Origin of the sequence: Mesorhizobium sp. M0317, assembly GCF_040321555.1 — a bacterium.
Classification (GTDB): Bacteria; Pseudomonadota; Alphaproteobacteria; order Rhizobiales; family Rhizobiaceae; genus Mesorhizobium.
This window is the reverse complement of record NZ_JAMYRV010000008.1, coordinates 1-111,919: the sequence shown is the minus strand read 5'-3', so window position 1 is coordinate 111,919 and position 111,919 is coordinate 1. Positions and strand designations below refer to the sequence as shown.

Annotated in this window: 113 protein-coding genes and 2 tRNA genes; 56 read left to right on the top strand and 59 right to left on the bottom strand. The window is 61.9% G+C overall.

Annotated features, from left to right (window positions below; all coding sequences use genetic code 11):
• Window positions 1–43 precede the first annotated feature (43 nt).
• Window positions 44–301: a PepSY domain-containing protein gene (locus tag NKI88_RS09350; protein WP_023668990.1), complete on the bottom strand. Its 258-nt coding sequence runs from the start codon at window positions 299–301 to the stop codon at window positions 44–46.
• A gap of 357 nt (window positions 302–658) precedes the next feature.
• Between NKI88_RS09350 and NKI88_RS09345 the strand changes: the two genes are divergently transcribed.
• Window positions 659–2,431, top strand: a complete 1,773-nt coding sequence (locus NKI88_RS09345; protein WP_352654786.1) for an adenylate/guanylate cyclase domain-containing protein — start codon at window positions 659–661, stop codon at window positions 2,429–2,431.
• Between the two features lie 129 nt (window positions 2,432–2,560).
• A complete protein-coding gene (locus NKI88_RS09340; protein ID WP_352654784.1) occupies window positions 2,561–6,883 on the top strand; it encodes a cytochrome P450 in 4,323 nt (1,440 codons plus the stop codon).
• Between the two features lie 7 nt (window positions 6,884–6,890).
• Here NKI88_RS09340 and NKI88_RS09335 read toward each other — a convergent pair whose 3' ends face one another.
• Complete coding sequence (locus tag NKI88_RS09335) at window positions 6,891–7,577, bottom strand: Crp/Fnr family transcriptional regulator (RefSeq protein ID WP_352654782.1); 687 nt, start codon at window positions 7,575–7,577, stop codon at window positions 6,891–6,893.
• A gap of 508 nt (window positions 7,578–8,085) precedes the next feature.
• Here NKI88_RS09335 and NKI88_RS09330 point away from each other — a divergent pair.
• Both NKI88_RS09330 and NKI88_RS09325 read left to right on the top strand, forming a co-directional pair.
• Window positions 8,086–10,350 carry a DNA/RNA non-specific endonuclease gene (locus tag NKI88_RS09330; RefSeq protein ID WP_352654780.1) on the top strand — a complete coding sequence of 755 codons (2,265 nt, stop codon included), beginning with the start codon at window positions 8,086–8,088 and terminating at the stop codon, window positions 10,348–10,350.
• Window positions 10,351–10,597: 247 nt separating this feature from the next.
• On the top strand, window positions 10,598–10,870 hold the full coding sequence (locus tag NKI88_RS09325; protein WP_023706833.1) for a hypothetical protein: 273 nt from the start codon (window positions 10,598–10,600) through the stop codon (window positions 10,868–10,870).
• 38 nt (window positions 10,871–10,908) lie between these two features.
• Here NKI88_RS09325 and NKI88_RS09320 read toward each other — a convergent pair.
• Window positions 10,909–10,983: transfer RNA gene (locus NKI88_RS09320), tRNA-Val, on the bottom strand.
• 128 nt (window positions 10,984–11,111) lie between these two features.
• Window positions 11,112–11,795 (bottom strand): phosphoglycolate phosphatase, encoded by a 684-nt coding sequence (locus tag NKI88_RS09315; protein WP_352654778.1) that lies wholly within the window; start codon window positions 11,793–11,795, stop codon window positions 11,112–11,114.
• A gap of 155 nt (window positions 11,796–11,950) precedes the next feature.
• Here NKI88_RS09315 and rpiA point away from each other — a divergent pair, with 155 nt between their 5' ends.
• The 3 genes from rpiA to gor all read left to right on the top strand — a co-directional run bounded on the left by rpiA (window position 11,951) and on the right by gor (window position 14,802).
• Window positions 11,951–12,682: a ribose-5-phosphate isomerase RpiA gene (gene rpiA, locus NKI88_RS09310; protein ID WP_352654776.1), complete on the top strand. Its 732-nt coding sequence runs from the start codon at window positions 11,951–11,953 to the stop codon at window positions 12,680–12,682.
• Window positions 12,669–13,286 (top strand): DUF2059 domain-containing protein, encoded by a 618-nt coding sequence (locus NKI88_RS09305; RefSeq protein WP_023745065.1) that lies wholly within the window; start codon window positions 12,669–12,671, stop codon window positions 13,284–13,286. Before rpiA ends, NKI88_RS09305 begins: the two co-directional genes overlap by 14 nt.
• 124 nt (window positions 13,287–13,410) lie before the next feature.
• Entirely contained in the window at window positions 13,411–14,802 is a 1,392-nt protein-coding gene (gene gor, locus NKI88_RS09300) for a glutathione-disulfide reductase (protein ID WP_352654774.1), read from the top strand.
• 74 nt (window positions 14,803–14,876) lie between these two features.
• On the opposite strand, the gene mgtE is transcribed toward gor, so the two are convergent.
• Both mgtE and NKI88_RS09290 read right to left on the bottom strand, forming a co-directional pair.
• The gene (mgtE, locus tag NKI88_RS09295; protein WP_352654772.1) at window positions 14,877–16,244 is read right to left on the bottom strand and encodes a magnesium transporter; all 1,368 of its coding nucleotides are present in this window, start codon (window positions 16,242–16,244) and stop codon (window positions 14,877–14,879) included.
• Window positions 16,245–16,533: 289 nt separating this feature from the next.
• Window positions 16,534–18,420, bottom strand: a complete 1,887-nt coding sequence (locus NKI88_RS09290; RefSeq protein WP_023835079.1) for an ABC transporter ATP-binding protein/permease — start codon at window positions 18,418–18,420, stop codon at window positions 16,534–16,536.
• 605 nt (window positions 18,421–19,025) lie between these two features.
• Here NKI88_RS09290 and NKI88_RS09285 point away from each other — a divergent pair.
• Window positions 19,026–19,460 (top strand): hypothetical protein, encoded by a 435-nt coding sequence (locus NKI88_RS09285; RefSeq protein ID WP_352654770.1) that lies wholly within the window; start codon window positions 19,026–19,028, stop codon window positions 19,458–19,460.
• Between the two features lie 6 nt (window positions 19,461–19,466).
• On the opposite strand, the gene NKI88_RS09280 is transcribed toward NKI88_RS09285, so the two are convergent.
• Window positions 19,467–20,147, bottom strand: a complete 681-nt coding sequence (locus NKI88_RS09280; RefSeq protein ID WP_352654768.1) for a DsbA family oxidoreductase — start codon at window positions 20,145–20,147, stop codon at window positions 19,467–19,469.
• A 49-nt stretch (window positions 20,148–20,196) separates the two neighbouring features.
• Window positions 20,197–22,017, bottom strand: coding sequence for an extracellular solute-binding protein (locus tag NKI88_RS09275; RefSeq protein ID WP_352654766.1), 1,821 nt, complete (start codon window positions 22,015–22,017; stop codon window positions 20,197–20,199).
• Between the two features lie 260 nt (window positions 22,018–22,277).
• Here NKI88_RS09275 and NKI88_RS09270 point away from each other — a divergent pair, with 260 nt between their 5' ends.
• The gene (locus NKI88_RS09270) at window positions 22,278–22,901 is read left to right on the top strand and encodes an invasion associated locus B family protein (RefSeq protein ID WP_023668972.1); all 624 of its coding nucleotides are present in this window, start codon (window positions 22,278–22,280) and stop codon (window positions 22,899–22,901) included.
• Between the two features lie 82 nt (window positions 22,902–22,983).
• Here NKI88_RS09270 and hspQ read toward each other — a convergent pair whose 3' ends face one another.
• Window positions 22,984–23,307, bottom strand: coding sequence for a heat shock protein HspQ (gene hspQ, locus NKI88_RS09265; RefSeq protein WP_023668971.1), 324 nt, complete (start codon window positions 23,305–23,307; stop codon window positions 22,984–22,986).
• Window positions 23,308–23,531: 224 nt separating this feature from the next.
• On the opposite strand from hspQ, the gene NKI88_RS09260 reads away from it, so the two are divergent.
• Window positions 23,532–24,494 (top strand): AEC family transporter, encoded by a 963-nt coding sequence (locus NKI88_RS09260; protein ID WP_352654764.1) that lies wholly within the window; start codon window positions 23,532–23,534, stop codon window positions 24,492–24,494.
• On the opposite strand, the gene NKI88_RS09255 is transcribed toward NKI88_RS09260, so the two are convergent.
• The gene (locus tag NKI88_RS09255) at window positions 24,471–25,682 is read right to left on the bottom strand and encodes a UbiH/UbiF family hydroxylase (RefSeq protein WP_023682519.1); all 1,212 of its coding nucleotides are present in this window, start codon (window positions 25,680–25,682) and stop codon (window positions 24,471–24,473) included. The two genes, NKI88_RS09260 and NKI88_RS09255, sit on opposite strands and share 24 nt — an antisense overlap.
• A 95-nt stretch (window positions 25,683–25,777) precedes the next feature.
• Between NKI88_RS09255 and NKI88_RS09250 the strand changes: the two genes are divergently transcribed.
• The 8 genes from NKI88_RS09250 (at window position 25,778) to NKI88_RS09215 (ending at window position 34,063) form a co-directional block, all read left to right on the top strand.
• A complete protein-coding gene (locus NKI88_RS09250; RefSeq protein WP_352654762.1) occupies window positions 25,778–26,665 on the top strand; it encodes a DUF2182 domain-containing protein in 888 nt (295 codons plus the stop codon).
• A gap of 14 nt (window positions 26,666–26,679) precedes the next feature.
• A complete protein-coding gene (locus tag NKI88_RS09245) occupies window positions 26,680–27,294 on the top strand; it encodes a DUF1326 domain-containing protein (protein WP_352519924.1) in 615 nt (204 codons plus the stop codon).
• Window positions 27,291–28,121, top strand: coding sequence for a phosphatidylcholine synthase (gene pcsA, locus NKI88_RS09240; protein WP_023668966.1), 831 nt, complete (start codon window positions 27,291–27,293; stop codon window positions 28,119–28,121). The genes NKI88_RS09245 and pcsA overlap by 4 nt, the downstream gene beginning before the upstream one ends.
• A gap of 17 nt (window positions 28,122–28,138) precedes the next feature.
• Complete coding sequence (locus NKI88_RS09235; protein ID WP_023734010.1) at window positions 28,139–29,116, top strand: quinone oxidoreductase family protein; 978 nt, start codon at window positions 28,139–28,141, stop codon at window positions 29,114–29,116.
• A 210-nt stretch (window positions 29,117–29,326) separates the two neighbouring features.
• On the top strand, window positions 29,327–30,904 hold the full coding sequence (locus tag NKI88_RS09230) for an ABC transporter ATP-binding protein (RefSeq protein ID WP_352654813.1): 1,578 nt from the start codon (window positions 29,327–29,329) through the stop codon (window positions 30,902–30,904).
• On the top strand, window positions 30,901–32,025 hold the full coding sequence (locus tag NKI88_RS09225) for an ABC transporter permease (RefSeq protein ID WP_352654759.1): 1,125 nt from the start codon (window positions 30,901–30,903) through the stop codon (window positions 32,023–32,025). Before NKI88_RS09230 ends, NKI88_RS09225 begins: the two co-directional genes overlap by 4 nt.
• Window positions 32,025–32,945 (top strand): ABC transporter permease, encoded by a 921-nt coding sequence (locus NKI88_RS09220; RefSeq protein ID WP_352519925.1) that lies wholly within the window; start codon window positions 32,025–32,027, stop codon window positions 32,943–32,945. The genes NKI88_RS09225 and NKI88_RS09220 overlap by 1 nt, the downstream gene beginning before the upstream one ends.
• A 50-nt stretch (window positions 32,946–32,995) precedes the next feature.
• On the top strand, window positions 32,996–34,063 hold the full coding sequence (locus NKI88_RS09215) for a BMP family ABC transporter substrate-binding protein (protein WP_023668961.1): 1,068 nt from the start codon (window positions 32,996–32,998) through the stop codon (window positions 34,061–34,063).
• A gap of 139 nt (window positions 34,064–34,202) precedes the next feature.
• On the opposite strand, the gene rimO is transcribed toward NKI88_RS09215, so the two are convergent.
• The 6 genes from rimO to NKI88_RS09185 all read right to left on the bottom strand — a co-directional run bounded on the left by rimO (window position 34,203) and on the right by NKI88_RS09185 (window position 39,686).
• Entirely contained in the window at window positions 34,203–35,516 is a 1,314-nt protein-coding gene (rimO, locus tag NKI88_RS09210; RefSeq protein WP_352538324.1) for a 30S ribosomal protein S12 methylthiotransferase RimO, read from the bottom strand.
• 140 nt (window positions 35,517–35,656) lie between these two features.
• A complete protein-coding gene (locus NKI88_RS09205; protein WP_023668959.1) occupies window positions 35,657–36,316 on the bottom strand; it encodes a TerC family protein in 660 nt (219 codons plus the stop codon).
• Window positions 36,317–36,578: 262 nt separating this feature from the next.
• Window positions 36,579–36,986 (bottom strand): DUF930 domain-containing protein, encoded by a 408-nt coding sequence (locus tag NKI88_RS09200; protein ID WP_352654756.1) that lies wholly within the window; start codon window positions 36,984–36,986, stop codon window positions 36,579–36,581.
• 119 nt (window positions 36,987–37,105) lie between these two features.
• Window positions 37,106–38,032 carry a glycosyltransferase family 2 protein gene (locus tag NKI88_RS09195; protein WP_352654754.1) on the bottom strand — a complete coding sequence of 309 codons (927 nt, stop codon included), beginning with the start codon at window positions 38,030–38,032 and terminating at the stop codon, window positions 37,106–37,108.
• On the bottom strand, window positions 38,033–39,253 hold the full coding sequence (locus NKI88_RS09190) for an FAD-dependent oxidoreductase (RefSeq protein ID WP_352654752.1): 1,221 nt from the start codon (window positions 39,251–39,253) through the stop codon (window positions 38,033–38,035). It abuts the gene before it with no gap.
• A gap of 43 nt (window positions 39,254–39,296) precedes the next feature.
• Window positions 39,297–39,686 (bottom strand): sugar 3,4-ketoisomerase, encoded by a 390-nt coding sequence (locus tag NKI88_RS09185; RefSeq protein WP_023696117.1) that lies wholly within the window; start codon window positions 39,684–39,686, stop codon window positions 39,297–39,299.
• A gap of 431 nt (window positions 39,687–40,117) precedes the next feature.
• Here NKI88_RS09185 and NKI88_RS09180 point away from each other — a divergent pair, with 431 nt between their 5' ends.
• Window positions 40,118–40,846 (top strand): hypothetical protein, encoded by a 729-nt coding sequence (locus NKI88_RS09180; protein ID WP_023688477.1) that lies wholly within the window; start codon window positions 40,118–40,120, stop codon window positions 40,844–40,846.
• Window positions 40,847–41,193: 347 nt separating this feature from the next.
• On the opposite strand, the gene NKI88_RS09175 is transcribed toward NKI88_RS09180, so the two are convergent.
• Window positions 41,194–41,385 carry a DUF3606 domain-containing protein gene (locus tag NKI88_RS09175; RefSeq protein WP_352654750.1) on the bottom strand — a complete coding sequence of 64 codons (192 nt, stop codon included), beginning with the start codon at window positions 41,383–41,385 and terminating at the stop codon, window positions 41,194–41,196.
• A gap of 186 nt (window positions 41,386–41,571) precedes the next feature.
• Here NKI88_RS09175 and NKI88_RS09170 point away from each other — a divergent pair, with 186 nt between their 5' ends.
• From NKI88_RS09170 to NKI88_RS09080, 19 genes are all read left to right on the top strand, one after another.
• Window positions 41,572–41,733, top strand: coding sequence for a hypothetical protein (locus NKI88_RS09170; protein ID WP_352654748.1), 162 nt, complete (start codon window positions 41,572–41,574; stop codon window positions 41,731–41,733).
• A 472-nt stretch (window positions 41,734–42,205) separates the two neighbouring features.
• The gene (locus NKI88_RS09165) at window positions 42,206–42,427 is read left to right on the top strand and encodes a helix-turn-helix transcriptional regulator (RefSeq protein ID WP_352654746.1); all 222 of its coding nucleotides are present in this window, start codon (window positions 42,206–42,208) and stop codon (window positions 42,425–42,427) included.
• Window positions 42,424–42,621, top strand: coding sequence for a hypothetical protein (locus tag NKI88_RS09160; RefSeq protein ID WP_352654744.1), 198 nt, complete (start codon window positions 42,424–42,426; stop codon window positions 42,619–42,621). Before NKI88_RS09165 ends, NKI88_RS09160 begins: the two co-directional genes overlap by 4 nt.
• 136 nt (window positions 42,622–42,757) lie before the next feature.
• The gene (locus NKI88_RS09155) at window positions 42,758–43,153 is read left to right on the top strand and encodes a hypothetical protein (protein ID WP_352654742.1); all 396 of its coding nucleotides are present in this window, start codon (window positions 42,758–42,760) and stop codon (window positions 43,151–43,153) included.
• Window positions 43,134–44,144 carry a hypothetical protein gene (locus NKI88_RS09150; protein WP_352654740.1) on the top strand — a complete coding sequence of 337 codons (1,011 nt, stop codon included), beginning with the start codon at window positions 43,134–43,136 and terminating at the stop codon, window positions 44,142–44,144. Before NKI88_RS09155 ends, NKI88_RS09150 begins: the two co-directional genes overlap by 20 nt.
• 1,197 nt (window positions 44,145–45,341) lie before the next feature.
• Window positions 45,342–45,620, top strand: a complete 279-nt coding sequence (locus NKI88_RS09145) for a hypothetical protein (protein WP_352654738.1) — start codon at window positions 45,342–45,344, stop codon at window positions 45,618–45,620.
• Window positions 45,607–46,803, top strand: coding sequence for a phage portal protein (locus NKI88_RS09140; RefSeq protein ID WP_352654736.1), 1,197 nt, complete (start codon window positions 45,607–45,609; stop codon window positions 46,801–46,803). Before NKI88_RS09145 ends, NKI88_RS09140 begins: the two co-directional genes overlap by 14 nt.
• A complete protein-coding gene (locus NKI88_RS09135) occupies window positions 46,800–47,183 on the top strand; it encodes a gene transfer agent family protein (RefSeq protein WP_352654734.1) in 384 nt (127 codons plus the stop codon). Before NKI88_RS09140 ends, NKI88_RS09135 begins: the two co-directional genes overlap by 4 nt.
• Window positions 47,183–48,760, top strand: a complete 1,578-nt coding sequence (locus NKI88_RS09130) for a phage major capsid protein (protein WP_352654732.1) — start codon at window positions 47,183–47,185, stop codon at window positions 48,758–48,760. Before NKI88_RS09135 ends, NKI88_RS09130 begins: the two co-directional genes overlap by 1 nt.
• 64 nt (window positions 48,761–48,824) lie before the next feature.
• The gene (locus NKI88_RS09125) at window positions 48,825–49,205 is read left to right on the top strand and encodes a hypothetical protein (RefSeq protein ID WP_352559209.1); all 381 of its coding nucleotides are present in this window, start codon (window positions 48,825–48,827) and stop codon (window positions 49,203–49,205) included.
• Between the two features lie 222 nt (window positions 49,206–49,427).
• Window positions 49,428–49,772: an HNH endonuclease gene (locus tag NKI88_RS09120; RefSeq protein WP_352559243.1), complete on the top strand. Its 345-nt coding sequence runs from the start codon at window positions 49,428–49,430 to the stop codon at window positions 49,770–49,772.
• 289 nt (window positions 49,773–50,061) lie between these two features.
• On the top strand, window positions 50,062–50,364 hold the full coding sequence (locus tag NKI88_RS09115) for a head-tail connector protein (protein ID WP_023834230.1): 303 nt from the start codon (window positions 50,062–50,064) through the stop codon (window positions 50,362–50,364).
• Between the two features lies 1 nt (window position 50,365).
• Complete coding sequence (locus NKI88_RS09110; RefSeq protein WP_352654730.1) at window positions 50,366–50,740, top strand: HK97-gp10 family putative phage morphogenesis protein; 375 nt, start codon at window positions 50,366–50,368, stop codon at window positions 50,738–50,740.
• A complete protein-coding gene (locus NKI88_RS09105) occupies window positions 50,737–51,156 on the top strand; it encodes a DUF3168 domain-containing protein (RefSeq protein WP_352654728.1) in 420 nt (139 codons plus the stop codon). Before NKI88_RS09110 ends, NKI88_RS09105 begins: the two co-directional genes overlap by 4 nt.
• Complete coding sequence (locus tag NKI88_RS09100) at window positions 51,156–51,473, top strand: phage head closure protein (protein WP_352654726.1); 318 nt, start codon at window positions 51,156–51,158, stop codon at window positions 51,471–51,473. The genes NKI88_RS09105 and NKI88_RS09100 overlap by 1 nt, the downstream gene beginning before the upstream one ends.
• Complete coding sequence (locus NKI88_RS09095; protein WP_352654724.1) at window positions 51,470–51,868, top strand: phage terminase small subunit P27 family; 399 nt, start codon at window positions 51,470–51,472, stop codon at window positions 51,866–51,868. The genes NKI88_RS09100 and NKI88_RS09095 overlap by 4 nt, the downstream gene beginning before the upstream one ends.
• A complete protein-coding gene (locus NKI88_RS09090) occupies window positions 51,837–53,450 on the top strand; it encodes a terminase large subunit (RefSeq protein WP_352654722.1) in 1,614 nt (537 codons plus the stop codon). The genes NKI88_RS09095 and NKI88_RS09090 overlap by 32 nt, the downstream gene beginning before the upstream one ends.
• Before the next feature lie 11 nt (window positions 53,451–53,461).
• On the top strand, window positions 53,462–55,438 hold the full coding sequence (locus NKI88_RS09085; protein WP_352654720.1) for a hypothetical protein: 1,977 nt from the start codon (window positions 53,462–53,464) through the stop codon (window positions 55,436–55,438).
• A 168-nt stretch (window positions 55,439–55,606) separates the two neighbouring features.
• On the top strand, window positions 55,607–55,735 hold the full coding sequence (locus NKI88_RS09080) for a hypothetical protein (protein ID WP_352654718.1): 129 nt from the start codon (window positions 55,607–55,609) through the stop codon (window positions 55,733–55,735).
• 520 nt (window positions 55,736–56,255) lie between these two features.
• Here NKI88_RS09080 and NKI88_RS09070 read toward each other — a convergent pair.
• Window positions 56,256–56,549: a Y4lK-related protein gene (locus NKI88_RS09070; RefSeq protein ID WP_352654716.1), complete on the bottom strand. Its 294-nt coding sequence runs from the start codon at window positions 56,547–56,549 to the stop codon at window positions 56,256–56,258.
• A gap of 404 nt (window positions 56,550–56,953) precedes the next feature.
• Here NKI88_RS09070 and NKI88_RS09060 point away from each other — a divergent pair, with 404 nt between their 5' ends.
• Window positions 56,954–57,181: a hypothetical protein gene (locus NKI88_RS09060; RefSeq protein ID WP_352654712.1), complete on the top strand. Its 228-nt coding sequence runs from the start codon at window positions 56,954–56,956 to the stop codon at window positions 57,179–57,181.
• 92 nt (window positions 57,182–57,273) lie between these two features.
• Here the strand turns inward: NKI88_RS09060 and NKI88_RS09055 are convergent, their stop codons facing one another.
• The 3 genes from NKI88_RS09055 to NKI88_RS09045 form a co-directional block, all read right to left on the bottom strand.
• The gene (locus NKI88_RS09055) at window positions 57,274–58,509 is read right to left on the bottom strand and encodes a tyrosine-type recombinase/integrase (RefSeq protein ID WP_352654710.1); all 1,236 of its coding nucleotides are present in this window, start codon (window positions 58,507–58,509) and stop codon (window positions 57,274–57,276) included.
• Window positions 58,510–58,690: 181 nt separating this feature from the next.
• Window positions 58,691–58,780, bottom strand: a tRNA-Ser gene (locus NKI88_RS09050).
• A 210-nt stretch (window positions 58,781–58,990) separates the two neighbouring features.
• Window positions 58,991–59,470, bottom strand: coding sequence for an MgtC/SapB family protein (locus NKI88_RS09045; RefSeq protein ID WP_027050850.1), 480 nt, complete (start codon window positions 59,468–59,470; stop codon window positions 58,991–58,993).
• Between the two features lie 296 nt (window positions 59,471–59,766).
• Between NKI88_RS09045 and NKI88_RS09040 the strand changes: the two genes are divergently transcribed.
• From NKI88_RS09040 to NKI88_RS09010, 7 genes are all read left to right on the top strand, one after another.
• Complete coding sequence (locus NKI88_RS09040; protein ID WP_023701721.1) at window positions 59,767–60,972, top strand: septal ring lytic transglycosylase RlpA family protein; 1,206 nt, start codon at window positions 59,767–59,769, stop codon at window positions 60,970–60,972.
• Between the two features lie 102 nt (window positions 60,973–61,074).
• A complete protein-coding gene (locus NKI88_RS09035; RefSeq protein WP_352654707.1) occupies window positions 61,075–62,241 on the top strand; it encodes a D-alanyl-D-alanine carboxypeptidase family protein in 1,167 nt (388 codons plus the stop codon).
• Window positions 62,242–62,313: 72 nt separating this feature from the next.
• The gene (gene tmk, locus NKI88_RS09030; RefSeq protein ID WP_023682537.1) at window positions 62,314–62,988 is read left to right on the top strand and encodes a dTMP kinase; all 675 of its coding nucleotides are present in this window, start codon (window positions 62,314–62,316) and stop codon (window positions 62,986–62,988) included.
• The gene (locus NKI88_RS09025; protein ID WP_023682538.1) at window positions 62,985–64,040 is read left to right on the top strand and encodes a DNA polymerase III subunit delta'; all 1,056 of its coding nucleotides are present in this window, start codon (window positions 62,985–62,987) and stop codon (window positions 64,038–64,040) included. The genes tmk and NKI88_RS09025 overlap by 4 nt, the downstream gene beginning before the upstream one ends.
• A gap of 91 nt (window positions 64,041–64,131) precedes the next feature.
• Window positions 64,132–65,682, top strand: coding sequence for a methionine--tRNA ligase (metG, locus tag NKI88_RS09020; protein ID WP_023714186.1), 1,551 nt, complete (start codon window positions 64,132–64,134; stop codon window positions 65,680–65,682).
• Complete coding sequence (locus NKI88_RS09015) at window positions 65,682–66,470, top strand: TatD family hydrolase (protein WP_023714185.1); 789 nt, start codon at window positions 65,682–65,684, stop codon at window positions 66,468–66,470. The genes metG and NKI88_RS09015 overlap by 1 nt, the downstream gene beginning before the upstream one ends.
• A 3-nt stretch (window positions 66,471–66,473) precedes the next feature.
• Window positions 66,474–67,283 (top strand): MBL fold metallo-hydrolase, encoded by an 810-nt coding sequence (locus NKI88_RS09010; RefSeq protein WP_031193348.1) that lies wholly within the window; start codon window positions 66,474–66,476, stop codon window positions 67,281–67,283.
• Window positions 67,284–67,306: 23 nt separating this feature from the next.
• Here the strand turns inward: NKI88_RS09010 and NKI88_RS09005 are convergent, their stop codons facing one another.
• From NKI88_RS09005 to NKI88_RS08960, 10 genes are all read right to left on the bottom strand, one after another.
• Window positions 67,307–68,068: a GNAT family N-acetyltransferase gene (locus tag NKI88_RS09005; protein ID WP_352654704.1), complete on the bottom strand. Its 762-nt coding sequence runs from the start codon at window positions 68,066–68,068 to the stop codon at window positions 67,307–67,309.
• A 337-nt stretch (window positions 68,069–68,405) separates the two neighbouring features.
• Window positions 68,406–68,735 (bottom strand): hypothetical protein, encoded by a 330-nt coding sequence (locus tag NKI88_RS09000; protein ID WP_023818886.1) that lies wholly within the window; start codon window positions 68,733–68,735, stop codon window positions 68,406–68,408.
• Complete coding sequence (locus tag NKI88_RS08995) at window positions 68,732–68,881, bottom strand: hypothetical protein (RefSeq protein ID WP_352651866.1); 150 nt, start codon at window positions 68,879–68,881, stop codon at window positions 68,732–68,734. Before NKI88_RS08995 ends, NKI88_RS09000 begins: the two co-directional genes overlap by 4 nt.
• A 44-nt stretch (window positions 68,882–68,925) precedes the next feature.
• Complete coding sequence (locus tag NKI88_RS08990; RefSeq protein ID WP_352654811.1) at window positions 68,926–69,837, bottom strand: alpha/beta fold hydrolase; 912 nt, start codon at window positions 69,835–69,837, stop codon at window positions 68,926–68,928.
• A 52-nt stretch (window positions 69,838–69,889) separates the two neighbouring features.
• Complete coding sequence (locus NKI88_RS08985) at window positions 69,890–70,681, bottom strand: DUF8605 domain-containing protein (RefSeq protein WP_352654702.1); 792 nt, start codon at window positions 70,679–70,681, stop codon at window positions 69,890–69,892.
• A gap of 91 nt (window positions 70,682–70,772) precedes the next feature.
• Window positions 70,773–71,576 carry a pyrroline-5-carboxylate reductase gene (locus NKI88_RS08980; protein WP_352654700.1) on the bottom strand — a complete coding sequence of 268 codons (804 nt, stop codon included), beginning with the start codon at window positions 71,574–71,576 and terminating at the stop codon, window positions 70,773–70,775.
• Window positions 71,573–72,451 (bottom strand): aldose 1-epimerase family protein, encoded by an 879-nt coding sequence (locus NKI88_RS08975; protein ID WP_023738870.1) that lies wholly within the window; start codon window positions 72,449–72,451, stop codon window positions 71,573–71,575. The genes NKI88_RS08980 and NKI88_RS08975 overlap by 4 nt, the downstream gene beginning before the upstream one ends.
• 175 nt (window positions 72,452–72,626) lie before the next feature.
• Window positions 72,627–73,343 (bottom strand): Bax inhibitor-1/YccA family protein, encoded by a 717-nt coding sequence (locus NKI88_RS08970; protein ID WP_023738871.1) that lies wholly within the window; start codon window positions 73,341–73,343, stop codon window positions 72,627–72,629.
• Window positions 73,344–73,381: 38 nt separating this feature from the next.
• A complete protein-coding gene (locus NKI88_RS08965) occupies window positions 73,382–74,158 on the bottom strand; it encodes an anti-sigma factor family protein (protein WP_023710522.1) in 777 nt (258 codons plus the stop codon).
• Window positions 74,155–74,688: a sigma-70 family RNA polymerase sigma factor gene (locus NKI88_RS08960; RefSeq protein WP_023688465.1), complete on the bottom strand. Its 534-nt coding sequence runs from the start codon at window positions 74,686–74,688 to the stop codon at window positions 74,155–74,157. The genes NKI88_RS08965 and NKI88_RS08960 overlap by 4 nt, the downstream gene beginning before the upstream one ends.
• A 175-nt stretch (window positions 74,689–74,863) precedes the next feature.
• On the opposite strand from NKI88_RS08960, the gene NKI88_RS08955 reads away from it, so the two are divergent.
• The 3 genes from NKI88_RS08955 (at window position 74,864) to mazG (ending at window position 77,520) form a co-directional block, all read left to right on the top strand.
• Window positions 74,864–75,301, top strand: a complete 438-nt coding sequence (locus tag NKI88_RS08955; RefSeq protein WP_023706554.1) for a DUF3592 domain-containing protein — start codon at window positions 74,864–74,866, stop codon at window positions 75,299–75,301.
• A 129-nt stretch (window positions 75,302–75,430) separates the two neighbouring features.
• A complete protein-coding gene (locus NKI88_RS08950) occupies window positions 75,431–76,615 on the top strand; it encodes an amino acid aminotransferase (protein ID WP_023691284.1) in 1,185 nt (394 codons plus the stop codon).
• Between the two features lie 80 nt (window positions 76,616–76,695).
• Window positions 76,696–77,520, top strand: a complete 825-nt coding sequence (gene mazG / locus NKI88_RS08945) for a nucleoside triphosphate pyrophosphohydrolase (RefSeq protein WP_023696100.1) — start codon at window positions 76,696–76,698, stop codon at window positions 77,518–77,520.
• A gap of 6 nt (window positions 77,521–77,526) precedes the next feature.
• Here mazG and hflX read toward each other — a convergent pair whose 3' ends face one another.
• The 8 genes from hflX to dusB form a co-directional block, all read right to left on the bottom strand.
• Complete coding sequence (gene hflX, locus NKI88_RS08940) at window positions 77,527–78,918, bottom strand: GTPase HflX (protein ID WP_023696099.1); 1,392 nt, start codon at window positions 78,916–78,918, stop codon at window positions 77,527–77,529.
• Complete coding sequence (gene hfq / locus NKI88_RS08935; RefSeq protein ID WP_006202172.1) at window positions 78,919–79,164, bottom strand: RNA chaperone Hfq; 246 nt, start codon at window positions 79,162–79,164, stop codon at window positions 78,919–78,921. It lies immediately after the preceding gene.
• A 145-nt stretch (window positions 79,165–79,309) separates the two neighbouring features.
• Window positions 79,310–80,170: a D-amino-acid transaminase gene (locus NKI88_RS08930; RefSeq protein WP_023696098.1), complete on the bottom strand. Its 861-nt coding sequence runs from the start codon at window positions 80,168–80,170 to the stop codon at window positions 79,310–79,312.
• A gap of 101 nt (window positions 80,171–80,271) precedes the next feature.
• Window positions 80,272–81,633, bottom strand: a complete 1,362-nt coding sequence (ntrX, locus tag NKI88_RS08925; RefSeq protein WP_023668929.1) for a nitrogen assimilation response regulator NtrX — start codon at window positions 81,631–81,633, stop codon at window positions 80,272–80,274.
• Window positions 81,623–83,911, bottom strand: a complete 2,289-nt coding sequence (locus NKI88_RS08920) for a sensor histidine kinase NtrY-like (protein WP_352654698.1) — start codon at window positions 83,909–83,911, stop codon at window positions 81,623–81,625. Before NKI88_RS08920 ends, ntrX begins: the two co-directional genes overlap by 11 nt.
• Window positions 83,912–84,055: 144 nt before the next feature.
• A complete protein-coding gene (gene ntrC, locus NKI88_RS08915; RefSeq protein WP_023710528.1) occupies window positions 84,056–85,513 on the bottom strand; it encodes a nitrogen regulation protein NR(I) in 1,458 nt (485 codons plus the stop codon).
• Window positions 85,510–86,655: a two-component system sensor histidine kinase NtrB gene (locus NKI88_RS08910; protein WP_023668926.1), complete on the bottom strand. Its 1,146-nt coding sequence runs from the start codon at window positions 86,653–86,655 to the stop codon at window positions 85,510–85,512. Before NKI88_RS08910 ends, ntrC begins: the two co-directional genes overlap by 4 nt.
• Window positions 86,652–87,674, bottom strand: coding sequence for a tRNA dihydrouridine synthase DusB (gene dusB, locus NKI88_RS08905; RefSeq protein ID WP_352497444.1), 1,023 nt, complete (start codon window positions 87,672–87,674; stop codon window positions 86,652–86,654). Before dusB ends, NKI88_RS08910 begins: the two co-directional genes overlap by 4 nt.
• A gap of 139 nt (window positions 87,675–87,813) precedes the next feature.
• On the opposite strand from dusB, the gene NKI88_RS08900 reads away from it, so the two are divergent.
• Both NKI88_RS08900 and NKI88_RS08895 read left to right on the top strand, forming a co-directional pair.
• Entirely contained in the window at window positions 87,814–89,037 is a 1,224-nt protein-coding gene (locus NKI88_RS08900; RefSeq protein WP_352497445.1) for a bifunctional 2-C-methyl-D-erythritol 4-phosphate cytidylyltransferase/2-C-methyl-D-erythritol 2,4-cyclodiphosphate synthase, read from the top strand.
• The gene (locus tag NKI88_RS08895) at window positions 89,034–89,543 is read left to right on the top strand and encodes a CinA family protein (RefSeq protein ID WP_023696095.1); all 510 of its coding nucleotides are present in this window, start codon (window positions 89,034–89,036) and stop codon (window positions 89,541–89,543) included. Before NKI88_RS08900 ends, NKI88_RS08895 begins: the two co-directional genes overlap by 4 nt.
• Here the strand turns inward: NKI88_RS08895 and NKI88_RS08890 are convergent.
• The 11 genes from NKI88_RS08890 to eno form a co-directional block, all read right to left on the bottom strand.
• Complete coding sequence (locus NKI88_RS08890; RefSeq protein ID WP_023736661.1) at window positions 89,519–89,980, bottom strand: type II toxin-antitoxin system RatA family toxin; 462 nt, start codon at window positions 89,978–89,980, stop codon at window positions 89,519–89,521. The two genes, NKI88_RS08895 and NKI88_RS08890, sit on opposite strands and share 25 nt — an antisense overlap.
• 11 nt (window positions 89,981–89,991) lie before the next feature.
• Complete coding sequence (lipA, locus tag NKI88_RS08885; protein WP_352654695.1) at window positions 89,992–90,957, bottom strand: lipoyl synthase; 966 nt, start codon at window positions 90,955–90,957, stop codon at window positions 89,992–89,994.
• Window positions 90,958–91,164: 207 nt separating this feature from the next.
• Entirely contained in the window at window positions 91,165–91,422 is a 258-nt protein-coding gene (locus NKI88_RS08880; RefSeq protein WP_023668920.1) for a GlsB/YeaQ/YmgE family stress response membrane protein, read from the bottom strand.
• Between the two features lie 101 nt (window positions 91,423–91,523).
• Window positions 91,524–92,972 (bottom strand): dihydrolipoyl dehydrogenase, encoded by a 1,449-nt coding sequence (lpdA, locus tag NKI88_RS08875; protein ID WP_352654693.1) that lies wholly within the window; start codon window positions 92,970–92,972, stop codon window positions 91,524–91,526.
• Between the two features lie 21 nt (window positions 92,973–92,993).
• Window positions 92,994–93,635 carry an SGNH/GDSL hydrolase family protein gene (locus tag NKI88_RS08870; protein ID WP_023682555.1) on the bottom strand — a complete coding sequence of 214 codons (642 nt, stop codon included), beginning with the start codon at window positions 93,633–93,635 and terminating at the stop codon, window positions 92,994–92,996.
• Window positions 93,632–94,051, bottom strand: a complete 420-nt coding sequence (locus tag NKI88_RS08865) for a hypothetical protein (protein ID WP_023748669.1) — start codon at window positions 94,049–94,051, stop codon at window positions 93,632–93,634. The genes NKI88_RS08870 and NKI88_RS08865 overlap by 4 nt, the downstream gene beginning before the upstream one ends.
• Window positions 94,052–94,063: 12 nt before the next feature.
• Window positions 94,064–95,485: a pyruvate dehydrogenase complex dihydrolipoamide acetyltransferase gene (locus NKI88_RS08860; RefSeq protein ID WP_352654690.1), complete on the bottom strand. Its 1,422-nt coding sequence runs from the start codon at window positions 95,483–95,485 to the stop codon at window positions 94,064–94,066.
• 18 nt (window positions 95,486–95,503) lie between these two features.
• Window positions 95,504–96,925 carry a pyruvate dehydrogenase complex E1 component subunit beta gene (locus NKI88_RS08855; protein ID WP_023682558.1) on the bottom strand — a complete coding sequence of 474 codons (1,422 nt, stop codon included), beginning with the start codon at window positions 96,923–96,925 and terminating at the stop codon, window positions 95,504–95,506.
• Window positions 96,926–96,940: 15 nt separating this feature from the next.
• On the bottom strand, window positions 96,941–97,987 hold the full coding sequence (gene pdhA / locus NKI88_RS08850) for a pyruvate dehydrogenase (acetyl-transferring) E1 component subunit alpha (RefSeq protein ID WP_023682559.1): 1,047 nt from the start codon (window positions 97,985–97,987) through the stop codon (window positions 96,941–96,943).
• 195 nt (window positions 97,988–98,182) lie between these two features.
• Complete coding sequence (locus NKI88_RS08845) at window positions 98,183–98,506, bottom strand: FtsB family cell division protein (RefSeq protein WP_023748672.1); 324 nt, start codon at window positions 98,504–98,506, stop codon at window positions 98,183–98,185.
• Window positions 98,507–98,643: 137 nt separating this feature from the next.
• Entirely contained in the window at window positions 98,644–99,918 is a 1,275-nt protein-coding gene (gene eno, locus NKI88_RS08840) for a phosphopyruvate hydratase (protein ID WP_023688446.1), read from the bottom strand.
• A gap of 224 nt (window positions 99,919–100,142) precedes the next feature.
• Here eno and NKI88_RS08835 point away from each other — a divergent pair, with 224 nt between their 5' ends.
• Together NKI88_RS08835 and NKI88_RS08830 are read left to right on the top strand one after the other, a co-directional pair.
• Window positions 100,143–101,606 carry a glycoside hydrolase family 19 protein gene (locus NKI88_RS08835; RefSeq protein ID WP_352654687.1) on the top strand — a complete coding sequence of 488 codons (1,464 nt, stop codon included), beginning with the start codon at window positions 100,143–100,145 and terminating at the stop codon, window positions 101,604–101,606.
• A gap of 109 nt (window positions 101,607–101,715) precedes the next feature.
• Entirely contained in the window at window positions 101,716–101,838 is a 123-nt protein-coding gene (locus NKI88_RS08830) for a hypothetical protein (protein WP_023668910.1), read from the top strand.
• 82 nt (window positions 101,839–101,920) lie between these two features.
• On the opposite strand, the gene NKI88_RS08825 is transcribed toward NKI88_RS08830, so the two are convergent.
• The 6 genes from NKI88_RS08825 to NKI88_RS08800 form a co-directional block, all read right to left on the bottom strand.
• Window positions 101,921–102,286 carry a PRC-barrel domain-containing protein gene (locus tag NKI88_RS08825; protein ID WP_023668909.1) on the bottom strand — a complete coding sequence of 122 codons (366 nt, stop codon included), beginning with the start codon at window positions 102,284–102,286 and terminating at the stop codon, window positions 101,921–101,923.
• Window positions 102,287–102,370: 84 nt separating this feature from the next.
• Complete coding sequence (locus NKI88_RS08820) at window positions 102,371–102,574, bottom strand: dodecin family protein (protein WP_023668908.1); 204 nt, start codon at window positions 102,572–102,574, stop codon at window positions 102,371–102,373.
• Between the two features lie 101 nt (window positions 102,575–102,675).
• Window positions 102,676–103,554: a 3-deoxy-8-phosphooctulonate synthase gene (kdsA, locus tag NKI88_RS08815; protein ID WP_352654685.1), complete on the bottom strand. Its 879-nt coding sequence runs from the start codon at window positions 103,552–103,554 to the stop codon at window positions 102,676–102,678.
• The gene (locus NKI88_RS08810) at window positions 103,551–104,423 is read right to left on the bottom strand and encodes a VOC family protein (RefSeq protein ID WP_352654683.1); all 873 of its coding nucleotides are present in this window, start codon (window positions 104,421–104,423) and stop codon (window positions 103,551–103,553) included. The genes kdsA and NKI88_RS08810 overlap by 4 nt, the downstream gene beginning before the upstream one ends.
• Before the next feature lie 55 nt (window positions 104,424–104,478).
• Window positions 104,479–104,769 (bottom strand): Dabb family protein, encoded by a 291-nt coding sequence (locus tag NKI88_RS08805; protein ID WP_352654681.1) that lies wholly within the window; start codon window positions 104,767–104,769, stop codon window positions 104,479–104,481.
• A gap of 114 nt (window positions 104,770–104,883) precedes the next feature.
• Window positions 104,884–105,018: a hypothetical protein gene (locus NKI88_RS08800; protein ID WP_023688440.1), complete on the bottom strand. Its 135-nt coding sequence runs from the start codon at window positions 105,016–105,018 to the stop codon at window positions 104,884–104,886.
• A 259-nt stretch (window positions 105,019–105,277) separates the two neighbouring features.
• Here NKI88_RS08800 and NKI88_RS08795 point away from each other — a divergent pair, with 259 nt between their 5' ends.
• A complete protein-coding gene (locus tag NKI88_RS08795) occupies window positions 105,278–106,528 on the top strand; it encodes a class I SAM-dependent methyltransferase (protein ID WP_352654679.1) in 1,251 nt (416 codons plus the stop codon).
• A 61-nt stretch (window positions 106,529–106,589) separates the two neighbouring features.
• Here the strand turns inward: NKI88_RS08795 and NKI88_RS08790 are convergent, their stop codons facing one another.
• Together NKI88_RS08790 and NKI88_RS08785 are read right to left on the bottom strand one after the other, a co-directional pair.
• Complete coding sequence (locus NKI88_RS08790) at window positions 106,590–108,569, bottom strand: bifunctional 2',3'-cyclic-nucleotide 2'-phosphodiesterase/3'-nucleotidase (RefSeq protein WP_352654677.1); 1,980 nt, start codon at window positions 108,567–108,569, stop codon at window positions 106,590–106,592.
• Window positions 108,570–108,710: 141 nt separating this feature from the next.
• Window positions 108,711–109,976, bottom strand: a complete 1,266-nt coding sequence (locus tag NKI88_RS08785; protein ID WP_352654675.1) for an NAD(P)/FAD-dependent oxidoreductase — start codon at window positions 109,974–109,976, stop codon at window positions 108,711–108,713.
• A 179-nt stretch (window positions 109,977–110,155) separates the two neighbouring features.
• On the opposite strand from NKI88_RS08785, the gene NKI88_RS08780 reads away from it, so the two are divergent.
• Entirely contained in the window at window positions 110,156–110,821 is a 666-nt protein-coding gene (locus NKI88_RS08780; protein WP_352654673.1) for a 5-formyltetrahydrofolate cyclo-ligase, read from the top strand.
• On the opposite strand, the gene NKI88_RS08775 is transcribed toward NKI88_RS08780, so the two are convergent.
• Window positions 110,818–111,291: an Lrp/AsnC family transcriptional regulator gene (locus NKI88_RS08775; RefSeq protein WP_023668897.1), complete on the bottom strand. Its 474-nt coding sequence runs from the start codon at window positions 111,289–111,291 to the stop codon at window positions 110,818–110,820. The two genes, NKI88_RS08780 and NKI88_RS08775, sit on opposite strands and share 4 nt — an antisense overlap.
• A 155-nt stretch (window positions 111,292–111,446) precedes the next feature.
• Here NKI88_RS08775 and NKI88_RS08770 point away from each other — a divergent pair.
• On the top strand, window positions 111,447–111,919 hold a 473-nt coding region (locus tag NKI88_RS08770; protein ID WP_502909442.1), incomplete at its 3' end, for an alanine dehydrogenase.

Sequence of the window (111,919 nt, the reverse complement as noted above, 5' to 3'; positions counted from 1 at the left end):
AAAGTGCGGCGGACGGAATTGCCGAAGCGGTGCGGTATCGGCGCTATTTTGGTTCGGCTGTTACGGGATCGAAGGTGATTTCGACTTTCGCCTTGTCGGCGGTGTAATAGGTGACGGTGTACCCGTCCTTGTCCCAGTCGACCTCCTTCACATAGCGAAAGCCGTCGCGCTGCTCGACCTTGGCGATGATTGCCGACAGTTTCTGGGCATTCGTCGGCGGCAGTGGGCTGTCATCCGCGGCAAAGGCCGTCGAGCCGGCCAGAAGAACGACGACACCGGTCGCCAGAACAAGATTTCGCATGATTACCCTCATTTCACGTTGGTATGAACCGCACCGGAAACTCGCAGGCAGCACAGTTTGTTCCGAGAGCTGACGTCGCGCAGGTTCCGTGAAGCCCTGGATCGCCGCGCTCAGAGCGACGGCACGCCAATATTTGCATCAACCGCCGGCCAACCATGAGTGCTGCCACGGCCCGCGCTGGACAACCCGATGGTGGTAGAGCTTTGCCCAAGACCCTGCTAGACTTCTGGTCCCGGCGGGGTGGCATGGCGCGCCAACCCCGCCGGAATCTTCATCTCTCAGCGCGCGGCGAAGTGTTTCAGGAACGGGTCGTCGCCTGTGCTGGACCAGAACCAGAAAGGGAGCGGGGGCTCGAACATGGCTGTACGGAACTACACCCGTCAGCTGGCGACAATCATTTCTATCGATGCCGTCGGGTTCTCGCGGCTGATGGGCATCGACGACGAGTCTGCTGTCGCGGCATTCGAGGAACGGCGCGACATCATCGCCGACAGCTGTGGCACATTTGGCGGCCGCACGTTCGGCGACGCCGGCGACAGCATCATGGCCGAGTTCGGCAATCCGATCGAGGCGTTGCGCGCGGCCTTTGATTTCCAGGGCCGCATCGTCGCCCTCAACGCCGAGGTTGCCGACGACATGCGCATGCCGTTTCGCGCCGGCATCAACACCGGCGACGTCATCGTGCGTGGTGGCCGCCTCTACGGCGACGACGTCAACATCGCGGCGAGAATCCAGGAATTCGCGCCGGGCGACGGTCTCGCCGTTTCGGAGACGACCTGGCACCATGTGAAGGACAAGACGGCGGCCGAATTCACCGATCTCGGCGAATTCATGCTGAAGAACATCGCCTTGCCGGTGCGCGTTCTGATCGCCGGCCGCAGCGGCAACGGATCCTCGCCGGCGCAGTCGTTCGCGGCCATCCCCCAGGCCAATGCGCAGCAGAAGCTGTCGTCCAAGGGGCCGCCGGCGATCGCCGTCCTGCCCTTCCACGCCGATGGCGGCGAGCATGACATCGGCTACATGGCCGACGGCATCGCCGAGGACATCATCTATGGTCTTTCCAACACCAGATGGCTGTCGGTCATCGCCAAGGGCTCCAGCTTCCAGTTCCGCGACGACACGCTGGGCACGCGGGTGATCGGCAACGCGCTCGGCGCGCGCTACATCGTCAGCGGCACGCTGACGCGCAATGGTGGCCAGATCCGCCTCAACACCTCGCTGGCCGACGCGTCCAACGGGCGGCTGGTGTGGTCCCAGCGGTTCGATCGAGATCTGGTCGACATCTTCAACCTGCGCGACCAGATCGGCGCTGAGATCGTTTCGATCCTCGACAAGGAGGTCGACCGGGCGGAACAGGCACGCACCTTCCAGGTTCCCTGGGAAAGCCTGGAGACCTGGCAACTGGTGCGACGCGGACGCTGGCACATGAACCGGCGCACCCGCGGCGACACCGAAACCGCACTCGAGTTCTTCCAGAAGGCCTACCGCGAAGACGCCAATTCGAGCGCCGTGCTCAACGAAATGGCGTGGTGGTATTTCTGGCGGGCATGGCTGCGTTTCGGCGACAGCGACGATTTGGACAAGGTCGAGCAGTTTGCCCGCAAGGCGTTGCTGGTGGACAGCCTGGATGCGCGCCCGCACGCCCATCTCGGCGCCGTCGACATCATGCGCGGCGAACCGCGGTCGGCCGTCGACCATCTCGAGGAAGCGATCCACATCAATCCGAGCTTTGCCTTCGCGCGCTCGGCCATGGGCAGCGCCCAGCTGCTGCTCGGCAATGCCGCGACCGCAATACCGTTCTTTCTCGATACCGAGCGATTGAGCCCGTTCGACCTCTACCGCTTCCACAATCTGGGGGAACTGACGGCGGCCTATTGTTTGGTCGAGAACTGGCCGGCGGCGATCGCTGCCGCTGACCGCTCGCTCAACCTGTCTCCCGGCTATTTCTATTCCAGGTTCCTGAAGATCGGCGCGCTGATGCGAAGCGGCCGGCCGGAACAGGCGCGGCGCGAGATGACCATTTTCACCACCCGGCATCCCGATTTTTCAGAACAGCGTGTGCGCTGGATACCGTTCACCGACAAGGCCGCGAACGAGATCCTCGTCGCCAATTTCCGACTGGCCAAATGAACATGGCGTCAATGCTGGCTGGAACATGGACCAACTGTGAAAAGATTCACATACGTGCAACCGATGCAAACCTAGGCGTTGAACGGCCGGCATCGCAATAACGTGGATAGCCGGGGGGCTTGAACGCGCATGACCGAACTGAAGTATTTCGACGCTATTCGCGTGGCCCAGAAAAACCAGCGCCCGCTGTCGGAAATGCCGCCGTTCGATCTCGGCCGGATCCGCAAGACAGGGCTGATTGCGCGCATCGTCGGGTCTCTGGCCGAAGACCCCCGCTGGGCGCTTTCCCTGTTGCGGCGTATCCGCCCGACCGGCAAGCTCTTCGGTGTTCTGGTGGTCACCAAGAACGCCGATGTCCGCGACATATTGGAGCGCGGCGACGAATTCCAGACCCCATACGGCCCGGAAATGACCGAGCTTGCCCGCGGATCGAACTTCATCCTCGGCATGCAGGACGGCGCCGACTACCGGCGCATGAAATCGTCGGTGCTGAGTGCATTCCCGCCGGCCGAGGTCGAAGCCGCCGTCAGGCCGATCGCGGCGCGTCATTCGCAAGAGATCATGACGCGCGCCAGCCCCGGCTTCGATGCGATCTCCAGGTTGATGAAGATCGTCCCGGTGCACATCTGCCGCGATTATTTGGGCGTCGAGATGGACGATGAATCCGAATTCGCCGACTGGGCGATCGCGCTGAGTGCGCTGTTCTTTTCGGACCCGACGGCGAGCCCCGTCATGCGCGAACTCGCAGTGGTGGCGGGCGACCGTCTTCTCAAAGTCATCGATCGCTCCATTCAGTCGGCCAGGGACCGGGGCTTGAAGGCCGAGCAACCGCTGGCGAGGCTGGTTGTCCAGATGGATCAGGGCCGCCTGTCGCGGGATGACCTCAATTCGATCATGCTGGGCATGATCGCCGGCTTCGTCCCGACCAATGTGCTGGCCGCCGGCAATTGCCTCGACGTGATCCTGTCGCGGCCCGACGCACGGCAGGCTATCGATGCCGCATTGGCCGAAAACGATACCGCCAAGCTCGACAGGGCCGTCCTTGAAGCCATGCGCTTCAAGCCGATCTGGGTCGGCCCCTGGCGCTACACGGCCCGCGACGCGATCATCGGCAAGGGCACGCGCCGCGAGCGCCTGGTGAAAGCCGGCACGGTGGTGATGCCGGCGACGCTGTCGGCGATGTTCGATGCGGACGCCGTGCAGAACCCGGATCAGTTCGACACATCGCGCCCGCATCGCGACTACATGGTGTTCGGCCACGGCATTCATCAGTGCATCGGCGCCGAGATCGCCAGGATCCAGATCGGCGAAAGCCTGCGCGCCCTGTTCCAGAAGCAGGGCGTGCGCCGCATGCCCGGCAAGGCCGGGCGGATGACCCGCATCGGCGCCTATCCCGAAACCCTCAAGGTCGATTTCGAACGGGCAGAACTCTGCCGCACCGTAACGCAGTCCATGGTGACGGTGGTCTGCCCGGTCACCCGATCCGCGTCGCTGGATGCTGTCCGCGACAAGGTTGCCAGCCTCGGCAACCCGGCCGTCGAAGATATCCGCACCGCGCTCGACATTGCCGGCACCGTCCACTTCACCAGCCTGACCGTGGTCGGCACCGGCGAGATCGGCGCTGATTCCGGTCAGGAAAAAGGAGCTCTGGTTCTCGAGATTTCCGGTGACGGCAGCATCGACGATGTCATCGATGCGGTCACGCACGCCATCGGGCACCGGCTGCGGCCGATCTTCAAGGATGTCTGCGATCTGCGCGATGGCGGCGCATTGAACGATTTCCTGCGCAAGCACAATGTCGACATATCGCCGTCCTTCGGCAGCAATGCCGGACTGGTGTTTTCGGGCACGCCGGGGCACTCGGTCCAGCGTATCAAGGCCGAGCAGCAGCTTTTCGAAGCCGTCCGCGACATCGTCGAGCGGCCACGCAAAGGCGCCGGCAACGCTCCCGCCGTGCTCGCTGAAGTTCGCCAGCATGTCCAGTCATTAGGGACGTTTGCCTGGGCGTTCGAGCCGGCCGAGAGCCTGCTGGAAAAGCCGCCGGGTCATTGGGGCCGTGCCCTGATGACGACGTTGCTGGTACCACCGGTCTTCGTCACGGTGGCGATCATCTGGGCTGCTTGCTGGTACATGACCTACGGTGTGGTGTTCGGCAGATCTATCGACATCAGTTCCCAGGAAATCTCCTTCACCGCCATAGCCGTAGCAATCACCTCACTTCTGTTGTCGGGACTTGGAGTGTTGGTGGCAGCGGCGCTGCTGGCGTTTTCGTGCTTGCTGGCGCTGCGACGCCGCGAGGACAGGGATCGGCCGGAAAGCACATCGATCGGCATATCTGAATTGAACGCGATACTCGTCAAGGAGGGCCACGCGGCACAAAACCATCTGACTGCGATTTCGACGATGAAGGCCGGCATTCTGCGGCGGCTGGCGCTCAGGTTTTCTTTCTACCTGATCTCGATAGCTGCCCAGAAGGTATTCAAGCCAGGCTTCCTCAACACCATCAACACCATCCATTTCGCCCGCTGGATACTGCTGCCCGGCTCCAACCGATTGATGTTCTTCTCCAACTACGGCGGCAGCTGGGAAAGCTATCTTGAGGACTTCATCGCCAAGGCGTCCGCTGGCCTGACCGGCGTGTGGAGCAACACCGTGGGCTATCCACGCACACGATGGCTGTTCCTGGACGGCGCGCGCGACGGCGATCGTTTCAAGCGCTGGGCGCGGCGCCAGCAGGTGCCGACCCTGTTCTGGTACTCCGCCTATCCCCAAATCAACACAGAGCGCATCCGGATCAATTCCCGGGTCAGGCGCGGCATTGCTTCCGCCGTCGGCAACGAGGCGCGCGACTGGCTGAGCTTGTTCGGTTCGCTACGGCGCCCGGCGAGCGAAACAACCACCGTTCAAAAGACCACTTCGCTGCTGGCCAATATCAGCTCTGCCTTTCCGGCGCCTCTCGAGCAGCAGCTGGAAACCGGCGAGATCCAGTCCATCTTCTTCGGCCCGCTCGGCCCGCTCGCTTATTCGCATATGCTTGCGATCCGGGTGCCGGACAAGTTGCCGGCGCCCAAGCGCAGAGCCTGGCTCGATTTCGTTGTCGAGCAGACGAGTTTCGGCGAAGGCAGGCCCGCCGGGCGAGCTATGATAGTCGCCTTTGGTCCCGGTGGCCTGCGGCAGTTTGGGCTCGACGAGGGTGTGGAGGGCGATCCACTGGAAACATTTCCGATCGCCTTTCGCCATGGCATGGGCAATCCCGAGCGTGGGCGCATACTGGACGACCGAGGCCGCGACGGCCCGGACGAATGGGAGTGGGGGTCGTTGGAGAACCCTGTGGACCTGGTCATCGTCTGCTATGCTGAAGACCCGGGACGGTTGAAGACCGAGATTGCCACCGTGAGACGAAAGACGACCGGTGCAGGCATGAAGGTCGTCGCCGAACTGCCGCTCGCCGTAAACCGGGGTCCGACCGACACGAAGACGAAATCGTCCGACGGGGCAAAGCGTGACGATCGGTCGGAACGTGGGCCAGCCTACGAGCATTTCGGTTTCGCGGACGGGATTTCGCAGCCGATTGTCCGGGGCACGACCCGCGCCAGCAGGGGCGCCGCGCCCATGCATCTGGTCGCGCCCGGCGAGTTCCTGTTCGGCTATCGTGATGAGCATGGGTTCTATCCAGCCTCGCCCTCGGTAAGCGCATCACGCGATCGGACCGGAATCCTTTCGCAGGTGCGCCGTAGCCGGCTGATTCCGGGCCTGCCGCCACCGCCGCGCGATTTCGGGCGCAACGGTTCATTCCTGGTTATTCGCCAGTTCGAGCAGCACGTCGACGTCTTCAACAACTACTGCAAAAAGGCTGCAGCCTTGGTCGCGAGCCAACTCGGCAACCAAGCCATCACGCAAGACTGGATTGCCGCCAAGATGCTCGGCCGCTGGCAGAACGGTAGCTCGCTGGTGCGAAACCCCGATCATCCGGGACGCGTCATCGACAACGACTTCGCCGCTGGCGCCGAGGATCCGCAAGGCCATCGCTGCCCGCTTGGTGCCCACATTCGCCGTTCCAACCCACGCGACTCGCTGGGTGAGGACCGCGATACGCAGATCAATATCGGCAAGCGCCATCGTATCCTGCGGGTCGGCCGTACCTATGAGAAGCACGACGGCAAGAATGGCAAGGTCGAGAAAGGGCTGCTGTTCATGTGCCTCAACGCCGACATAGAGCGCCAGTACGAATTCATTCAGCAGACCTGGGTTTCGTCGGCCACGTTCCAGGGCCTCGTCGATGAAAAGGACCCGACGATTGGTTCGCGCGGCGGTGATGGCAGGTTCACCATTCCGTCATGGGAAAAGGTCACGACGCTCCGTGACATGCCGCAATTCGTCACCACCAAGGGGGGTGGATACTTCTTCATGCCCAGCCGCTCGGCGCTGCGCTACCTAATTTCGCGGCTCTGATTCGGCGTCAGTCGTCGTCCTGCGATTCGGCGATATGGCGCAGCGCCCCGGTGTCGGTGATGCGCAGGCCGCCGCGTTTGATGGCAATGAACGAGCGGTTGCGCCAGTCGTTGAGCGTCTTGTTGACGGACTCGCGCGTGGCGCCGAGGAACTCTCCGAGTTCCGATTGCGAGATCGGAATCCAGCCGGCGCTGTCGGCCATCACCTTGGCCAGGAAGACCAGGCGTTTGGCGAGCCTCGCCTCGATGCCGAAGAAGGCCTGGTCGCCGAGTTCGCCGCTGACCCAGCGCAGCCGGGCGCACAGAAGTTCGATCATCGCGCATGCCAGCAGTGGATTTTTCTCAATGCGATCAAATAGTTGTGTCCTGCTGAGCGAAACCAGCTCGCAAGCGGTCAGGCAGATGGCGGTGGCGGTGCGTGGCCGCCCGTCAAGCGCGCCGATCTCGCCGACGAGGCTGCGCGACAGCTCGATATTGGCCACCAGCTTCTGCCCGCCAGGCGAATAGATCGAGATTTCCACCGTGCCGCTCATCACCCCGTAGATCCGGTCGGCGGCATCTTCCTGGACGAACAGATGCTGGCCGGCGGCGTAGCGCTCGACCTTGCAGCCGCTGAACAGGATATCGAACAGCTTTGGATCGATGCGTGCCAGGCGCGGCAGATCGTTTCTGTCGTTTGGGCCGCCAAAAGCCATGTTCCAAATTCCCAATTGCCGCAATCGGCGAAGTTTAAGGGCCGAAGTCTAAGGCAAGAGTGCACCGCGTCAAAGGCCGGCGTTCATCCCTTGCGATTACGCCTTGTAAAGGCTTGGCGCAGTGGTCGCGCCCAGTGCCTGGCTCGTGCCGGGCGGAAAGCCGCCTGCACGCGCGGCGGTGAGGAGCCGCGCGTGCAGGCGCCAACTGATAAAAATGGATAGGTGATAAAATTTCTGTAAAACCGAGCGGCCGCAATGGCCCTTCCACCCGTTGCGATAGGTGGGCGCAAACAGCGTGAGCGTCTGTGACGGAGATCACATACAGCATCGCTGAAATAATGCGAGCGTCATACATCGCGCGAGCGACTGCGGCAAGAGACATGCCGACGTTGCACTCCGGTCATCTTCGACGCGAGTTGATTTGTTTCCTTGCCTGCCAGTCAGAATTGCACCAGTCTAAAATGGGGCAATACATTTCTTTTCTTCGACAGAACCTTTGAGGGCGACTATGCCGGTCAGCAGAGAGCAGCGAATCCGTCAATATCTCGATCTCGTCACCGGGGGCGAGGGGACTGAATCAGTCCTCGGCAACGTGGAGACGATGGCAGGCGGCGCTCTGGAATCCCTTGCGCCTGCGGAAGCCGGCAAGACGGAGGCGGCGTTTGAATCGGCGCGCGCTGGCATGGAGAGCCTCGCGCGGGGCGCCGAAGTCGCGCCCGAGCAGCTTTCCGATCTGGAAGCCATAATCATCCCGGAGTTGCGGCCGGTCTATGACATCAAGGATGGCACCTTTACGACGCTGACTTTCGACGGCGCTCCGACACCTGGCCATTCGCTGTGGACGAAGCTTACCAGCGAGGCCGCATTAAAGCAGCGCATCGAAGCCGCCCTGCCGGCGATCGGGCGTATCGAACTGTTGTGGAACACCAATATCCCTTACGGCGGCACGGGCTTCGTCGTCGGCCGCAACCTGCTGATGACCAACCGTCATGTGGCGCAGATATTTGCGGACGGCCTTGGCGACCGCAATCTGCAATTCATCAGCGGCCGCGCTGCCGGCATCGACTTCAAGCGCGATTCGGCGGCGGGAAACGTCTTCAAGATCCGCAATGTTCGGATGATCCATCCCTATTGGGACATGGCGATCCTCGAAGTCGAAGGCCTGCCCGACAACATCACGCCGCTGTCGCTCGCCGTCGCCGACGCGCGCGATATGCTGCGCCAGGAGGTCGTCGCCATCGGCTATCCCGCGTTCGACAATCGCAACGCGATCGACGTCCAGACGGAGATCATGCGTAACCGCTTCCAGGTCAAGCGCCTGCAGCCGGGCATGCTTCAGGGCGGCTTCAACACTGAAAGTTTCGGCAAGATCGTCAGCGCGGCGACACATGACTGCTCGACGACCGGTGGCAACTCCGGTACCGGCATGATCAATCTCGCCACGGGCGAGGTCGTGGCGCTGCATTTTGCCGGCCGCTATCTCGAACGCAACTACGCCGTGCCCACCGGCGCGCTGGCCAGGGACCAGCGCGTCGTCGACCTCGGCCTCAATTTTTCCGGCGCCGCCAGCGGCGGCCCCAACGATTGGGGCGCATGGTGGAACAAGGCGGACAGCGGGTCGCCGGCCGAGGGCGTAAACCTGGTCGAGGTCGGCGGCGTTAAGCAGATCGCGGGCGTCGTCACCCAGACGCCTTCATCCGGAGGCGTCGTCGTTTCGCCCGGCGGCAGCGTCACTTTCGAAGTGCCGTTGCGCATCACCGTCTCGCTCGGCGCAACTCCTGCCCATGAAGCGGTCACGGAGTCGGTCGAACTCGAAGCGGCCAAGCCGACCCCTCCAGGCGGCGCATTCGTTCCCAAAACGCTCGCCGACTATGACGCTTATGAGGGCTACGACGAGAAATTTCTCTCTGGCGGCACCAAGCTCGCGCCCGTCGTGGTGCCGATGCCGGAGGCCACCGACCTGTCCGTGCTGGCGCCGCTCAAGGCCGGTGGCACGCGGCTCGACTACCAGAATTTTTCGCTCAAGATGCACGCCAAGCGGCGGCTGGCCCTGTTCACCGCCTCCAACGTCACCGAGGAGAGCAATCTGCGCGAGCCGGAAAAGGGCCGCAACTATTCGCGTGGCGGCCTGTTCAGCGAGCGCTGGTTCCCGGATCTGCGGCTCGACGACAAGTATCAGATCCCCGATGTCTTCTACACTCAGGATCAGGGCGCCTTCGACAAGGGCCATATCGTCCGGCGCGATGACGTGGCCTGGGGCAGCACCTTCGAGCTTCTGCTCAGGGGCAATGTCTGCTCCTTCCATGTCACCAACTGCTCGCCCCAGGTCGAGGGCTACAACCGCTCCGACAGCGGTGAGAAGAACTGGGGCGATCTTGAGAACCACGTCCTGTCGGAGGCGGCGAGCGAACGGCTGTGTGTCTTCGCTGGCCCGGTGCTCGCCGATGACGACCGAACCTTTGCCGGCAAAGGCCCCAAGGGAACAAGTCTTCGCGCGCCGGTGCCGCGCCGTTTCTGGAAGGTGATCGTGGCGCGCGTCACAGACGGGCTCGCCAGCTATGGCTTCGTCCTCGAACAGGATCTGTCGGACACGGAGCTGGAGTTTGCCGTCTCCGACGAGCTCATCGGCGCCATGTACCCGCTGACCGAAATCTCCGAAATGACCGGCGTCAGCTTCGACCAATCGTTGATCGATGCCGACCAGTACGAAACGGTTCGCGGCACCGAAATTGCGATGCGGGCGGGATCACGGAGACGAAAGAAGAAGGCTTAGGCTCGCGCGGCGCTGCGATGCCTTGCAGGAACACCATGACCGAATGGACGCAATCCAAGCCGACCTCCCTGCTGCCGGCCACGCGCCCCCGAGCGGTACCAATTAGCGCCAACACAGCGGAGATCTGGATCAGCACATAGCTGACGGCGAGCCGGGCACCGGAAAGAAGTCGTTCGTCAAAAAGCCGTGATGCAGCGCTTCAAGATAGCGGCAATAATACGGGCTGGTTTTCATTCGGGGTTTTTACATGCGCACACGTCACGCCATCATGCTTGCACTTTCCGTGCTTTCCATTCCTGCCGTCTCCATCCCGGCGCAGAAGGCACGAGCGCTGGAGCCTGAAAAATACACGGTCTATTGTGCCAACGATCACATCGAGGTCTCGTTCTGGGATCTCGAGCAGATGAAGGTGCGGAACGGATCCGATGTATGCCAGTTCCAGAGCTACACGAGCTACTCAAGCGCGTTGAACTTTGCGCAGAAGAATTTTGGTGGGGAAGGGGCGAGTTGCAGCTGCTAGGAGTGCTGGCTTGGAGTGTGCTGTTCCGGGAAAGAAAATGGTGGGCGATGCAGGGATTGAACCTGCGACCCCACCCGTGTGAAGGGTGTGCTCTCCCGCTGAGCTAATCGCCCGCTCGTTGCCCGAAGGCCAAGCGAGCCGCGATATAAGGGAGGCAGGGTTGTGAAGTCAAGGCGATGCGCCCGCCTTCTATGCCTGAAATAGGCGAGGGCAGGCGCTGCCGCGCACTCGCCCGTTTCGTTCAGCCGGTCGCCGCAGCAATCAGCCGTTCCGCCAGGTCGAGCGTCAGCGCGTCGAAATGCGAAATCACCGCCGACGGCTCGAATTCCCTGACATGGCGGTCGGTGTAGCCGAAATCGACGGCAACCACGGGAATGCCGGCGGCCTTGGCCGTGTCGATGTCGGTCTGCGAATCGCCGACCATCAGCGCATGGTGCGGGTCACCGCCGGCGAGCCTGATGGTTTCGGTGAGATGGCGCGGGTCGGGCTTGCGGAAGGCGAACGTGTCCTGGCCGGCGATCGCGGCGAAATGCTTTGTCAGGCCGAGCGCCTCGATCAGCGCTTTCGAATTCGCCTCGTATTTGTTGGTGCAGATGGCAAGCAGATAGCCGGCCGCCTCGAAACGGGCGATCGCCTCGACCACGCCGGGGTAGGGGCGCGACTTGCCGGGAATGTTGACCGTGTAGTGATCGAGGAACAGTTTCAGCAGCCGGTCGTGCTCGTCCACTGCCAACGACTTCTGCTGCGCGGTATGCGCGCGCTCGATCATCACCCGTCCGCCCTGGCCGACAAAACGCCGGAAGCCGGCCTCGTCGACAGCGGCAAGCTCGCTGGCGGCAAGGCTGTGGTTCAGGCTATCGAGCAGGTCCGGCGCAGTGTCGATCAGCGTCCCGTCGAGGTCGAACACGATGATCGGTTGGGTCATGGCCTATCCTGTGGCTGATGCATTGCAGGCAGGCGATAGCGGCTGCGCTTCTTTCAGGCAAGCCGGTGCGAGCCAAAGTCTTTGACCCTGCGGGCAAAAGTGCTAGGAGCGCGCATCCAGAAAAATCAGAACCAAGCCAAATCCCCGGGGCGAGCATGGATGCGAGGCAGTTGAAGGTCGAGGCCGCGCGGGCAGCCCTTGCCCATGTCAGCGACGGCATGCGGCTCGGCATCGGCACCGGGACCACGGCCGACGAATTCGTGCGGCTGCTGGCCGAAAAGATCGCCACGGGCTTGACCGTCATCGGCGTGCCGACGTCGGAGCGCACTGCAGCCCTTTGCCGCGAACTTGGCGTGCCGCTGTCGACGCTTGAGGAAACGCCCGAGCTCGACCTTACCGTCGACGGCGCCGACGAGATCGACGCGGCGCTGACGCTGATCAAGGGCGGCGGCGGCGCGCTGCTGCGCGAGAAGATCGTCGCGGCGGCATCTCAGCGCATGATCGTCATTGCCGATCGCTCGAAGATGGTCGACACCCTTGGCCGGTTTCCGTTGCCGATCGAAGTCAACCAATTCGGCCTGCGCCCCACCGAAATCGCGGTCGCGGCAGCGGCCAAAAGTCTCGGCCTTTCCGGCCCGGTTACATTGAGGATGACGGGGGGCCAGCCTTTTGTTACAGACGGCGGCCATTTTATCCTCGATGCATCTTTTGGCCGCATTCCGGATACAAGAGCGCTTTCGAATGCTCTCCATGCCATTCCTGGTGTGGTCGAGCATGGTCTTTTCATCGGGCTGGCGTCAGCGGCCATCATCGCCGGCGGCGACGGCATCCAAACCGTCCATGCCGCCCGAAAACCAGGGAGTTCTACCGATCATGATGTTGCATAACCGGGTTCGCAATCTTTGCGCCGTTCTGGCGGCTTCGGCCGTTTTCGCCTTCTCCTCCCCGGCATTCTCGCAGGAGATCACGGAATCGCATCTGAAGGCGGCACGGGCGGCGGTCACGGCAATCCACGCGACCGACTCGTTCGACAACATCCTGCCGCAAGCGGCGGCCTCGCTCGAGCAGCAGCTTATCCAGAAGAACCCTGATATGCAGGAGCTGATCGGCAAGACCGTCAGCGAGAAGGCACTGGCGCTGGCCTCGCGCCGTGCCGATCTGGAGAAGGAAGCAGCGCTCGCCTATGCCAAGGTGTTCTCCGAGAAGGATCTCACCGACATCGCCGCCTTCTACAATTCCGATGCCGGCAAGAAGCTGCTCGACAACGGCCCCAACGTGACGCGCGAACTGGTGAAGGCCGCCGACATCTGGCAGAACGGCCTGGCGCGCGATCTCGCCCAGCAGGTCGGCGAAACGCTGGCAGCCGCCGCGAAGGCCGCTGCTCCGGCCGCGCCTGCGCCGGAGAACGCAACTGCCCCCGCCGATGGCGCTGCACCTGCCGACGGCGATGCGCCCGCAGACGGTGACCAGCCGGAAGCGCCGAAGAACTAAGACGTCTGATTTCGCCACCGGCATCCTTGCCGCTGGACCAGAAAGCCCGGTGGAAACCGGGCTTTTCTTTTGGCTTCATGCAGCCTACCTGTCTCAAACATTTCTTGGGGCAAGGAACAGCAGCATGGCCGGCTACGACTACGATCTCTTCGTCATCGGCGGCGGCTCCGGCGGGGTTCGGGCGGCGCGCGTGGCGGCAGCGCTCGGCAAGCGCGTCGGCATCGCCGAGGAATACCGCTATGGTGGCACCTGCGTCATCCGTGGCTGCGTGCCGAAAAAACTCTATGTCTATGCCTCGCAATTTCCCGAGCATTTTGCCGACGCCGCCGGCTATGGCTGGACGGTGCCGGAGGCCAGCTTCGACTGGCCGACGCTGGTCGCCAACAAGGACCGCGAGATTGCCCGTCTGGAAGCGATCTACGAAAAGAACGTGAAAGGCGCCGGCGGCGAGACGTTCCACTCGCGCGCCATGCTGGTCGACCCGCATGTCGTGCATCTCCTGGGCGATGACCGCACCGTCACCGCCGACCAGATCCTGATCGCCACCGGCGGCCGGCCGGCGCCGCACCCGGCGCTGCCCGGTCACGAGCATTGCATCTTTTCCAATGAGGTTTTCGACCTCAAGCAACTGCCGAAGGCGATCATGATTGAGGGCGGCGGCTACATCGCCGTCGAATTCGCCAATATCGTCCATGGCTTGGGCGTCGACACCACGCTGGTCTATCGCGGCAAGGAGATACTGTCGCGCTTCGACATGGACCTGCGGCACATGCTGCACGAAACCATGGAAAAGAAGGGGATCAAGATCCTCTGCCACGCCGTGTCGGAATGGGTCCGCAAGCGGCCGGACGGCAGGCTGGATGCGTTGGTCACCGGCGGCAAGGTGCTGACAGTCGACCAGGTCATGCTCGCCATCGGCCGCCTCCCCAACACTGAGAATATGGGCCTGGAAGGCGTCGGCATCGAACTCGGCAAAACCGGCGCCATCGTTGTCGACGAATATTCCCGCACCAACATCGACAACATCTGGGCGATCGGCGACGTCACCAACCGCGTGCAGTTGACGCCGGTGGCGATCCACGAGGCCATGTGTTTCATTGAGACCGCATTCAAAGGCAATCCGACCGCGCCCGACCACGACACCATCCCGACCGCCGTCTTCTCACAGCCGGAGATCGGCACCGTCGGGCTGTCCGAGGACGATGCCGTCAAGCGCTACTCCGATATCGAAATCTACCGCGCCACATTCCGGACGATGCGGCACACGCTGTCGGGCCGCGACGAAAAGATGCTGACGAAGCTGGTGGTCGATGGCGCCACGCGAAAAGTGCTCGGCGCGCACATCCTCGGGCCGGACGCCGGCGAGATGGCGCAGTTGCTCGGCATTCCGCTGAAGGCCGGCGTCACCAAGGATGATTTCGACCGCACCATGGCCGTCCACCCGACGGCAGCGGAGGAACTGGTCACCATGTACAAGCCTACCTACCGCGTGAAGAACGGCGTGCGGGTCGATTGACGCCCGCGCGCTCGATCTTGAAGAACCCCCCATGGCAGCCGCTGTTGCCACCGCGATGGGAGGCCTGAAGCTTATTACAACAAAGTGCCGCGCAGGATGACCAGCGCCACCGAAAAATAGATCACCAGGCCGGTGACATCGACCAGCGTGGCGACGAACGGCGCCGAGGCGCTCGCCGGATCGAAGCCGATCCGTTTCAGCGCGAACGGCAGCATCGACCCCGACAGCGAGCCGAAGGTGACGATGCCGACGAGTGCTGCCCCCACGGTCGCCGCGATCAGCGGCCAATGCGGCCCATAATCGTAGAAGCCCATATATTGCCAGAGCGCGATGCGGCAGATGCCGACCACGCCAAGCATGGCGCCGAGCACGAAGCCGGTGGGCAATTCGCGCAACGCCACCCGCCACCAGTCGCGAAGGCCGATCTCGCGCAGCGCCAGCGCGCGAATGACGAGCGAGGTCGCCTGCGAACCGGAATTGCCGCCCGAGCTCATGATCAGCGGGATGAACAAAGTGAGCACGATCGCTTTTTGCAGTTCGCCTTCATAGCTTTGCATGGCATTGGCGGTCAGCATCTCCGAGATGAACAGCGCGCACAGCCAGCCGCCGCGCTTCTTGATCATCGCGAGAAAGCTCATCTTCATGTAGGGCTCGTCGAGCGCCTCCATGCCGCCGAAGCGATGCGCGTCCTCGGTCGTCTCCTCGATCATGGTGTCGATGATGTCGTCGATGGTGACGATGCCGAGGATCTTGCCGTGGTCGACGACCGGAACCGCGAGCAGATCGTATTTGGAGATCGTCTGCGCCAGTGTTTCGAGATCGGTAAGCGGCGTCACCGTCACCGGGGCGCGATCCGGCGCCACCGACAGGATCGGATCGTCCGGCTCGCCGGTGATCAGCCGGCGCAGGCCGGTCGAGCGCACCAGCACATGCGTGTCTGGATCGACGATGTAGATGGCGTAGACGGTCTCCCGCGTCCGCTCCACCTTGCGGATGTAGTCGAGCGTGCGCCCGACGGTCCAGTCCGACGGCACGCTGACGAATTCGGTCGTCATGATCGAGGCGGCGCTGCCTTCGGGATAGCCGAGAATGGAAAGCAGCGTTGCCCGCAGCGGCGGGACCAACCCGCCGAGCAGCTCGGAGCGCGCCGGTTCGTCCAGTTCGCGCAGGATATCGGCGGCGCGGTCGACCGACATGGCGGTCAGGAGCTTGCACGCTTTGGCGCGCGGCAGCGCCTCGGCCAGATCGGAGGCGCCGTCGAGTTCCGGCTGGTCGAAGATCTCGACCAGCCGCTCGAACGGCATTTCGCAAAGCAGTTCTATCGCGGTATCGCGAGATTCCCGGTTCAGGGCCTCGACGACATCGGCGACGTGATCATTGGCAAGGATACGCGCGATAGCGACGGCATCGTCGCCCGCTACGACGGGGGTAAATTCGTTCATGGCTCACTCCTTGCCGTCCGGCGGGACGTGAGCCGTTAGAGGTCACATCGAGGCGGACGGCGGTTGCGTTCGACTACTGTCGCCAGGCATGGCGCGGTGACCTTTCTGCTCGCGGTTCGAGTTGGAATTCAGCGAGCGGGCGCAACATAGGAGCGCATCTTGGCGAGTCAATCGCGGGAGTGGCGGAAAACAGCCGGGAGCCGGCCCAATCGCGAGACTGTGATGATTATTGAAGGGGGAGGGAGCGAGTGCCCCGCCGCCAGTGGCGGAACGCGCTTCGGCGTGGCTGCTATTTCTGCTTCAGCCGGCGTGAAAAACGCATCCATTTGTCCTCGACCGGCCGCGGCTGCGTAAGGATGGTGGTGAGCTCGCGCGGCAGGTTCGGAACAAGCGGCCTCTTGGTGGCGACGCCGTCGGCGATCGCGACCACGCTGTGATAGAATTCTACGCCCGAGGCCGAGCGTGGCGCCACCGCCTCGTGCATGATGCTGATCACCGTGACATCGGGACAATTGTCCTTGATCGCCTGATGGAAGGCAATCTTGCCATCGGGATCGAGCGCGCCGGTCGCTTCGTCGAGGAACAGCAGTCCCGGTTGCTGCAGCACGATGCGGGCCACCACCAGCTTCTGCTTCTGGCCGCCCGACAGCAGCTGGTCCCAGATCTTTCCCTCGCGGCTTTCATCGGCCATGTGTTCGATGAAGTCGCCAAGGCCCGCCTTGTGCAGGGCAGACGCCACTTGCGCATCGCCATAGTCCTGCTCGGAGCCGGGCAGGGATACCAGCTGCTTCAGCGACACCTGCTGCAGCTTGACCTCCTGGGCGGCATAGAAACTCTTCACACCGTCAGGGAAGACGATGGTGCCGCGGCCATAGGGCCACAGGCCGTTGATCGCCTTGATCAGTGAAGTCTTGCCGCAGCCGGATTCGCCCTTGAGGAATGCCCACTCGCCGCGCCGGAAGCGCAGATTGGCAGCACTCAGGAATGGCGTGGCGTCCTCGCCCTGATGCGCCAGTTCGAGCTTCTGGATGGTCAGGCCGAAGACGGGGTTCTGGCTGGCATAGTGGAAGTCGGACTGGCCGGTCTGGCTGTAGAAGTCTTGCGGCTGCTGGACGTTTTCGATGGCGTTCGCCAACTCAATGACGCGCTGGCTGTTGGCCCGCAACGTGGCGAGACTCGGCATGACATGGATGAACCAGGAACATTTGCTGATCAGCGCGTTGACCTGCTCGGAACCGGTTATGTAGCCCTTGAGGTCGACGCCGTTGTGGATGAACGGCACCAGACCAGGTCCGTAGGCGACAACTTTGGCCCCGACAAAATTATAGACCGATTCGAATCCCGCATAGAGGGTGTTGACGATGTTGAGCTTCGACCAGGTGGTATCGATATCGAGATAGAGCCGTCCATGTATCGTCTTTTGCACGTCTTCGCCTTGCGACGCCGACACATGGAAACTGCGGCGCAACAAGGTGATCAGTTCGCTGCGATAGGTGCCTTCGGCCTTCTGCATCCTGACGTTGAGCCACTCCAGCATTCCGCCGAGTTTGATCGCGATCCAGGTATTGACCGGCACGTAGATGGCAACCGCCAGGAGAGCGAGGACGGCGCTGCCATAGCTGCCGAGGGCATCCAGGCCTTTTACCTCCACGGAATTCGCCAGCAAAGCGCCGCCGACAAAATAAAGTGAGGTGAAGACGCCGAAGACACCTTGGGCAAGCCCGATGGCGCCGCCCGCCATGTCTTTGATGGATTCCTGCACGCGCTGATCGATGTTGTCGGGCGCTGGCGCATCTGGCGAGCCATTCTGAGCGTGGTAGTGCGTATGGTTGGTATCGAGCAGCGCCGCATTGAAACGCGCGTTCAACCAGGCGCGCCATTTGCGATGCAATGTCGCCGATACAAATTTGCAGGCGCCTATGATTCCCATGTCCTTGAACACGACCAGCAGCACAAGCAGGCCGGCATTGGTAAGCACCGATTCAAGGGGCGTGGTATTCGCGGCGTCGTGAAAAAAAGCGATTGAGGCTGCCAGTTCGCCCGCCAACACGGTAAACCAAACGTCGGCCTTGCTCGACAGGGCTATGATGAGTGCGAGGACGACGGTGAGAGCCCAGGCCTCCCTCCACCGGTCCGAGAACCAGTAGGCCCGCATCAGTCCCCAGAAGGTCCGCATCGACGATACTGGCGTCAGGGGCGACGGCCCGACGGGGGCGTCGCGGTTCCAAAGTGCCGATATTGAACGTCGCGGTCTGTCGACCCGAATCACAATCCCGCCCAAACCTTTTTTAGTTTTGTTACGGATAGTAACACCAATTGATCATTTTCTATGAATTTTATCCCGGCGGATGTGAAGCAGCCCACCCGCCGTTGCCATGAGGCAACAGTTGGCGCTGCGAGATCGCCGTCTTTGGGCCAAATTTGTCCTTTGTTTCAATGTGTTGCGAGAACGTTCAGATGTGCGAATATATTCCCTGAGGGAAGGCTCATACACGGCTTTGTGACCAAAAGGCCTGCCCGTCGGCCGGTTTTCCCACCGCGCGCTAACCGGATCGCCCGAAAAATTGCCGTCCATGATCGCCCCAGGCCGCCCGAATCATCTCACCGGCCATCATGGTTGGGCACGCAAGATCGTCGCTGCTGTAAAGCGACTGTTCATGAGGTGGCACGCGCTTTTTAGCTGCAGTTCAACACCGTTTGACAATCAAGCGCACTGGAATGAACCTTGCCGGGCACTGTCGGCACCAATGCATGTCCGGTCCCCAACAAGGAAGCTCCCCAATGCTTGCAAGCGCAGCCGTTCCCGCAATCGTGACGCTCTTTGCCTGGCTGCCTCTTGCGCATGCCGGCAGCCAGACCATTCCGGCAAGCGCCGAAGGGCAAATCGAGTTCAATGCGCCGTCCGGCAACATCGGCTGCATCTACACGCCGAAGGGCGGCACCAGCACCTACGAGCCACAGGATGGCGGTCCGGAACTGAGCTGTTCGCGCGTCGAGCCCAGCTACGTCACCGTGATCCTTGGGCCGAACGGCCCGGCGACATTGATCAAGAATCCGGGAGAGCAGGGCTGCTGCAGCGATGTCGCGAAGCTGGCCTATGGCAACAGCTGGAGCAAAGGGCCGTTTACCTGCCAGTCGTCAACCAAGGGACTGACCTGCACGGGCAGCAACGGGCATGGCTTCTTCCTCAGCAAAGCCAAGGTGACGGTGAAATAACTTCGGTCAGCCGGCCTTTTCCAGTTCGCCCTTGGCCTTTGCGGCCGCGACCTGGCGGATGGCATCAGTCAGCGTGTCGGCGTCCTGCGCGCCCATGACGGCGTATTTGCCTTCGAGCAGGAAGCACGGCACGCCGGTGATCCCCATCCGCGATGCCGTGGCGATTTCTGTGCGCACCTCCTCGACGTCGGCATCGGTCGGCAACAGCGTCTCGACCACGGCGGCGTCCATGCCGGCCTCGCGGGCGGCGTCGATCAGCACGGCGTGGTCGCCAATATTGCCGCCTTCCTCGAAATGCAGCTGGAACAGCCGGCGCACGAGCCGGTTCTGCACGGCTTCACCGGCGGCGCCCGCCCAGCGGATGACGCGATGCGCGTCCAGCGTGTTGGCGGCGACCTTGATGGCGTCGAAAGCGAAATCGATGCCTTCGGCCTCGCCGAGCGGCTCTATGCGGGCATGCATCTGGCGGATGCGCTCGTCGCTGCCGAATTTGGCCAGCATGTATTCGCGCCGGTCCTTGCCCCCGGGCGGGATGGTCGGGTCGAGCTGGAACGGCCGCCAGCGCACATGAACCTCGACGTCGCCGGCAGCGGCAATCGCCTTGTCCAGCCGCTTCTGGCCGACGAAGCACCAGGGGCAGACGACGTCGGAGACCACGTCGATGGTAATGGAATTGTCATCGCTCATCTTGATCTCCTGCAGCCGAGCGTTTTACCGAGCATGATCTCGGCTACGCTCAGTTCGGCTTGCGCCACCATGTCGGCCATTGATAACCGAATATGGGAGTCTTTTTGGGATGATCCAGGTAATTCCAGTAAGCGAGCCATTGCTGCGCGTTGTACTGCATCGGCACCATGTAATTGCCGGAGATCAGCAATCGGTCGAGCACGCGCACGGCGGCGACATAGTCTTCCTTGGTCCGTGCTCTCAGCATCGCGTCGATCGCCGCGTCGACCGCCGGATCGGCGACGCCGGCCAGATTGAATGAACCTTCTCTTTTGGCCTCTGAAGAACCCCAGCGAAGGTTCTGCTCCATACCGGGAGACAGCGAGTTGCTGAACCCGCTCGACCCGACAAGAACCTCAAAGTCGAAACGCTGCTTGCGCGACTGGATCTGGTCGGCTTCGAGGCTGCGGATGGTCACCGCGATGCCGATCTTTTCCAGCGAGCGCTGATAAATGGCGGCAAAGCGTTCCTCGTCCTGCGAGGCCGTCAGGATCTCGAAACCGAAGGGAGTTCCCTTTGGGTCCAGCAGGACACCATCCCTAACGGCGTAGCCCTGGCTCTTCAGCAGGTCGAACGCCACCTTCATCACCTTGCGGTCCTGGCCGGTGCCGTCATTCACCGGCGGGCGCCAGCTGCCGTCCATGACATCGGCCGGCACGCGGCCGGGGTAGGGCGCCAGCAGCGCCTTTTCCCTGTCGCTGGCGGGATGGCCGAGCGCGGAAAGTTCGGAATTCTGCCAGTAGCTCATCGTGCGCGTGTACTTACCGCCGAACAGGTTCTTGTTGGCCCATTCGAAGTCGTAGAGCATGCCGAGCGCGCGCCGCACCTCCGGATTGGAAAACTTCTCCAGCCGCGTGTTGAACAGGAAGCCGGTCACCACGGGCGGTATGCCGGTGTCGAAGGTCTCGGCGATCACCTCGCCGCGATGAAAGGCGGGAAAATCGATATCGCGCTCGCGCTTGACCGGATCGCCCTCATCGTAAATGGCGCAGATGCCTTTCTTGAACGCTTCCGTCTTGGCATTGGCGTTGAGGAAGTACTCGATGGTGATCTGGTCGTAATTGTCGAAGCCGCGCTTGGAAGGGATGTCCTTGCCCCAGTAATTCGGGTTGCGCTTGAACACGATGCGCTGTCCCGGCTGCACCTTGTCGATGATGTAGGGACCGCTGCCGATCACCGGCTTCAACGTCGTCTTGTCGAAGGTATCCTTGTTGAAGGCGTGCTTTGGGATGATCGGCGTCAGCGCGATGATCAAGGGGGTCTCGCGATTGGCCTTGTCGTTGAAGGTGAAGCGCACGCTGTGATCGCCGGTCTTTTCGAGCTTGGCGATCAGGCTCATGCGATCCCTGTAGGGCGGGCGGCCCTTGTCGGTGAAGACATCGTAGGTGAACAGCACGTCATCCGGCGTCACCGGGTCGCCATCGGACCACTTTGCATTTGGGTTGAGATGGAACTCGATCCACTTGCGCTCGGGATCCATATCGGCTGTGTCTGCGAGCAGGCCATAAAGGCTGAAGGCCTCGTCGTAGTTGCGCATCATCAACGGCTCGAAGACGAGATTGCCGAAAATGAGGTCCTGCATGCCGCGCACCGTGGTGCGCAGGCTCTTCAGGATGAACGGGTTCAGATTGTCGAAGCTGCCGACGACGCAGTAAGTGATGTTGCCGCCCTTCGGCGCATCGGGATTGACGTAGTCGAAATGCTGGTAGTCGGCTGGCAGCGCCGGCTCGCCCTGCATTGCGATGGCATGTCTCGGTTCCGACATCGCCACGCCGGGTGCAAAGGCGAAGAACGAAATTGCGGCGATCAGCCAAACAAGAATGCGGCCCATGACCGTCTCCTTACTGGGCGGCTTGATGATTCGGAGTGCACCCTAACATGGCGCCGCGGCGCTCCGGCCAGATACATCAACCCAAATCGCACGACCCAAATTGCGAGGCCAAGAATTGCAGGCGGCGGGCTGGATTCGGCTGCTCATGCAGTGTAACACGCGCTCCGAAGTCATTCTGTTGCCTCAATTCGGCAACAGGTAGCAGGACCACACGGCGCGAAGAAGCCGGTCCCGGGATCATTTGAGAGGAAATGCACGACATGACGAGCCTGAACAGCAACGCATACCGCCTTTCGGTCCTGGCCGCGGGCGTGGTCGGCTTTCTGGGCGCCGGACTTCCCACCGCTTCGGCACAGCAACAGATTCCGCAGGGTTGGTTCAAGGCCTGCACCAAGCAGGAAGATGTCGACATCTGCAATGTCCAGAACATCATCACTGCCGGCAACGGCCAGTTCGTCACCGGCGTCAGCCTGATCGAGTTGAAGGGCAAGGTAAACCGCAAGGTCTTCCAGGTCACGGTTCCCCCAGGTCGCCTGGTGCCCCCCGGCATCGCCCTGCAAATAGACGCCGGCAAGGCGACGAAGCTGGATTATGTCATTTGCTTCGCCGACCGTTGCGTTGCCGAAGTGCCGCTGACCGACGCGCTCGTCGCGTCCTTCAAGAAGGGACAGGCGATCACGCTGACCTCGATCAACTTCCAAAGTCAACCAAATCCCATCAAGGTTGCCTTGACCGGCTTCAGCGGCGCCTTTGACGGCGCGCCGCTGCAGCAGTCGGACATCGAGGATCGGCAGAAAAAACTTCAGGATTTCGTCGTCAAGAACAACCAGGACTTCGCCAAGAAGCTCAAGGACGAGCAGGCCAAGGCCAAAGCTGCCAACTAATCGCCGGGACAGATACCGGAGCGCACAAAAAGCGGGGTCATGCCCCGCTTTTTTGTTGTCGTCACGTCGATGCAAGGTGATGTCAGTGTCTCGACTGGCGTTTTGGCTCATAGCGTCCGTCCGGCCGCTTGTCGAACATCTCGCCGATCTGTGGATGCCGGACCGGCTCACCTGACTGGTCCTCGAGCAGGTTCTGCTCGGAGACATAGGCAATGTATTCGGTTTCCGAGTTTTCAGCGAGCAGATGGTAGAACGGCTGGTCCTTGCGCGGCCGCACGTCGGCCGGGATCGCCTCGTACCATTCATCGGTGTTGGCGAATTGCGGATCGACATCGAAAATGATGCCGCGGAATGGAAACAGCCGGTGTCGAACCACTTGTCCGATCGAGAATTTGGCTGTTTTCATCGTACTCACCACTAAGCCTCTAGAGCGCCCGGCGTCCCCTCGAATGTGCGAAGAGCGCTCTAACACTTTGAATTTACACACACCGTGGCCAAAAATCGAGCCCGACTTAGGTCTGGGATCAGGCTTTATTTGGCGCAGATAGCGGGTCAGTTCAATGCCGAAGCGCTTGACGCCCGATGAAGCTACGGGCTAGCCCGGTCCCGGGGTTTCGGGCCAGGGCAAAAATGTCTGACATTGTCGGTCTTGTTCTTCCGTTCTTCGGGCTGATTTTCATCGGCTTTCTGGTCGCGCGCATGACCAGGCAGCCGCTGGAAGCGCTTGGCTGGATGAACACCTTCATCGTCTATGTCGCGCTTCCTGCCCTGTTCTTCCAATTGCTGGCCCGCACGCCGTTCGAACAGTTGACCGAATGGCGCTTCATCTTCGGCTCGGTATTTTCCACCTACACGATCTTCTCGATCATGTTCGTATGGTCGGTGACGGCGTCGCGCGGCGAGATCGCCCAGTCGACGATCAAGGCGCTGGCCGCGGCCTACGGCAATATCGGCTATATGGGGCCGGGGCTGGCGCTGCTCGCCTTCGGCGAACAAGCGGCGGTTCCCGTCGCGCTGATCTTCTGCTTCGAAAATATCATGCATTTCGCCGTCGCGCCGTTGATGATGGCGCTGTCGGGCGACGACAAGACATCGCCGTGGCGGCTCATCCTCGGCGTAGTCAGGAAAATCGTCCTGCACCCGTTCATCATCGCGACCGCGCTTGGCGTTGGCGCCGCCTATCTCGGCTTTCACCCACCGCAGCCGGTCGATCGCCTGCTTGAATATCTTTCGCGGGCAGCCGCCCCTTGCGCCCTGTTTGCCATGGGCGTGACGCTTGCGCTCCGGCCGCTCAACCGCGTGCCGCATGAGTTGGCGTCGATCGCGGCGCTGAAGCTGATCCTGCATCCATCGCTCTGCTACGTCGTGCTGAGCTGGATCGGGAACTTTTCCGAAATCTGGGTTTTTTCAGCCGTGCTTTTGGCGGCATTACCGACCGCAACCAACGTCTTCGTCATCGCCCAGCAATATGGCGTCTGGGTGCAACGCGCCTCGGCCAGCGTGCTGATCACCACCTGCCTCTCGGTGCTGACGGTGACCGGGCTGCTCTACATGATCCGCCACGGCATCTTACCGCCGGACCTGTTTCCCTGAACCGCCGGTAAGCGCCGCAAAGCCGCTGCCCGGCCTCAAGCCCTCGCGCATGAAAAAGGCGCGCAGCGGCGCGAAACTGCCGAGCACATTGAGGCCGGCGCTGCGTGCCATCTGCGCCGGCAGCATGTCCGAAAGCAGCGACATGTTGAGCAGATTGACCGCGCCGGAACGCGCCAGAATGTCGGGACGGCGCCTGGAATCATAGGCGGCCAGGGCCTTCGCGGCGCCGGGGTCGCCGCGATTTTCACCAGCGATTCCAATCAGATCCTCGATGTCCCTGATGCCGAGGTTGAGACCTTGGGCTCCGATCGGCGGGAATACATGTGCAGCCTCGCCGACCAGCGCCACCCGGTTTTGCGCGAAGCGCCCCGGTGATGCCGCTGAAAGCGGGTAAATTTGTCGGCCGGGCTCGACCGACACCCGGCCCAGCATCGACTGCATCTGCTGCTCGACACGCTCGGAAAGCGTCGCGTCATCGAGTGCGGCGAGGTCCTTCGCCGTCTCCGGTTTCACCACCCAGACGAGGCTGGAGCGGTTGCCGGGCAGCGGCACCTGGGTGAACGGCCCGGTCTCTGTGTGGAACTCGGTCGAGGTGAAGCCGTGTTCGCTGCGATGGCCAAAATTCAGCACCAGCGCCGCTTGGCCGTAGGATCGCACCGAGGCCACTATGCCTGCCGCCTCGCGCGCCGGCGACAGGCGCCCATCGGCAGCGACCGCAAGCGCGGCCGAGACTTCGCGACCATCAGTCAACACGGCATGCGCCTGATCGGCGTCCAGACGCCAGCTCTCGACCATCGACGTCAGCCATTCGATGCCGGGATGCGCCGCGACGGACTTGGCCAGCGTCGGGTTCAGCGCACTGTTGGGCAGGTTGAGCCCGAACTGCTCCTCGCCGATCTCTATGGCGCGAAAAGTCACCACCGGGCTGCGGATCAGCCGGCTGGTCGCATCAACGATGCGCATGACCTTCAGCGGCGCGGCCTTCGGCGCAAGTTCGGCCAGCACGCCCAGCCGATCGAGAACCTTGAGAGCAGGGTTCATCAGCGCCGTGGTCCGGCCATCGGGCCCGCCTGCTTCGGGTCCGACCAGGGTTACCGGAAAGCCCGCCTCGGCGAAACCGAGCGCCGCGATCAGTCCGGCAGGGCCGCTGCCGGCTACCAGTATCCGTGCTGTCTCGCGATGATCCAAATTGGACTTCCAGTTTGCGATGCAGGTGTCTACCCATGGATATAGGTCAGACCATGCCGCTTGATCAACGCGGCGATTAGGCTCATTCGGTTGTCATGACCGGCCAGCAGGACGATTTCAGCCATCTCGACCGCGCCGGCCGCGCCACGGCAAGCCTGGCCCGCAGCCCCCGCCTGACGGTCAACATCGCCATCGCCGGCGGCATTCTGCTCGCCTGGTTCATTCTCGGCGCCATGGCGATCCGCGGCGCCGAAGGCCGGCTCCCCGGCGTACCAGGCGATGTGGTCCTGCGATATCTGCCGCAACTGCCGCTGCCGGATGTCCTCGACCGCTTCTTCGGCATGTGCCTGACGCCCGCACCACTTGATGCCGGCGGCGCACAGCTTCTGGCGTTGATCGTGATGTGGTTTTCGATGGCTGTGGCGACGATGCTGCCGTCGGCGGCGCCGATGATCCGTACCTATTGTGAAATCGCCGACACCGCCCGCATCAAGGGCGAGCCGGTGGCCCACCCGCTGGTCCTGGTCGCCGGCTACCTCTCGACATGGCTTGTCGCCTCTACGGGATTCGCGGTGCTGACATTGACCGTCCACGCATTTGCGTCTTCCGGGCGATTGCTCGATCCGGTGAGCGGCCTTGCCGCGGCGGCCGCGCTGCTGGTTGCCGGCCTCTACCAGTTCAGCAGCCTCAAGCAGGCCTGCCTGACAAAATGCCGGAACCCGTTCTCGACACTGTTTTCCAACTGGAGCGCGGAGCCGGGTGGCATCTTCCGGCTAGGGCTGAAGCAGGGCCTGTGGTGCCTCGGCTGCTGCTGGGCGCTGATGCTGGTGATGTTTGCCGTCGGCGCGATGAACGTGTTCTGGATGGCGCTGATCGGCCTGTTCACCTTGATCGAAAAACAGACCACCGGCAGCCTTCCAACCCGAGTGGCCGGTGCGATACTGCTTGTCTGGGTAGTCGCCCTGCTAGTAGTCTCGGCATGACGGGGGAGAATTCCATGGCAGAGCAAGGCTGGGCAATGAAAGGAGAGCTCGTACTCTCCTGCAATTGCACGGTTTTTTGTCCTTGCGTGCTGTCGCTTGGCAGCCATCCGCCGACGGAGGGTTATTGTCAGACCTGGGCGGGCTTCCGCATCGACGCAGGCCATTTCGGCGAGGTGGACCTGTCCGGCCTCAATCTCGGTCTGGTCATGGAAATCCCCGGCTATATGAGCCGCGGCAACTGGACCGCAGGCCTGTTCATCGACAAGCGCGCCTCCGTCTATGCGGTGAAAGCGCTGACCAGGATCTTCACCGGGAAGGCCGGCGGAACAACCTCGCTGTTGTCGATCCTTGTCGGCAAGTTCCTCGGTGTCGAGCAGGTGCCGATCACCTACGAGACGCGTGACAAGACCCGTATTTTCCAGATACCGAAGATCATCGACGGGGCGGTCACACCGATTCCCGGCAAGGATCGCGAGAAGGATACCGTGATCGGCAACTCGGAATACTGGATCGCGCCGGAGATCATCGTGGCCAGGTCCGACAAAAGCAAGATGCGGGCGTTCGGCCACAACTGGAACTTTGCCGGCCGCTCGGCCGAAATCTGCAAACTGGATTGGCGGGGCCCGTGAGCAAGAACACAACGGCCAGAAACGCCGCCAAAAAGATCACCGACCGGATTCCGAGGCCGAAGAAAAAGGTCACCTGGCCGCAGGCGCGGGCATTCTCGGTGCATCTGTTGACCGCGTCTGGCTCGTTCCTGGCCTTCCTGTCTCTGGTGGCGGCAAGCGAGCAACGCTGGACGGCGATGTTCTGGTGGCTGGGGCTGGCGCTGTTCGTCGACGGCATAGACGGGCCGATCGCGCGCAAGCTTGAGGTCAAGGAGATCCTGCCGACCTGGTCGGGCGAACTCCTCGACAACATCATCGACTATGTCACCTATGTGCTGATCCCCGCCTTCGCGCTCTACCAGCGCGGCTTCATGGGCGAAGGGCTGTCTTTCCTGTCGGCGGCCATCATCGTGGTGTCCAGCGCCATCTATTATGCCGACACCGGAATGAAGACTAAGGAGAACTTCTTCAAAGGCTTTCCGGTCGTTTGGAACATGGTCGTGTTCACGCTGTTCGTCATCGAGCCCGGACAGTGGGTGTCCTTCGGCGTCGTCGTGGCGGCCGGCATCCTCACCTTCGTGCCGATCAACTTCATTCACCCCGTGCGGGTGGTGCGGCTGCGGCCAATTAATCTTGGCATGACGCTGCTCTGGTGTGCTTTCGGTGCGCTGGCGCTGGCGCAGGCGGCCCTTGCCGCCTTCTACGACCAGATCGGCGTTTTGGGCGAACAGGTCAGCGTCTTTACCAAGGTCGGCATCACCATCACCGGACTTTACCTCGCCTGCATCGGCGGTATCATGCAGTTCTTCCCCAAACTCGGCGCCAAGCCGGACACTAAGAAAGCCTGACCGCAGGAAAGCCCACAATGTCCAAAGCAGTCCGTATCCACGCCCATGGCGGTCCGGAAGTCCTGACCTATGAAGACGCCGATCCGGGACAACCCGGCGCCGGGCAGATCCTGGTCAGGCATACCGCGATCGGCCTCAATTTCATCGATGTCTATCACCGCATCGGCCTCTATCCGCCGGCCGGCGGCTTCCCGCTGATCCCCGGCGGCGAGGCGGCAGGTGTGGTTCTCGAGGTCGGCGCAGGCATCGACTGGCTGAAGCCGGGCGACCGCATCGCCTATGCCGTCAACGTCGGCGCCTATGCCGAACAACGCGTCGTCGCCGCCGACCGCGTCGTCAAGGTGCCGGACCGCATCAGCGACGAACAGGCCGCCGGCATGATGCTTAAAGGCATGACGGCGGAGTATCTGTTGCGCCGGACCTTCAAGGTGAAGGCAGGCGACACCATCCTGTTCCATGCCGCCGCCGGCGGCGTCGGGCTGATCCTGGGACAATGGGCAAAACATCTCGGCGCCACCGTGATCGGCACGGCAAGCTCAACCGACAAGATCGAGCTCGCCAAGGCGCATGGCTTCGGCCATGTCATCAACTACAAGGAGCAGGATTTCGTCGCCGGGGTCGCCGCCATCACCGGCGGCAAGAAATGTGACGTCGTCTACGATTCGGTCGGCAACGACACATTCCCGGCCTCGCTCGACTGTCTGAAGCCGCTCGGCATGTTCGTCTCTTTCGGTCAGTCCTCTGGACCGATCCCGCCATTTTCGATGTCGCTGCTGGCGCAGAAGGGCTCGCTGTTCGCTACCAGGCCGACTTTGTTCGTCTACAACGCCAAGCGTGAAGACCTCGAAGTCTCCGCCGCGGCATTGTTCGACGTGGTGTTGAGCGGTGCGGTCGAGATCAAGATCAACCAGCGTTATGCGCTGAAGGACGCGGGCAAGGCGCAAGCCGATCTCGAAGGGCGCAAGACCACGGGCACGACCATACTGATCCCCTGATCTGCCTTGCTGTTCAGTGTTTTGCCGCGACGCTAGGCACTGTTTACCCGAAAAACCGGGCGATCGGTCTGTTGTACGAAGCAGGTCGGTCTTTACCCCTTGAGTTTCCGCTGAAATTCTTGAAGCTCTTTCAAGGTGGGTGCTGCTTTCGCACGAGAGCGGCCAGCGCATACCATGCTGGCGGGAACACAGAACATGTCCGGGAACCGGATGGGAGGCACTGTGAGTGCAGATCATGATGGAGCGAACCTGCTTGAGGTTCGTGGCCTGACCAAGATATTCGGCACGTTGACGGCGTGCGATCATATCGACCTCAACATCGCCAAGGGCGAGATCCACGCGCTGCTTGGCGAAAACGGCGCCGGCAAGTCGACGCTGGTCAAGATGCTGTTCGGCTCGCTGGAGCCCAATTCCGGCGAGATATTCTGGAACGGGGAAGCGGTGCGGATCACCAGTCCGGGCATGGCGAAGAAGCTCGGCATCGGCATGGTGTTTCAGCACTTTTCGCTGTTCGAGGCGCTGACCGCGGCCGAGAATATCGCTCTGTCTCTGGATGACGGCTCACCGATCAGCTCGATCGCGGCCAAGGCGAGGGCGCTTTCCTTCAGCTATGGCCTGCCGCTCGATCCGGACTCGCTGGTCGGCGATCTCTCGGTCGGCGAACGCCAGCGCATCGAGATCATCCGCTGCCTGTTGCAGACGCCGCAGCTCATCATCCTCGACGAGCCGACCTCGGTGCTGACGCCGCAGGAAGCCGACAAGCTGTTCGAGACGCTAGAGCGCCTGCGCTCCGAGGGCAAATCCATCCTCTACATTTCGCACCGGCTGGAAGAGGTCAAACGCATTTGCGACCGCGCCACCGTGCTGCGTCACGGCAAGGTCGTCGGCCATTGCAATCCGCGCGAGGAAACGGCTTCGTCGCTGGCCCGCATGATGGTCGGCAACGAGGTGAAGGCCGTGGTGCGTGCGCCGGCCGAAGGCATCGAGACCGCGCAGCCGCTGCTCGAAATCCGCGCCCTCAGCCGCAAGCCGGCAACGCCGTTTTCGATTCCGCTGAAGAATATCAACCTCACTGTGCGCGCCGGCGAGGTGATCGGCATTGCCGGTGTCGCCGGCAACGGCCAGGGCGAGTTCTTCGAATCCGTCTCCGGCGAGGTGCTGCAGCAGGACGCCGCATCCGTGCGCATCCGCGGCAAGGATGCCGGCTCGCTCTCGATCACAGGCCGGCGGCTGATGGGCGCTGCCTTCGTGCCGGAAGAACGCCTCGGCCATGGCGCGGCGCCACGCATGAAGCTTTCGGAAAATCTGCTTCTGTCGCGGCACGCCACCGACGGCAAGGTTTTTGTCGGCACCGGCGGCACGGTCAAAAGCGGTGCGGTCTATGCCGCCGCCCAGCGCATCATCGTGTCGATGGATGTGCGCAAGAGCGCGCCCGATCCGGAAGCCGCGGCCCTGTCGGGCGGCAATCTGCAGAAATTCATCGTCGGCCGCGAACTCGACCGCAGCCCTGCCGTCATGGTCGTCAACCAGCCGACCTGGGGCGTCGACGCCGGCGCCGCCGCCCACATCCGCCAGGCGCTGATCGAACTGGCGCGCAGTGGCTCGGCGGTTCTGGTCATCAGCCAGGACCTCGATGAGCTGTTCGAGATTTCGGACGCGATCGCGGTCATGCACAATGGCGAATTGTCGAAACCGCTGCCGATCGCCGAAGCAACTTTCGAAAAGATCGGCCTGTTGATGGGCGGCGCCGAGCCCGGCCACGCCGAACATGGTCTGGAGACGGCATGATGCGCCTCGAACTCGTCAAACGCCCGCAGCGCTCGATGCTGTTTTCGGCGCTGTCGCCCTTCATCGCTTTCGCCCTGACGATCACCGCAGGCGCGGTTCTGTTCGCGTTGCTCGGCGTCAACCCGCTGAGCGCATTCGAGATCTATTTCATCGAGCCGATCAGCCAAGTCTGGCAGCTGCATGAGCTGGCGATCAAGGCCGCACCGCTGATCCTGATCGCGGTCGGCCTGTCGGTCTGCTACAAGGCCAACATCTGGAACATTGGCGCCGAAGGCCAATTCATTCTCGGCGGCATTTTCGGCTCGGCCATTCCGGTGCTGTTTCCCGGGTTCGAAGGCCCACTGGTGCTGCCGCTGATGCTGTTGTTCGGTATGGTCGGCGGTGCCGCCTATGCAGCAATCCCGGCTCTCTTGAAGACGCGCTTCGGCACCAACGAAATCCTGACCAGCCTGATGCTGGTCTATGTCGCCCAGCTTTTCCTCGACTGGTTGGTGCGCGGCCCCTGGCGCGATCCACAGGGCCACGGTTTCCCGCAGACGATCCAGTTCAACGACTCGGCGGTCCTGCCGGAACTGATGCCGGATGCCGGCCGCGCCAATTGGGGTTTTGTCTTCGCGCTTGTTGCAGCCGTGCTGATCTGGGTGCTGATGAGCCGCCTGCTCAAGGGTTTTGAGGTCCGCGTGCTCGGCTCCAGCCCGAGGGCAGGGCGCTTCGCCGGTTTCGGCCTCAACCGCATGGTGTTCTTCGCCTTCCTGCTGTCAGGCGCGCTGGCTGGGCTTGCCGGCATTTCGGAAGTCTCCGGCGCCATCGGCCAGCTGCAACCGGTGATCTCGCCCGGCTACGGCTTCACAGCGATCATTGTCGCGTTCCTCGGCCGGCTCAATCCGCTCGGCATCGTCGCCGCCGGCCTGGTGCTGGCGCTGACCTATCTCGGCGGCGAGGCGGTGCAAAGCGCGCTCGGCATCTCCGACAAGGTGGCGCGTGTGTTCCAGGGCATGCTTTTGTTCTTCGTGCTCGGTTGCGACACGCTCATCCATTACCGCATTCGCCTGGTCGGCATGGCGCTGACGAAAAGCGCGGCGAAGCTTGAAGCCGCGCCGAAGTTGAAGGAAGCCCGCTGATGGACATCGCCATCAACATCCTTTTGACCATCGCGACCGCGGCGACGCCGCTGCTGATCGCGGCAATCGGCGAACTGGTGGTCGAGCGCTCCGGCGTGCTTAACCTCGGCGTCGAAGGCATGATGATCATGGGCGCCGTCGGCGGCTTCGGAGCCGGCTATCTCACGGGATCGCCCTGGATCGGCCTGTTGGCGGCAATTGCCATGGGCGCGGTGTTCTCGCTGCTGTTTGCGGTGATGACGCTGTCGCTCGCCACCAACCAGGTGGCGACCGGCCTCTCGTTGACGCTGCTCGGCCTCGGCCTGTCCGGCATGATGGGAACCAGCTTCGTCGGCCAGCCCGGCGAGAGGCTGCCAAATCTCTACGTTCCGGTGCTCACCGACATTCCCGTGGTCGGCAGGTTGCTGTTCGGCCAGGACCCAATCTTCTACATCTCGATCGCGCTGACGGCGGCCGTCATGTGGTTCCTGTTCAAGACCCGCACCGGCCTCACCCTGCGCTCGATCGGCGACAGCCACACATCGGCGCATGCACTCGGCATCAAGGTCATCCGCTACCGCTATCTCGCGGTCATCTTCGGCGGCGCCTGCGCCGGCCTTGCCGGCGGCCACCTGTCGCTGGTCTACACGCCGCAATGGGTGGAGAACATGAGCGCGGGCCGCGGCTGGATCGCGCTGGCGCTGGTCGTCTTCGCCTCGTGGCGGCCGTGGCGCGTGCTCGCCGGCGCCTACATCTTCGGCGCGGTGTGGATCGGCCAGCTTCATGCACAGGCATTTGGCATTCCGGTGCCTTCGCAGCTGCTTTCTTCTCTGCCCTATCTGGCAACCGTCGTGGTTCTCGTTCTAATCTCGCGCAACAAGCGTCTGACGATGATGAACACGCCGGCTTCCTTGGGCCAGCCATTCGTTCCGGATCGTTGACAACAAAAACAAACGGGAAGCTCCAAGGCTAAACTCAGAGAGGTAACACAATGAAAAAACTGTTTATCGCGTTGATGACCACGACCGCCGCCATGTCACTGGCGGCGTCGGCGCAGGCCGCCGACAAGTTGAAGGCATGCTGGGTCTACACCGGCCCGATCGGCGATTTCGGCTATTCCTACCAGCACGACCAAGGCCGCCTCGAGGTGGAGAAGGCGCTCGGCGACAAGGTCGAAACCGCCTATCTAGAGAACGTCTCGGAAGGTCCCGATGCCGACCGCGCTTTCGAGCGTCTGGCGCGCGAAGGCTGCAAGATCATCTTCGGCACCTCTTTCGGCTTCATGGACCCGGAAGTGAAGGTCGCCAAGAAGTTCCCCAAAGTGATGTTCGAGCACGCCACCGGCTACAAGACCGCTGACAATCTCGGCATCTACAATGCGCGCTTCTATGAAGGCCGCTACGTGCTCGGCCAGATCGCCGCCAAGGAATCGAAGGCAGGGGTCGCCGGCTATATCGTTTCCTTCCCAATCCCCGAAGTGGTGATGGGCATCAACTCCTTCATGCTCGGCGCGCAGTCGGTCAACCCGAACTTCAAGGCCAAGATCGTCTGGGTGAACTCCTGGTTCGATCCGGGCAAGGAAGCCGACGCGGCCAAGGCGCTGTTCGACCAGGGCGCCGACATCATCGTCCAGCACACCGATTCCACTGCGGCACTGCAGGTGGCGGAAGAGCGCAAGCTGCACGGCTTCGGCCAGTCCTCCGACATGATCAAGTTCGCGCCGAACGCGCAGCTGACCTCGCTGACAGACGAATGGGGGCCGTATTACATCAGCCGCGTTCAGGCGGCGCTCGACGGCACCTGGAAGCCTGACAATGTCTGGCTCGGCATCAAGGACGGCGCCGTCAAGCTGGCGCCCTTCACCAACATGCCGGACGATGTGAAGGCGATGGCCGAGGCAACCGCCAAGAAAATCGCAGATGGCTGGAACCCATTCACAGGACCGGTCGCCAAGCAGGACGGCACGCCGTGGCTCAAGGACGGCGAAGTAGCCGACGACGGCACGCTGCTCGGCATGAACTTCTATGTGAAGGGCGTCGACGACAAGTTGCCGCAGTAAGTATCGGAAACGCAAAAGAGAAGGGGCGCCGCCCGGCGCCCTTTTTCACTTCGCGGGCTGCACGCTTCGACTGCGAAACCGCGCCGAGGGCTGTGCCAAAAATCCGAGGGCGCCGGGAGGCGCCCTTTTTGGTAATTTTCTAAACCGCCGAGCCGTAAAGGTCGTAGGCGTCGGCGCGGTCGATCTTGACCGTGACGATGTCGCCTTGGCGCAGCGGGCGGCGCGACTGGATATGCACCGAACCGTCGATCTCGGGCGCGTCGTATTTTGTCCGGCCCTTGGCAGACGTGCCATGCGCCTCGTCGATCAGCACCGGCAGGCGCTTGCCGACCTTCTTGGCCAGCTGCGTCGCCGAGATCTTCTGCTGGCGCTGCATGAAGCGATGCCAGCGCGCTTCCTTGATCTCCTGCGGCACCTGTTCGAGGCCGAGATCGTTGGAGCGGGCGCCGCGGACCGGCTCGTATTTAAAGCAGCCGGCGCGATCGATCCTGGCCTCGTCCAGCCAGTCGAGCAGCATCTCGAAATCCTCGTCGGTCTCGCCGGGGAAACCGACGATGAATGTCGAGCGTATCGCCAGATCCGGGCACACCTCGCGCCAGCCGCGAATGCGCTCCAGCGTCTTTTCGCCATGGGCTGGACGGCGCATGTTCTTCAGCACCTGCGGCGAGGCGTGCTGGAAGGGGATGTCCAGATAGGGAAGGATTTTTCCATCCGCCATCAGCGGGATGACATCGGCGACATGCGGGTAGGGGTAGACATAGTGCATGCGTACCCAGATGCCGAGCTTGCCCAGCTCCTCCGACAGGTCGAGGAATTTCGCCCGCACTTCGCGGTCGCCGAACATCGACGTCTGGTACTTGATGTCGATGCCGTAGGCGCTGGTGTCCTGCGAGATGACCAGCAATTCCTTGACCCCGGCCTTGGCCAGCTTCTCGGCCTCGCGCAGCACATCGGCCGCCGGGCGCGAGACGAGGTCGCCGCGCAGTGCGGGAATGATGCAGAAGGTGCAGCGGTTGTTGCAGCCTTCGGAAATCTTGAGATAGGCGTAGTGGCGCGGCGTCAGCTTGACGCCTTGCGGCGGCAGAAGGTCGATATAGGGATCGTGGCTGGGCGGCGCCGCCTCATGCACCGCGGCCATCACGCTCTCATAGGCCTGCGGGCCGGTGATGGCGAGGACGTTGGGGTGCTTCTCTCGGATGACGTCCGGCTTGGCGCCGAGGCAGCCGGTGACGATCACCCGGCCGTTTTCCGAAAGCGCCGAACCAATGGCGTTGAGCGATTCGTCGCGGGCTGAGTCGAGAAAGCCGCAGGTGTTGACGACGACAAGGTCGGCGCCGTCATGCTTGCGTGCGATCTCATAGCCTTCGGCGCGCAGGCGCGTGATGATGCGCTCGGAATCCACAAGCGCCTTCGGGCATCCAAGGCTGACGAAACTGACGCGAGGCGCAGACATGAGAAAACATCCGGGTTTTTCGGGATCGGCGGCCAGTACCACACTTATTGCGGCATTGGTATGGGCAGCGGCTGCGGCGAACGCGACCACTGCCTCCGGCAGATACCCATGCTGCTACAGAAGCTGTGGGACCGGCAGCGTCAGCTCACCACAGGACTGACATGCGGCCAGACCTCGACAACGCCGCGATAGACCATATCGATCGCGACGTAGAGAATGATCAGCAAGCCGACATAGGCGATCCAGCGGTGGCGATGCAGCAGCTTGGCAATGAAGCTCGCGGCCAAGCCCATCAAGGCGATCGACAGCACCAGGCCTATGACAAGCACGGGAAAATGATCGCGCGCCGCACCGGCGACCGCCAGCACATTGTCCAGCGACATCGAAACATCGGCGACGACGATCTGCAGGGCCGCCTGGCCGAGCGTCTTGCGCGGCGCCTTGCCCCCCACCGTTCTGTCGCTGTTGAGGTCGGAATCGGACAGCGCCTCGGTCGCCTCGAACTCGTCGGCATGCGACGTCCGCAGCTCGCGCCACATCTTCCAGCACACCCACAACAAAAGGATGCCGCCGGCCAGCAGCAGGCCGACAATGGCAAGAAGCTTGACGGTGACGGCGGCAAACAGGATGCGCAGCACAGTCGCCGCCAACACGCCGATCAGGATGGCTTTCTTGCGCTGCTCGACCGGCAGGCCGGCGGCGGCAAGGCCGATGACGATGGCATTGTCGCCGGCAAGCACCAGATCGATGGCGATGACCTGGAGGAGGGCCGTCATGCTTGCAGCGCTGAAAATGTCCATCGACCGGAGCCCCTTGCTGTATCGGCGTGTTCGTCGTCGGATATGCCGACGCCCTAACGTGTATGGTTCCCGCGCGTCAAGAGACTGCCGGCGCAATTCCAGGAAAAGTGCGTAGCGGCTTTCCGTCCGGAATTATGCAAAAACAAAGAGTTAGAGTGGGTCAGCTGCTCTATAAAAAGCTGAACCGCTCCAACGGCCGACGCTGAAAGCCACGGGAATAGGGAAGGCCGTTCTGCCAGAGAGAATTCTGGTCGCAGCGAATTCAGTCGTAGAGATTGTACTTCGCCCAGTCGGCTTCCGGAATCTCGTCGCCGATGCGGTAACGGAACTGCAGGACCTCCATATGGTCCGGCGCCGTCTCGCATTTGAACTTCAGCCGGTACCACTGTCCCTTGCTGCGGAAGGCAGCACCCGGGCTGCGGATGACATCGGCTTTCATTTCCGGCGTCGCGAAGGCGTAGGCGACGACGCGGTCTGCCTTGTACTTGTGGTCGTCATGGCTGATGCGGTCGAGCACTTCGGCGTCGCATCTCTGCTCCAGCCGGGTCTCCGGGTCGAGTTTCAGCAGGCCGGCGCGCAGGGCGGCGTCCATCGCGTGGGCGGGTAAAGCCAGCGTCACCGAGGCCAGCGCCGCAAGGAATAGTTTTTTCATGGGCGGGAGAACGACCATAACTCGCGTGAAAAATCAACCGGAGTGCCATTTTGGGGCAGCCGGATGTGCCCGGAAATCGCCGTTGGCCGGGCAGGGGGTTTTGACGCAGCCGCTTTGACACGTCGCCGGCGCCATTCTTATTTGCCCGGGCTGCCATGCACCGATAGCCTGTTTCGCCGTCTTTCCGCTTCTCGCGATCGCGGCACCCACCGCCACGGCCGCAAGGCGATATAGGCAGCGAGGAAGGTTCTCTGTGCAAGGCCGGCCTCGCTGTGCCAGACCTCCCTTATCCCCGCCGCCCTCAATGCGCTTCGTTGGGTGCTGTTGCGTTCCCAGCGCCGGCTGATGCTGCCCGCTCGGTAGTATTTGTGGCAGAGCACTTGCGGCACGCGGACAAAGCCGCCGAGCAGCGACAGATGCAGAAGCCAGGTCCAGTCGGCGCTGAATTCGCCTTGGCTGTTGGGCTTGATCCCGCCGCTGCGGTGGAACGCCCAGGCCCTGAATATCCCACGATTGGGAACCCACCATCCATGCGGCTTGCGCGCCATCACCCGGCCACGCGCAAAACCGTCCTGCAAGCCCTCCAGCAGGTCGAACTTCCACGTAGCACTTTCGCCGCTGACTTCGATGACTTCGACATCGCTGAACGACAGTACCGCCTCGGGATTGGCATCGAGCGCCCGCACCAGCGCCTCGATATAGGTTGGATCGATGACGTCGTCATGGAAGGCAAAGAACATCAATTCGCCGCTGGCATTGGCCATCAGATCGTTGGAGTTCTTCAGCCATCCCAGGTTTTTGTCCCGGCGCAGGATACGGACATCGTCGCGGCCGACGGCGAAGGCCGAAATGATCTCGAATGTCGCGTCGGTCGAATTGTCCTCGCCGACCAGGATCTCGATATTGTCCCAGGTCTGCGCGGCGAGGCTGTCCAGCGTACGCGAAATGAATGCCGCCGAATTGTAGCATGGCACCAGCGCGGTGACCTTCGGCCGCCAGCCGGATCGAAGCTCGACTTGTTTCCGCGCTACCTGCTTCGCGCCGCCCTGTTCTGTCTCACCCATTCACTCGATCCCGCAGATTTGCCGCGCCAGCCTGTCGGCAAGCCACGGCGCCGTCGAATATTTACCTGTGTCGACCGAGATGTAGTTGCCCAGGCGGTTGACCCCGAATTGGTCGCGGCGATGGATCGTGGCTTTCGGGTCGCTGAGCGAACCACGCCCTTGCGCAAACACGAAGCCGCCGCGTACCTCAAGCTCCTCGGCATCGTCGAACATGCTGGAAACACTGGGCACCAACCGGGCGAGCGTGGCGCGAACGTCGCCGATGAACCGCTGTCGTGCGTCGGCATCGAGCGCTTGCGGCGTTTCGATCGACAATTCGCCACTCTCCGCAAGCAACCCGCTCGGGTACCAGGAGAGATAGAAGTTGCGCCCGTCATAGTTTTTTATGTCGCCGAACGGGCCAAGGGCGACGACCGCGCACGGCACATCGACAGGCTGGCTGGTGCGGCCGAACAGGCAAAGCCGGTAGCGGTGCGACCATCCGGGAACCGGCTCGATGCCGGCCGTGCGGTCGACAGCCAGCCGCCCCTCCCATAGGCAATTGACGACGATGTCGAACGCCTCGCTTTTCTCGCCTGCGACCGCCACGCGCCATTTCCCGTCAATTCCGTCCCCCGGCTGTGCCGACAGGACTTTGGCCGCCATCCGCAAGCTGATATTGGGTTCACCCCGAAGCACGGCGCAAAGCCGGTCGGCAACCAATCGCGTGTTGATGGATCGCTCCGGCACCTGGAAGCCGCCGACGATCTGGTCCGAGTTGGTGACGTCGGCCAATTCAGTTCTGGAAAGCCGTTTCGACCGCGCCGCCGATACGTCGGCAAGGTAGCTGGTGGCGTTAGCGTGGCTACGCACCAATACATCCACACGTTCAAAGATCGCCCCCAGCGCCTCGGCAGCGACGATCGAGTTGCGATGGACCAGATAAAGGTCTTCCGAAAAGGTCGTGTGCGCTTCCAGATTGCTTCCGATCAGCTCGGAGACAAGCCTGCCGAAACACAGTCCTCCCGAAAGCAGATGCCGGGCGGTCAGCAGCGAGGGATCGTTCCCGTAGAGATAGCCGAGATGAATCTTGCCCTCGTTCCAACGGCTGGCGCAGGCCATCGGCTCGCTCTCCTTGTCGAAGAGGGACACCGCGTAGCCTCTGCGGGCCATCATGAGAGCGAGGCTGGCGCCCATGATGCCGGCGCCGAGAATAGCCATTCTGCCGCGAGGCGCTGTCATGTCCTGGCGCGCATCGCGGCCTCTCCTTTCCCGATGAGTGTCATCAGGGGTTCGATACGTAGTTTTCAGGGTCGTATTCGGTATCGCAGAAAACCAGCAAAGACGGGTTCTCGCCTTCATAGGTCTGCAGCGCCCACACCGGGGCATCGACCAGCACCGCGCGGTTCGATGCGGTGAGCGTCAGCCGTTCGATCTGTTCCTGATAGCGAAATTCGATGCCGATCTCGCCCGACAGCTGCATCATCAATTGCCGGCCCGAGCCGTGTGCATGTCCGCCCCGCGACGTGCCGCGCGGCGCGGTGACGACGAACGCCCGCACGGCTTGGAAATTGTAGCCGCTGAACTCGATAGCGGTCAGCATTCCCCTGGGATCGCAATGTAACGAAGTGGGGATCTCGGTGACCTTGCCACCAAAGAACGTTCGATGCTGCATAACGTAAGCCCGCCAGATGCCGGTCGAAATTTACCTCAGACTAGCGCTTATATCAAAAGACAGAGAATACAACCACTTAGGCGGTGTTTTGGGACACAGCAGCGGATCGATGTCGAGCTCGGCCTCAGGCCGATACGGTGCCGACTACCGAAGGTCGCCGCGCCGTCAGGACTTCTGAGTCGCGGCCGAAACCACGGCTTAAGACCTTGGTCCGAGCGGTCTAGGACCTTTGAGTTCGGAAGGCCGGCCGGTCCCAACGAGGGTGATCTACTTCAGCAATTTCAAAGAGTTATGCTGGTTGGCGTTTCGCCGGCCGGCCGCTTCGTTCTCGCAATGAAAGCACAGCTATATCCAAGTTTACCCTTTGCGTTAGCGATTCCTCATGTTGCCCGCTATAGCGGTTAGTGGCGGTGGCAATCTCGGAGGTAGTTATGACATCCCGAAAGACCCTTTTTGCTGCATTTGCGGTGTTCTCGCTTCTGGTGTCGCCGGCCCTGGCTGCTGCTGGTGGCAACGGCCATGGTAACGGCCATGGCAATGGTAACGGTAACGGTAACGGCAATGGCAATGGCAATAGCGGAGGAAACGGTAATGCTGGCGGCAATGGCGGAGGCGGCGGTTCGCTCGGCAAGTCGGCATCCGCCAAGGGCCAGGTCGCCAAGGCCGCTACCGGTTCAGTGTCCAAGGAAAAGAATATCCATGCCAAGCTGGGCCGATTGAACTCACTGCAGCGCAACGCCAACGCCTTTATGCACTCCAAGAGCAAGAACTTCGCTGGCGTGCAGGCTTTTGTGACACAGTCGGCAATAGCCAAGAACGCTCAATCGGCGCTCGATGCCGCTAATCAGGCGGTTGCCGACGCCAAAGCGGCGCTCGACGCGCTGAATGCGAAAGCGGCTGACCCGAATACCCCGCCCGAAGATGTCCCGACGCAGGCCGACCTCGATGCAGCACAGGCAGCGCTCGATGACGCCACCCAGGATGCGGCCGCTGCTCAGACCGCCGCCACAGCTGCCGCTGCCAACGTCCCATCGATCGATGCAGCCCTTGCCCAAATGGCCAACAAGCCCGTTGACCCTGAGGTGACAGATTGGGCCAATAGCGTACTTGCCGACAAGATCGACCAAGTAGCCGCCAAGCTGGCGCCGGCCGCGCCTTAAGGCCCCATGCGGCGGCAGCGATCCAATCGACGATAAGCCGTCGGGTCCGCCCGGCGGCTGCACCTTTCTCGCCTATCTGCAGCGTTGGTCCCAATGCAGGTCCGAGATTCTGGTCATGGCTATTTTGCGAAATCTCCAGCCGGGCCGCCGTCCTCAAGGCTGAATTCATGCGTGCTTCGCGCATCTTCATCGACCACACGAAACCAATGCTCCTGAAGCGCTCTAGGCGACACCCTTTGGCCCGTGACCTTCTCTACCGCAGATAACGGATCATCGGCGCTCGTGGCCTGAGTTGAGACACACTCCTCTCCATGCCACTCTTCCACCTGGTACTCTGGCATGCCGGCCTACCTACCGCTCCCCAGAGCCTTCGCTTCCCGCTCCAGCGTCTCGCGTCGGTTGCCGTGCTTCGCGAGCAATTCCTTGACCTGCTGCGGGGTGATGCCGGCCTTGGTGGCGAAATACTCGACTTCATAATCCTCATCGGCAGAGACGCGGTCCCGATCGCGGAAGTCCGTCTTCGTTTTGTCGTCGGCCATTTGCTTTGCTCCTGGTTGAATGATCAACCGCAACGTGCAGCCGCAGCCTTTTGTTGCAGCGGAGCCCGGATTTCCGAAACGGTCACATGGGAAAACGGCCCTCAGTCGCAGGAGGTGCTGGTGTTGCTGTAACTTTGAACGGAACGGTTCTTCTCCTTGACGGTTGTGACGTGAAGGAGATGTTTCATGTTTGAAAGTGTCATGTGGTTGATCGTCGTTGCTGGTGGGCCACTGTTGCTGGCCCTGCTGATTGCATACGTTCTTATGACCCGACGCCACCGTGGTCCTGCAGAACGCATGGAAAGCGACCGCGCGACCAAACGGCTCTATAGCCAGGACGAACGTTGATCCTTAGGCTGACGCAACGTTTGCGCCCACGCTGGCCCGCTGCCTCACGGTGGCGGGCTTCTTCGTTTTCGGAAATTAGGAAAGATTTGGTTCTCTTTGAAAATACAGAGGCAATTCAGCACGATAGCCAAATATCTGGCGGAGGGAGTGACCGTCGATTTAACGGAACTATCGCATTGAATTTGCAGTGCTATTTTGTGGATAAAAATAAAAAACCACCCCGGCAAATACCCGGCCAATGATGTCCCTTGGGTTTTTCATCCACCGAGGCCAAAGCCATCTCCGCTAGTACGGAAAAAATTCTTGGCAACGCCGGGAAAAAAACGAGCCTAGGCCTATCTATTGGGTAACCGCGCTTGCAGCGGGACTACCCCGCCAAAACTAACGGCGGCCCAAACCTTCATTTCGCTTTGGAGCACGCTTTTGTGTGCGCATTTCGCGCCATTTCCTGGCGCTCGGCAAGGGAGAAACTATGGACCATTCGAACGACAATCAACCAGGAGACCTACTCATGGGGGCGGCCGCAATCGCATCGGCGCTTGGGATCACCCGCCGCCAGGCTTACAAACTGATCTACGCTGGCGACTTGCCGACATTCAAGTTAGGTGGAACCGTCTCTGCTCGCCGCTCATCAATCCTAGCGACGCTTGCCGATCGAGAGGCGGCGGCCATTACGAAGAGAGCCGCAGCATGAAGCTCACGATCATCTCGGAAGAACATCCGACGGGGCTTAGCGTCGACTGGCCGTCTGTGCCGGGTACGGGTGATTTTGTCAGTTTCCATTTCAGGGGAGGCACAAGCTCGCTTCTAGTGGAGCGCGTTGAATGGGAGTGTGACGCCGATGGCAACTTTGTCAAAGCTAACATCGAGCTAGCCTACCCCGCCTAGCGCTTGCCGCGCCGCGGCCATCGTCCGGTCGTAACCCATTGCCGCAGTGCCGCGGGCGCGTTCACCCACCATAAAAGACGCCAGGATCCAACCGGGCGCCAACCCTACCGACAATCTAACCCCTAGGGGAATGAAGTTGCACCAGCAGCCATCCGCAACGGCCTCGGCCGTTCCGGACGCCGAGAGCGTCCGTCCGTACCTTAACTTTCTCTTTGCCTCGACACTGATCGGGAAACCATCTAGCGCCCAGATGGCGATTGCCGCCGCTATAGCCAGCGAGCACCTTAAAAACGGCAGATCGCAGTTCACGTACAGCGAACTAGCTCGCCGGGCGGCGTGCACTAAGCGCAATGCAATTCGTTGCGTTGCGCGGCTGGTCGCATCCGGCTTCATTCGCGTAATCCAACAGGGCGCATTCGGCGGCAACATCTATGAGCCCGCGCTTGAGCGCGGCGAGGCGCACGATCGTGCCTGGCGGGGCTGGGCTGCCGATTGGTCGAAGGGTTTGCGCAATGAATTCCCGCACTCGTAAGGGCGGGAAGCATGGCGGCCCGTTCGCTTGGCAGAAGCTCGCGTTCGCAGAAGATCTCGAAGCCGACCCGACGCTGTCCGGTGTCCAAAAAGGCCTTATCGGAACCATCGCGAAGAACTACAACAACCGAACCGGCCAGTCAGAATGCTCGCTAACTTTTCTCGCGGCTGCGGTGGGCACCACGAAGAAGGTGGTTGCCCGGTACGCGCACATCATTGTCGCGAGCAAGCGAGTTTCAATCGTCAAGCCAGGCGCTGGCCGCGCGTCGACGAAATGGTCTGTCAACTGGTGGTTCCGTGGCAGCGGCTACGTCCGTTTGAAAAACGACGGCAAACCGATTTTTGATTGCCGGGACTTATCATCAGAGTCCCCCAAGGCGTCACCTCTAGAGTCCCCCAAAATGTCACCTAGTGGGGGTGACGTCCCGGGGGACTCTAAGCCCCGTAGAGTCCCCCGGGTGGGGGACCAAACCCTTTCTTCCTCTAAAGAGGAAAGAAAGGTTGCTTGCGACCAGGGCGCTTGGGCCTTTCGGCCAGCGCCTGGCGCCGCAACGTGCAGCCGCATGGTGATGGTGAGCGAGTCCGACGTCAAGAAGACGGCCAATGGCGAGACGGTGGCGCATTTCTCTATCAGCAACGCCATAGACGGCGAGCCATACGGTGAGCTCGATATCGTTTTGGAGAGCAACACCGTAGACCGGCAGGATGAGGGTCAGAGAAAGCTAACCGAACTCAGCCGCGTCACCGCGGGTGACGTTGTAGACACGGCGGACATGCACGGCATTCCATTCCTCATGACACCTGCCGGCGGCATTCTGCCGGATCACGCGAACGACAATGCGATGGAGATGCAAAACCTTTTTGATCTGGCGAACACCCTTGACCGGCTGGAAGGCCATCGGAAGTTCTGGCGGCCAAAAGGCCCAGATCGCGATCTGATTGTCGCGGAACTAAAGCGCCTCGCAGGCAACCACATGAAGGAAGCAGCATGACAAGCACAAACATTATCCCGGCCGCGGCTGGCTACTACGATCTGAGGCTTGCCGGGGATAAAATCCGGCGCCGTCCGATAGTGGCGTGGATGATTGACGGTGATGGATTGGGGGCCATGCCTATCGTGGCGGTAGAGGCACCGGAGCCAACATATCAGGGGATTGAGTGTCCGGACGGGGATGTCTTCGAGCCGCATGGATCAGGCGCGACGCACGCGAATGCTGACCTTTGGCGCGATGCATGGCGCGATAGGAACACGGGTTTGGGTGAAGCGGCGTGACTAAGAAAATACCTGCCACGAGACGGCTTTCGGCTGCCTCGTGGCCCAATATGTCGAATTTTTGGGCCAGTGGAAGAGTAGACGGCGCTGAGTACCGCGGGAAGAGGCTCCTTATGGAGGCCAACGACAATCTGCTAAATAATCTGAAAAAAATAGCGTGAAAATTGCGCTTTCTGCCTTTTCGTGGAGAGTACGGTGAAAGGTAACGCCTGTTGGCGCTACCGGCACTCTTTCCGCAACAGCAGCGGAGCCGGTCATGTGGCGGGACCGAGGCTATCGGCGCCAGGATCATGTATCGATTGCACCCAAACGACAAGATTGAGTTTCGGCGAATTTCTTCAGGTTGATGTTTAATACGGGAGATCTCGCAACCCTATAAAGGTGTGGGGTCATTTGTCGACTCCACACCATTCCTCTATGCCGCTTCCCGCGTTCCCCATAAAAAGATTGCCGCTTACGGTAAGATCGTGGCGAGTTGTAGCGTATGTATATGAGAGGGTGACACGCGCAGCTTTGAAAAAAGTTGAGGGACGTAGTCCATTTCGTGACTAGCTCTAGGGTATGTATATGAGAGGGTCATCTGACTTTCGTGGCTAGCTCTAGCGTATATATGTGAAGGGGTCAGTTCCCTTTCCGAGATTTCATAACCCTTTATAGGTAGGGAAAGCGACCAGTTCGCAACCCTATCAATATGAGACCCCGCTTTCGGTGATCTCCACGCGCCGCCTCAGGGGCGGTTTATTTTTGCCCATCCTAAAAACTTGCGAGTGCAACTATGGACGCATGGAGCCTACGCGCATTTACGCGCGCCGAGGCCGCAGCGCTATGCGGCCAAAACGTTAAATCAATCGATCTTCTCATCCACCGCGCAAAGAAGGCGTCGGCGCTGTTTTGCGAAAAGCGCGGCAGCCGACGGATGTTCTCCCTGCAAGACATTTGCATCTTGCGGGTGGCCTTCGAGCTCGAGCGCGCCGGCCGAACCTGGCTGACTGCACTGGGCGCCGCCTTCGACAATTTGCAGATCCCGCCAGACCCTGACGCACTGTTGATTGCGCCGGCCGTCATCCGGCGCGGATGCGGCTTGCCGTTCATCACTTACGTGGCGCCAAGCGCTTTCGATCGATCCATCATCGTCGTGCCGATCGGCCTGATCTGCGAAACCATTTTGAAGGAAGCCGAATATGTGGCCGTTTAAACCTAGCCAGCCGCCCGTCGAAACCAAGTCCCTGGCTGCACCTGACGAAGAGTTGCTTGCCATCCTTGGCGCCACAGTGACCGGCACGGCTGCCGCCTCGTCAAGCGTGGCGCTGACCGTGCCTGCGGTGTCCGCTGCGGTGCGCGTCCTATCTGAGGCCGCAGCCACGCTTGACGTGCGTGTCCAGCGTAAGGACGGCGATGCGTGGGTTGACGACGAAGAACACCCCGCATGGTGGCTTCTGCGCGGCGACGCGTGTCCATGGGCAAGCGGCTTTGAAGTCATTCGAGACCTGGTGGCTGAAGCGCTCACTCGTGACGCTGGCGGGCTTGCATGGGTCAATCGCGTCAACGGTAAGCCCGTCGAGATCATCCATTATCGCGACCATGTAATTTCCGTCGAATACGCCGACACAGGCGAGCCGACTTACCGACTGTCGGGCAAAGTAGTTCTTGCCGCCGACATCATCCACTTGACTGGCCCGTTCGCCAAATCGCCGCTGAATATGGCGAACGAAGCTATTGGCGTTGCCCACAAGATGGAACAGCACGCCGCCAAGCTGTTCACGAACGGCGCACGGCCTGCCGGCGTTCTGCAGTTCCCGGCCGGCGTGAAGCTAGGCGATACCGCCCTCGGCAAAATCAAAGCCGGATGGCAGGCTGCCTTTGGCGGATCCGGAAACGGCTCCGGTACTGCGATTACGTGGGACGGCGCCGAGTGGAAGCCGCTCACCTTCTCGTCGGTCGACAGCCAGTTTCAGGAGTTGCGGACCTTTCAGGTTCAAGAGATCGCACGCGCATTCCGCGTGCCGCCCGGAATGCTGTACGAGATGTCGCGCCAGACATGGTCAAACATGTCGCAGGCGACGCGCGAATTCTTGGTGTTCTCGCTAGAGCCATGGCTGCGTTCACTTGAGGCGGCTTTGACCAGAGCGCTTATCGCTCCCGGCGATCGCCGCACTTTCCGCATCTGGTTCGAACGCGACGATCTGACCCGCGCTGACATCGGCGAGCGCGCCACTGCGTACTCTTCACTCATCACCAGCCGCATCATCAATCCGAACGAAGCTCGAGATTGGGAAGGCATGCCGCCTTATCCGGAAGGCAATGAGTTCGCCAATCCCAACGTGACCGGCGCAAAGCCGGCCAACGACAACAAACCTGCAAAGGCCGCCGCTGCATGAGCGATCTGACCCACATCGATGAATTCTTCGGCGACGGCGTGAAGCGGTTCGACCTCCACTCGAATGGATTCGATCAACTGATGGAGTTGAACGAAAAACTGGGCGAAGGCCCGCTGGTCACCTTCCGACGGATCTATTCTGGACAGTGGCGCGTCCAAGACATCCGAGAGGTGTTGCGCCTTGGCTTGATCGGTGGCGGTACGACGCCGGCTGAAGCTCATAAGCTAATGACCAGGTATTTCGAGCGCTCGCCGCTTGGGGAGCACGCCGCGCTAGCGCTCGCTGTCATGTCCGCCGCGATCGTCGGCCGCAAGTCGGAAGAAGATCCAGCGCCTACCGCCATCGAAGCCGCTGTCGTGGTGACGGGAGGGGACGCCTGATGGATATGGAAAAGCTTGTCCTAGAGACGAAATTCACCGCCGATCCTACCGGGGCAATCGAGGGCATCGCATGGGACTTTTCCAGTCCTGATCGTGTCGGCGATATGATCGAACCAACGGCCTTCGTTGGCCTGACTGGAAAGTCAATTCCCGCTCTCTTCGCGCATGACCAGTCACAGGTGGTCGGCGTATTTGACGGCATCACGGTGGAGGCGGACGGCCTTCATGTGAAGGGCAAACTGCTCATCGATACCGTTGAGCGTGCCCGTGAAGTCCGAAGCATGATCCAGGCGAATGCGGTTCGCGGTCTGAGCATCGGATTTCTAACTCGGAAGGCCGCACCTCGACGGGGCGGTGGCCGAACCATCCAGAGCCTTGAACTTCTGGAAATTAGCATTGTGGCGGTTCCGGCCAATCCGAACGCCCGCATTACCTCACAAAAGGATTTTCCCTTGACCACTGAAAACACCAATCCGACCGCCGAGCTCGAGACCAAACTGGCCGCGGCTGAGACCAAGATTACGGCTGCCGAGACCAAGGCCGCTGAAGCCGTTGCTGCTCTGAAGGCTCGCCTTGACGGCATGGAAACCCGGCTCAACCGTCCGGCCATTATCAAGGGCGCCAACGACAATGAGCCGTCGATCGAGCGCAAGGCGTTCAAGTCGTTCTTGAAGTACGGCCCGGAGCGCATGCCCGGTGAGGAAACGAAGTCTCTTGTGATCTCGGATGACACGCGCGGCGGCTATCTCGCACCGGCTGAATTTCAGGCCGAAGTGATCAAGAACATCGTGCAGTTTAGCCCGGTTCGCCAGGCGGCTCGCGTTGGCGCTACCGCGTCGGCTTCGGTGATCCTGCCGAAGCGCACGGGCACGCCGACCGCCTCTTGGGTTGGTGAGACTGAAACTCGCCAGTCTACCGAAAGCGCGTACGGCCAGATCGAAATTCCGGTCAATGAAGCGGCATGCTATGTCGACGTGTCGTTGCAGTTGCTTGAGGACGCCGCGGTCAACGTCGAAACGGAGGTCGCCATGGATCTGGCCGAGGAGTTCGGTCGGCTCGAGGCTGTAGCCTTTGTGAACGGCGATGGCTTCAAGAAGCCGACCGGGTTCATGACCGATGCCGGAATTCCGTTTACGGTCTCCGGCTCGGCCGCGACGATCGCAGACGCTGACGGCACGGCGGATGGCCTGATTAACCTGATGTATGCGCTCAAGCCTGCCTACCGCGCCAACGGCGTGTGGATGGCCAACGGCACCACGATCGCCTATCTGCGGAAGCTGAAGGACACGACCAAGCAGTATATTTGGCAGCAGGGCGTACAGGCCGGCGAGCCGTCGACGCTGCTGGGCCGACCGCTGGTCGAGGCGCCGGATATGCCTGACGTCGCAGCCGGAACCTTCCCGATCATCTTTGGCGACTTCACGCGCTACCGCATCTACGACCGCGTTGCGATGTCGATCCTGCGGGATCCTTACAGCCAGGCAACGAGCGGCAAGGTTCGCTTCCACGCGCGCCGTCGCGTTGGTGCTGCGAACACGCAGGCCGAAGCTTTCCGTAAGCTGAAGGTCTCGGCCTAACCATTTCAGGGCGGTCCTTAGTGGCCGCCCGTTCTCCTTCCATTCTCACAATTAGGAATTACTAATGCGCGATCTCGCAAACAGCATCGGCGCGGTACAGGCCGTTGCTCCGGCCGTTCTTACCGCAACGAATACCTCGGCCGCAATTGACCTTCTGGGCTTCAACGGCGCGGCTGTCATCATCAACACTGGCGCTATCGCCGGCTCCGGCAATTTCACGCCCAAGCTGCAAGAATCCGACGACGGCACCAACTTCACGGACGTTGCAGCCGCCGACCTGGTTGGGGCCTTCCCGGCTGCGCTTGTCGCGGCCAGCGTTGTGAAGGTCGGTTATATCGGCAACCGTCGCTATGTCAGAACCGTGCTCACGCTCAATAGCGGCACGTCGATCGCTGCTAGTGCCACGGTCCTCAAGGGCCGCGCGGCTAGCCGTCCGGTTGCTTAACCAATCCCGGCGCGGGGCATTCTGAGGGTACCGCCATGCTAGCCGTGGCTTACGGGTCTGCTCAATAACGATATCACGGATGCGGCGCGCCACAGTTCAAAAACCGCACAATCTGTGAAGGTCCAGATACCAGCCGCTCACCCTCCTTTATCTCCGAGCGGTCAAGGGTCTTAGCAGACGGCATGCTTTGCGCTGCCGTCTGCTTTCATTTCAGGAGAGCGCATGAACGTCATATGCCCATGTGGCTTCTCGGTGCCAAAGGGCACGAAGTGCGATTGCCAGGTGCGTAACACCAAGGCTCGCCAACAGCGCAACGATAAGGCACGCGGCAGCGCCTCCGAGCGTGGCTACACCGCCGAGTGGACGCGCGAAAGCAAAGCCTTCCTAGCGGCCCTTGGTGAGCCGCTGTGCGCCTGTGGATGTGGCAGGCCAGCAAACATGGTCGACCATATCAAGGCGCCGAAGGGTGACATGACCTTGTTCTGGGATCGCACCAACTGGCAACCGTACAACCGTGGCTGCAATAGCCGCAAGAACATCAAGAGTGAAGGTGGGTTTGGTCGATGACACAGCTTCAATTGGACGACAGGGTTGCGCCTCGCCTCGGCGGACCAGCCATGACTATCTCGCACGTGTACGAACCCGGCGACTACAACGAAGGCAAGGTTGAGGCTCGATGGGCTTCGACGTTCCGTTGCTTAAGCTTTGAGGTGTTCGACCCGAGAGACCTGGTGCTGCTGTGGCGGCCAACCTGACCCGGGCCGGGTCGGCGACTTTGGGCCATTCCTGCCCTACCACCCGCGCCCCAAAACTCGCAATAAACCAGCCGTAGTTTTTCAGATAGGAAAAAAAGCCCATGGCCATCGTCACCTTGGACGAGCAGAAGCAATTTCTTGGCGTCACGCTCGATAGTGATGACGGCCTGATTTCTTCTCTTATTGATGCCGCCCAATCACATCTAGAGCAACTGCTAGGCTTTGTTATCTCGGAAGAATATGCAAGCCCGCTGGTAGTTCCAGATGACCTTGTTGGCGCCGTGAAGATGCTAGCCGCGCACTGGTTTGAGAACCGGGAAGCCGCAGTGGTCGGCGTGTCGGCTCAAGAAATCCCGTTCGGCGTGTGGGACATCGTCAAAGAACGCCGGAGTTACAGCTTCTAAGATGGCAAATGATGACCTGGCGAGCCTGCTAAAGGCGTTCGACGCCATCCCGAGAGAGGCGCGCAAGGCCATTCCTGCAGCCATTAACAAGGGTGCCGACGAGCTTCTAGCGCGCATGCAATACCTGGCGCCCGACGACACTGGCGAGCTTAAGCGGTCGATCAAAAAGACCGAGCTCAACGAACTGGCGGTGCGCGTAGGCAGCGACGATCCCAATGCGCAGTACCAAGAGTACGGCGTGATCCACCACGGCGACACCAACCGCTCTGCGAACAGTCAGCCATGGTTTTGGCCGTCCGTGAACACGCTGAAAAAGCGTGTCCGCAGCCGCGTCGATCGCGCCATTAGCAAGGCCGTTAAGGAGGCGTTCAAATGAGTGAGGCAAGCCTCGCTGCGCAGAAGTTTCTGCGCGCACTTTTCATCGGCAGGGCCGCGCTAACCGCGCTCGTGCCGGCCGATAATATCTTCGACCGCAACAGCCGGCCGGAAATCTTTCCATGCATCAGCCTCGGCGAGGGCCAATTCGTGGCCGATGACGCCGGCTGCATCCAAGCTGGCGACGTCTATGCGACGCTGCATGTATGGACCGCCGAGAACGGCTTCGCCGCGTGCAAAAACATCGTGGGCGAGATCCGCCGAGCGGTGCGGGAAGCGGATGATGTGGTCGACGGCTTCGCCCTGGCCGCGACTTTTCAGGATTCGATCTATCTCCGTGATCCAGACGGCGTGCACAGCCATGGCGTCGTTACCATTCGGCTGCTGGCCGAAGACACATTAGCAGGAGTCGTCTGATGCGCGCCGGCAAGCTCGATAGGGAAATCACCATCGAAGGCGTGACAACCGCGATCGATGAATACGGCAATACGGTTGATGCGTGGATGCCACGAGCGACGATGCGCGCACAGCTTGTGACCGCGAGCACGGAAGAATTCCAGCGAGCCTACGGCGCCAGCGGCGAGACGGCAATCGTCTTTAGAACGCGTTGGCTGGACAGCGTGACCGTCGCCGATCGCGTCACCTATGAAGGCGCGCACCATAACATTGTCGAAACAAAAGAGATCGGCAGGCGCCGCGGCCTCGAGATCAGGACCAAGAGGATAGGTGCATGAGCCGCACGGCAACAGTTACCGCGCTCGACGGCGCATTGTCTAAGACTCCTTCGCCCCCGCCGTGGCTTCCAAAGCACGGCAAGGCCGAATGGAAGCGCGTTCTCCCGGTCCTCGTGGAAGCCCGAAAGATCGGCGCCCATGAGTTGCAGACGGTCGAAGCCTATTGCGTTGCCGTCGCCAGGATCCGGGAATCCGAGGAGATCGTGCAGCGTGAGGGCCTGACCTTCATGTCGCAGTCCGGTCCCAAGCGCCACCCGGCAGGAACAATCTTGAAAGACGCCATGGAATCCGCGCGCCGCTTGGCAGATGCGCTTGGCCTGACGCCGGCCGCCCGGGCAAAGAATAAGGGAGGCGCCCGCGGCAATGACGACACTGACGACCTCAGTTCAATCTAACGACTGGATTTTTGATGACAGCGACATCCCGGATCCGCACGGTAAAGGCGAAGCGGCCGTCCGCTTCATCCGAGCGCTCCGACACCCCAAGTCAAATCTTCCGAAAAATGCTTTCCAGTTGGACCGCTGGCAAGAGCGCATCATTCGACGCGTCTACGGTGACACCAAGCCGGACGGCTCGCGCCGCATCAAAACAGTCTTTGCGCTAATCCCGCGCGGCAACCGCAAAACCACGCTCGGCGCGGCGCTCGGCATGCTGCACCTCGGGCCGGAGCGAATCCCGCGTAGCCAAGTCGTATCGTCGGCTGTCGACCGCGACCAGGCGCGTATCGCGCTAGAGGAGATGACCGGCATCATCAAGGCGCATCCGCGAATTGAAGAAGCCTTTCAGATTCAGGATACCAAGAACCGCATTACGCACCGCAAGAGCGGCGCCTTCTATCGAGCTATGTCGGCTGACGCTGCCACGGCGCACGGCAGGACTCCCGTGTTCGCCCTGGTCGATGAGCTCCATGCATGGAAGAAGCGCGACCTTTGGGACGCCATCAAGACCGGCCTGGTTAAGACGCCCGGTTCGCTGCTTGTGGTCACCACGACGGCCGGCATCGGGCGCGAAAATGTCGCCTACGACATGTACAGCTATGCGCGGCAAGTTGCGTCTGGCGCGATCGTAGACGAAGCGTTTTTGCCGATCCTGTTCGAGGCGGACAAGGACGAAGACTGGCGCGACGAAGCGGTCTGGCACCGGGTAAACCCGGGTCTGTCATGCGTGCCGCCATATCCCGATATCGACGGCATGCGCCAGATGGTGCGGGAAGCCGAACACCGGCCAGCCGATCGCGCCATGTTCCAGCAACTGCACCTCAACATTTGGCAGGACGGCGCAGCAGAGCCTGCATGGGATATGGCCATCTGGGACGAGAACGGTTCAAAGCTTGATCTATCGGCTCTGGAAGGCCGACAGGCGTGGATTGGGGTCGATCTCAGCAAGCGTATCGATCTGAGCGCCTGCGCGATTGCAATACCGCTGGACGATGGCCGCATAGCACTCCACGTTCAGTCCTTCACGCCTGAACGAGACATCAGGCGGCGTGCCGACGAGACAGGCGCGCCGTACGGGCTATGGCGCGACCAGGGTTATCTGACCGCCTGCGAAGGCGACACGATCAACATCAAGCAGATTGAGGAATACATTCTCGACCTGGCTGGCCGCTTCCAGATTCAGGAAGTGGCGTTCGACCGCTGGCATGCGCAGGACGTTATGGCTTCGTTAGAGGGTGCTGGCCTTCCCGTTGCCGAGTTCCCGCAAAACATAGCTACATTCGCCAAGCCGGTAATCGACTTCGAAACTCTGATGTTCGAGCGCAAGCTTATCCACGGCGGCAACCCGCTTCTGCGATGGGCTGTGGCGAATGTGGTCCTGTACACCGACGCCTCCGGCAATAGGCGACCGCTCAAAGAAAAGTCGGTCGACAAGATTGACCCGGCGGTAGCGGCAATCACCGCGATCGGCCGTGCCGTAGCCGGCGCCAGCAGTCTCAGCATGTACGAAACGGCGTCCGAGGACGCCTTCTTTTTCTAAAAGGAGGCCGCGTGGCCAACGACCAATCAAAGACGCTCGCCGTCGACGTCATCGCCCGGGTGGACAAGCTTGAGAAGGCGATGGAGAAAGCGAAAAAGGTCGTAAACGACCGGTTTAACGACATCGAAAACCGCGGCAAGAAACTGACGGAGCGACTAAACGCTTCGTTTGCCGGCATCGGTAGCGGGATCAAGGGTAACTATCTCGATTTTTTCAAGGGAATTGGCGCGGGTGCTATCGCTGCACTGGGGCCTATTGCGCTGGTGGAACAGGCGCTGAAGGCGATCGACAACGCGTCGCACCTGGTGGACACCGCCGACCGCGTCGGATTGACGACTACGGCGCTACAGCAGCTTACATTCGGCTTCTCGCAGGCCGGCGTCGAGGCCTCTGAATTTGAATCCGCAATGGATAAATTCTCGAAGAATATCGGCGAAGCCGCGACAAGCGGCGGCCACCTGGCTGAAATCCTGAAGGCCAACGGAATCGCGATCCGCGACCAGAACGGCCATATCAAAACGTCCGAGCAATTGCTCGCTGACTATGCGGACTTGATCAAGAACGCGGCGTCCGAGCAAGAAAAAATGCTCTTGGTCACCGAGGCTTTCGGCAAGGGTGGCGCTGCCATGCTGGTCGGTCTCAACGATGGCGCGCAGGGCATCGTCAACATGAAAAAGGCCGCCGACGAGGCTGGCGGTGCCATAGATGAGCAATTGCTGCGGCGGGCCGAGGAGATGGGCGACCGTTGGGACGCCGCATGGCACCGCTTCGCGGTCAGTTCGCAGTCGGCAATCCTCACCGCCATCGAGGGCATGGATGGCCTCAATAAAATATTTTTGGAACACGAACAGCGGAAAAACGCAGCGCTTGGCGGCGCTCTTGTCGGGTCGCTCGTTGGTAAGCCCGGAGACGTGCTTACGGGTTTGGGCAAAGGTGACAAGCCCGGAGCGGTAGACGTTCGCATTGCGCAGGCATTCGGCGGCGAGGTTACCAAGGCGGATGACGCATTGGTTGCACAACTGAAGGCCCGTTACGGCGATGCCAGCCGCAAGGCCACGATCATTCCGCCTAGCGGAGGCGGCGGCGCGAAAAGCTCCGGATCCAAGTTTACGCCTAAAACCGCCAACGATCGATTTGCGGAGGATCTCCAGACGGTCCGAGATCACACTGCGGCGCTGAACGAAGAAATCGCAACGCTCGGTCTGTCATTCGAGGCGCAGACCAAACGCAGGGTTGCACTCGATCTCGAGCAAACCGCGCTCAAGCAGGTTCGCGAGGAGGCTCGCAAAAAGGGCGATGCCGACTGGCAGAACGTGCAGCTTTCGCCTGCCCAGGTTGCCGCTATTAATTCGGTCTCGGATGCCTATGCAAAGCAGGCTGAGGAACTGCGCAAGGCGCAGGGAATGCAAGCCCTGCAGCGCGATGTGCTGAAGGGTGTCTTTGATGATCTCCGCGGCGCGTTGGACGACGGTAAGTTGGACTGGCAGGACTTTGCCAACATCGCTGAGAGCGCACTCGACAAGATCATCGACAAGATCGAGAACGATCTGATCGACGCCATTATGCAGGCCAGCAACGCCGGCGGCGGTGGTGGTATCCTTGGTAGCATCTTGGGCATGTTTACCGGTGGCGGCGGGTCATCTTTCAATCCGACGCCGGGCGGATTCGCCCAGATGCTTGGCATTCCCGGCTATGCGAACGGCACGAACAACCACCCGGGCGGCTTGGCGATCGTTGGCGAAAAGGGTCCAGAGCTTCTGAACCTGCCCCGCGGTTCGCAGGTGATACCGCGCGTGCCCTCGATACAGGCCGTAGGCGGCGGCCGCGACCAGGCGGTAAGCGTCAGCTTCAATCCAACGATCAACATGCCGAACGCCCAAAAGGGCGCAGGCGATGAGGTTACGGCAGCGCTGAAAGCGTACCAAAAAGACTTCACCATGAACGTCGTCAAAGCGCTGCGGGAAGCCAAGCAGAGGGGAATGACTTAATGGCTATCTACCACGATGGCACCGTTGCGGTGCAGAAACACTCCGTAGCCGTGACAGGAACGGGACTCTGTGGTCCCACTTGCCGGGAGGCTTGTTCACGTATCGCGGCCTAGCGGTTCCTATCGCAAGCATTGAAAGTGATGCCTCGTTGCCCCTCAGAGTCGAGCGGTGCAGATCGCCTATGAATACAGCGGATCGTTCGTTCGAACTGAGCCAATGATGGCGGCCGGTTTTGCGGCGCTCGGACTTAGCGAAGGGGAAGTGGATGCCTTCTTTGTGGCTGCGGCCGAGATTTAAAGCCTTGTCGCCGCCGGTAGGCCGACCTATTTTTTAGGCGGCCTGCCGGATCGGGCAGGTTGGTTTTGGAAAGCCGGAACTTGACGCTTCGAGTTCGGAGCGCGTCCTGGCGTAGTCGCTGAGGCGCGCTTTTTACGTCCGCAGTTTCTTTTTGCGGGTCAGTTCCATCAGATGCTTGGACGTTTGATAATCGGAATGGCTCTGCCATCTTGTGCCCCGCCGCGGCTCTGCCGGCGCGGCCCGCATCGTGTCTAAGATGGCCTCTATATCGCGTTCGGTGAACAGGAGTTTCCTACCGGTCACCATGCACAAGCCATGCCGTCGCGCTATTTTCGCAACGCCGCGGTTGGTTAGCCGAAGGCGTTCCGCAGCTTCTGTTAGCGTGTAGACTTTGTCATCCATGCCGCGATGGAATACATGGCTCTTCTAGGGAGTCAAGCCATTGATCTCATTACCAAATACCAATTTGGTAAGGCCACAAAACGGGTAAGCAACTCAAGCCGCAGCTAATACGGCGCATCTAGTGCGGCCTGCGATTTACTTCGTTGCCGTACCAGGTATCCATGGGCGATTTGGGATCGATATGGCGGCCGATCGATTTCAGATACGCTACGATCTCAAGCAGCAAAAAATCACGATCTCCGAACTCTTCCCCGATTCGCTCGAGCTCTTCCTCTGCTGCGTCCTGCTCCTCGAATTCGCCGAGGACGTACATGTCATCCCCGATAGCGCAGATATCGCAGCCGGCCTTGATCACCCGGTCGACGAAAGCAGGGATCTCACTGGCATTCATCAGCCGTTGCGTGCGGGCCATTTGTACGTCTCCTTGCTGGCGTTTGGTTGGAAAACTGCCAGAGCTCCGCGCTCCATAGCAACCTGTGGAGTTGCACAGGTTGTCTGGCCCGATCTACGTCCGCAGCTTCACGCCCGTGCCGTTAATGAACTCCACGCCGGCCGCCTCGAGGGCCGCGCGAATGGCGGCAATTGTACGAGGCTTAAGCTCCTCGCCTTTCTCAAACCGGGTTATTGTGTTTGTCGACACATCGGCCAATCTCGACACCTCTCTGACCCCAAGCAGGAGTGCGGCCCTGGCCATTCTGCATTGTGCTGGCGACATAATCGCTTCTCCGTAGCGAAAACGCCTTGACGTGGCGATTTCCAGTTGTATTGTTTACATAGTAGCGAAAACGCCACTATGAATCAACGAGGAGCCGGGCAATGAATGCGATGACAGTTAACGTGGAAGCGGCGAGCGTGCCACACTTTGCCCTTCGGCAGTGTGTGAGCGACGGAGAATGGATCGGACACGTCCTAGCCGGCCCATGCGGTCGAGGCCTCTACGTTGTGGAGCGCATCTATGATGACGAAGCAGCATTTGCCATCGTCCACGGCAGCCGGCTCGTTCCTGCGGTCCTGACGGCCGACGAGGAGTTTCATCGCCGCTAATATGTTGCTGGCCGCATGACGCTCCACGCTATCGCGAACGAAAAGCCCCGCCTTGTGCGGGGTTTTTTGTTGCGCGCTTCCGTGGGGTTTGTTTACCTGCGCGGCCCCATCACTAGCGCCGAGGCTGGCTGCGCGCCATCAAGAATGAGGTCGGCCCATAGCTGGGCAAGTTCCCGCCGCCGATCTAGATGCAGCGCGCGGTTGTAAGCGCCTTCCACCTTGTCTTTCGGAACATGCGCCAACATTAGGTCGATCACGGGCTTGTCCACCCGGAACCGCTCGTTCATCACAGACGAGAACGTTGCTCGCCAGCCGTGCGGAACGTGCTTGTGGTGATACCCGGCCCGATTGAGCAGATAGCCGATAGCATTCTCGCTCATCGGCTTGTGCGCGTGCCGTGTATTAGGGAACGCGAGCGGACCGCGACCGGATATCGTGCGCAATGCCTCTATCGCCTCGACAGCCTGCTTGGATAGCGGCACAAGATGGTCGCGCGCCTCGTCGTCCTTGTGATGCAGCCGCATCTTCATGCGCTCTGCCGGAACTTGCCAAAGGTCGAACCCAGCGGGCCACTCCGCCCAAGGCGTGGTCGCCAGCGTCCCAGGTCTGATGGCTGTCAACGCAAGGATGCGGAGCGCCAGCTTCGTCACAGGATGCGCCGGCTCAGCTTCCGCTTTGGCGAGCATTTCGCGGGCTTTATCCAAGTCAATGATTGCCGGCTGCTTTCCCTTCTTCATCGGCGCCATTGCGCCTTTAACGATTGCGGCCGGGTCGTTTTCGCTGCGACCGGAAGCGACGGCATAGACAAAGATCGCGCTCATCCGTTGGCGGACACGGCGAGCCGTTTCTTTCGCGTCCCGCTTCTCTATGATGCGCAGCAGGGCAAGCACTTCTTGCGCCGTTATGTCCTTTATCGGAACGTTGCCAAAGGTCGGGAACACGTCACGCTCAAGGCTAACCAGCACGTCGTGCGCGTGCCGCTCCGCCCATTGCGGCTTTTGCAGTTCATACCACTCGCGACCGATGGCCTCGAATGTGTTGGCTGTGCTTGTGACGTGTGAGAGTTTGCGCAGTTTTTTGGTAATGCCAGGATCTTTGCCGGCGCGGATTGTGGCCTTAGCCTCGTCACGCGCCGCACGCGCATTCCAGAGCGAAACGTCGGGGTATGAGCCGATAGAAAGAAGCTTTTCCTTCCCGCCGATCTCGTAACGAAACCGCCACAGCTTACCGCCCGCCGTACTGACGAAGAGGTGCAGGCCGCCCCCGTCCGTCATCTTGTAAGGCTTATCGGCCGCCTTGGCTTTCTTGATTGCGATGTCGGTAAGCATTCCTTCGATTCCCCAAAATACCCGGTAGACCGAAATCATACCCGGTTTTATACCCCGATTTCAACCGGGTATAACTAGGGTACAATGGGGAAGAATGGGTAAGGGAAGTGAAAGGAATCGACGTTATCTGATTGATTTTATGTATCTTTTGGCAATTCTCGTTAATGGTTGCAAAGGAATATGGCGGAGGGAGTGGGATTCGAACCCACGGTGGGCTTGCACCCACGCCGGTTTTCAAGACCGGTGCCTTAAACCGCTCGGCCATCCCTCCAACGTGACTTTTCAATCATCTAGGAACATCAACCGACCCAGTGAACGACAGTTGGTATCGAATGATACCTATCCTTCCGGACCAGCTTGCGGTTCATTTCTCTAGAGCGTTGCCCATCGCCAAGTCAACCATCGGCGCTGCCATGGATAATAGGGGGTGGCGTTCGTTACCCGAACGGAGCTGCGAACCCGTTTTCGAAGGAGCCGGGATCTAATTGCGATCCTTGCTGCCGACCTGCACAAGTTGCAGAAGACCCAGCACGACAAGTGCGAGCAAGGTAGCCAAAGCCGCGATCTGCCAGAACCCGAGCCCAACCGCCAGGCCTATGGCGCCTGCCAGCCACATGCCCGCCCCAGTGGTAAGCCCTTGAACCTCGCCCTTGGAGAAGAAGATCAAGCCCGCGGCCAGAAATGCCACGCCGGCAGTCGTGGCTTCGATCAAGCGGATAGGATCAATGGCGATTTCCTGACCATCGAAGACGTGAAGATGAGTAATCTCGATCGTGAGGATGGCAATTAGAGCCGTCGCAACACAGACCAGGATGTGTGTCCTCAATCCGGCCGGTCGGTTACGCCATTCGCGTTCGATCCCAACGATGGAGCCAAGGACGGCCGCGAGCAAAAGCCTGGCTGAAATTACGGAAAAGGGCAGCCACGTCTGTTGCCCGAAACGTTCAATGAATTCATCCATGAGGCGCAGAACGTATCTCGGGTCGGTCGGTTCCAGGCAGCCGCGCTTCATGCCACAGGTTCACTTCCAGACTCCAAAGGACAGAGGTCTCGGATGCCTCCTCACAGGCGCCCGGCCAGCCCGGGACCTGGCCGCCACATTCCTGCCCGGTTCCGGACACAATCGATTAATACGCTGATAAACAATTCCTGCGCACAAGGGATGGGGATTGGCGCGTCGCAGGCATTGCTCATCTGGCTCCGCCGAAATTCTAGAAGCGGCGCCTGTGTCGAGACGGTAGGGGGACATCGGAAAACATGCAGACCACGACGCATCGGCGTCTTCGTCGCGCTCCTGCTTTGGTGTTGTGCGCTCTTTCGGCTGCGTTGCTGGCCGCGTGCGCGTCGCCGCAGTCCGAGCCGAAAGCCATGGTCTACAAGAAGCCTCGCTCGAAGGAATATTTTGCCGAGACCGAATACGGTGTGAAGGCCAGCCCGCGCGTTCAGTACATGCGGCGCGGCGGCGGCCGCGACCAGTTGGGCAAGCCCTATCAGGTGCGCGGCAAGTGGTATTACCCCAAGGAAGACAAGCGCTACGCCAAGGTCGGTCTCGCCTCCTGGTATGGCGATGCCTTCCACGGTCGTCTCACAGCCAATGGCGAAGTCTACGACATGACCCATCTGACGGCGGCGCATCCGACCATGCCGCTGCCAAGCTACGCCCGTGTCACCAACACCGAGACCGGAAGCTCGGTCATCGTGCGCGTCAACGACCGCGGCCCCTATCACGAGGGACGCATCATCGATGTCTCGGAACGCGCCGCGCAAATGCTCGACTATGCCAAGGTCGGCACGGCCAGGGTCAAGGTGGAATATATTGGCCGCGCACCGCTCGACGGCGACGACGACCAATATCTGGTCGCCTCCTACCGCCCGGGCAACCGCCCGGACCCGTCCGATGGCTTGCCGACCGGCGTCATGGTGGCGATGAACGGACCTTCGCCGAGCCTATCTGTTGGCGCACCCCCTGCCGTAGTGCCGTTTCCTGGTCAGTTGACGAATTCCGACACACAGCCAGTGATGTCGATGCAGGCACCGGCCTCAAGCGATGTGACTCTGCCTGAATTCGGGCCGATCGTGCCTCAGCGCCCGGAATCGCCCTTTGCCGTGGCTTCGCTCTCCTATGCGGATGAGCGCGTACAGCGCGCCGACGTCTTTGCAGCGCTTGACGACCAGGGCATGTCGCCAGCCGACATCCTGCAATCGTGGAAGAAATCCAACCCGCAGGCATCGCCTGCCGTTTCCGACTATGTCGCCGCCGGATCCTTCGACGATGCTGCCGAGGCAAAGCGGGTGGCTGCGGCTCTCGAACCGTTCGGCAGGACCGAAATCCAGAGCACCGAACTCGACGGCAATGACTGGTACGCGGTCAATCTCTATCCGGATGGCCATGGCAATGTCGACGACCTCTTGCGCGCGGCATGGTCGCATGGCGCGCCGGACGCGCTGGCTGTGCGCAACTGACCAACAAAGGCACGCCGGTTTTGTCATTGCGCGGTTGATCCGCCGGGAAGAAGCCTGATAGCGTTGCGGCAAGTTTCTGCCGGCTAACAGTCGAGCCTCTTCATGCGATTTCGCCTTTTCCACCCTTTTGCCGGGCTTTTTGGCCTTGGCTTCTTGCTTGCCGCGCTGGTTCCGGCCAACGCGCAGCTTTTCGAGACCAAGGCGACGCAGGCTTTCATGATCGATGCCGAAACCGGCACGGTGCTGTTTTCCAAGGATGCCGACCAACCGATCCCGCCGGCCTCGATGGCCAAGCTGATGACGATGGAGATGGTCTTCAACGCCATCAAGTCGAAGCGCATGAGCCTCGACGACACCTTCGTGGTCTCGGAGAATGCCTGGCGCAAGGGCGGCGCCCCGTCGGGAACGTCGACCATGTTCGCCAAGCTTAAATCGGCGGTCCGGGTCGAGGACCTGATCCAGGGGGTCACCATACAGGCCGCCAATGACGGCTGCATGGTGCTGGCCGAAGGCATGGCCGGCTCGGAAGAGAATTTCGCCGCTCAGATGAACGATCGCGCGCGCCAGATCGGGCTGCCGAAATCGACATTTGTCAATTCCACCGGCCTGCCGGCCGACGGCCAGCAGACGACAGTGCGCGAACTGGCGCAGCTTGGCCTGCATATATGGCGCGAATATCCGGATCTCTATCTCTATTACGGCCGGGCCGATTTCACCTGGAACAAGATCTCGCAAAAGAACCGCAACCCGTTGCTGGCCATGGGCATCGGCGCCGATGGGCTGGCGGTCGGGTCGAGCGAGGCGGGCGGTTTCGGCATTGTCGGCTCGGTCAGCCATGACGGAACCAGGGTGTTCGCGGCGATGAGCGGATTGGCCAATGATCGCGAGCGCGCCGAGGAAGCTCGCAAGCTGCTCGAATGGGGCGTCCGCTCCTTCGAGAAGACTGAGATTTTCGCTGGCAACGAAGTCGTCGGCGAGGCCCAGGTGTTCGGCGGCGCCAAATCCAGCGTAGCGCTGAAGGCAAAGGCGCCGATCGACGTCCTGCTGCCGATCGCCAACCGCGACAAGCTGACCGCCAGGATCGTCTATCAGGGGCCGGTATCGGCGCCGGTGGAGGAGGGGCAACCCGTCGGCGCGCTGCGCGTCTGGATCGGCGATACGCTGAGCCAGGAAACGCCGCTTTTCGCCGCCGAATCGGTCGGCGTCGGCACACTGCCGCAACGAGCGTTTGATGCCGCCAGGGAACTGGCCGTAGGCTGGCTGCGTTGAGTTCCTGCGGCGTGGACCTTTTCTCGGGCGCGGACTAAGACACCAGCGCAAAGCAGGACAAAGGCCTTTCGATTGGCAAGCGGATTTTTCATCACCTTCGAAGGCGGCGAGGGCGCCGGCAAGTCGACGCAGATCGAGCGGCTGGCCCAGAAGATGCGCGCCAAGAAATACGATGTCCTCCTCACCCGCGAACCCGGGGGGTCACCCGGCGCCGAGGCGGTCAGGCACGTGCTCCTGTCCGGCGCCGCCGAGCCTTTCGGGCCGAAGATGGAGGCGCTGCTGTTTGCCGCCGCGCGCTCCGACCATGTCGAGCAGGTCATCCGGCCGGCGGTGGAGCGCGGCTCCATCGTGCTGTGCGACCGTTTCCTGGATTCGTCGCGCGTCTATCAGGGCGTCACCGGCGGCCTCGATCCGGCTTTCATGGAAGCTCTGGAGGAGGTCGCCATCAACGGCATGATGCCGGACATGACGCTGATCCTTGACATTGACCCCGCCGACGGCTTGCGGCGCGCCGCCGCGCGGCGTGGCGCCGAGGACGGTCCGGACCGCTTCGAAAAGGAGACGCTGGACATCCACCAGCGCCGCCGTGACGCCTTCCTGGCGATCGCAGCCGCCGAGCCGCACCGCTGCATCGTGATCGACGCGTCGGCGCCTCCCGCTGCGGTGGAGGATGTCATCACCGCGGTGGTGTTCGCCGCACTTGAGGCGAGGGCGCCCGCGCGCAACCGACAGGCGGCGCCCGCATGATCTTCGAACGCATCGCTCCCGAGCAGCACGACACACTGGACGGTGTACCGGAGCCGTCCGAGACGCTGCGCCTGGTCGGCCATGAGCAGGCGGCCGCGATGCTCGCTGCCGCCTATCGCTCGGGAAAACTGCCGCATGCGTTGATCTTTGCCGGGCCGGTCGGCATCGGCAAGGCGACGCTTGCCTTTCACCTGGCGCACCATCTGTTGAAGCATCCGGCCTTCGACCAGGCGCCGGATGTGTTTGCCGTTCCCGATCCGGCCTCACCGCTGTTTCGCCAGATCGCCACCGGGGCGCATCCCGGCGTGCTGCACCTGACCCGGCCGCTGAACGACAAGACCAAGAGTTTCAAGACCGTCGTCACCGTCGACGAGATCCGCAAGGTCAACCGCTTCCTGTCGCTGACCTCGCATGACGGCAGCTACCGGGTGGTGATCGTCGATCCGGCCGACGACATGAACACCAACGCCGCCAATGCCTTGCTGAAGAACCTCGAGGAGCCGCCGAGCCGCACGCTGTTCATCCTCATCGTGCATGCGCCGGGCAGCCTTTTGCCGACCATCCGTTCGCGCTGCCAGATGGTGCGGCTGACGCCGCTCGATGCCGGCAGCCTGATGAGTGTTCTGGAGACCGTCGAGCCGCCGCCACCTTCCGATCCTGCCGCGCGCGCGGCACTGGCGGAACGGGCAGGGGGCAGCGCCCGCAATGCGATCCTTCTGACCCAATATGGCGGGCTGGAGATTGCCGGCACGCTCGACGCCCTGGTCACGTCGGGCAAGAGCGACATCGCCGGCGCCTATCGCCTTGCCGAGGCCGTCGCCGGCCGCGACCAGGCGATCCAGTTCGACATCTTCAACCGCCGCGCGCTCGATCTGCTCTCCATCGGCGCCAGCGAGGCCGCGCTGGCCGGGGATCTCGCGCGGGCGAAAACGCTGTCCGACACTTGGCACGAGGCGCTGAACGCTATATCTGAGACCGATACCTACAATCTCGACAAGAAGCAGCACGCCTTGACCATGATCGACCGCCTGAATTCCGCAATGCGAATGTGACCGGATCCGGCCTCGGGTCGGGATGGCAATCGCCGTCTCGATGCGATATCCACCGCTCACACTCAATTCGGACATTCATGACGGTTCATTCATGTCACGCGACACATTCTACATCACAACACCGATTTTCTATCCGAACGGCAAGCCGCATATCGGCCACGCCTATACGGTCATTGCGACCGACGCGCTGGCCCGCTTCCAGCGCCTGGACGGCAAGGACGTGCTCTTCCTCACCGGCACCGACGAACACGGCCTCAAGATGCAGCAGACGGCCGAGAAGGAAGGCATAACGCCACTCGCGCTTGCCGACCGCAACTCGGCGATCTTCCGTTCGATGACAGAGGTCCTGGGCGGCTCGAATGATGATTACATCCGCACGACGGAACCACGCCACTACGAGTCGTGCCAGGCGATCTGGAAGGCGATGGCGGCCAATGGCGACATCTATCTCGACCGCTACAGTGGCTGGTATTCGGTCCGCCAGGAAGCCTATTTCGAAGAGAGCGAAACCACGCTCGGCGACGACGGCGTGCGCCGCGAGCCGCTTGGCTCGCCGGTCGAATGGAATGAGGAGGAAAGCTACTTCTTCAGGCTTTCCGCCTATCAGGACAAATTGCTTGCGCTGTACGAAAGCCAGCCCGATTTCGTCGGTCCGGCCGAGCGCCGAAATGAGGTGATGAGCTTCGTCAGGTCCGGCCTCAAGGACATCTCGGTCTCGCGCACGACCTTCAATTGGGGCGTGCCGGTGCCGGGTGACGACAAGCATGTGATGTATGTCTGGGTCGATGCCTTGACCAACTACATCACCGCCGCCGGCTATCCCGACACCGAGGCAGAGCAATGGCGCTACTGGCCGGCCACGCACATTATCGGCAAGGACATCGTTCGCTTCCATGCCGTCTACTGGCCGGCTTTCCTGATGTCGGCCGGCATCGAACTGCCGAAGCGCGTCTTCGCGCATGGCTTCCTGTTCAACCGCGGCGAGAAAATGTCGAAGTCGGTCGGCAATGTCGTAGACCCCTTCACCATGGTCGGGCATTACGGCCTCGACCAGGTGCGCTATTTCTTCTTGCGTGAGGTGCCATTCGGCCAGGACGGCAGCTACAGCCATGACGCGATCGTCAACCGCACAAATGCCGATCTCGCCAACGGTCTCGGCAATCTGGCGCAGCGCTCGCTGTCGATGATCGCCAAGAACTGCGGCGGCGTGGTGCCGCATCGCGGCGAGCTGACCGAAGCCGACAGCGCGATCCTCGACCAGGCGGTGGAAGCGCTGGGTACCGCGCGCCAGGCGATGGCGGAACAGGGCATCCATCTCGCGTTGGCGGCGATCTTCGGCGTTGTGGCGGAAGCGGATCGCTACTTCGCCTCGCAGGCGCCCTGGGCGCTGAAGAAGACCGATCCGGCGCGTATGGAAACGGTGCTGTGGACGACCGCCGAACTGGTGCGGCGCGTGGCATTGCTGTGCCAACCCTACATTCCGGGGTCGGCCGGCAAGCTGCTCGATCTGCTGGTGGTGCCGGCGGACAAGCGTGACTTCGCGCATGTCCATGCCGACTATGCGCTGGTGCCCGGCACGGCGCTGCCCGCGCCGGAGGGCGTGTTTCCGCGTTATGTCGAAAACCCTGAGGCGAGCGCCTGATGCTCGTCGACAGCCATTGCCATCTCGACTTTCCGGATTTCACCGAGGAGCGGGCGGCCATCGTCGCCCGCGCAAAGGCTGCCGGTATAGGTCACATGGTGACCATCTCGACACGCGTGAAGCGGTTTGCGCAAGTGCTTGAGATTGCCGAGAGTTTCGACGAAATCTATTGCTCGGTCGGCACCCATCCTCACAATGCCGGCGAAGAGCTCGATGTGACGGCTGAGGACCTTGTGCGCCTGTCCGCGCACCCGAAGGTGGTGGCGATCGGCGAGGCCGGGCTCGACTATTTTTACTACAAGGCGCCACGCGATGCGCAGGCGCAGGGTTTTCGCACTCATATAGCAGCTGCGCGCGAGACCGGGCTGCCGCTGGTGATCCATTCGCGCGATGCCGATGACGACATGGCTGCCATCCTCGAAGACGAAACAGGGAAGGGCGCCTTCCCCTTCATCCTGCATTGTTTTTCGTCGGGGCGACGGCTGGCAGAGGTCGGCGTGGCGCTTGGTGGCTATGTGTCCTTCTCGGGCATACTGACCTTCAAGAACTCCGCCGATTTACGCGCCATCGCAGCCGATGTGCCGCATGACCGGCTGCTGGTCGAGACCGACGCGCCGTATCTGGCGCCGGTGCCGTTCCGCGGCAAACGCAACGAGCCGGCCTATGTCGCGCATACAGCCAAGGTGCTGGCGGAGACGGTCGGCGTTGGCGAAGCCGAGATCGCGACGCTGACGACGGCGAACTTCTTCCGGCTGTTCGGCAAGATGCCGCGGCCCGCCGGGCTCTGACGCATGAGCGACCGGCTGCGCCTCACCATCCTCGGCTGCGGCTCGTCACCTGGCACGCCGCGCATCACCGGCGATTGGGGCAATTGCGACCCGGCCAATCCGAAAAATCGGCGTACACGCTCAGCCGCGCTCGTCGAGCGGATAGCAGCCAACGGCGCCAGAACCACGGTCGTCATCGACACCGGGCCTGATTTCCGTGAGCAGATGCTGATGGCGGCCGTCCGGCGCATCGACGCCGTCGTCTATACGCATCCGCACGCCGACCACATCCACGGCATCGACGATCTGCGCGGCTACGTGCTGGAGCAGCGCCATTTGATCGATGTCCATGCCGACCAGCCGACCATGCTCAGGCTGCGCGAAGCGTTCGGCTATTGCTTCGAGACGCCGCTTGGCAGTTCCTATCCGCCGATCGTCAGGCCGCACATCATCGATCACGCAAGCGCGGTGACGATCGAAGGCGAGGGCGGTGCCCTCACCCTCGAGCCGCTGCCGCAGATCCATGGCGACATCATTTCGCTCGGCTTCCGCATCGGCGGGCTGGCCTACTGCCCCGATATAAGCGACTTCCCGGATACCACCGCCGAGCGGCTGCGCGGCCTGGAAATGCTGGTCATCGATGCCTTGCAGTACCATACCCATCCCAGTCATCTGTCGCTCGGTCAGGCGCTTGGCTGGATTGAAAAACTGGCGCCGAAACAGGCCGTGCTGACGCATATGCATGTGCCGCTCGACTATGCCACGGTGAAGGCCGAGGTGCCGGCCAACGTCACTCCGGCCTATGACGGCATGGTGATCGAAATTCCTTTATGAGAAAGCATGATACGAGCAGATCTTTATAAGGACGTTCGGTTCTTCGGCGCGAAGATCAGCAGCGTTCCAATCCGCTCATAGCCCATGCGGGGATAAAGCAGCGCTCCGGCACGCGTCGCCAACAGCATTGAGCACCGCGACCCATGCGCTTTGTCGTCATGCAGCATTTTGGCCATCAGCGCCTGGCCGATGCCTCGACGCCGCTGCGAAGGCTCGACAAACATTGCCGAGCACCATGTGGCGCCGACGGCGTCTATGCTGCGCACACGCCCGACGATGGCGTCGCCATCGAGCGCCACATACTGGCGAAACGGCGCATCGTCGCCGAGTTGATCGTCTGGAAGTGGCCGCCTGCGTATGACCTTTCCCAGTTGTGCAGCGCGTTCAGCCGTCCTCACGCGTTCGATAGAGACGATTGCTGGCGGGTCTGGAATTTGGCGCAGCGACTGGACGAAAAAGCCTTCCGTCCGCAGCAGCCGGTAGCCGAGCGCCTTGTAGGCAGTTCGCGTCGGTTCGTCCGGGCCGTCATTCGCGATCACGACCGAAACGGCAAAGCTTGGCCGCGCATGCTGCCGCACGATGGCATCGGCTTCCTCGGCGGCGACGTCATGGACGATCCATTCTTCGCCACGGTAGTCGCGTGCATTCTTGCGCTTGGCATCGCGCATCAGCCACAAGGGTCCGACGCGGCTGGCCTCGTAGGGAAAGGAACGGCTCTTATCGGTACTGAAGCCGTGCACGAACACTTCGATCGCCGCTTCGATGTCACGCTTTGCTGTCGTCACACAGCGTAGCGTTGGCCATCGGCTCAAGGCAACACGCGTCGATCATGCCAAACCCGTGAAAATCGCAGCAATTTCCAGCTTCAGTCTAATGCACAAGTTCCATAATCTATCTTATGCGACTTTCATATGTGGCTGCTGCTTCCATTAGGGGCGTGCCAATATACGCCCTGCTGACTGAGATGCAGGCCGGCGGCTCTGATCGCTTGGCGGGAGGAACGTTGACGAAGCAGTGGCGAAATGAGTTGGCGTGGTCTTCATTTCTCAAGGGATGGCGCCTTTCGCAAAGGCCTCGACTTCCTGCTCGACGGGGCTGGCACCAGGATAACGAACAGGAGCGTCATCCCGAAAAGCTTTCCAGGAGGCCGCTGAAGGCTGCTGCGATTGCAACAAGATGGAAGACGCCAAGGGCCAGCCATCTGGAGCCGCCGGCGCCCGCAACAAATGCCCCATAGGCAGGAAACTGCAGCGCAGCCAATCCGATGGAAAGGCCGGTGATCGTTGTGTTGGTCAACAGCGTTGCCAGCATGGGGACCGGATAGAGAAGTCGCGCCAGCCCATAGTCGCCATGCCCGGCTCCGGCCGAATAGAGCGTCAGGAAAAAGGCGACGGGCGTGATGCCGAGGCCGACAAGGAACCCTGCCCGCGAGGAGAATCTTGGCGACGTCATCTGGCCATGGCCATGGCAGCGGACGGGTCGCGGTCGTCAGGCGCGAGCTTGGACGAAGCGACAAGCAGCTTCTCCTGATCGGCCCGCGACTTCGGCTCGATCGCGATTTGCAGCAGAGGCCAGGGCGCGGCAGACTTCTCCATCATGACGCCATGGTTGCAGATTGATCGGGTGGCCGCAACGGAGGGGTCTACGCCCGGCCGGCCGTCCCTTTCGCTTCCTGACTGTGGACGCGCGCCAGAAAATCGCGCACCAGGGGAAGCGCCTCATCGAAATGGGTTTCGAGCAGCCAGTGGCCGGCGCCGCCGATGAGATGAAGTTCTGCTTCCGGCAAATCGCGGTGGTAGGCATGCGCCGATTGTGCCGGCATGTAACCATCCTCGGGGCCCCAGACAATGAGCGTCTGCGGTTGGTGCTCGCGCAGATAGCTCTGATAGCGCGGGAACCAGCCGAGGTTCGCCTCCAGCTTCTCCATCAGGCCGACCGCGAGCCGCCGGCGGATCGGCGTGTCCATCAAAGGCCAGTGGAGTTTCCAAAGATCGGGAGGCACGCGCTCGGCTACAGCGTAATCCACCTCTCCGACAAACTCGTGCCGGAACCCCTCCTCGCTCACCGCCTCTTCCAACGGCCGGTGCTTTTCGGGCGTCTTTTCCTTCCAATAGGCTTTTATCCCAGCGTATTTCGGCCCGAGAACATCCTGGTATATATCGCCGTTCTGGATGATGAGTGCCGCGATGCGCTCGGGATGTGCGATGGCGTGGCGCAGTCCGATCTGCGAGCCATAATCGTGCAGCCAGAGAGCATAGCGCGACATGCCGAGCGCATCGGCGAAAGCTGTCAGAAACTCGGCATAGGCATCGAAATCATAGCCAAAAACCAACATTTCGGGCGTGGCGCTATAGCCAAAGCCGGGAAAGTCCGGCGCGAATGTATGCCAGCGATCGGCAAGTGCCGGCATCAACCGTCGGAATTGATAGGACGAGCACGGATAGCCGTGCGGCAGGAGAAGGACGGGAGCATCAGGCGGGCCGTCTTCGCGATAGAAGATGCTGTTTCCGTCAATGTCGATCCGGCGATGTTGCAATTCTACCTCCTTGCTCAAAGCTTGCCCGCCACTTTGTTTACGGTGCTCCGGCAAGAAGGTTCCTTTGAAGTCAGGGCGTGACGGCTTCCGGCTGTCCATTCGCCGACAGGATCTGCAGCGTTCCGCGCGTGGCGTTGCGGAACGCATCGTCGAAACTGACGCCACGTACCTGCCAGCGATAGTCCTTATCCTTGAAGCTGAGCCGCCAGTCGCCGACCCAGCCCAGCGCTTCCTGGCGCCATACCAAAGTGCCGGCAAGCAGGGCGTCCCCATCCAGCGTGTTGGCGACGTCGGCGAGCGCGACGTCGGACGGCCGAGGCAACTCCAGCGGCAAACCGGTCCGGTGCGCCGCGTCCGCCAGCGCAACGCGCATATCCGCCGCAAGCTCGCCGCCGCCATCGCGCACCAGCGTGAAGCCGTCGCCTTTCATCGGCCTTACATCCAGCAGTGCGACGATTTTTGGCCGCGGCACCGCCCACGGTTTGCGCCCGAGCGACGCCAGCAAGGCATCGATCTTGTCCGGGTCGAAATCGGCGGTGATGTAATGCGGCCGGTCGTGGGTGCCCTGCTCGTCATGCGGCGGGCGGTTGTTGAGCAGGTCGCGGTAGCCGACACCAGTGACATAGTCGGCCGCGTGCCGGCTCATGTCCGCAACACGCGGGTCGCCGATCAGCCGCGGGTCGCCGGAAACCTTGACCAGCACCTCTTCAAGGCACGGCGCCAGGCCCCACGCCCGGTTCTCCTCGCCAGTGCCGCTGGTCACCGATTGCGCGCGGTAGAGGCTGGCGCGGTCGATGTCGGCGGCAGCGACCGGAAAGACAATCAGCACAGCCAGCGCCGCTGCCACAAAGCCCAATTTCAAGCATCCAGGCATCCTCCGACCCTCCCGAACGGTCCGGAACATCCGTTGGAGCCATACTCCTGATCATCAGGGAATTTCAAGGTGCCGCCCATCAAGGCGTATCGCCGACGATGCGCCGGTGTACGCCGTCCAGGCTCTCGGTGAGCGCCTCGAACACGTTTCGCGCCGTGAGTTCGCGAAGAACCTGTTCGTTGATGCCGCCGCGCGTCGCATAGTCCTGCGCCAGATGCATGAAGTCGGCATCCGGCGACATATCAGGAGCGCTTCCCAAGGCTTTGAAAAGCGATGCGATGTAATCGCGCCCCTTTCCTTCCTCGACGCCATTCTTCTTGAGCCAGCTGTTGATCGTATCGAGATATCTGTAGTAGCTGGCATAGGTCGCGGTGACCACGCTCAGCGCATTGAATTCGGCTGGGTTCTCGACCTCGATCACTTTCCCCAGACTGCCGAACAAGGCAGCGACAGTGGCATCCGGCGGGCAGATGATCGTTGCCCCCAGCCGGTGGCCAATCATCGGCATGGGCAGCGCTTTCGTCACCTGGTGCGCGGGTGCGGTCAAGCCGGCAATCTCCTCGCGCGGCAGCGTGGCGATCAAGCTGATGAGGTGATGCTCGCGCCGAAACCGCAAACCCGGCAGGACGTCATGCGCAATTTGCGGCCGGACAGCCAGCATGATTAGGTCGCATTGATCGAGAACCGCCTGATTGTCATCAGCGATACACACATCCGGATAACGGGCTGCCAGCTCTGCGGCGATCTCTTCATTGCGCGGCGACAGCAGCACGGAGACGGAGTTATCCGCGACGGATTTGAGCCCGCTGACAATGGCCGCTGTAAGGGCACCCGTGCCGATGAAGCCAAGTTTCATCGCGCCTGTCTCTGGTTCATCGGTCACAGCGGCGCATGCTCGAGCCGTACCTGATAGCTCAGCACGCGCTTTTCACCGGGCGCGATCAGCATCACGCCCGGCTTGTCCGCGAACTCACCATCGAAATCGACGGGGCTGGCGAGGCCATGCCAGGGTTCGATGCACAGGAACGGAGCGCCGCCCGGCTTCGACCAGATGCCCAATTCCCTAAAACCCTGCCACGACATCTCGATCGCCGCACCGTTACGGGCGGCATAGCGCACGCTGGTGCTGGCCGGCCGGTCGAGGATCACGGCGTCTGCCTCGAACAGCTGTTCGGAAAGCGCCAGCGTTTTGCCTTCGATGGGCGTCGGCTGTGGTGCAGCCACCACCAGGCCATCCTTCAGCCGGCGGATCGGCGCCGGCTCGTTCTGGGCAAAGGTCAGGTGGTAGTCTGTCTTGGCGAGCCCCGGCTGCAATGGCCAATTGAAAGCCGGATGTGCACCGATGGAGGCTGGCAGCGTCTCGTCGCCGGTGTTGGCAATCTCGAAGCTCACACCAAGTTCGCGACGCTCGAGCGTGTAGGTGATGGCAAGGCGAAAGGCGAACGGATAGCGCGTGCGTGTATCGGCATCGTCGGTCAACACCAGCGCGCAGGATCGGGGGCTCGCGTCAGCCCACACAAATGGCTTGTCGCGGGCAAATCCGTGCTGCGTCAGGGGATAGACCCGGCCCCGATGGCGAAGCTGGTCCCCCTTCAGCCGGCCGACGATCGGAAACAGCACCGGCGAATGCCGCCGCCATTCCGGCCCGGCCTGCCACAAAAACTCCAGACCCTCGGCATTGCGCAAGGAGACGAGCTCGGCCCCCTGCCCGACAATGGTTGCCGAGATGCCGTCGCCGTGAAGCGTCACTTGTTCCATGCGTTCTCGCGGAAAGCTGCGTGCGAGCGGCAGGTTAGCAAAAGCCCCCATGGACTCAAGGGCGCAGCGACATCGCGCTGATAGAGGAGCGATGTCTCGACGGCAAAAACGACAGTGGCCGGAGATTCTCCTCCGGCCACTGCGAGATCGAGATTGTTGCCCTGCTACGGTTCGACTATTCGCGTTCGCCGGTGAAGTTCAGCAGCAGCTGGAAGATGTTGACGAAGTTCAGGTAGAGCGACAGCGCGCCGAAGACGGCGAGCTTCTGCTGCGATTCCGCGTCGAAATTCTCCGCATACTGTTCCTTGATCGTCTGCGTGTCCCAGGCGGTCAGGCCAACGAACACCGCGATGCCGATCACCGAAATGGAGAACTGCAGCGCGGTCGAGCCAAGGAAGATGTTGACGACGCTGGCGATCACCACACCGATCAGGCCCATGATCAGGAAGGACGAGAACTGGGTCAGGTCGCGCTTGGTCGTGTAGCCGTAGAGGCTGGTGGCGCCGAACATCGTGGCGGTGATGAAGAAGGTGCGCGCGATGCTGGTGCCGGTGAAGACCAGGAACACCGAAGCCAGCGACAGGCCCATCACCGCGCAGAAGGCCCAGAACATCAACTGGGCGCTCGCCGCCGACATCGTCTGCATCTTGAACGAGAACAGCAGCACGAAGGCGAGCGGCGCCAGCATCACCACCCATTTCAGCGGGCTGGAAAAGATCGGCACGTAGAGGGCCGGCGTCGAAGCGACCACCATGGCGACGATGCCGGTGACGACGAGGCCGATGCCCATATAGTTATAGACACGCAGCATGTGGCTGCGCAGGCCCTCGTCATAGACGGCGCCGGCGCGCGCGCCAGTGCCCATGCGGTATCCGAGGTCAGGGGTATTCATGCGGGTTCTCCTTATGTGGTCTCAGTAAAGTGTCCTGATCAGTAAAGTGTCTTGGCAAGCGTCTCGGCGGCGCGGTCGAGGTCGTGGACATCGCTGCGCGCGACGACCGCGTACGCGACCTCGCCGATCTGGAAATAGGCAGAGGAGATGTCGCCGGAGGGCGCGATGGCAGGCTTGACCACGTCGAAGGTTCCGGGCCGGATCGCAAACAGCGAGACCAGCCCCATATCCTTCGTCTCCAGCGCCACTTCGACGCTCGGCCCGAAGCGCGACGGATAGATCTGCACGTCGCGGACCTTCCAGTCCTTGGGCAGCGATGGCATGACGATTGCGGTGGCGGCGCGGATTTCGTCGCCATTGTAGTTGGGCGCCTCCAGCTGCGAGGGCATCGCCTCGCGCATGAGCGTCGTCTTGTGCGCCCGGATCGCTTCTTCGACATAGGCGGGCGGCGGCGGCGAAGCCACGACCTTGGTCACCAGCAGCGGCCCGAAGAGGCCGTTCGCCAGCCAGCCGGCAGCGACAAAGACGGCGACCGCGGCCACCCGCTGCAGCACGGCGAAGACGCGGCGACTGGCCAGTCCCCTGCCCAGCCGGCGCGCGACTTCAGTCGTCGCCGGCCGCGCCATGCCTGTGGAAGCAGCCAGCGCCAGGCGCAGTTCGTCGCGCGTCCTCAAGTCGGACATCACCCGCGCCGCAGCCTCCGGACGAACTGAGAGGAACGCCTCGACCTCGATGCGGCGCGCGACATCCAGCTGGTCGTCGACATAAGAATCGAGATCGGTATCGGTCACCGGGTCCCGCAACAGGTCGGTCATGACGGGTCTCCCACGATCCTCAGATGGCTTTTGGCCGGCGAAGGTGCAGCGTTTTCCATCTCGCGCAGTGCTGCGCGCGCCCTGCCGATGCGCGACATCAGCGTGCCCAGCGGCACCCCGCTGGCGTCGGCGGCCTGCTGGTAGGAAAGGCCCTCGATGGCGACCAGATGCAGCGCCGAACGCTGCTCCTCCGGCAGACTGAAAAAGGCCTCGCGCACCTGCGCCAGTCGCACGGAATGTTCCTGAGGCGCCGGGGTGCTGGCATCGGTGAGATAGCCGGCCTGCTCGACACGCGCTGCTTCCGACCGGCGCGAGCGCATCTTGTCGATGAAAGCGTTGTGGACGATCGACAGCAACCATGCCCGCAGATTGCCGCCCGAGCGGAATGTGTCGCGCCGCTCGTAGGCGCGCACCAGCGCATCGTGCACCAGATCCTCGGCGTCAGTGCCGTCGCGCGTCAGCGAGCGTGCGTAGCGCCTGAGCGAACCCAGCTGTCCGACAATATCGAAGCGTGGCATCGACCGTTTCATGCCCCGTTTACGAAACAGGCGGGGATCTTAATCCATCGCCACCAAAACTTTTTTGCGTCGCCACAATAGGCATCATGCAATCAGAAGTCCGCTGCGCACTTACCCATCTCCCGTGCGGCAGATGTTTGCTTTATGGATGAAGTCTAGCCTTATCCGTCTGTCCCAGGAGCAAAAGATGGCCAATGGTAGTCGTGTAACGGGTTTTGCAGCGTTGCCGATCGTCGGCAGGGTGTTCATCATCTTTGGCATTGTCGGACTGATCGCTTCCGGCGTGCTGGCCATCGTCGAGATGTACGGCCCTCGTACCGCTTCGGCGACAGGCAGGATTGTCGCCGCCGAATACAATCCCCGCATCGAGTTCTCGACCGCCGACGGCACCGTCATCCGCTTCAACAATGCCGTCCACAGCTCGTTCTGGGGTGATGGCGACAGCGTCCCTGTCGCTTACGACCCAACCAATCCGCAAAATGCCTCCGTCGACAGCTTCGCCGGACGCTGGTTCCTTGCCGGGCTGGCCGGCATGCTCGGCGGTTTCTCCCTGCTGACCGGCATCGGTCTCGCCGTGATTGGACGGGTGCTTATCCGGCGGATTGGAATGAACCCGTCGCCATAGCCGCCGACCCCTGCCGTACAGACAAAGCTTGGCGTAACGGTCCAGTACGCTAGCGGACTGGCGCAGATGGAAGCACTGGCGAAACGCGGCCGCTTTGCGTATTACTCCGCCGCCATTGGAGCCGTATTGATGTTCGAGACCCTGCAACCTGCCCCGGCTGACAAGATCATCGCCTTGATCGGCCTCTATCGCGCCGATCCGCGCCCCGGCAAGATCGATCTCGGCGTCGGCGTCTACAAGGACCGCGACGGCAGGACGCCGGTCATGCGCGCCCTGCGCGAGGCCGAGAAGCGGTTGCTGCAGGACCAGGACACCAAGACCTATCTCGGCCTTGCCGGCGACACCGGCTTCAACACGGCGATGGTCAAGCTGGCCTTCGGCCCCGCTGCCGACATGACGCGCATCCGCGCCGCGCAAGCGCCTGGCGGTTCCGGCGCGCTGCGGCTGGTGGCGGAGCTGTTGAAGCGGACCCGCCCCGACGCAACCGTCTGGCTGTCGGACCCGACATGGCCGAACCACCCGCCGGTGATGCGCGGGGCCGGCCTCAAGGTGCGCGATTATCCCTATTTCGATGCCGTTTCCGGCGCGGTGCGCTTCGACGAGATGCTGGCAACGCTTGGCGCAGCCGAGCCCGGCGATATCGTGCTGCTGCATGGCTGCTGCCATAACCCGACCGGCGCCAATCTCGATATCGCGCAATGGGCCAGCGTCACCGATCTTGTCGTCGAGCGCGGGCTGTTGCCCTTTGTCGACATTGCCTATCAGGGCTTTGGCGAAGGCCTGGACGCCGATGCGGCCGGCTTGCGCCTTCTCGCGGGCAAGGTGCCTGAAATGGTCGTTGCCTCGAGCTGCTCGAAGAACTTTGCCGTCTACCGCGACCGCGTCGGCGCGGCGATGATCCTGGCGAAGGATGGTGCGCAAGCCGATGTGGCGATGAGCCAGATGCTGGCGGCGGCGCGCGCCATGTATTCGATGCCGCCGGACCATGGCGCCGCCGCCGTGCGCATGGTGCTGGAAGATGATGGCCTTCGCGCCGACTGGGAGGCGGAGCTGGAGGAGATGCGGCTGCGCATGCTGAGGCTGCGCGTCCAGTTCGCCGACGCGCTGCGCCGGCAGTCCAACTCCGACCGCTTCGACTTCATCGCCAGCCATCGCGGCATGTTTTCCAGGCTTGGCCTGACCGAGGCGCAAGTCGAGCGGCTGCGTGCCGAGTATGGCGTCTACATGGTCGGCGACAGCCGCATCAACGTCGCCGGCCTGCCCGAGGACGGCATGGATGACCTCGCCAAGGCGGTTGTGTCGGTACTCGGCTGATACGGCTGAGCTGTGGACAAGGTCAGGCCGCCAGCTGACAGCGTTGGCCGCACGACAGGCAGCGGGATAGCATTCGCCGCATGAAACCTTCGCGCGACATTTCCCGGCTGATCGAGATCATGGCGGCGCTCAGGGCGCCGAAGACCGGCTGTCCCTGGGACATCGAGCAGGATTTCTCGACCATCGCACCCTATACGATCGAGGAAGCCTACGAGGTGGCGGACGCCATTGCGCGCGGCGATCTCGACGATCTGCGCGACGAATTAGGCGATCTCCTGCTGCAGGTCGTCTACCACGCGCAGATGGCTGAGGAAGCCGGCGATTTTGCCTTCGGTGATGTGGTCGAGGCCATCACCACCAAGATGATCCGGCGCCATCCGCATGTCTTCGGCGACGAGAAGTCGCGCAGCGCCGGCATGGCAAAGGGCATGTGGGAAAAGATCAAGGCTGAGGAAAAAGCCGAAAAGCGAAGTGCGCGCCTCGCCCGCGGCCTCGACCCCGAGGACAATGGCAAGGGTTTCCTGGACAGCGTGCCCGTCGCCCTGCCCGCTTTGACTCGTGCGCTGAAGCTGCAGGAAAAGGCAGCACGTGTCGGTTTCGACTGGAGCGAGGCAGCCCCCATCCTCGACAAGATCGAGGAAGAGATCGGCGAACTGCGCGAGGCGCTGGCCAAGGGCGAAACCGCTGAGATCAAGGGCGAATTCGGCGACATGCTGTTTGCCGTCGTCAATCTGGGGCGTCACCTCAAGCTCGATTCGGAAGCGGCGCTCAGCGGCACCAACGAAAAGTTCCGCTCGCGCTTCCACTATGTCGAGCGCGCGATCGATGCGTCGGGAAGCACGCTCGAAAAAGCCACGCTGGACGAAATGGAAGCGCTCTGGCAGCAGGCCAAGAGCGCGAAATAATCAGGCTTATTGCCTGTTTTTGCGGTGCAATCGGCTTTCGATCTCTTGCCGGGCGGTGTGCGTGGCCTTGAGCGCGATGGTCGCGCTGCCATCCTCATTGTCTACCCGCGAAACCACGTCGCCATTGCGGTAGAGCCAGTCGACAAGGCCGAACTGCGCCGGTTCGATCGTCACCGTCAATTCCTCCAGTTCGCCCGACATCCTGGTCTCGATCAGCGCCTTCAGCGCATCGATGCCTTCGCCGGTGACGGCCGAGATGGCGATCGGCGGCGCCTTGTTGGCGTCAGTGCCGTCGGCGAGCAGGCGCTCCCGGTTGCCGTCGTCGAGAAGGTCGACCTTGTTCCACACTTCGACGACGCGCTTGGCATCGCCAGCATCGACGCCGAGATCGGCGAGAATGCGCTCGACGTCCTCGGCTTGCGCTGCGGTATCCGGATCCGAGATATCGCGCAGGTGGATGACCAGATCGGCCTCGACGACCTCTTCCAGCGTGGCCCGGAAGGCGGCGACCAGATGCGTCGGCAGGTCCGAAATGAAGCCGACTGTGTCCGACAGGATGATCGGCGTGCCGTGCGGCAGGCGCACGCGGCGCAGCGTCGGGTCGAGCGTTGCAAACAGCATGTCTTCGGCCAGCACGTCGGCCCCGGTCAGCCGGTTGAACAGCGTCGACTTTCCGGCATTGGTGTAGCCGACAATCGCCACCACCGGGAACGGCACCTTCTTGCGCTTGGCGCGGTGCAGGTCGCGGGTGCGGCGCACCGTTTCCAGCTCATGCTTGAGCTTGATGATTTTTTCCTGCAGCTGCCGCCGGTCCGACTCGATCTGGGTTTCGCCGGGGCCGCCGAGGAAGCCGGCTCCGCCGCGCTGGCGTTCAAGGTGGGTCCAGCTCCGCACCAGGCGGCCCTTCTGGTAGTTGAGATGGGCAAGTTCGACCTGCAGCGTGCCCTCCTTGGTCCGCGCGCGCTCGCCAAAAATCTCCAGGATCAATCCGGTGCGGTCGAGCACCTTGGCATTCATTTCTTTTTCGAGATTGCGCTGCTGCACCGGCGTCAGCGGATGGTCGACGATGACCACCTCCGCGTGACCCTCTTTGACGATCTCGGCGAATTCCGCGACCTTGCCGCTGCCGAGCAAGGTTGCCGGGCGTGGATCGTTGACGGTGACCACCGCCGTGTGGATCAGATCCAGGTTGATGGCGCGGGCAAGGCCGACCGCTTCGTCGTGGCGCGCATCCGCCGAACGCGTCAGCCGTGGACGGTTCGTTTCGTCATCGTTGCGCTGATGCCGGGTAAGCACCGGCACAATGACAACCGCCCGGGTCGGACCTGTGGCTTCCGTCCCGGAATTATGTGCTGGTTTCCCGCGGACGCCGCGGTCCGCGTCTTTTTCACGTGCCAATCAGGCGCCCTGGCTTTCCTCGCCATCGAACATCTGAACCGGCTGGCTCGGCATGATCGTGGAAATGGCATGCTTGTAGACGAGCTGGGAGTGGCCGTCACGGCGCAGCAGAACACAAAAATTGTCGAAGGAAGTGACCACGCCGGTCAGCTTGACGCCGTTGATGAGAAAGATGGTGAGTGGATTTTTGCTCTTGCGAACAGAATTCAGGAACAGGTCCTGAAGGTTTTGCGATCGTTCCGCCATTGTTCTTGTCTTTCGCCGATCCCCTTCGGTTTGCAGGCTAATGCGCCAAATTAGCGGGCACATGTCAAGCTTGCAAACACCCCCTTGCCGTCAGTAGCGACAAGCAGAACGAGATATATTGATGTGCAGTCCGTCTGTGCGGTTATCAGGCTGGACTTTTTTCCGCAACGTCAAAAAAGGCTTGCCGCAATGAAAGTGTTATCGAACCGGGGTGCCCATTGGCGACCGCGGCACCGTCGATTGCCACGACCGGCATGGCGATTGTCGTTGCCGAACTGATGAAAGCTTCTCGCGCAGCCTTGGCTTCAGTGACTGAAAAACCGCGCTCCTCGATCGTCAACCCGAGCTTTGCCGCCACTTCGAACATGGTCGTGCGGGTGATGCCGCGCAGGATGCCATGCTCCGCCGGCCGGGTGACCAGAACGCCGTCCCTTGTAACGATCCAGGCGTTGGACGAGCCGCCCTCCTTGACGTTGCCATCGGTGTCGACGAACCAGGCCTCCTGGGCGCCGGCCTCCTTGGCCTTCTGCTTGGCCAGCACGTTGGGCAGCAGGCCGGTGCTCTTGATGTCGACCCGGTCCCAACGGTTTTCCGGCACGGTGATGACCTTGATGCCCGCCTCGGCTCGCTTGGCGGCCGCCACCGGGTCGGCCTTTCTGGCCGTAATCACCAGCGATGACGGTGTATCGGCCGGGAAAACGAAGTCGCGGCTGGCAACACCGCGCGTAACCTGGACATAGACCAGGCCGTTGACGACGTGGTTGCGCCGCACGATCTCGCGCAGGAGAAGCGGCAGCACGCCCTTGGTGACCGGCCAGTTGATCGACAATTCGCTAAGCGAGCGGTTCAGCCGGGCAAGATGGCGCGGCATGTCGACGACAAAGCCCTGCGCCACCTCGCAGACCTCGTAGACGCCGTCGGCGAACTGATAGCCGCGATCCTCGATATGCACGACAGCGTCGGCATGGGCGACATAGCGCCCGTTCACATAGGCAATGCGCGGCATGGGTGATCCCTCAGAACAGTCCCGCTATTTCTAGGCGATTCCGCCGCTGCCGTAACCGGCAATTGCACGGGCGCGGCCCGCTCGACCAACAACAATGGGGATCAGACCCCCAGCGACTTCAGTTTCCGGTGCAGCGCCGAGCGCTCCATGCCGATGAATTCCGCCGTCTTCGAGATGTTGCCGCCGAAACGGTTGATCTGGGCGATCAGATAGTCCTTCTCGAACTGTTCGCGCGCCTCGCGCAGCGGCAGCGCCATGATGTGCTGGTCGGACTGGTTCGGCGTGCGCGGCATGACATCGCCGATCTCCGACGGCAACAGGTCGGCGGTGATCGGCGCATCGATATCGTCGCCACGCGCCAGGATCATCAGCCGTTCGACATTGTTGCGCAGCTGGCGGACATTGCCCGGCCAGTTGTGCGCCTGCAGCACGGCAAGCGCATCGTCGCCGATGCGGCGCGGCTTGATGCCGGCCTGGCGAGCGATCTGCTTCATGAAATTGTCGACGAGATAGGGAATGTCCTCTCGCCGCTCGGCCAGGCCCGGCACCATGACCGGAACCACCGCCAGGCGGTGATAGAGGTCTTCGCGAAAACGGCCGTCGGCGATCATCGCCTCCAGGTTCTGCGAGGTCGAGGAGATGATGCGGACGTCGACCTTGACCCGCTTGGTGCCGCCGACCCGCTCGAACTGCTGTTCGACCAGCACGCGCAAAATCTTGTTCTGCGTCTCGCGCGGCATGTCGGCCACTTCGTCGATGTAGAGAATGCCGCGGTGCGCCTCTTCAAGCGCGCCGACCTTGCGCTCGGTGCCGTTCGATTCGGTGCCGAACAGCTCGATCTCCATGCGCTCGGGCGTGATGTTGGCCGCGCTCAGCGTCACGAACGGCGCGCCCTTGCGCGTCGACAGTGTGTGGATGGCGCGCGCGGCGAGCTCCTTGCCCGAGCCGGACGGACCGATGATCATGACGCGGCTGTTGGTCGGCGCAACGCGCTCGATGGTCTGGCGCAGCTGGCTCATCGCCGACGACATGCCGATCAAGTCGAAAGTTTCGCCGCTGCGCTGCTTGAGGTCGGACACCTCGCGCCGTAATTTCGAGGTTTCGAGCGCCCGCTCGGCGATCAGGATCAGCCTGTCGGCCTTGAACGGCTTCTCGATGAAATCATAGGCGCCGCGGCGGATGGCCGACACCGCTGTCTCGATATTGCCGTGGCCGGAGATCATCACCACCGGCAGGCTCGGATGCATCGTCTTGATCTCGTCGAGCAGCGCCAGCCCGTCGAGGCGCGAGCCCTGCAACCAGATGTCGAGGAAAATCAGCCGCGGCGCCCGGTCGGCGATTGCCGCGAGCGCGCTGTCGGCATCGAATGCCGTGCGGGTTTCATGCCCTTCGTCGCTCAATATGCCCGCGACGAGTTCACGGATGTCTTCCTCGTCATCGACGATGAGAATATCAGACGCCATTACTGACCTTTTCAGTTTCTCGTTCGTGTTCCGTTTCGCCTTGACCGCGTGGCGGCGCGGTTGCGGCAGCTGGCGGCAGGATGATCGAGATCATCGCGCCGCGTCCACCGTGGAAGTCCGCAGGCGCATCGTGCAATTCAAGCCGCCCGCCATGGTCCTCCACGATCTTCTTGACGATGGCGAGACCGAGCCCGGTGCCCTTCTCGCGCGTCGTCATATAGGGCTCGAGCAGCCTTTGGCGATTCTCGCGCGGCAGCCCTTTGCCATTGTCGATGACGTCGATTCGTATGGCGCCATTCTGCCGGGCAGCTTGAATCCGGATTATGCCGTGCGAACCGTCCTTTTGTTCCAGCCCGTCAATCGCCTCGGCCGCGTTCTTGATGACGTTGCCGAAAGCCTGCGCCATCAATCGGCTATCGAACGTGCCCTTGAGCGGCTCGTTGCCGAACACGCGTTCGAAAGCAATGTCGGCGCGGCTGACTTCGACCAGGAACGACGCCTCGCGCAGCGATTCACGCAGATCGATGGCTTTCATCTCGGGCTTGGGCATGCGGGCGAAAGCCGAGAACTCGTCGACCATGCGGCCGATATCCTCGACCTGCCGGATGATCGTGTCGGTGCACTGGTCGAAAATCTCGCGGTCCTCGGTGATGACCTTGCCGAAGCGTCGCTTGATGCGCTCGGCCGAGAGCTGGATCGGCGTCAGCGGGTTCTTGATTTCATGTGCGATACGCCGCGCCACATCAGCCCAGGCCGACGAGCGCTGTGCCTGGACCAGATCGGTGATGTCGTCGACAGTCACGACGTAGGATTTCTCCTCCTCGCCGTCGTCGCCGGCCTCGATGGTGATCTGCACGTTGAAGGTACGCTCGGCGCCGGTGCGATAGAAGGTGACCTGCTCGCGATAGACCGGCTTGCCGGATTTGCGGCCGATCTCGAAGACACGGCCGACATGCGGCAGCACGGCGGACAGGTTCTGCCCCAGCGCCGCCGTGGCCGATATGGCCAGCATCGTTTCGGCCGATTTGTTGACGATGGAGACGATGCCGTAGGGATCGACGCCGATGACGCCGGCGGTGACGCCGGCCAGCACCGCTTCCGAGAAACGACGCCGTTCGTCGATCAAATCCTTGGCCGACAGGATCTCATTGCGCTGCGATTTAAGCTCCAGCAGCATCTTGTTGAACGTATCGCCAAGCGAGGCGACATCGCCGTCGGAAGGCCGTACCGGAACGGCGACATCGAGATTGCCGGTCGCAACCTCGTCAGCCGCGCCGATGAGTTGACGGATGGGCCGCACCAGACGGTCGGCCACCGCTATGCCGGTCCAGATGGCCGACAGGATGATGATCAGCGTCAGCGACAGATAGGGCAGCGCGAACGCCACCTGCGACGTCCGCCTGTTGTCTTCCAGGCCGCGATATTCGGCGGTGTTGGACTGGACGATCGCCCTCGCCTTGATCACTTCGGGGTCGACCAGGCGATTGGTGTAGAGGTAGAGGCCTTCGATCTCCCGCAGCTTGATGATGGCGCCCATGATGTTGCGCGTCTTCGGCTCGATCAGCACCGGCTTGCCGTCGGCCGCACTTGCCACCGCGCCCTCAGGCGGTGCCGGCATGGCGAAGTCCGCATCGGTCTGGGCACTCACGACAAAGGAGCCGTCTTCCCTGACCAGCGCCGCATGCACCAGGCTTCTGCCGACGGCTTCCTTGTTCATCAGGTCGAGAAAGCCGGTTCGATCGAGGCCGTAAAGCGTGCGCGACGCATCGAGATCGTAGGCCATCGACAGCGTCGTGCCCTGAAGATTGCGAGCGTTTTCCTGCACATAGGCGTCGGCGATCGACAGCGACGAGTTGACGATCGCCTTGGTGCGGATCTCGAACCAGCGGTCGAGGCCGATATCGAGCGTGATCGAGGCGATGATGGCCACCATGATGGCGGGGATGGCCGCGACCAGCGCAAACATCGTCACGATGCGCACATGCAGCCGCGACGCCGCCTTGCCGTGCCGGCGCGCCATGGTGATGCGATGCACCTCGCGGCCAACGAGGGCAATCAGCGCCAGCACAAATAAGGCATTGGCCGCAATCAGCGTCAGCGTTGTGTTTGCGTCTGGCGTGATCGGCGTGGCGCCGACAAGAATCGCAAACGAGATTGCCGCCGTAACCAGCGCGCCGGCAATTGCCACAACGCCGGGCAACGCAAGCAGCCGCCGTCCATCCCTCTGGCCGGGTCTGCTGAAAAGCGGTTCGTTTGATGTCAGAGCTTGCGAAGCCATGTCGCCGTCTAAGAGCCAGTGATTGCGTCGGATGTATGCAACGCATTGTGGCGATTATGCAACAAGTGTGGCCGTGACGGAAATCTTTCGGCCGCCGATCCCCTGAAAAGGGGACGACCTCGCGTCCCTTCGGGCGCCAGGCGCTCATGATCTCGACGATTTGTAGACGTTGACGCCCAGCTCGCGAATCTTCTTGCGCAGCGTGTTGCGATTCAAGCCGAGCAATTCGGCCGCCTTGATCTGGTTGCCGCGCGTTGCCGTCATGGAAGCGAGCACCAGCGGATATTCGACCTCGGACAAGATGCGCTGATAGAGACCTGCCGGGGGCAACTCACCGGCGAAAGAGGCAAAATAGCGCTGCAGGAAGTGCTCCACCGCCTGGCCGATGGATAGATCGTCCGGGATCAAATTGCCGCCGCCGGGAACGACCGGTCTTTCGCCTGTCTTCAGCTCGGCTTCAATGATCTCGGCTGATATTTCGTCCTGCGAATAGAGCGCCGCAAGCCGGCGCACCAGGTTTTCCAACTCGCGCACGTTTCCCGGCCACGGATAGCGCTTCATCAATTCGATGCCGCCGGTCGAAATGCGCTTGGTCTGCAAGCCTTCGCTGGCGCCGATCTTGAAGAAATGCCGCACCAGATCGGGAATGTCTTCCGATCTCTCACGCAAACCCGGCAGCCGAAGCGGCACGACATTCAGGCGATAGAACAGATCCTCGCGGAAAAGCCCCTGGTTGATCAGCGTGCGCAGATCCTTGTTGGTGGCGGCGACGATGCGCACATCGGTCTTGATCGGGGTGCGCCCGCCGACCGTTGTGTATTCGCCCTGCTGCAGCACGCGCAGCAGCCGCGTCTGCGCCTCCATCGGCATGTCGCCGATCTCGTCGAGGAAAAGCGTGCCGCCCTCGGCCTGCTCGAAGCGGCCGGTCGAGCGGTTCTGTGCGCCGGTGAAGGCGCCCTTCTCGTGGCCGAACAGCTCCGATTCGATCAAATCGCGCGGGATCGCCGCCATGTTGATGGCGACGAACGGACCGCCGCGGCGACGGCCATATTCGTGCAACGCGCGCGCCACCAATTCCTTGCCGGTGCCGGACTCGCCCGAGATCATCACCGTCAGGTCGGTCTGCATCATGCGCGCCAGCATGCGGTAGATGTCCTGCATGGCGGCCGACCGGCCGACCAGCGGCATCGCGTCAGGCTGTTCTTCCGGTCGCGTATCGATCTTCGGTCGGCGCGGCTCTGACAGCGCCCGGTTGACGATGTTGAGCAGTTCGGTCAGGTCGAACGGCTTCGGCAGATACTCGTAAGCACCTGTTTCGGAAGCACGAATCGCCGTCATGAAAGTGTTTTGCGCGCTCATCACGATGACCGGCAGCTCGGGCCGCGCCTTCTTGATGCGCGGCAGCATGTCGAAGGCGTTCTCGTCCGGCATGACAACGTCGGTGATCACCAGATCGCCCTCGCCCGCCGCCACCCAGCGCCACAGCGTCGAGGCGTTGGAGGTCACGCGCACCTCATGGCCGACGCGCGACAGCGCCTGATTGAGCACGGTGCGGATGGCCGCATCGTCGTCGGCGACGAGAATATTGCCGCGAACCGTCATTTGCGGTCTCCTTCGCCTTCATCATCGGCAGTGTCGATGGGTGTTTCTTTCCAGGCCGGCATCAGGATTCGGAAGGTGGTGCCGCGCGGCGTCGAATCGCATTCGATGATGCCGCCATGCTCGCCGACGATTTTCGCCACCAGCGCCAGGCCGAGCCCCGAGCCGTTCGGCTTGGTGGTGATGAACGGATCGAACAGGATCGGCAGAATGTCTTCCGAAACGCCCGAACCATTGTCGCGCACGCAGAATTCAAGCGGCAGCGACACGCGGTCCTGGGTTCCGGGAACGGACACGCGGATGCCCGGCCTGAACGCGGTCGACAGCACGATCTCCCCCTGTGGGTCGCCGCCGATGGCCTCGGCGGCGTTCTTGACCAGGTTGAGGAACACCTGGATCAGTTGGTCGCGGTTGGCGAAAACCGGAGGCAATGATGGATCATAGTCCTCCATTATCCTGATTCTCTTGGCAAAACCGTTCTTCGCGATTGCCTTCACATGGTCCAGCACGACATGGATGTTGACAGGATAGCGGTCAATCGGCCGCTCGTCGGAAAACACTTCCATGCGGTCGACGAGGGAGACGATACGATCGGTCTCGTCGGTGATGAGGCGGGTCAGCGCGCGATCCTCGTCGGACGCCGAGAGTTCGAGCAGCTGTGCGGCGCCACGTATGCCGGACAGCGGGTTCTTGATCTCATGTGCCAGCATGGCGGCAAGGCCGGTGACCGAACGCGCGGCACCCCTGTGTGTCATCTGCCGGTCGATCTTGTCGGCCATCGAGCGTTCCTGGAACATCACCACGATTGAGCCTGGGAATTCCGGCACCGGCGCGACATAAAGATCGACGACCTTCTCGATTCCGAGACGCGGCGACGACACGTCGACACGGTATTCGTTGACCGGCGCACGGCGCTCGCGCACCTGGTCGACCAGCTGCAGCAACGGGCTGCCGAACGGGATCAGCTTGGACAGTGTGTTGCGGGCAAGCATGTTGGCACTTGAGCGGAAGAAGTCTTCCGCATCGGCATTGGCGTAGGTGATGAACCCGTCCGGATCGACCATGATGACCGGACGGCGGATGGTGTTCAGCACGATACTGGCGGCATCCGCCATGTCGGAGCTCGGTGTGACTGTGGCGTTCATGCGGCGCTCCGCAAGGGCGTGGCTTCGCCGGAAAACACCTCATGCAGCAAGGCAATGACGCGGGCGGGTTCGAAAGAGGTGAGGATGGCTTTCCGCCGCCCATCGGAAACGCCAGCAGCGTGGCGGTCGAGATACCAGCCGAGATGCTTGCGCGCCTGGCGCAAGCCGCTTTCGACGCCGTAAAGCGTCAGCATGTCCTCGTAGTGGGAAACGATGTAGTCGGCCATGGCTTGCGGGCTTTCCGGCACGCCGGAGAGCGCGTCGCCCGCAGCCGTCGCCGCAATGCGGCCCGCCGTCCATGGCGCGCCATAATGGGCACGACCGATCATCACCGCGTCGGCGCCCGACTGTTCAAGGATTTCGGCGGCCTCCGCGGGCGAGCCCACATCGCCGTTGGCGACCACCGGGATCGAGACGGCGTCCTTGATGCGGGCGATGGCGCCCCAATCGGCCTTGCCTTGATAAAACTGGCAGCGCGTGCGCCCATGCACGGTCACCATTTTAACACCGGCCTCTTCGGCGCGGCGCGCCAAAACGGGTGCATTGAGCGCATTGTCGTCCCAGCCGAGCCGCATCTTGACCGTGACCGGCACCTGGACCGCGCCGATCACCGCTTCGATCAGCGACAGCGCGTGGTCGAGATCGCGCATCAGCGCCGAGCCGGCATAGCCGCCGGTCACCTTCTTGGCCGGGCAGCCCATATTGATGTCGATGATGTCGGCGCCCTCGCCGGCAGCGATGCGCGCGCCCTCGGCCATGTGCTCGGCCTCGCGGCCGGCAAGCTGGACCATATGGACGGGCAGCCCGGAATGACGGATGCGCAGGTCGCAGCCGGCCCTGCCCTTGGCAAGCTCGCCGCTCGCCACCATTTCCGACACGACCAGGCCCGCGCCATGCGCGTAGGCGCGCTGCCGGAACGGCTCGTCCGTTATTCCCGACATGGGCGCGAGGAAGACGCGGTTGCGGATTGTCACGCCGCCAACGTCGAGCGGCGAAGCCAATTTTGTCACTTCAAGCATGCACAAAAACCAAGCATATCGGATTGCTGCACATTCTCTAGCCATAAGAAAGGCATTGTGCAACGCGCAATGACGTCACATTGCGGCGCATTTGGGAAAATGCTGGCCTTCGCCATAAGCCGCGACTAAGCCTCTCGGCATGACAGACGCAAGCGAAAAACCGGCCGAGGCGACGACCGACAAGGTCGGCGTGGTCATCGTTGCAGCCGGCCGCGGCGCGCGTGCCGGACAGGCCGACGGGCCGAAGCAATATCAGCGCATCGGCGGCCGTGCCGTTATCGCGCGCACGCTGGAGACGTTCCTGGCGCATCCTGAAATTGGTCCCGTCGTCGTCGCGATCCATGCCGATGACCACGCGCTTTTTGACAAGGCAGCCGGCGTATATGCCGAGCGGGTTACCGCCGTGGTCGGTGGCGAGTCGCGCCAGGCATCGGTCCGGCTCGGCCTGCTGGCGCTGAGGGACCGTACGCCCGGCCGTGTCCTTGTCCATGACGCGGTGCGGCCGTTTGTCGACGCGGCCCTGATCGACCGTACCATCGCCGCCATTGGCGAGCGGCAGGGCGCGCTGCCCGCTTTGCCCGTCGCCGATACGCTGAAGCGCGAGTCGACGACCGGCATGATCGAAGAGACGGTGCCAAGGGCCGGCCTTCATGCCGCCCAGACGCCGCAAGGCTTTCCGTTCTGGCCGTTGCTCGCCGCGCATGAAAAGGCCCATCATCTCGGCAAGGCGGATTTCACCGACGATGCCGCGATCGCCGAATGGGCGCATATTCCGGTAAAAATCGTCGAGGGGTCGCCGGACAATGTCAAATTGACCTGGGCAAGGGATATTGCGATGGCAGATCAACGGCTTACTGGCGAGCGTTTTCCAGACATTCGCACCGGCAATGGCTATGACGTGCACGCCTTCGAGGCCGGCGACCATGTCACCCTGTGCGGCGTCGCCATTCCGCACGGCAAGAAGCTTTCCGGCCATTCGGATGCCGATGTCGGCCTGCACGCGCTGACCGATGCGCTGCTCGCCACTTGCGGCGCCGGCGACATCGGCACGCATTTCCCGCCTTCCGATCCGCAATGGAAGGGCGCGGCGTCAAAGATCTTCGTCGAGCATGCGGCCAGGTTGGTGCGCGAACGCGGCGGGCGCATCGCCAATGCCGATATCACGCTGATCTGCGAGGCGCCGCGCGTCGGCCCGCATCGCGAGGCGATGACCAACGCGTTGTCGGCAATGCTGGGCATTTCCAGCGATCGCATCTCGATCAAGGCGACGACCAACGAAAAGCTCGGCTTTGTCGGCCGCGAGGAAGGCATCGCCGCCATTGCCACCGCCAGTGTCGTCTTCCCCGGGGAGGTTCCCGCATGAACAACAGCGATCTCGCCAATGCCCTGCTCCAGGTCTGCCAGCAACGCGGCATCATGCTGGCGACGGCCGAGAGCTGCACCGGCGGCATGATCATCTCGGCACTGACCGACATCGCCGGCTCGTCCGCTGTCGTCGATCGCGGCCTCATCACCTATTCCGATGAAGCAAAGATGGAGATGCTCGGCGTCTCGCCCGCCACACTCGAGGCGCATGGCGCCGTCTCGCGCGAAACGGTTCTGGAGATGGCGGAGGGCGCTCTGGCGCGCTCGCGCGCCGGGCTGGCGCTTGCCGTCACCGGCATTGCCGGCCCAGGCGGCGGCTCGCCGGAAAAACCGGTCGGCCTCGTCTGGTTCGGAGTTGCCCTAAGAGGTGGGCCGGTGGCTGCCGAGCTCAATATGTTTGCCGACAATGGCCGCGACTTCATCCGCCGTGAGACCGTCAAGCATGCGCTGGAGATCGGCCTGCGCGCGCTCGGCGACACTCATGAGATGGGCGTCGTTCCGTAGATGACGTCCGCACGTTTTTCGAAGGCTTCGGAAAACATGCGGAAGGCGCGATCGAACATGGTGCCCATCAACACGCCGAGGATACGGCTCTTGAACTCGTAGTCGATGAAGAAGCGAACGTTGCAGCCGCCGCCGTCGGCCGGCTCGAAGCGCCAGATATTGCTGAGATATTTGAACGGCCCATCGATGTATTTGACGTCGATTGTGTTCTCGTCCGGCTTCAGCAGCACCTGCGTCGTAAAGGTCTCGCGGATCGCCTTGTAGCCGATGCTCATATCGGCGAGGAGAATGGTGCGGCGATCACGCTCCTTGCGAGAGCGCACCGTCAGCGCCTCGCACAGCGGCAGAAATTCAGGATAGGTCTCGATATCGGCGACCAGCGCAAACATCTGCTCCGGCGTGTGGGCAACGCGGCGTGTGGCTTCGAATTTCGGCATTGAAGCAGGATTTAACTGGCTTTTTTGAGCTGCGCCTCACGCGCCGCCCGCAGCCTGGCGAAATCGTCACCGGCATGATGCGAGGAGCGCGTCAGCGGGCTCGACGCCGCCAGCAGGAAACCCTTGGTCTTGCCGATCGTCGCGAAGGAGTTGAACTCCTCCGGCGTGACGAAGCGGATCACCGGGTGGTGTTTCTTCGACGGCTGCAGATACTGGCCAATGGTCATGAAGTCGACATTGGCCGAGCGCAGGTCATCCATCAGCTGCAGGATCTCGTTGCGCTCTTCGCCGAGGCCGACCATGATGCCGGACTTGGTGAAGATCGACGGATCGAGCTCCTTGACCCGCTGCAACAGCCGGATCGAGTGGAAATAGCGGGCACCCGGCCGCACCGTCAGGTAGTTCGACGGCACGGTTTCGAGATTGTGGTTGAAGACATCGGGCTTGGCCGCCACGACGATCTCCAGCGCGCCCTCCTTGCGCAGGAAATCGGGCGTCAGGATTTCGATCGTGGTCAAGGGCGTCGCTGCTCGGATCGCCCGGATAACCTCGGCGAAATGCTGCGCGCCGCCATCGGCGAGATCATCGCGGTCGACCGAGGTGATGACGACATGGGTCAGCCCCATCTGCTTGACGGCATGCGCGACACGCGCCGGCTCATCGGCATCGAGCGCGGTGGGAATGCCGGTGGCGACATTGCAGAAGGCACAAGCGCGCGTGCAGATCTCGCCCATGATCATGAAGGTGGCGTGCTTCTTTTCCCAGCACTCGCCGATATTGGGGCAGCCGGCCTCTTCGCACACCGTGACGAGCTTGTGCGACTTCACGATCTCGCGGGTTTCGGCATAGCCCTTCGACATCGGCGCCTTGACGCGGATCCAGTCGGGTTTGCGCAGCACGTCCTGATCAGGCTTGTGTGCCTTCTCGGGGTGCCGCAGGCGCGGCGCGTTGGCGATCGTGTCGAGAACAGTGACCATCTCAAACCTGACTTGTTGGCGTCTGCCCGTCGGCATTCGCCCTTCTGGCGTCATCTAGGGCTTTTCGGTGCAAAGAAAAAGGCTGCGGCGGCGCATGCCGCCACAGCCTTTTTCGCATAGCGGGGATCCAGAGCAATTCCAGGAAAAGTGTGACACGGTTTTCCGTCCGGAATTGCGTCAGAAGAACGAGATAAACGGCGAGCCGTTTTATCGGCGTATCAGCCGCCCGGCAAAGATCAGCAGGCAGGCGCCGATGAAGCCGGTGATCAGGTAGGCGAGCCAGCCGACACCGAAGGGTTCGATGTTGAGCGCCCTGAGAATTGCGTTCAGCACCACCGCGCCGACAATGCCCATAATGATGTTCATCAAGACGCCGGTATTGCTCTTCATGACCATCTCGGCCAGCCACCCGGCCAAACCGCCGATGATGATGGCCGCAATCCAGCCCACGCCATTCACGTCCATATGCCAACTCCTCCAGTGTCAGGTGAAAATGCATCCGGAAACGAACTGTCTGCCGTAAGGTTCCTCCGGCGCATGCGTCTGAGTCTCGCGGCAGCAATTTATCACGCGTTGAGCGCACGGCCATAGGCATCGAGCACGCTTTCCTTCATCATCTCCGACAGCGTCGGATGCGGGAAGATGGTGTGCATCAGTTCTTCCTCGGTGGTCTCCAGGTTCATCGCCACGACAAAGCCCTGGATCAGCTCCGTCACCTCGGCGCCGACCATATGCGCGCCGAGCAGCTGGCCGGTCTTCTTGTCGAAGATGGTCTTGATGAAGCCCTGGTCCTCGCCAAGCGCGATCGCCTTGCCGTTGGCGCCGAACTGGAAACGGCCGACGCGGATGTCCTTGCCTTCGGCCTTCGCCTTGGCTTCGGTGAGCCCGACCGAGGCGACCTGCGGGTTGCAATAGGTGCAGCCCGGGATCTTCAGCTTGTCTGTCGCATGCACGCCGGGGAAATTGGCGATCTTCTCGATGCAGACCACGCCTTCATGCTCGGCCTTGTGGGCGAGCATCGGCGGTCCGGCGACATCGCCGATAGCGTAGATGCCGGGCACATTGGTCTTGCCGTAGCCATCGATGACGACGCAGCCGCGGTCCGTCTTCACGCCGAGCGTCTCGAGGCCGAGATTCTCGATATTGCCTTGCACGCCGACGGCCGAGATCATGCGGTCGGCGGTGATCTTCTCGACCTTGCCGTCCTTCATCTCGACATGTGCGGTAACCGAGTTGGTGCCCTTCTCGACCTTGGTCACCTTGGCCTCGAGGATGATTTTCATGCCCTGCTTCTCGAACTGCTTCTGCGCGAATTTCGAGACCTCGGCATCCTCGACCGGCATCACCGCCGGCAAAAGCTCGACCACCGTCACCTCGGCGCCCATGGTGCGGTAGAAGGAGGCGAACTCGATGCCGATGGCGCCCGAACCCATGACCAGCAGCGATTTCGGCATCTCCTTCGGCACCATCGCCTCGAAATAGGTCCAGATCAGTTTGCCGTCCGGCTCGATGCCGGGCAGCGCGCGCGGCCGGGCGCCGGTGGCGAGAATGATGTGCTTGGCGGTATAGGTCCCCTCGCCCTTGACGCCCTTCGGCACCGGCGGCTGCGGCTCCATCGGCTTCTTCGCCATCTTGGAGACGACGATCTCACCGGGCTTGGAGAGCTTGGCCTCGCCCCAGATAACGTCGACCTTGTTCTTCTTCATCAGGAAGGCGACGCCGCCATTGAGCCTCAACGACACTTTGCGCGAGCGGTCGACGACAGCGGCGGTGTCGGCGCTGACCTTGCCGCCTTCGAGCTTCAGGCCGTAGTCTTTCAGATGATCGGAATAGTGCATGATCTCGGCCGAGCGCAGCAGCGCCTTGGTCGGGATGCAGCCCCAGTTGAGGCAGATGCCGCCGAGATGCTCGCGCTCGACGATGGCAGTCTTGAAGCCGAGCTGGGCGGAGCGCACCGCCGTGACATAGCCGCCGGGGCCCGAGCCGATGATTATAACGTCGTAGGATTCTGCCACGGGGTTTCTCCCTGATTTTCTCTAGAGTTCCAGCATCACACGCACCAATGGCGCCAATGCGTCACCTATATTGCGCGTGTTTTCGGCATCGAGATGGACCCCGTCGATCGGTGTGGTCTCGGCCACCGTGCCGGCATCGAAAAAGCCGCAGCCAGCCTCGTCGGCGAGCGCGGAATATTGCGGCGCCAGCCGCTTCGAGGCCTCGTCGCCGCCGGCAAACATTTCCTTGAATTCGGCATTGTCGGTGCGGCTGACCGCGGGTGGCGCAACGATCAGGATTTGCGGCGCGGCCCAGTCGAACGGATAATCGTGGCCGCGCACGATGTCGATCAGCCGCTGCACGCCCTGCTTGGCCGCGACCGGATTGCCGTGGATCCAGGGCTTCATGTCGTTGGCGCCGAGCATGATGATGATCAGGTCGAGCGGCGCATGGCTGGTCAGGATTGTCGGCAGCACCTTGGCGCCATTGCGGTCGGCACCAGCCAGGTGATCGTCGAAAGCCGTGGTGCGGCCGTTCAGACCTTCGGCAATGACTTCGATATCATCGTCGCCCAGCGCCGCCTTGAGCACGCTCGGCCAGCGGTCCTCCAGCGCATGGCGCCCGAGGCTTGCCGCGTCATAGCCCCAGGTCAGGGAATCGCCGTAGCAGAGGATCGTCTTCATGCACCCGCACCCGCCTCCGCCTTAAGCCCGCGCCGCACGCGCCATCCCACGAACAGCCACTGCACGATAACCGTGGCGATGCTTGGCAAAATCAGACCGGCGACAACGGGGAGATCGCCCGACCACTGGGCTTTGCCCGGCGGCTGAGAGAAGGTCCAGGCAATCAGCCCGATCCCGGCCAGCACGAACAACGCAACCCCAACAAGCCCCGTCAGATTGATCGCCCTTTGTAGGTTTGGCACCAATTGCGCGATGAAAAACGCCACCGTCGCAACGATAGAGACCAGCGCCGAGGCCATGAAGACAAGGATGAATTCCGAGTTCGCATTGGTGGCGATTGCCAGCCACAGCGCCACCAGCCCGCCGGCCAGGCCGGAAAGGATCAGGGCGAAAAGGCTGGTGACGAATTTCCGCACAGCCTTTCCTTCCTAGACCAGCATGCCCATCGGGTTTTCGATCATGCGCTTGAAGGCGACCAGAAGTTCGGCGCCGAGCGCACCGTCGACGGCGCGGTGATCGGTCGACAGCGTCACCGACATGATATTGGCGATTTTGATCTCGCCATTCTTGACCACCGGCCGCTGCTCGCCCGCACCCACCGCCAGGATCGTCGCATGCGGCGGGTTGATGACGGCGGCAAAGTCCTTGATGCCGAACATGCCGAGATTGGAGACAGCCGTCGTGCCGCCTTGATATTCCTCAGGCTTCAGCTTGCGGCTGCGGGCACGGCTCGCCAGATCCTTCATCTCGTTGGAGATAGTGGACAGCGTCTTTTCGTCGGCGTGGCGGATGATCGGCGTGATCAGGCCGCCGGGGATTGACACGGCAACGCCGACATCGGCGTGCTTGTGCTTGACCATGGCGCTTTCGGTCCACGATGCATTGGCATCCGGCACCGCCATCAGCGCCATCGCCATCGCCTTGATCACCATGTCGTTGACCGAGAGTTTGTAGACGGGAGCCTCGCCCTTGTCGGTCTTCTTCGTCGGAGCAGCCGCATTGATCTGTGTGCGCAGCGCCAGCAGCGCATCGAGCTCGCAGTCGAGCGTCAGGTAGAAATGCGGGATGGTTGTCTTGGCCTCGACCAAGCGGCGCGCAATGGTCTTGCGCATATTGTCGTGCGGGACGAGCTCATAGGATCCTTCGGCAAACAGCTTCAGCACCTGTTCGTCCGACATCGCCTTGGGTGCCGCAGCCGGAGCCGCAGGTGCCGGAGCGCCGGCAGGTGCGGCTTTCGCGGCCGGTGCAGCCTTGGCGCCACCGCCGGCAATCGCCGCCTCGACATCGGCCTTGACGACACGGCCATGCGGGCCGGTGCCGGTTACGGCGGACACGTCGACTCCGGCATCCTTGGCGATGCGACGAGCCAGCGGCGAAGCGAAGGTGCGCTCGCCTGACGATTGGCTGATCTCCCCCTTTGTGGGGGAGATGGCCGGCAGGCCAGAGGGGGGCGCGACAGACTGAGAGGTCGGCGGGGCAGCGCCCCCCTCTGTCGACTTCGTCGACATCTCCCCCACGGGTGGGGAGATTGACGCCTTATCCTGCTTGGCATCGGCTTTCGCGGGCGCGGCATCGCCACCACCCTTTGCCGCCGCCCCTGCATCCTCGCCTTCGCTGGCCAGAATGGCGATCAGCGCATTGACCTTGACGCCTTCGGTGCCACCCGGAACGACCAGCTTGGCGACGGTTCCTTCATCGACGGCTTCGACTTCCATCGTCGCCTTGTCGGTCTCGATCTCGGCGATCACGTCGCCCGGCGAAACCTTGTCGCCTTCTTTCACGAGCCACTTGGAAAGATTGCCCTCTTCCATCGTGGGCGAGAGTGCCGGCATGGTGATGTTGATTGGCATGATGTCCTCCCGACCGGCTCAGCGATACGTGACGGCTTTGACCGCCTCTATGACCTCGCCGACATTGGGCAAAGCCAGCTTTTCGAGGTTCGCCGCATAAGGCATCGGCACGTCCTTGCCGGCGATGGTGATGACCGGCGCGTCGAGGAAATCGAAGGCGCGCTGCGAAACCTGGTTGGCGATGTGGTCGCCGACCGAGTTCTGCGGGAAACCTTCTTCCACCACGATCAGGCGGTTGGTCTTCTTCACGGAGGCAATGACGGTGTCGAGGTCGAGCGGGCGGATGGTCCGGAGATCGATGATCTCGGCGTCGATGCCCATGCCGCGCAGTTCGGCTTCCGCCTTGATGGCATAGGTCATGCCGATGCCGAACGAGACGATGGTGACGTCCTTGCCCTGCTTGTGAATGCGCGCCTTGCCGATCGGCAGCACGAAATCATCGAGCTTCGGCACGTCGAAGGACTGGCCGTAGAGGATTTCGTTCTCGAGGAAGATGACCGGGTTCGGATCGCGGATCGCCGCCTTGAGCAGGCCCTTGGCGTCGGCAGCCGTGTACGGCATCACCACCTTCAGGCCGGGAATATGGCTGTACCAGGCGGCATAGCACTGCGAATGCTGGGCGCCGACGCGGGCGGCCGCCCCGTTCGGACCGCGGAACACGATCGGTGCGCCCATCTGGCCGCCCGACATATAGAGCGTCTTGGCCGCGGAGTTGATGATCTGGTCGATCGCCTGCATGGCGAAGTTGAAGGTCATGAACTCGACGATCGGCTTCAGGCCGGCCATCGCCGCACCGACGCCGACGCCGGCAAAGCCGTGCTCGGTGATCGGCGTGTCGACGACGCGGCGCGGCCCGAATTCCTGCAGCAGCCCTTGCGTGATCTTGTAGGCGCCCTGGTATTCCGCGACCTCCTCGCCCATGACGAAGACATCGCCGTCGCGGCGCATTTCTTCAGCCATGGCATCGCGGAGCGCTTCGCGCACCGTGGTCGAGACCATCTCGGTGCCGGCGGGAATATCCGGATCGGCGGCAGGTTTGGCCGCCGGAGCGGCGGGAACTGCCTTCGGAGCCTCGCCGGCATCCTGGGGAGCCGCTTTTGTACCTTCCTCGGCTGCATCGGTCCGCTGACCGCCAGCGGAAACGGCATCCTGGGTGGAGGCAGGCTTGCCGCTCTTTTCGACATCGCCTGCACTTTCACCGTCCTGCAGCAACACGGCGATCACCGCGTTGACCTTGACGCCTTCGGTGCCGGCGGGAACCACGATCTTGCCGATCGTGCCTTCATCGACGGCTTCGACTTCCATCGTCGCCTTGTCGGTTTCGATCTCGGCGATGACATCGCCGGCGACGACCTTGTCGCCCTCGTTCTTCAACCATTTGGAAAGATTGCCCTCTTCCATGGTCGGCGAGAGAGCGGGCATGAGAATTTCGATCGGCATGTCCTTGCCCTCCCGTTACAATACGATGTCGGTCCAGAGCTCGGACGGATCCGGCTCTGCGTCGTGCTGGGCAAATTCGGCGGCGTCGGCGACGATGTCGCGGACTTCCTTGTCGATGTTCTTGAGTTCGTCCTCGGTCGCCCACTTCTTGGCCGTCAGCCGCGCCTTGACCTGCTCGATCGGATCATGATCCGAGCGCATCTTCTGCACTTCTTCCTTGGAGCGGTATTTCGCGGGATCCGACATCGAGTGACCGCGATAGCGATAGGTCTGCATCTCGAGGATGATCGGACCGTTGCCGGCACGGCACCATTCGGTCGCCTGATCGCCGGCGGATTTGACCGCACGCACATCCATGCCGTCGACCTGAATGCCGGGAATCTTGAACGAGGCGCCGCGATGCGAAAAATTGGTTTCGGCCGACGAGCGCGACACCGAAGTGCCCATGGCGTAGCGGTTGTTCTCGATGATGTAGATCACCGGCAGCTTCCACAGCGAGGCCATGTTGAAGCTTTCATAGACCTGACCCTGGTTGGCAGCGCCATCGCCGAAATAAGTCAGCGACACATTGTTGTTGTCGCGGTAGCGGTTGGCGAAGGCGAGACCGGTGCCGAGCGAGACCTGCGCGCCGACAATGCCGTGGCCGCCGTAAAAATGCTTCTCCTTGGAGAACATGTGCATGGAGCCGCCCTTGCCCCTCGACAGGCCACCACGGCGTCCGGTCAGCTCTGCCATGACGCCGCGCGGGGAAAGTTCCATCGCCAGCATGTGGCCATGGTCGCGATAGGCGGTGATCATCTGGTCGCCGTTGATCAGCGACATCTTCATGCCGGTGACGACCGCTTCCTGGCCGATATAGAGGTGGCAGAAGCCGCCGATAAAGCCCATGCCGTAGAGCTGGCCGGCCTTTTCCTCGAAGCGGCGGATAAGCAGCATGTGCCGGTAGGCGGCAAGCTCCTCGTCCTTGGTGAAGTCAGCCGGCTTGGGGGCGGAAAGCCCCGTTGATTTGGCGGACGTCGATTTAACGGATTTGGCAGGCGCTTTTTTGGCGGCGGTGGCCATGCATCACTCCCTGTTGGCGTCTCTTTGCGGACACTAAAGCAGACCATGTCTGCTCCGGGGAGGATCAGCTCCTCCCCACCGATTGGAGGGAAGCTAACATGCGAGACCGCGTTTCGCCATGCAGAAAAATGCATGGCTGGCATGCGCCTAAACGCCCAGAATCATTAGAGATAACAGCGATTAACTGAAACTTGGTTATTTCGAATTGGCCGGCAGCATGATGGTGATTTCATCGGGCTGGGACAGATTGAGCGCCCGGCGTGCCTGCTCGTCGAGCATATCCTTTTCAAGCGTACCCTCATGCATCAGCTGGACGCGCCGCTCCAGATCGACCCGGCGCGCCTTGATGGCATCGTACTTGGCCTGCAATTCGATGCTCTGCGCTTCGAGCTGATATTTGGAATTGATGCCGAACTCGCCATGATAGGCATGGAAGCCGAAATAGGCCAGGAACGCCACGCAAAGCGACGGGATGATCAGCCGGCCGGTGTTTCTCTGCTTGTGCTGGCGTGTCCACATGGTCGCAATCCTCTGACCTGTCTATCTGGCCCGATTGTGCTTAATGGACGGTTACGGACAGGTGCATTAGCCAGCGCCCGCAACGAAAAAGGGCGGGAAAATCCCGCCCTTCCTCGTTTTCGCCAGTTCGGCAGAATTTAAGCTTTGATTACCGACTTGCCGGCGTAGCGCGCCTGCTTGCCGAGCTCTTCCTCGATGCGGATCAGCTGGTTGTACTTGGCCATGCGATCCGAGCGCGACAGCGAACCGGTCTTGATCTGCCCGCAATTGGTGGCGACGGCGAGGTCGGCGATGGTCGAATCCTCGGTTTCGCCCGAACGGTGCGACATGACGGCTGTGTAGCCTGCCTTATGCGCGGTCTCGACAGCGTCGAGCGTTTCGGTAAGCGAGCCGATCTGGTTGACCTTGACCAGGATCGAATTGGCGACACCCATGCGGATGCCGTCGCGCAGCCGCGCCGTGTTGGTGACGAAGAGGTCGTCGCCAACCAGCTGCGTCTTGTTGCCGATCAAATCGGTCAGGTACTTCCAGCCCTCCCAGTCGTCCTCGGCCAGGCCGTCCTCGATCGAGATGATCGGATAGTCGGCGGCGAGCTTGGCCAGGTACTTGGCCTGCGCCTTCGGATCGCGGGTCTTCTTCTCGCCCTCATAGACGTAATTGCCGTCCTTGAAGAATTCGGTCGCCGCACAGTCGAGACCGAGCGCGATCTCTTCGCCCGGCTTGAAGCCGGCCTTCTCGATTGATTCCATGATGAAATCGAGCGCCACCGGCGCACTCTTCAGATTGGGCGCGAAGCCGCCTTCGTCGCCGACATTGGTGTTGTGGCCGGCATCCTTGAGCTTCTTGCGCAGCGTGTGGAAGATTTCCGAGCCCCAGCGCACGCCTTCGCGCAAAGTCGGCGCGCCGACCGGCAGGATCATGAATTCCTGGAAATCGATCGGATTGTCGGCATGCGCTCCGCCATTGATGATGTTCATCATGGGCACCGGCAGCAAATGCGCCTTGGTGCCGCCGACATAGCGGTAAAGCGGCAGTCCGGCGGCTTCCGCCGCGGCCTTGGCGACCGCCAGCGAGACGCCGAGGATGGCGTTGGCGCCGAGCCGGCTCTTGTTGGGCGTGCCGTCGAGCTCGATCATGGTCTGATCGATGTGGATCTGGTTTTCGGCTTCCATGCCGCCGATCGCCTCGAACAGCTCGCCATTGACGGCCTCGACCGCCTTGAGCACGCCCTTGCCGAGATAGCGGGCGCCACCGTCGCGCAGTTCGACGGCCTCATGCGCGCCGGTCGACGCGCCCGACGGCACCGCGGCGCGGCCCATTGAGCCGTCTTCGAGAACGACGTCGACCTCGACGGTCGGATTTCCACGGCTGTCCAGGATTTCACGCCCGACAATGTCGATGATGGCGGTCATTGCGATGTCCCCGATTGATCGATTGAAAGCGTCGCGCCCCTCTTATCCAAAGTGCCGCAAAAGGCAATCAGGAATGGCATGAAATAATAGCGACGATCGCCCCATGCGGCCAGGCCCAGGGGCCATGGGCGACGCCATCTGACGCAAACAACAACCCCTACCTGACCTCATATGTCTAGGCCCATGGGGCGGATGCCCCTCCCCCTTTTATCGCGGCAATGCCTTTGTCACGAAATACCAGACGGCACACAAACTCCAGCCGATGCTTCAAAAGAGGCTACCGCCAACGTGACAAACTTCACAATGCAGAGAATTCGAAGATGTTAGGGTCACATCTACAACGCGGACTATTTGACGACGACAGTGAAATCAACAAACTTGAACTCTTTGGGGAGGTGGCAATGGCAGCGATTTCAGGTACTGGCTGGGAACTTCTTATTAGCCGTAAAGTCGAGCATATGAGGGGCACCAGACGCAGGACGGTTGGTACCTATAAAGTCTTCCACAACGGCACGGCAGCAACGGGTCTATCGGGGTTCGTGTGTGAATCTCGCGGCCCTGGCGACAATTCCAAAGAAGACAATGGCAGGCGCATCGAGCCCGGAACCTATCCACTGGCGACACAGGCCGGAGGCAAATATGTGACCATCGGCTACACTGGCGCCAAGACGCCACCCAAACCTGGACTCGAACTGCTGAAGACCAACAAGCGCACCGAAATCCTGATCCATCCGGGCGTCAATTTCCTGTCCAGCGTCGGATGCATCAACCCAACGAAGAAGGTGAGCGGTCCGCTTTCCGACATGGATTTCACGGAGAGCCGGACACGCGTAATCGCCCTCATTGACGATCTGAAAACCTTTGCCGGCGGTGGCTTCCCGAAAAGCAACGGCAAGCGAATTCCCAATGCTTCGGTGGTCGTCGAAGGCGAACCGGTGCTGTCGACCGAGAGTGTCGAGAGCGTGCTCGAAGCGGTTGCGGGCGATCCGAACAAGGGTTTGCCGGCAGCGGTCTTCCAGAAATTCGCGCCGAGACCGGCAAGCGGTTCCAAGCGAACAATCTATGACGGTTACATCGGCGCCTTTACCTCCGACAAGGGCCTCAAGACACTTGGCGATCATGGCGTGTGCAACAATTATGATCGGCTGATGCATTTCTTCGCTCAAGCGGCGATGGAAACCGGTGGCTTCACCCTCATTCGCGAATCCCTGACCTACACGACCGTGGCGGCAATCCGGAACGCATGGAGGTCGCGAGCCGCGGGCAAGACCGATCAGTGGATCGGGGACAACCTGCTGCGCAAGCCGCAAGCCCTGGGCGACTGGGCCTATGGCGGCCGCATGGGCAATGTGAAAGGAACGTTGGACGGCTTCAATTTCCGCGGCGGCGGCACGTTCCAGACCACCGGGCGCGACGCGTACACGGCCAAGGGCAAGCTCGCCAAGGTTGACCTCGCCAATCATCCTGAACTGATCGAGGATCCGCAGACTTCGCTGCTCGCAGCTTGCGCCGAATGGAAAGGGTCAGGCTGCAATGCCTTTGCCGATGCCGGCCTGATCAAAAAGATCTCGCGCGCGATCAACGTCGGCAACGCCAATTCCGCCACGCAGGCCAATGGCGAAGCGGATCGGATCGCCTGGCACGAAAAGGTTTTCAAGGCGGTGAAGAATGCCGGACTCCTCGGCTGAGCATGCCTCGGATCACGTTCGACAACACCACGTCATCATAATTCAGAGATAACAATCTCTGTGTCGACTAGGATGGTGATGCGCGGGGCGAAACAGGAGGAGTTTCGCCATGTCCGAGTTGAGCGGTATCGTGAGTTTGTTCCTGATCGCGGCGGCGTTCCTGACGTCCTGCGATACGCAGCAGCCGCCAAGGGCGGCGACGCAGCTGTCCACGTTTCATGCGGCAGAATAATTTAGAAACTGTCGGGTTGCACTGAAAAGGCCCCCGTTTCGGAATTCGGGGGCCTTTTCACGTCAGGCGTCAGCGCAGCTGATCAATGCCAATACGGCGTGACCTTGTAGTAATCATAGGAAGCATCACGCGCGGCCTCGCCATCGGCGCCGGCCAGTTCATTGATCGAATAGGCGGGTGCTGCCTTCAGCTGCTCCTTCGAGAACGGCACGACATAGCCGCCCTTGTCCTCGTCATAGTCGAGGCTCGCCCACGGAATGGCGTGATACTTCTCGCCAATGCCGAGAAATCCACCGAACCCGATCACCGCGAACATGATGCCGTTCGACGTCTTGTCGAGCATGATGTCCTCGATGCTGCCGATGCTCGTGCCTTCGGTGTTGTAGACCGACGTGCCGATGACGCGCGAAGCGGCGATAGCTTCGGTGTGGCCTGTCTGGGTGGTCATGGCTGCTGCTCCTCATGTCGTTGATCGATACTTTGACAATGAGGGGCGCGGGCGAAAGTTCCCGTTTTTTCGAGCGGCGGGCGGTTACTCCGCGAGGATGAACGTCACCTTCATGTTGACGCGATACGCCGCGATCCTGCCGTCCTCGACGACGATCTTCTGGTCCTGGATCCAAGCGCCTTCGACGTTCTTCAGGGTTTTGGATGCGCGCTCAATCCCCTTCTCGATGGCGTCCTGAAAGCTCTTTTTCGACGACGACGTGATTTCGGTGACGCGGGCGACGGACATGGCTTCCTCCTGCCAAGACGCTCATTTGCAGCAGCGAGCCTACAGCCGACTTATGCCTTCCACAAGCAGGGCAGCGCGCGCGAGCGCCGTAGCCGAAACCATCAGCCTCGGTTCAGGTCAGCAGCATTCTTGGCGATGCGGTCGAATGCCATCAGTCTTTCGAGCAGCGCCGGCATGTCCTTCAGCGGCAGCATGTTGGGCCCGTCGGAGGAGGTCGAATTGTCGGGATCCTGGTGGGTCTCTATGAACACGCCGGCGACGCCGACGGCAACGGCAGCCCGCGCCAGCGTCTCGACAAAGCGGCGCTCACCACCGGAGGAACCGCCCTGCCCGCCCGGCTGCTGCACCGAATGGGTGGCGTCGAAAATCACCGGCGCGCCGATCTCGGCCATCACAGGCAAAGCCCGCATGTCCGACACCAGCGTGTTGTAGCCGAAAGACGCGCCGCGCTCGGTGGTCAGCACATTGAGGTTGCCCGAACCGGTGATCTTGGCCACCACGTTCTTCATATCCCAAGGCGCCAGGAACTGCCCCTTCTTGACGTTGATCACCTTGCCGGTCTTGGCGGCGGCGACCAGCATGTCGGTCTGGCGCGACAGGAAGGCCGGAATCTGCAGCACATCGACATGGGGTGCGACGATCGCGCACTGCTCCTCGGTGTGGACATCGGTCAGAATGGGAAGCGAAAACGCCTTGCGCAACTCGTCGAACACCGGAAGCGCCGCGTCCATGCCCGCGCCGCGCGTTGCCGACAGTGAGGTGCGGTTGGCCTTGTCGTAGCTGGTCTTGTAGACGAGGCCGATGCCGAGCTTGCCGGTCAGTTCCTTCAGCGCGCCGGCCATGTCGAAAGCGTGCTGGCGCGATTCGAACTGGCACGGGCCGGCGATCAACGCCAAGGGCCCGCTATTGTCGAAGACGACATTGCCGACGGTTACCGACGAATTCGGCGCCAGCGAATTGGGCCCTTGCGGCTTGCTCATGGGGTCTCCCGGAAGATGAAAGCCGCGCCCTGCCCGGATGCCGGCTGCACGACAATTTCGTTGCCCGCTATATCGTGCCGGACGGCGTTGTCTGCAAGCAGCTTCGCGACAGTGCCGGCACTGCGGGCCGAAAAGACGATCGCGGCGAAGCGAAGGTCCGTCGGCGCGCCAGCCGACATGCCGAAGCGCTCAGCGAAAGCCGCGGGCTCGAGAACGCTCAAACGCGCGTTCGCCAGGTCGAACGCCGTGCTGCTCCTCTGCCTCGAACCCGTCGCTGTCTCGATCAGGTGGCGCTTTTCGGATGGCACGCCGCTGACCGCGACGATTTCGGCAATGCCGGTCACGCCGTTGGCATGGGCCTGCAGTGCCGTACGGTCGATTTGAGGGGCGTTGATCCGCTCGCAAGCGAACAGAAAGGCGTCCGTCGTCTCGGCGCCGGCCGCGAAAGCCAGTTTGAACGAGGCCATGTCGCTCTTTCCGGCCGTGTCGGTGAAGTCGCGGGAAAAGCTCAGCACGTCCCCCGCCGACAGACCGGCCGAGACATAGCGCGCATGATCCGCATCGGCATCATCGGTGGCCAGCACCACGGCGGAAAAGCCCTCATCGCCCAGCCTGGCGCGATAGAGCCGGTCGCGCGCGACAAAGACATTGCCGCCGGCGATCGCACTCGCTGCCAGCTGTTCGTTCCCAACCGCCAGCGGTTCGAGATAGGTGCCGTCGGCGAAGAAGACGCAGCAATTTTCGGTGCCGAAAGGGTGGATGCCGGTTGGTGAGACGATGAAGCCAAGCGATGTCAGCCGCGCCCGCGCCACGGCGAGGCTCGCCGTCGGCAGCACTAGATGGTCAAGCGGATGGGTCGTGCTGGTCATGCCGGCGCGGTGTGCATCATTCCCGAAATCGGTTCAAGGCCTCTTGCCGGCCCGATCAGGCCGTCGCCACGACATCGGCCGAATAGCGCAACTCGCGCAATGGTTTGACCCGACTGGTCGTCTCGGCATAGAGCGGGTGCGCCTTGTATGCGGCAAGCGCGGCATCATCCTCGAACTCGGCATAGACGACCACGTCGATCGCATCCGACAGCGGATCGACCTTGGTGTTGAGCGTCACCTCGAAGAGGCTTGAATGCGGGATCTTGCCCAGCGCGAGCAAGCCCGTGCGCACGGCCTGGACATCGTCCTTGCGCCGCGCGCTGAAGAAAACGATATGCCGGATCACGCCTGCCTCCACGTTCGATTTGCGGCATGTTTTGTGTGAGCGGGACCGTCGCGTCAACCGCCACGATGTCGCGCCCGGCAATGCCGGCAGGCGACTTTGCAGAGGCGCAAAAAGCTAGGCTTTGCCGGTGACGTAGCGCACGACGCGCGACATTTCCCTGACCGTCGTGTCGAGATAGCGGCCCTGATTGTAGAGGCCGTCCCAGATCAGGAAAAAGGCGATGGCGACGATAACGATGACATAACGCATGGCTGAAACTAACGTATGTGGCTGTTCGTAACCATAGCGATTTCGCCGAGGGCCGCGCTCTCCCGCGGATTCTGGCCTCAGGCCGGCAAGCTGGGCCAGCGCCGCGCGAAGCTTGCCTCTTGAAGTTTCGGCCAATGCCATGGAAGATTGTGGCGAAAATTCACGCAGGCAGCGGCATTCGCGCCTGGCGAATGAAAAGTGGAGGATGTGGGGGCCGGCAGATCTTGCGCCGCCCCGCGGAAGTCCAGGGGGGTGTGAGATGGCTGTCAGGGAATACAAAGGCATCGGCGACGCCATCAGGCTGGACGAACTCAATTTCGCCGAGATGGTCAAGGGCCTGCCGGCCAAGGCGCGCATGGTGCTGTCGGCGGCGATGAAATTGCCGCGCGGTTCGCTGAAGGTGAGGATGCCGGATGGCCGGGCGGTTCTTGTCGGCGGCAACGGACCCGGCCCGGATGCCGAACTGGTGTTGAAGAACTGGCGCCTGCCCGGCCGTGCCTTTTCCGGCGGCACCATCGGCGTTGCCGAATCCTACATGGACGGCGACTGGGAAAGCCCTGATGTAACCAGCTTCCTGGAACTGTTCGTCGTCAACTCGGCCGTTGGCGAACGCATTGCCGGCGGCGCCAGCTGGCTCATCAACACGGTCCAGCGTATCCGCCACTGGTTCAACGAAAACACCCGCACAGGCTCGAAGCGCAACATCTCGGCGCATTACGATCTCGGCAACGCCTTCTACAAGCAATGGCTCGATCCCAGCATGACCTATTCGTCGGCGCTCTATGCGACCGGCGCCAACGACCTGGAAAGCGCTCAGGCCGCCAAATACCGCGCGCTGGCCAAGGATACCGGCATCGGCAAGAAGGACCATGTGCTCGAGATCGGCTGCGGCTGGGGCGGTTTTGCCGAATTTGCCGCGCGCGAGATCGGCTGCCGCGTAACCGGCCTGACCATCAGCCGCGAACAGCACGATTTTGCCAAGGCGCGCATCCAGAAGGCGGGACTGTCTGACAAGGTCGACATCAAGCTGCAGGATTACCGAGACGAAACGGGCACTTACGACCGCATCGCCTCGATCGAGATGTTCGAGGCGGTCGGCGAAAAATATTGGCCGGTATTTTTCGGCAAGATGAAGGCGTGCTTGAGGCCCGGCGGCACCGCCGGCCTGCAGATCATCACCATCAACGAGGCCGCCTACGACACCTATCGGGGGCGGCCGGATTTCATCCAGCGCTATGTCTTCCCGGGCGGCATGCTGCCGACGCCGTCGATCCTGAAGACGCTGGGCAGCGACCATGGCCTTTCCCATCTGCGCGAGCGCGTCTTTCCGGACGACTATGCCCGCACGCTTGCCGAATGGCGCAACCGCTTCTGGGCGTCGTGGGAAAAGATCGTCCCGCTCGGCTTCGACGACCGCTTCAAGAAGCTTTGGGAATTCTATCTCCACTATTGCGAAGCCGGCTTTAGAGCCAGCTACATCGACGTGCGCCAGGTGGTCTACAAGGCCTGATCCGAAGCGTGATTGAGCGGGCGTATGCCCGCTCGTTTTCCCTGTTACCTGCGCGTTTGCCTCAAAGCAGGATGCGATACTTCGCAAACCCGGATTCGCCCTCGCCGGCCGGCTCGATCTTCAGCGATTTCACTCCCGATATGAAATCCTTCGCTTTGGGCCCGGTCTCGAACACGACACTGGTGCCGGGCAGCGGCGTGAACGACCAATTGTCGTCGGCCGAGGGGTTGATCGTGCCTTCGCTGACGACGTAGCGCACGATCACGTCGCGGTTGGTGTCCGGCGCCTCGTAGATGATCTTCGAGGCATTGATGTCGGGGAAATTGCCGCCACCGCCGGCGCGGTAATTGTTGGTGGCGACGACAAATTTCGCTGCCGGATCAATAGGCTTGCCGTCGAAGCTGAGGCCGACGATGCGGTTCGAGCCGGCATTGGCGACGCCACCCTTGGCATCGTATTTTGGCGGCTGCGACAGGTCTATTCCGTAGCTGACGCCATCGATCACATCGAAATTGTAGGACGGGAATTCGGTGTCGATGAGCGCCTGGTCGGCCTTGCCCGGCTCGATCTTCCTGAAAATGCCGGCCGACATTTCCAGCCATTCCTTCACTTGCGCGCCGGTGATTTCGACGGCGCGCACCGTGTTCGGATAGAGATAGAGGTCGGCGACGTTCTTGATGGCGATGTCGCCCACCGGCACGTCGGTATAGTAGTCGGCGCCGTTGCGCCCGCCGGCCTTGAAGGGTGCTGCCGCCGACAGCAGCGGCACATCCTTCCACTGCGTGCTTTTTAATATGTCCTTGAGGTACCAGCTCTGCGCCTGGTTGATGATCTGCACCGACGGATCGTCGGCGATCAGCGCGAAATAGGAATAGAGCGGCGCCGAGGTCTTGCCGACCGGTCGGCGGACATAGGCAAGTGTCGCCTCATGGTCCGCCTTCAGCGCATCGACGACGCGCTGGTCGTCCGCCACCGTCGGCTTGTTTGCCTTGTCGACGCGCTCGTAGATCGGCCTTGCCTCAGATGTGGCCGAGGCTACGCGCCATTTCGATCCGTCCCGTTCCAGAAGCAGATCGATCAGTCCCATATGCGAGCCCCAGAAACCGCCCATCACGGCGGGCTTGCCCTGCAGCGTGCCTTTCTCGGTGTCGACGCCTTCGAGCGCCTGAAAATCCTTCTTGCCGGGGAAGACGAGATGCTGATGGCCGGTGAACACCGCATCGATGCCTTCGACGCCGGCGACGAAGAAGGAGGCGTTCTCCATGCCGTCGCCCTGCTTGATATCGATGCCGGAATGCGAGAGCGCGATGACGATGTCGGCGCCCTCCTCCTTGATCTGCGGCACCCATGCCCTGGCCGCCTCGACGATGTCGCGCGTCCTGACATTGCCTTTCAGGTTCTTCAGGTCCCAGACCATGATCTGCGGCGGCACGAAGCCGATGATGCCGATCTTGATCGGCTGCTCGGCGCCCGACCCGTCCTTGATCTTCTTGTCGAGGATGACATAGGGCTTGAGGTAGAGCTTGTCGTCGCGCGGGTTGGCGGCAAGCTCGGTGCCGCGGATCAGATTGGCACAGACGAAGGGGAAATTGGCTCCGGCCAGCACCTTGTCGAGGAACGACAGGCCGTAATTGAACTCGTGATTGCCGAGCGTCGAGCATTCATAGCCCAGCAGGTTCATGCCCTTCGTGATCGGATGCAGATCGCCGTCCTTGAGGCCCTTCTCATAGGCGATGTAATCGCCCATCGGATTGCCCTGCAAAAGATCGCCATTGTCGATCAGCATCGCATTGATGGCTTCCTTGCGCACCGCCGCGATCAGTGAGGCCGTCCGCGACAGGCCCATCGTGTCGTTGGCTTTGTCTGCGTAGTAGTCGTAAGGCAGCACATTCACATGGATGTCGGTGGTCTCCATGATCCTCAGATGCGCCTGATTGGCCTGCGCGCGGGCGGAAAACGGATGGAGCATGATCAGCGCCCCGCTGGCGGCCGTACCGGCAAGAAAACTACGGCGGGAGACGGGGTAATTGAGATGCGGCATTGGTTTTCCTTCCCAGCGACGTGACAAGATCCCAGCCCCGAGCGGAAGCTTCGCGCCGAAAACCGGCCATGTCCATCGGGAAGTCAGTCGATCAGCTAAAGGTGACGGCTGGATGAATATCCTTGGCCGCGGTTGAGAACCTCAGCCCTTGTTATCATCGCCCTGGGTGATCAGCCGCGCGCTGCGCTGGCCGGTGAAATAGATCCATAGCCAGCTAAGCGACACCGAGAGCCGGTTGCGAAAACCGATCAGGAAGTAGATATGCGCCACGCCCCACAGCCACCAGGCAAGCCATCCCGTGAGCTTGATCGAGCTGAAATCGATCGCGGCTGCCCACTTGCCGATCGTCGCCAGGTCGCCGGCATGTTTGTAGCGGAAAGGGCGCGGCGCGCTATCGCCGGCCAGCCGCGCCCTGATCGTCGCGGCAACATGCTTGCCCTCCTGCTTGGCCGAGGGCGCCACGCCGGGCACCGGTTTGCCGTCCGGCCGCAAGACATGCGCGGTGTCGCCGATGACGAAGATTTCAGGACTGTTCGGCACGGTCAGATCGGGCTCGACCATTACCCTGCCCGCCCGGTCCACCGGCGCGCCCAGCCACTCTCCCGCGGGTGAAGCCGCCACGCCGGCGGCCCACAGGATGGTTCGCGCCGGCAGATGCGTATCGCCAAAGACGACGCCTTCGGCATCGAGGCGCGTGACGGCGCGGCCAAGCTCGATCGTGACGCCCCGCCGCTCCAGCGCCTTGCGCGCATAGTCGGACAGCTTTGGCGCGAAATTGGCTAGGATCCTGTCTCCGGCCTCGACCAGCACCACACGCGCCTCACGCGTGTCGATGTTGCGGAATTCGCCACGCAGCGTTTCATGCGCGAGCTCGACAATGGTGCCGGCAAGCTCCACGCCGGTCGGGCCGCCGCCGACGATGACCAGTGTCAGCAGTGCCTGGCGCTTGGCCGGATCGGTCTCGCGCTCGGCCTGCTCGAAGGCGAGCAGGATGCGCCGGCGAATGGTGGTTGCGTCTTCAAGCGTCTTCAGCCCGGGCGCGAAAGGCTCCCATTCGTCGTGGCCGAAATAAGCATGACGCGCGCCGGTGGCGAGCACCAGCGTGTCGTAGGGAACAGAACTGCCGTCCTCAAGCAGCACGCGTTTGCCTGGACGGTCGACGCCGGTGACGTTGCCGAGCAGGGTCGTCACGTCCTCGCGCTTGCGCAGCAGATGACGGATCGGCCAGGCAACTTCCGAGGTCGCCAGCGAGGTGGTCGCCACCTGGTAGAGCAGCGGCTGGAAAAGGTGATGGTTGCGCTTGTCGATCATGGTGATGCGCACGGGTGCGCCGGCCAGCGCCCGCGTGAGTTCGAGACCGCCGAACCCTGCGCCGACGACAACGACATGATGGCTGGTTTCATTCATCGCATTCACCCCTATTGTCTCCCTTTATCTAGTGATTTTTGTGCACCGCAACAATGTCGCGGCGGGCTAGACTGCCGCGCGCAGGCTGCCCAGGACTCGTCGCCGGATGTCGCGAATGCCTATGTCGGCAAGCATGGACGGGTATAGCCTTGCACGGGCTGGAACCACGGGAGTGAAGCATGGCCAACGACGATGACAAAGATGGCAAAGGCCGGGCGCAATATTCTTCGCCGCCTTGCTTCATGCACGAACTCGATCCGGAATTTCGCGCGCCCACGTCCGATTGGACCGATGTGCGCCGTTGGCGCAAGGCCGAGCGCGAGCGTCTGATCGCGGCACGGTTGGCGGTTTCCGCCGATGCGCGGCTGGCGATGTCGCGGGCTATCGCCGAAGGCCTCGATGCCGCGATCGGTGACATTGCCGGCCGCATGGTCAGCCTCTATTGGCCGTTTCGCGGCGAGCCGGACCTGCGGCCGTGGATGGCGTCGATCAACCAACGCGGCGGCCGCACGGCGCTGCCCATCGTGATCGAGAAAGGCCAGCCGCTGATCTTCCGCGCTTATGTGCCTGGCGACCGGCTGGAAAAAGGCATTTGGAACATCCCGATCCCGGCCGAAGGCGAGCCGGTGCTGCCCGACATCGTCATCTCGCCGATCGTCGGCATCGACCCGCGAAACTACCGCCTGGGCTATGGCGGTGGCTTCTTCGACCGCACCCTGGCTGACATGCCGTTCAAGCCATTGGTCATCGGCGTCGGCTACGAACTGCAGCGCATAGCCACCATCTACCCGCAGCCGCACGACATCCCAATGGATAGGCTGGTGACCGAGGCTGCTCAGGGCTAGGCCAGTTCCGGCTTCATGCCCATGGCCGTGCGATCGACGATCTCGCGCAGGGCAAACGACGAATTGATCTTGGTCACGTGCGGCATCGCCGACAGCCATTCCTTGTGGATGCGCTCATAGTCGACCAGGTCCTTGGCGGCGATGCGCAGGATATAGTCATATTCGCCCGACATCAGGTGGCAGGACAGCACATTGGGGCAGCGCTTGATCGCCGCCTCGAAATCCGACAGCGTCTTTTCGAATTGTCCCGACAGCGATATGTGCACGATCGCCGTCATCTGGTGGCCGAGCGCTGCATTCGAAAGCCGGGCGTGATAGCCGCGGATGGTGCCGGATTTCTCCAGATTGTCGAGCCGGCGCGAACAGGCCGACTGCGACAGGCCGACCCTTTCGGCGAGCGCCGCATTGGGTATGCGGCCATCCTTCTGCAGTGCCTCGAGAATGGCGATATCGATCCTGTCGAGCGGCATTTCTCGTGATTCCTGCGAAATTTCCTTGATTTCGCGCAACGATTATCGAAACGCGTGACCCCGCGCAAGCGCATTCGCAAACACCTGCGCAACGATTCGTGGTTCACTCGGTTGATACAGGGAACGAGCCCGAAGGGCCGGATCAGGAGAAGACTATGCGCGTCGGCTGCCCCAAGGAAATCAAGAACCACGAATACCGAGTCGGCCTGACGCCGGGCTCCGTCCGCGAATATGTCGCGCATGGCCATGAAGTGCTGGTCGAAAGCGGCGCCGGCGCCGGCATCGGCGCCGATGACAATGCCTACCGCGCCGCCGGCGCCACCATCGCCAGGACCGCCGCCGACGTGTTCGCCAAGTCCGACATGATCGTCAAGGTCAAGGAGCCGCAGCCCAACGAATGGGCGCAGCTGCGCGAGGGCCAGATCCTCTACACCTATCTGCACCTGGCCCCGGATCCGGAGCAGACCAGGGGCCTGCTCGCGTCCGGCGTCACCGCAATCGCCTATGAGACCGTAACCGACGACCGCGGCGGCCTGCCGCTCTTGGCGCCGATGTCGGAAGTTGCCGGCCGCCTGTCGATCCAGGCCGGCGCGACCGCGCTGCAGAAGGCCAATGGTGGCCGCGGCGT

Excerpts from the sequence above, each read along its gene's own strand:
- NKI88_RS09110 (WP_352654730.1), top strand. The coding sequence starts at position 50,366 with ATGGCAAATGATGACCTGGCGAGCCTGCTAAAGGCGTTCGACGCCATC.
- NKI88_RS08950 (WP_023691284.1), top strand. The coding sequence starts at position 75,431 with ATGTTCGAGACCCTGCAACCTGCCCCGGCTGACAAGATCATCGCCTTG.
- NKI88_RS08825 (WP_023668909.1), bottom strand. The coding sequence starts at position 102,286 with ATGACCACCCAGACAGGCCACACCGAAGCTATCGCCGCTTCGCGCGTC.
- NKI88_RS08960 (WP_023688465.1), bottom strand. The coding sequence starts at position 74,688 with ATGAAACGGTCGATGCCACGCTTCGATATTGTCGGACAGCTGGGTTCG.
- NKI88_RS09330 (WP_352654780.1), top strand. The coding sequence starts at position 8,086 with ATGCCGGTCAGCAGAGAGCAGCGAATCCGTCAATATCTCGATCTCGTC.
- NKI88_RS08810 (WP_352654683.1), bottom strand. The coding sequence starts at position 104,423 with ATGACCAGCACGACCCATCCGCTTGACCATCTAGTGCTGCCGACGGCG.
- NKI88_RS09290 (WP_023835079.1), bottom strand. The coding sequence starts at position 18,420 with ATGCGGACCTTCTGGGGACTGATGCGGGCCTACTGGTTCTCGGACCGG.
- NKI88_RS09325 (WP_023706833.1), top strand. The coding sequence starts at position 10,598 with ATGCGCACACGTCACGCCATCATGCTTGCACTTTCCGTGCTTTCCATT.
- NKI88_RS09040 (WP_023701721.1), top strand. The coding sequence starts at position 59,767 with ATGCAGACCACGACGCATCGGCGTCTTCGTCGCGCTCCTGCTTTGGTG.
- NKI88_RS08800 (WP_023688440.1), bottom strand. The coding sequence starts at position 105,018 with ATGCGTTATGTCATCGTTATCGTCGCCATCGCCTTTTTCCTGATCTGG.
- rpiA (WP_352654776.1), top strand. The coding sequence starts at position 11,951 with ATGGATGCGAGGCAGTTGAAGGTCGAGGCCGCGCGGGCAGCCCTTGCC.
- NKI88_RS09230 (WP_352654813.1), top strand. The coding sequence starts at position 29,327 with ATGGGAGGCACTGTGAGTGCAGATCATGATGGAGCGAACCTGCTTGAG.
- NKI88_RS08830 (WP_023668910.1), top strand. The coding sequence starts at position 101,716 with ATGTCCGAGTTGAGCGGTATCGTGAGTTTGTTCCTGATCGCGGCGGCG.
- rimO (WP_352538324.1), bottom strand. The coding sequence starts at position 35,516 with ATGTCTGCGCCTCGCGTCAGTTTCGTCAGCCTTGGATGCCCGAAGGCG.
- NKI88_RS08820 (WP_023668908.1), bottom strand. The coding sequence starts at position 102,574 with ATGTCCGTCGCCCGCGTCACCGAAATCACGTCGTCGTCGAAAAAGAGC.
- NKI88_RS09220 (WP_352519925.1), top strand. The coding sequence starts at position 32,025 with ATGGACATCGCCATCAACATCCTTTTGACCATCGCGACCGCGGCGACG.
- NKI88_RS08785 (WP_352654675.1), bottom strand. The coding sequence starts at position 109,976 with ATGAATGAAACCAGCCATCATGTCGTTGTCGTCGGCGCAGGGTTCGGC.
- hfq (WP_006202172.1), bottom strand. The coding sequence starts at position 79,164 with ATGGCGGAACGATCGCAAAACCTTCAGGACCTGTTCCTGAATTCTGTT.
- NKI88_RS08900 (WP_352497445.1), top strand. The coding sequence starts at position 87,814 with ATGACAGACGCAAGCGAAAAACCGGCCGAGGCGACGACCGACAAGGTC.
- NKI88_RS08890 (WP_023736661.1), bottom strand. The coding sequence starts at position 89,980 with ATGCCGAAATTCGAAGCCACACGCCGCGTTGCCCACACGCCGGAGCAG.
- NKI88_RS08970 (WP_023738871.1), bottom strand. The coding sequence starts at position 73,343 with ATGAATACCCCTGACCTCGGATACCGCATGGGCACTGGCGCGCGCGCC.
- NKI88_RS09130 (WP_352654732.1), top strand. The coding sequence starts at position 47,183 with ATGGATATGGAAAAGCTTGTCCTAGAGACGAAATTCACCGCCGATCCT.
- NKI88_RS09275 (WP_352654766.1), bottom strand. The coding sequence starts at position 22,017 with ATGGGCCGCATTCTTGTTTGGCTGATCGCCGCAATTTCGTTCTTCGCC.
- NKI88_RS09245 (WP_352519924.1), top strand. The coding sequence starts at position 26,680 with ATGGCAGAGCAAGGCTGGGCAATGAAAGGAGAGCTCGTACTCTCCTGC.
- NKI88_RS09170 (WP_352654748.1), top strand. The coding sequence starts at position 41,572 with ATGTTTGAAAGTGTCATGTGGTTGATCGTCGTTGCTGGTGGGCCACTG.
- NKI88_RS09125 (WP_352559209.1), top strand. The coding sequence starts at position 48,825 with ATGCGCGATCTCGCAAACAGCATCGGCGCGGTACAGGCCGTTGCTCCG.
- kdsA (WP_352654685.1), bottom strand. The coding sequence starts at position 103,554 with ATGAGCAAGCCGCAAGGGCCCAATTCGCTGGCGCCGAATTCGTCGGTA.
- NKI88_RS09055 (WP_352654710.1), bottom strand. The coding sequence starts at position 58,509 with ATGCTTACCGACATCGCAATCAAGAAAGCCAAGGCGGCCGATAAGCCT.
- NKI88_RS09090 (WP_352654722.1), top strand. The coding sequence starts at position 51,837 with ATGACGACACTGACGACCTCAGTTCAATCTAACGACTGGATTTTTGAT.
- NKI88_RS08920 (WP_352654698.1), bottom strand. The coding sequence starts at position 83,911 with ATGGCTTCGCAAGCTCTGACATCAAACGAACCGCTTTTCAGCAGACCC.
- NKI88_RS09285 (WP_352654770.1), top strand. The coding sequence starts at position 19,026 with ATGCTTGCAAGCGCAGCCGTTCCCGCAATCGTGACGCTCTTTGCCTGG.
- hspQ (WP_023668971.1), bottom strand. The coding sequence starts at position 23,307 with ATGAAAACAGCCAAATTCTCGATCGGACAAGTGGTTCGACACCGGCTG.
- NKI88_RS08790 (WP_352654677.1), bottom strand. The coding sequence starts at position 108,569 with ATGCCGCATCTCAATTACCCCGTCTCCCGCCGTAGTTTTCTTGCCGGT.
- NKI88_RS09100 (WP_352654726.1), top strand. The coding sequence starts at position 51,156 with ATGCGCGCCGGCAAGCTCGATAGGGAAATCACCATCGAAGGCGTGACA.
- eno (WP_023688446.1), bottom strand. The coding sequence starts at position 99,918 with ATGACCGCCATCATCGACATTGTCGGGCGTGAAATCCTGGACAGCCGT.
- NKI88_RS09205 (WP_023668959.1), bottom strand. The coding sequence starts at position 36,316 with ATGGACATTTTCAGCGCTGCAAGCATGACGGCCCTCCTCCAGGTCATC.
- NKI88_RS09200 (WP_352654756.1), bottom strand. The coding sequence starts at position 36,986 with ATGGTCGTTCTCCCGCCCATGAAAAAACTATTCCTTGCGGCGCTGGCC.
- ntrX (WP_023668929.1), bottom strand. The coding sequence starts at position 81,633 with ATGGCGTCTGATATTCTCATCGTCGATGACGAGGAAGACATCCGTGAA.
- NKI88_RS09195 (WP_352654754.1), bottom strand. The coding sequence starts at position 38,032 with ATGGGTGAGACAGAACAGGGCGGCGCGAAGCAGGTAGCGCGGAAACAA.
- NKI88_RS08855 (WP_023682558.1), bottom strand. The coding sequence starts at position 96,925 with ATGCCGATCGAAATTCTCATGCCCGCTCTCTCGCCGACCATGGAAGAG.
- NKI88_RS08880 (WP_023668920.1), bottom strand. The coding sequence starts at position 91,422 with ATGGACGTGAATGGCGTGGGCTGGATTGCGGCCATCATCATCGGCGGT.
- NKI88_RS09140 (WP_352654736.1), top strand. The coding sequence starts at position 45,607 with ATGTGGCCGTTTAAACCTAGCCAGCCGCCCGTCGAAACCAAGTCCCTG.
- NKI88_RS09165 (WP_352654746.1), top strand. The coding sequence starts at position 42,206 with ATGGACCATTCGAACGACAATCAACCAGGAGACCTACTCATGGGGGCG.
- NKI88_RS09175 (WP_352654750.1), bottom strand. The coding sequence starts at position 41,385 with ATGGCCGACGACAAAACGAAGACGGACTTCCGCGATCGGGACCGCGTC.
- NKI88_RS08955 (WP_023706554.1), top strand. The coding sequence starts at position 74,864 with ATGGCCAATGGTAGTCGTGTAACGGGTTTTGCAGCGTTGCCGATCGTC.
- NKI88_RS09190 (WP_352654752.1), bottom strand. The coding sequence starts at position 39,253 with ATGACAGCGCCTCGCGGCAGAATGGCTATTCTCGGCGCCGGCATCATG.
- NKI88_RS09180 (WP_023688477.1), top strand. The coding sequence starts at position 40,118 with ATGACATCCCGAAAGACCCTTTTTGCTGCATTTGCGGTGTTCTCGCTT.
- NKI88_RS09060 (WP_352654712.1), top strand. The coding sequence starts at position 56,954 with ATGAATGCGATGACAGTTAACGTGGAAGCGGCGAGCGTGCCACACTTT.
- NKI88_RS08910 (WP_023668926.1), bottom strand. The coding sequence starts at position 86,655 with ATGAACGCCACAGTCACACCGAGCTCCGACATGGCGGATGCCGCCAGT.
- mgtE (WP_352654772.1), bottom strand. The coding sequence starts at position 16,244 with ATGAACGAATTTACCCCCGTCGTAGCGGGCGACGATGCCGTCGCTATC.
- metG (WP_023714186.1), top strand. The coding sequence starts at position 64,132 with ATGTCACGCGACACATTCTACATCACAACACCGATTTTCTATCCGAAC.
- NKI88_RS09120 (WP_352559243.1), top strand. The coding sequence starts at position 49,428 with ATGAACGTCATATGCCCATGTGGCTTCTCGGTGCCAAAGGGCACGAAG.
- dusB (WP_352497444.1), bottom strand. The coding sequence starts at position 87,674 with ATGCTTGAAGTGACAAAATTGGCTTCGCCGCTCGACGTTGGCGGCGTG.
- NKI88_RS09315 (WP_352654778.1), bottom strand. The coding sequence starts at position 11,795 with ATGACCCAACCGATCATCGTGTTCGACCTCGACGGGACGCTGATCGAC.
- NKI88_RS09225 (WP_352654759.1), top strand. The coding sequence starts at position 30,901 with ATGATGCGCCTCGAACTCGTCAAACGCCCGCAGCGCTCGATGCTGTTT.
- NKI88_RS09340 (WP_352654784.1), top strand. The coding sequence starts at position 2,561 with ATGACCGAACTGAAGTATTTCGACGCTATTCGCGTGGCCCAGAAAAAC.
- NKI88_RS09215 (WP_023668961.1), top strand. The coding sequence starts at position 32,996 with ATGAAAAAACTGTTTATCGCGTTGATGACCACGACCGCCGCCATGTCA.
- NKI88_RS08870 (WP_023682555.1), bottom strand. The coding sequence starts at position 93,635 with ATGAAGACGATCCTCTGCTACGGCGATTCCCTGACCTGGGGCTATGAC.
- mazG (WP_023696100.1), top strand. The coding sequence starts at position 76,696 with ATGAAACCTTCGCGCGACATTTCCCGGCTGATCGAGATCATGGCGGCG.
- NKI88_RS08780 (WP_352654673.1), top strand. The coding sequence starts at position 110,156 with ATGGCCAACGACGATGACAAAGATGGCAAAGGCCGGGCGCAATATTCT.
- NKI88_RS09045 (WP_027050850.1), bottom strand. The coding sequence starts at position 59,470 with ATGGATGAATTCATTGAACGTTTCGGGCAACAGACGTGGCTGCCCTTT.
- NKI88_RS09305 (WP_023745065.1), top strand. The coding sequence starts at position 12,669 with ATGATGTTGCATAACCGGGTTCGCAATCTTTGCGCCGTTCTGGCGGCT.
- gor (WP_352654774.1), top strand. The coding sequence starts at position 13,411 with ATGGCCGGCTACGACTACGATCTCTTCGTCATCGGCGGCGGCTCCGGC.
- NKI88_RS09270 (WP_023668972.1), top strand. The coding sequence starts at position 22,278 with ATGACGAGCCTGAACAGCAACGCATACCGCCTTTCGGTCCTGGCCGCG.
- NKI88_RS09115 (WP_023834230.1), top strand. The coding sequence starts at position 50,062 with ATGGCCATCGTCACCTTGGACGAGCAGAAGCAATTTCTTGGCGTCACG.
- NKI88_RS09235 (WP_023734010.1), top strand. The coding sequence starts at position 28,139 with ATGTCCAAAGCAGTCCGTATCCACGCCCATGGCGGTCCGGAAGTCCTG.
- lipA (WP_352654695.1), bottom strand. The coding sequence starts at position 90,957 with ATGGTCACTGTTCTCGACACGATCGCCAACGCGCCGCGCCTGCGGCAC.
- NKI88_RS08860 (WP_352654690.1), bottom strand. The coding sequence starts at position 95,485 with ATGCCAATCAACATCACCATGCCGGCACTCTCGCCCACGATGGAAGAG.
- NKI88_RS09335 (WP_352654782.1), bottom strand. The coding sequence starts at position 7,577 with ATGGCTTTTGGCGGCCCAAACGACAGAAACGATCTGCCGCGCCTGGCA.
- NKI88_RS09010 (WP_031193348.1), top strand. The coding sequence starts at position 66,474 with ATGAGCGACCGGCTGCGCCTCACCATCCTCGGCTGCGGCTCGTCACCT.
- NKI88_RS09145 (WP_352654738.1), top strand. The coding sequence starts at position 45,342 with ATGTTCTCCCTGCAAGACATTTGCATCTTGCGGGTGGCCTTCGAGCTC.
- NKI88_RS09280 (WP_352654768.1), bottom strand. The coding sequence starts at position 20,147 with ATGAGCGATGACAATTCCATTACCATCGACGTGGTCTCCGACGTCGTC.
- NKI88_RS09105 (WP_352654728.1), top strand. The coding sequence starts at position 50,737 with ATGAGTGAGGCAAGCCTCGCTGCGCAGAAGTTTCTGCGCGCACTTTTC.
- NKI88_RS09000 (WP_023818886.1), bottom strand. The coding sequence starts at position 68,735 with ATGACGTCGCCAAGATTCTCCTCGCGGGCAGGGTTCCTTGTCGGCCTC.
- NKI88_RS09035 (WP_352654707.1), top strand. The coding sequence starts at position 61,075 with ATGCGATTTCGCCTTTTCCACCCTTTTGCCGGGCTTTTTGGCCTTGGC.
- NKI88_RS09345 (WP_352654786.1), top strand. The coding sequence starts at position 659 with ATGGCTGTACGGAACTACACCCGTCAGCTGGCGACAATCATTTCTATC.
- NKI88_RS09185 (WP_023696117.1), bottom strand. The coding sequence starts at position 39,686 with ATGCAGCATCGAACGTTCTTTGGTGGCAAGGTCACCGAGATCCCCACT.
- NKI88_RS08795 (WP_352654679.1), top strand. The coding sequence starts at position 105,278 with ATGGCTGTCAGGGAATACAAAGGCATCGGCGACGCCATCAGGCTGGAC.
- NKI88_RS09250 (WP_352654762.1), top strand. The coding sequence starts at position 25,778 with ATGACCGGCCAGCAGGACGATTTCAGCCATCTCGACCGCGCCGGCCGC.
- NKI88_RS09025 (WP_023682538.1), top strand. The coding sequence starts at position 62,985 with ATGATCTTCGAACGCATCGCTCCCGAGCAGCACGACACACTGGACGGT.
- pdhA (WP_023682559.1), bottom strand. The coding sequence starts at position 97,987 with ATGGCCACCGCCGCCAAAAAAGCGCCTGCCAAATCCGTTAAATCGACG.
- NKI88_RS09160 (WP_352654744.1), top strand. The coding sequence starts at position 42,424 with ATGAAGCTCACGATCATCTCGGAAGAACATCCGACGGGGCTTAGCGTC.
- NKI88_RS09135 (WP_352654734.1), top strand. The coding sequence starts at position 46,800 with ATGAGCGATCTGACCCACATCGATGAATTCTTCGGCGACGGCGTGAAG.
- NKI88_RS09095 (WP_352654724.1), top strand. The coding sequence starts at position 51,470 with ATGAGCCGCACGGCAACAGTTACCGCGCTCGACGGCGCATTGTCTAAG.
- NKI88_RS08930 (WP_023696098.1), bottom strand. The coding sequence starts at position 80,170 with ATGCCGCGCATTGCCTATGTGAACGGGCGCTATGTCGCCCATGCCGAC.
- NKI88_RS09150 (WP_352654740.1), top strand. The coding sequence starts at position 43,134 with ATGAATTCCCGCACTCGTAAGGGCGGGAAGCATGGCGGCCCGTTCGCT.
- NKI88_RS09260 (WP_352654764.1), top strand. The coding sequence starts at position 23,532 with ATGTCTGACATTGTCGGTCTTGTTCTTCCGTTCTTCGGGCTGATTTTC.
- NKI88_RS08975 (WP_023738870.1), bottom strand. The coding sequence starts at position 72,451 with ATGGAACAAGTGACGCTTCACGGCGACGGCATCTCGGCAACCATTGTC.
- NKI88_RS09350 (WP_023668990.1), bottom strand. The coding sequence starts at position 301 with ATGCGAAATCTTGTTCTGGCGACCGGTGTCGTCGTTCTTCTGGCCGGC.
- NKI88_RS08895 (WP_023696095.1), top strand. The coding sequence starts at position 89,034 with ATGAACAACAGCGATCTCGCCAATGCCCTGCTCCAGGTCTGCCAGCAA.
- NKI88_RS08775 (WP_023668897.1), bottom strand. The coding sequence starts at position 111,291 with ATGCCGCTCGACAGGATCGATATCGCCATTCTCGAGGCACTGCAGAAG.
- NKI88_RS08965 (WP_023710522.1), bottom strand. The coding sequence starts at position 74,158 with ATGACCGACCTGTTGCGGGACCCGGTGACCGATACCGATCTCGATTCT.
- NKI88_RS09015 (WP_023714185.1), top strand. The coding sequence starts at position 65,682 with ATGCTCGTCGACAGCCATTGCCATCTCGACTTTCCGGATTTCACCGAG.
- ntrC (WP_023710528.1), bottom strand. The coding sequence starts at position 85,513 with ATGACGGTTCGCGGCAATATTCTCGTCGCCGACGACGATGCGGCCATC.
- NKI88_RS08995 (WP_352651866.1), bottom strand. The coding sequence starts at position 68,881 with ATGATGGAGAAGTCTGCCGCGCCCTGGCCTCTGCTGCAAATCGCGATC.
- NKI88_RS08845 (WP_023748672.1), bottom strand. The coding sequence starts at position 98,506 with ATGTGGACACGCCAGCACAAGCAGAGAAACACCGGCCGGCTGATCATC.
- NKI88_RS09070 (WP_352654716.1), bottom strand. The coding sequence starts at position 56,549 with ATGGCCCGCACGCAACGGCTGATGAATGCCAGTGAGATCCCTGCTTTC.